Genomic DNA, 87,849 nt, shown 5'->3' with positions numbered 1-87,849 from the left:
CAGAAGTGAAACGCCGTAGCGCCGATGGTAGTGTGGGGTCTCCCCATGCGAGAGTAGGGAACTGCCAGGCATCAAATTAAGCAGAAGGCCCAGTCGGAAGATTGGGCCTTTTTGCGCTGGTGCAGAAAAAGGTCGGATGCGACACTGGCTGCGTCTGATCCAGCCTACTCTTGCTTATCCGTTCTGCTTTTGCATCCACTCCACCACAAAATCAGCCAGCCCCTCAACATCATTAATATCCAGTAATGCGACATCAAGATTAAGCGGCACATCACTGGCTACAGCAATAACATGCCTGTCTATCACTAATTCTTCAGGTCGATGTCCGGCTCCATCGCGAAACAGCACAATCTTTGCGATCTCTTCATGCTTAAACCCTTCGACCAGAATCAAATCCAGCTTTGAGGTATCCATTCGACTTGCGAGAAACTGTAGATCCAGCTCTTCTTCGTCTGGTGTTTCCGTCATCAAGGCCCATCGTTGCTGGCTGGCAACGATGGTTTGTGCCGCGCCAGCCTTGCGCAGCTCATAGCTATCTTTGCCTGGCTTATCAACATCCATATCATGGTGCGTATGCTTAATCAGCCCTGGACGGATCCCTCTGGCGCATAATGCCGGGATCAGTTGTTTCAAAAGCGTAGTTTTTCCGGTACCACTCCACGCGGCAAAGGCGAGTAACGGTATCATCGTTTTTCCTGCCATCGGGCAAGCTCCTCTGGCGTATTCACGTTAATAAATGCATCTTTATTATCGCTGAAATCAACCGCATGACCGCCAGCCAGACGCATAAATGCCATTACCCGGCGTTCTCCTGCTTGCAGATATTCCAGTAATAAAGGCTCAATTGCGCGGTTTACCAGAGCAATAGTCGGGTGATCGCGTTCACCGTCGTGGACCCACACGACAGGCGCATCTTTGCGCTGATGATTAAGCCGGGCTGCTAAATCCTCGGGAATATAAGGAGTATCGCACGGACAAAACAAAAACCACTCGCCTGCTTCCTGCTGCATTACTGAAAGCATTCCTGCCAGAGGGCCTGGGTAATCCGCCAGTGAATCTTCAATCACTTTCAGACCGCTTGCCTGATAGATTTCCTGATGGCGATTGGCATTAACCACGACGTGAGAGAGCTGCGTCATAAGCGCGTCAGCGACATGTTGCCATAATGGTTTGCCGTTTAATTCAAGCAATCCTTTATCTACGCCGCCCATTCGTCTGGCTTTACCGCCTGCCAGCACAACGCCTGTTATCGTCGTCATCAGATTCACCGATATCGCCTCTTTTATTGTGGGATTGACCCTGCTAACGTGTCTGTCTCAAGAGTAAGGAGCATTACTATGAAATGTAAACGTCTGAATGAAGTTATTGAACTCCTCCAGCCAGCCTGGCAAAAAGAGCCAGACCTTAACCTGTTGCAATTTTTGCAGAAACTGGCGAAAGAGTCAGGTTTTGACGGCGAACTGGCGGATTTGACGGATGACATTCTGATCTATCACCTGAAAATGCGTGATTCCGCGAAAGATGCGGTGATCCCGGGTTTGCAGAAAGATTATGAAGAAGACTTCAAAACGGCGCTGTTACGCGCTCGCGGCGTAATTAAAGAGTAAAAGCTTGTAAGCGGTGCCACCAAAATCATCGTGAAATGATATCCTTCATCATTCGTAATGTTTTCCGGATGATGGGATGAACAACAGCGCTTTTACTTTCCAGACACTACACCCGGATACCATCATGGATGCTCTATTTGAGCAAGGGATCCGGGTGGATTCCGGTCTTACCCCGCTTAACAGCTATGAAAACCGTGTCTATCAATTTCAGGACGAAGATCGTCGACGTTTTGTCGTCAAATTTTATCGCCCTGAACGTTGGACAGCCGATCAAATCCTCGAAGAACATCAATTTGCGTTGCAGTTGGTAAATGATGAAGTTCCGGTCGCAGCACCTGTGGCCTTTAACGGTCAGACTTTATTGAATCATCAGGGATTTTATTTCGCTGTTTTTCCAAGCGTCGGTGGTCGCCAGTTCGAAGCTGATAATATCGATCAGATGGAAGCGGTTGGGCGTTATTTAGGGCGTATGCACCAGACGGGGCGCAAACAGCTTTTTATCCATCGCCCGACCATCGGTCTGAATGAATATCTCATTGAGCCACGCAAGCTGTTTGAGGACGCTACACTGATGCCTTCCGGGTTGAAAGCGGCATTCCTGAAAGCGACAGATGAGCTGATCGCCGCCGTTACAGCACACTGGCGGGAAGACTTCACCGTTCTGCGGCTACATGGAGACTGCCACGCCGGGAATATTCTCTGGCGCGATGGTCCAATGTTTGTTGATCTGGATGATGCACGTAATGGTCCAGCTATTCAGGATTTGTGGATGTTGCTCAATGGCGATAAAGCCGAGCAGCGGATGCAACTGGAAACTATTATTGAAGCTTATGAAGAATTTAGCGAGTTCGACACCGCTGAAATCGGACTGATTGAACCTTTACGCGCCATGCGTTTGGTTTATTATCTTGCCTGGCTAATGCGGCGTTGGGCTGATCCCGCGTTCCCGAAAAATTTCCCGTGGTTAACCGGGGAAGATTACTGGCTGCGACAAACGGCGACTTTTATAGAACAGGCAAAAGTTCTACAAGAACCCCCTTTACAATTAACACCTATGTATTAATCGGAGAGAGTAGATCATGAAAAAGATTTGGCTGGCGCTGGCTGGTTTAGTTTTAGCGTTTAGCGCATCGGCGGCGCAGTATGAAGATGGTAAACAGTACACTACCCTGGAAAAACCGGTAGCTGGCGCGCCGCAAGTGCTGGAGTTTTTCTCTTTCTTCTGCCCGCACTGCTATCAGTTTGAAGAAGTTCTGCATATTTCTGATAATGTGAAGAAAAAACTGCCGGAAGGCGTGAAGATGACTAAATACCACGTCAACTTCATGGGTGGTGACCTGGGCAAAGATCTGACTCAGGCATGGGCTGTGGCGATGGCGCTGGGCGTGGAAGACAAAGTGACTGTTCCGCTGTTTGAAGGCGTACAGAAAACCCAGACCATTCGTTCAGCATCTGATATCCGCGATGTATTTATCAACGCAGGTATTAAAGGTGAAGAGTACGACGCGGCGTGGAACAGCTTCGTGGTGAAATCTCTGGTCGCTCAGCAGGAAAAAGCTGCAGCTGACGTGCAATTGCGTGGTGTTCCGGCGATGTTTGTTAACGGTAAATATCAGCTGAATCCGCAGGGCATGGATACCAGCAATATGGATGTTTTTGTTCAGCAGTATGCTGATACAGTGAAATATCTGTCCGAGAAAAAATAATTAAATGTAAATTACATAAAGCCCGTGAATATTCACGGGCTTTTTTTATTATTTAATAAATATAAATACATTCTGATAATGCATCCTGCCGCTGGACATTATTTCAGCATAAGCGGATATTTAAAGTTTTGCTGTTTTATCAGGGAATATTTATATGATACATAAGTCAGCTACAGGTGTTATTGTTGCGTTAGCCGTAATCTGGGGTGGTGGCACATGGTACACAGGTACGCAAATTCAGCCTGGTGTCGAAAAGTTTATTAAAGATTTTAACGATGCTAAAAAGAAAGGTGAACATGCCTACGATATGACGTTAAGTTATAAAAATTTTGACAAAGGTTTTTTTAATTCTCGTTTTCAAATGCAAATGACATTCGATAACGGTGCACCCGATCTCAATATCAAGCCAGGCCAGAAAGTTGTATTTGATGTGGATGTTGAGCACGGTCCGTTGCCCATCACAATGTTAATGCATGGTAATGTCATCCCAGCACTGGCAGCGGCAAAAGTGAACTTAGTGAATAATGAACTGACACAACCGCTATTTATCGCCGCGAAAAATAAATCGCCCGTGGAAGCGACATTGCGATTCGCGTTTGGTGGCTCATTCTCTACGACATTAGATGTTGCCCCTGCAGAGTATGGAAAGTTTTCTTTTGGTGAGGGCCAGTTTACTTTTAATGGTGATGGTAGTTCATTGTCTAACCTGGATATTGAAGGCAAAGTCGAAGATATTGTTCTGCAATTATCACCAATGAACAAAGTAACGGCAAAAAGTTTTACCATTGATTCTCTGGCGCGATTAGAAGAAAAGAAATTTCCGGTTGGTGAAAGCGAGTCGAAATTTAATCAGATTAACATTATCAATCACGGGGAAGACGTTGCCCAAATCGATGCTTTCGTTGCAAAAACCATGCTGGATCGCGTTAAAGACAAAGATTATATCAATGTCAATCTGACCTACGAACTTGATAAGTTAACAAAAGGGAATCAGCAACTCGGTAGTGGTGAGTGGTCATTGATTGCTGAATCTATTGATCCCTCAGCGGTGCGCCAATTTATCATCCAGTATAACATTGCAATGCAGAAGCAGCTTGCTGCACACCCTGAGTTAGCAAACGATGAAGTTGCTCTGCAAGAAGTGAATGCTGCATTGTTCAAAGAGTATTTACCGTTATTACAAAAAAGTGAGCCGACCATTAAACAACCGGTAAAATGGAAGAACGCACTCGGCGAACTAAATGCCAATCTGGATATCAGTATTGCCGACCCAGCCAAATCTTCATCATCCACAAACAAAGATATTAAATCGCTCAATTTTGATGTGAAGTTACCGCTTAATGTCGTCACAGAAACCGCAAAACAGCTTAATTTATCTGAAGGAATGGATGCGGAAAAAGCGCAAAAGCGGGCTGATAAACAAATCAGCGGGATGATGACCTTAGGTCAGATGTTTCAGTTAATCACGATTGACAACAATACCGCCTCGCTGCAACTGCGTTATACACCGGGTAAAGTTGTTTTTAACGGACAGGAGATGAGCGAAGAAGAATTTATGTCTCGTGCCGGACGTTTTGTTCATTAAAATACTCACTCGCCTCTGCTCATTCAGAGGCGAGCAAAATTTACTTGTCCTGCCGCTGTGATGACATCAACGACGTCAGAAGTCGGTCTTTTTCCTGCCACAGTGAGTTCAGCCATTGCTGAAAATGGCGCTTAAAGCTTTTGTCATTGATGTAGTCGCCATGTAACTCATCGGCAATAGGCTGTAAATCCACATGAACGACAATTCGCGTCAGTTTACCGCTTAACATATCGAAGAACGGCTGACGGTTATTGTCCGGATAACACAGCGTAACATTAAGCAGTTTATCGAATTGTTTACCCAGTACATTTAGCGCCATCGCAATGCCTGCCGCCTTTGGTGGCAACAAGTTTTGAAAAGTGGAGTGGGTTTGCTGATGTTTTTCTTGCGTGAAACGGGAGCCTTCAACGAAATTGACAATGGTGGTGGGATGCAGGCGAAACTTTTCACAAGAACGCCGAGTGGTTTCAACATCTTTACCACGTCGCTCCGGATGACGTAATAAATAAGCGCGGGAATAACGCTTCATAAACGGCATATCCAGCGCCCAGCACGCCAGGCCAAGAAATGGCACCCAGGCCAGCTGTTGCTTGAGGAAATATTTATTCATCGGAATGTGCTTACGAAACAGCACGCACAGTACGACAATATCTGCCCAACTACGGTGGTTACAAATAAGCAGATACCAGTTCTTCTTACTTAACCCTTCCAGCCCGTGAACTTCCCATTGCAGGTGTGGGTTCAGATGCAGTAATACCGCCAGACCTTCACACCAGCAATACATCATAAAATCACAAAAACGCGAAACCTTTCGCCAAATGACTGGCACAGGTAGCAATAGTTTTACAATCCCGGCAATGATGATCGGGACGGAACAAAAAATAGTGACCAAAATGGTCAATACGATACTCAGCAAAAGGGTTATCGCAGCGAGTATTCTCGTCATAATGAATTTATTCAAAAGGTTAGCCATAGACAGTGCGCTAAAGAAGCGCAAGGCGCAGATTTTAGCAGAAAACGACCCAAATAACGGATGATCCTTAAGGAGAAAAATAATTCATATCTATCCACATTAGAAAAAATCCCATTATCTCAATTATTAGGGATGGCTTTATTTTTAACTACATGAAAAACAAAGACAAACATCATACTGTAAAAAGCATGATAATAAATTAAAAGCGATGTAAATAATTTATGCACAAAGTTATCCACATGACGATTTGCGAGCGATCCAGAAGATCTACAAAAGATTTTCACGAAAAGCGGTGAAAAACTCATGTTTTTATCCTGTCTGTGGCATCCTTTACCCATAATCTGATAAACAGGCACGGACATTATGGTTCAGATCCCCCAAAATCCACTTATCCTTGTAGATGGTTCATCTTATCTTTATCGCGCATATCACGCGTTTCCCCCGCTGACTAACAGCGCAGGCGAGCCGACCGGTGCGATGTATGGTGTCCTCAACATGCTGCGCAGTCTGATCATGCAATATAAACCGACGCATGCAGCGGTGGTCTTTGACGCCAAGGGAAAAACCTTTCGTGATGAACTGTTTGAACATTACAAATCACATCGCCCGCCAATGCCGGACGATCTGCGAGCACAAATCGAACCTCTGCACGCGATGGTTAAAGCGATGGGACTGCCGCTGCTGGCGGTTTCTGGCGTAGAAGCGGACGACGTTATCGGTACTCTGGCGCGCGAAGCCGAAAAAGCCGGGCGTCCGGTGCTGATCAGCACTGGCGATAAAGATATGGCGCAGCTGGTGACGCCAAATATTACGCTTATCAATACCATGACGAATACCATCCTCGGACCGGAAGAGGTGGTGAATAAGTACGGCGTGCCGCCAGAACTGATCATCGATTTCCTGGCGCTGATGGGTGACTCCTCCGATAACATCCCTGGCGTACCGGGCGTCGGTGAAAAAACCGCGCAGGCATTGCTGCAAGGTCTGGGCGGGCTGGATACGCTGTATGCCGAGCCAGAAAAAATTGCTGGGTTGAGCTTCCGTGGCGCGAAAACAATGGCAGCGAAGCTCGAGCAAAACAAAGAAGTTGCTTATCTCTCATACCAGCTGGCGACGATTAAAACCGACGTTGAACTGGAGCTGACCTGTGAACAACTGGAAGTGCAGCAACCGGCAGCGGAAGAGTTGTTGGGGCTGTTCAAAAAGTATGAGTTCAAACGCTGGACTGCTGATGTCGAAGCGGGCAAATGGTTACAGGCCAAAGGGGCAAAACCAGCCGCGAAGCCGCAGGAAACCAGTGTTGCAGACGAAGCGCCAGAAGTGACGGCAACGGTGATTTCTTATGACAACTACGTCACCATCCTTGATGAAGAAACACTGAAAGCGTGGATTGCGAAGCTGGAAAAAGCGCCGGTATTTGCATTTGATACCGAAACCGACAGCCTTGATAACATCTCTGCTAACCTGGTCGGGCTTTCTTTTGCTATCGAGCCAGGCGTAGCGGCATATATTCCGGTTGCTCATGATTATCTTGACGCGCCCGATCAAATCTCTCGCGAGCGTGCACTCGAGTTGCTAAAACCGCTGCTGGAAGATGAAAAGGCGCTGAAGGTCGGGCAAAACCTGAAATACGATCGCGGTATTCTGGCGAATTACGGCATTGAGCTGCGTGGGATTGCGTTTGATACCATGCTGGAGTCCTACATTCTCAATAGCGTTGCCGGGCGTCACGATATGGACAGCCTCGCGGAACGTTGGTTGAAGCACAAAACCATCACTTTTGAAGAGATTGCGGGTAAAGGCAAAAATCAACTGACCTTTAACCAGATTGCCCTCGAAGAGGCCGGACGTTACGCCGCCGAAGATGCTGATGTCACCTTGCAGTTGCATCTGAAAATGTGGCCGGATCTGCAAAAACACAAAGGGCCGTTGAACGTCTTCGAGAATATCGAAATGCCGCTGGTGCCAGTGCTTTCACGCATTGAACGTAACGGTGTGAAGATCGATCCGAAAGTGCTGCACAATCATTCTGAAGAGCTCACCTTGCGTCTGGCTGAGCTGGAAAAGAAAGCGCATGAAATTGCAGGTGAAGAATTTAACCTTTCTTCCACCAAGCAGTTGCAAACCATTCTGTTTGAAAAACAGGGTATTAAACCGCTGAAGAAAACGCCGGGTGGCGCGCCGTCAACGTCGGAAGAGGTACTGGAAGAACTGGCGCTGGACTATCCGTTGCCAAAAGTGATTCTGGAGTATCGTGGTCTGGCGAAGCTGAAATCGACCTACACCGACAAGCTGCCGCTGATGATCAACCCGAAAACCGGGCGTGTGCATACCTCTTATCACCAGGCAGTAACTGCAACGGGACGTTTATCGTCAACCGATCCTAACCTGCAAAACATTCCGGTGCGTAACGAAGAAGGTCGTCGTATCCGCCAGGCGTTTATTGCGCCAGAGGATTATGTGATTGTCTCAGCGGACTACTCGCAGATTGAACTGCGCATTATGGCGCATCTTTCGCGTGACAAAGGCTTGCTGACCGCATTCGCGGAAGGAAAAGATATCCACCGGGCAACGGCGGCAGAAGTGTTTGGTTTGCCACTGGAAACCGTCACCAGCGAGCAACGCCGTAGCGCGAAAGCGATCAACTTTGGTCTGATTTATGGCATGAGTGCTTTCGGTCTGGCGCGGCAATTGAACATTCCACGTAAAGAAGCGCAGAAGTACATGGACCTTTACTTCGAACGCTACCCTGGCGTGCTGGAGTATATGGAACGCACCCGTGCTCAGGCGAAAGAGCAGGGCTACGTTGAAACGCTGGACGGACGCCGTCTGTATCTGCCGGATATCAAATCCAGCAATGGTGCTCGTCGTGCAGCGGCTGAACGTGCAGCCATTAACGCGCCAATGCAGGGAACCGCCGCCGACATTATCAAACGGGCGATGATTGCCGTTGATGCGTGGTTACAGGCTGAGCAACCGCGTGTACGTATGATCATGCAGGTACACGATGAACTGGTATTTGAAGTTCATAAAGATGATGTTGATGCCGTCGCGAAGCAGATTCATCAACTGATGGAAAACTGTACCCGTCTGGATGTGCCGTTGCTGGTGGAAGTGGGGAGTGGCGAAAACTGGGATCAGGCGCACTAAGATTCGCCTGAACATGCCCTTTTTTCGTAAGTAAACAACATAAGCTGTCACGTTTTGTGATGGCTATTAGAAATTCCTATGCAACAACTGAAAAAAAATTACAAAAAGTGCTTTCTGAACTGAACAAAAAAGAGTAAAGTTAGTCGCGTAGGGTACAGAGGTAAGATGTTCTATCTTTCAGACCTTTTACTTCACGTAATCGGATTTGGCTGAATATTTTAGCCGCCCCAGTCAGTAATGACTGGGGCGTTTTTTATTGGGCGAAAGAAAAGATCCGTAATGCCTGATGCGCTATGTTTATCAGGCCAACGGTAGAATTGTAATCTATTGAATTTACGGGCCGGATACGCCACATCCGGCACAAGCATTAAGGCAAGAAAATTATTCGCCGTCCTGCGTTTCTTCTACAGGCTGCATCTCGCTAAACCAGGTATCCAGTTTCTGCCGCAGCTTGTCCACGCCTTGTTTCTTCAACGAAGAAAACGTTTCAACCTGCACATCACCGTTAAACGCCAGTACAGCTTCACGCACCATATTCAATTGCGCTTTACGTGCGCCGCTTGCCAGTTTGTCCGCTTTGGTCAGCAGCACCAGAACGGCGATATTGCTGTCTACCGCCCACTCAATCATCTGCTGATCCAAATCTTTCAGCGGATGGCGAATATCCATTAGCACCACCAGACCTTGCAGGCTCTGACGTTTTTCGAGGTATTCGCCGAGCGCACGCTGCCATTTGCGCTTCATCTCTTCCGGGACTTCCGCATAACCGTACCCAGGCAAGTCAACCAGACGCTTGCCGTCAGCCACTTCAAACAGGTTGATAAGCTGGGTGCGCCCTGGGGTTTTTGAGGTACGAGCCAGGCTTTTCTGGTTAGTCAGCGTGTTCAGCGCGCTGGATTTACCTGCGTTGGAACGGCCTGCAAAAGCCACTTCAATTCCGGTATCGGAAGGTAGGTGGCGAATATCAGGCGCACTCATCACAAAATGCGTCTGTTGATAATTCAAATTAGTCAAAGCGGTCGTCTCCGTCAGTCAAAGCTTTGTGGCGATTATACCTGAACCATAATAAAAGGCGGATTTTTCGGCGTGAGCGTTGTAAGTAAAAGCCATACGCTTTGTGAGACATTGCCGATAGTCTTTATGCGAAATAGCAGAGAAAATTCTGCGATGCATGTCAAATAAGCTATATAAATCAGTGAATTGCTTTTATATAAAACTCTGAAAATGTGCAAATACTGATGGCGGTTGATTGTTTGTTTAAAGCAAAGGCGTAAAGTAGCACCCATAGAGCGAGGACGCTAACAGGAACAATGACTCAGGATGAGGGTCAGGAGCGCCAGGAGGCGAAGACAGAGGATTGTCAGGAAGACAAACGTCCGGAGACGTAATTAAACGGAAATGGAATCAACACGGATTGTTCCGGCTAAAGGAAAAACAGGGTGTGTTGGCGGCCTGCAAGGATTGTAAGACCCGTTAAGGGTTATGAGTCAGGAAAAAAGGCGACAGAGTAATCTGTCGCCTTTTTTCTTTGCTTGCTTTCTGTTAGATTCCGCCGCAAATCTATACTGAATAAAACGGCTAAAAGACGAACCATTATGAAACCATCATCTTCAAACTCACGCAGCAAAGGTCATGCAAAAGCGCGTCGAAAAACACGCGAGGAGCTGGATCAGGAAGCTCGTGATCGCAAGCGTCAGAAAAAACGTCGTGGTCATGCGCCGGGCAGCCGCGCAGCGGGCGGAAACACCACGTCAGGCAGCAAAGGCCAGAACGCACCAAAAGATCCACGTATTGGCAGTAAAACCCCTATTCCATTGGGCGTGACTGAAAAAGTCACCAAACAGCACAAACCGAAGAGTGAGAAACCTATGCTTTCACCGCAGGCGGAGTTGGAATTACTGGAAACGGATGAGCGTCTGGATGCGCTGCTGGAACGTCTGGAAGCAGGCGAAACCCTGAGTGCCGAAGAGCAATCCTGGGTGGATGCTAAACTGGATCGTATTGATGAGTTGATGCAGAAACTCGGCCTCTCTTATGACGATGACGAAGAAGAGGAAGAAGACGAGAAGCAAGAAGACATGATGCGTCTGCTGCGGGGCAACTAACGGATTGCCGCCGTGGGCCTTCCCGTTCTGCTGATAACCCTTCCGGTTATATGTTATCTGGTGTGGTTATTCGTTAAACTACAGCGGTTGTCGCGGCGACAAAAGTGGCTGCGCAACCGGCTGATGACCCGAAACGGGCATCCGCCGGTACGCCGTAGCCGCCAGAGACGCCATCGGAAGGAGTGAGCATGTCTGTACAGCAAATCGACTGGGATCTGGCCCTGATCCAGAAATATAACTATTCCGGGCCACGATACACCTCGTACCCGACCGCGCTGGAGTTTTCAGAAGACTTCGGCGAACAGGCGTTTTTACAAGCCGTGGCGCGCTATCCTGAGCGTCCATTATCTCTCTACGTACATATCCCGTTCTGCCATAAGCTTTGTTACTTCTGCGGTTGCAATAAGATTGTTACTCGCCAGCAGCACAAGGCCGATCAGTATCTGGACGCGCTGGAGCAAGAAATCGTCCATCGTGCACCGCTGTTCGCCGGGCGTCACGTCAGCCAATTGCACTGGGGCGGCGGAACGCCGACGTATCTGAATAAAGCGCAAATCAGCCGCCTGATGAAGCTGCTGCGCGAAAACTTCCAGTTCAATGCCGATGCGGAGATTTCGATCGAAGTCGATCCGCGGGAAATCGAACTGGATGTACTCGATCATTTACGCGCCGAAGGCTTTAATCGCCTGAGCATGGGCGTGCAGGACTTCAACAAAGAAGTGCAACGTCTGGTTAACCGCGAGCAGGATGAAGAGTTCATCTTTGCACTGCTTAACCATGCGCGTGAGATTGGTTTTACCTCCACCAACATCGACCTGATTTACGGCCTGCCGAAACAGACGCCGGAGAGTTTCGCCTTTACCCTGAAACGTGTGGCGGAGCTGAACCCCGATCGTCTGAGTGTCTTTAACTACGCGCATCTGCCGACCATTTTTGCTGCTCAGCGCAAAATCAAAGATGCTGACCTGCCGAGTCCGCAGCAAAAACTCGATATCCTGCAGGAAACCATCGCCTTCCTGACGCAATCGGGCTATCAGTTTATCGGTATGGATCACTTTGCCCGTCCGGATGACGAGCTGGCGGTGGCCCAGCGTGAAGGCGTGCTGCATCGTAACTTCCAGGGCTACACCACTCAGGGCGATACCGATCTGCTGGGGATGGGCGTTTCCGCCATCAGCATGATTGGCGACTGCTACGCGCAGAACCAGAAAGAGTTGAAGCAGTACTATCAGCAAGTGGATGAACAAGGCAATGCGCTGTGGCGTGGTATTGCGCTAACGCGTGATGACTGTATTCGCCGCGATGTGATTAAGTCGCTCATCTGCAACTTCCGTCTGGATTACGCCCCTATTGAGAAACAGTGGGATTTGCACTTCGCTGATTACTTTGCGGAAGATCTCAAGCTGCTCGCCCCGTTAGCAAAAGATGGGCTGGTGGATGTGGATGAGAAGGGAATACAGGTGACGGCGAAAGGTCGCTTGCTGATCCGCAACATTTGCATGTGCTTTGATACCTATCTGCGCCAGAAAGCGCGGATGCAGCAGTTCTCACGGGTGATTTAAATAGTGAATGGCGCTTCGTTTACAAAGTAGAAAACGAAAGCGCCATCAATGTGCTGAGAACAAGATTGCCTGATGCGCTACGCTTATCAGGCCTACAAAACCTGTTGAAAATATTGCTTTTGTAGGCCGGATAAGGCGTTCACGCCGCATCCGGCATGAACAAAGAGCACTTCATCAGCAATCTGAAACTCAACTAAACAGCCCAATCATTGCGGCACACAGCACGGCAGCAACGGCAGTTTGCGGTGTGTGGCTGTCAACTGCGCCACTCGATACCAGATTAATTATTGATTCCAGCATAATGACTCTCCCCGTTTTCCGGGCAAGATCATACTGAACTTATCGGAACAGTAAAGCGTAAAATACCAGCAATTTGCGCTCAATAATCAATCTTTACACACAAGCTGTGAATCACTCCATCCCCAGCTCTTTTAACTTACGCGTCAGGGTGTTGCGGCCCCAGCCGAGTAGCCGCGCCGCTTCCTGTTTATGCCCCTGCGTATGTCGCAACGCGGTCGTCAGTAACGTCCGCTCCAGCTCTGGCTGCGCTTCGGAAAGCAGATTTTGATGACCGGAACGCAGCGCTCTGTCTGCCCACTGCGCAAGAAGCGTCGCCCAGCTGTCCGGTTGCATTTGCGAAGTACTCTCCGCAACCGTTGATTCAAACAGTTCGCCGGGCAAATCCTGAATCAACACTTCCTGCCCGGCGGCCATCACCGTTAGCCAGCGGCAGGTGTTTTCCAGCTGGCGCACGTTGCCTGGCCACGCCAGACGCGTCAGAGCAGCTTCGGTTTCCGGATGCAGTAACTTCGCTTCTACGCCCAGTTCGCGCGCGGCAACCTGTAAAAAATGGCGCGCCAGACGGGGAATATCTTCCCGACGTTCGCGCAGCGGCGGCAGATGAACGCGGATAACGTTCAGGCGGTGGAACAGATCCTCACGGAACTTACCTTCCTGCACTCGCTGTTCGAGATTCTGGTGAGTGGCAGCGATAATCCGCACATCCACTTTCACCGGCGCATAGCCGCCAACGCGGTAAAACTGACCGTCTGCCAGCACGCGCAGCAAACGCGTCTGCACATCCAGCGGCATATCACCAATTTCGTCGAGGAATAATGTACCGCCATCGGCCTGTTCAAAACGCCCCTGACGAATGGTATTCGCGCCAGTAAACGCGCCTTTCTCGTGGCCAAACAGTTCTGATTCGATCAAATCTTTTGGGATAGCTGCCATATTCAGCGCGATAAACGGCGCTTTGGCGCGCGGACTGTGGCGATGCAGGGCATGAGCGACCAGTTCTTTACCGGTGCCGGATTCGCCGTTAATCAGCACGCTAATAGAAGAACGCGAAAGCCGACCGATAATACGGAACACGTCCTGCATGGCTGGCGCTTCGCCGATGATATCGGTCGTTGGGCCGTTAAGCTGAATATTACGCGGCTGCTGCTGTTCCTGGTAATGACTGATGGCGCGCTCAACCAGCGCGACGGCTTCGTCGATATCAAACGGTTTGGGCAGATAATCAAACGCCCCTTGTTGATAGGCGCTGACGGCAGCATCCAGATCGGAATGTGCGGTCATAATGATGACCGGAAGCATTGGATGGCGCTGTTTAATCTGCTTGAGCAGCGCCAGCCCGTCCATTCCCGGCATACGGATATCTGAAAGCAGCACATCCGGCGTTTTGCTCGCCAGCGCCTCCAGCACTTCCGCGCCGTTCTCAAATGTCGTACAGGTTAAACCCGCTCCAGCGAGCGCACGTTCAAGCACCCAACGGATGGAACTATCGTCATCGACTACCCAGACTATCCCTCGTTGCATAAACGTCACCTTTATTTCCTGATAGGCAGGTAAACCGAGAACTCGGTATGACCTGGCCAACTGGTAAATTCAATTTTGCCTGAATGCTGATCAATCAAATTACGGGCGATGGATAAGCCAAGCCCGGTGCCACCTTCGCGGCCGCTGACCATCGGGTAAAACAGCGTATCCTGCAAATGAGGCGGAATGCCCGGCCCGTTATCTTCCACATCAATCCGCGCCGCCAGCCGGTAGCGCTCGCCGTGTAAGGTCAGTTGAAACGCGGTGCGGGTACGCAGAATGATTTCACCGCCTTCCGGCCCCAGCGCCTGTAGCGCATTGCGCACAATATTCAGCAAGACCTGTTCAATTTGATCCGGGTCGTGCGCCAGTTCCGGCAGGCTGGGATCGTAATCACGAATCAACCGCACGTTGTCCGGCAGTTCCATCGACACCAGCGTTACCACGCGTTCAGCCACTTTGTGAATACTTTCGGTAACGCGCGTACCGGGCAGCTGCGGCCCCAACAGACGGTCGACCAGATTTCGCAGCCGGTCCGCCTGTTCGATAATCACTTTGGTATATTCGAGTAGTGATGGGTCAGGTAACGCTTTGCTGAGCAGCTGCGCCGCGCCACGTAAACCGCCAAGCGGATTTTTAATCTCATGTGCCAGGCCGCGCACTAAATCACGGGCAGCAACCTGCTGGGCGTGCTGTAGCTGTTCCTGACTTAAGCGGCGCTGGTTATCCATCGGAGCCATCTCCAGCAGGATCATGCCGTCCGGCATACGCTGGGCCGTCACAGAAAGAATATGCGAGCGCCCGTCGAGGACCAGCGTCACTTCGTTATCGGTAAAACCTTGCCCCGCCTCCAGACTTTCTTGCATCAGCTCGATATTTAATGAGAAGTAGCTCAACAGTTCCGGTAACGGTGTACCAAACAATTTGCGGGAGCTTTGGGCGAGCAGTTGTTGCGCGGCAGGGTTGGCGTAATGGATCGCCAGGTTGTCATCGATTAACAAAATACTGTTAATCAGCGAGTTGAGGATCTGCCCAGCATCGGGCTGCGTGCCTGTTGCCATAAAGCAGTCTCCTGAACAGGTTGCACCATTTTAGTGCATTATAGCTTTTTACGGATAAAAAGCGCGAAGCATCAGAGAATTGACGGAGAAAAAAGCCCATGCAGAGATGGGCTGAAAGTTTCCACGGCAACTAAATCCCGGCGTTGTTGCGCCGGGTAGTACAACTTCAACTATTAGACGCTGTAGTACAGCTCAAACTCTACCGGATGCGGAGTCATACGCACGCGGTCATCTTCTTCGCGACGCAGAGCGATGTACGCATCAATTGCTTCGTCAGTGAACACGCCACCGGCTTTCAGGAACTCGCGGTCCAGATCCAGTTCGTTCAGTGCTTCTTCCAGAGAGCCTGCAACCTGTGGGATCTCTTTCGCTTCTTCTGGCGGCAGGTCATACAGGTTTTTGTCCATGGCTTCGCCCGGATGGATCTTGTTCTTGATACCATCAAGACCGGCCATCAGCAGGGCAGCAAAGCACAGGTACGGGTTAGCTGCCGGATCCGGGAAACGTACTTCGATACGACGTGCTTTCGGAGAAGAAACCACCGGAATACGGATAGACGCAGAACGGTTACGCGCAGAGTAAGCCAGCATTACCGGTGCTTCATAGCCCGGGACCAGACGCTTATAAGAGTTGGTGGTCGGGTTTGCCAGGGCGTTAATCGCTTTAGCGTGTTTGATTACGCCGCCAATGTAGTACAGCGCCTGCTCAGACAGACCTGCGTATTTGTCGCCTGCGAACAGGTTAACGCCGTTTTTAGACAGAGACATGTGGCAGTGCATACCGGAGCCGTTATCACCGAACATCGGTTTTGGCATAAAGGTCGCGGTTTTACCGAAGCGGTGCGCTACGTTGTGCACAACATATTTGTAGATCTGAATTTCGTCAGCTTTTTTGGTCATGGTATTGAAGCGGGTAGCCACTTCGTTCTGACCAGCAGTCGCTACTTCGTGGTGATGGGCTTCAACCACCAGACCCATCTGTTCCATCACCAGACACATTTCAGAACGAATATCCTGAGCAGAGTCTACCGGCGGAACCGGGAAGTAACCGCCTTTCACTGCCGGACGGTGACCTTTGTTACCACCTTCATATTGGGTGGAGGAGTTCCATGCGCCTTCGATATCGTCGATAGCAACGTGAGAACCGGAGATAGATGATCCGAAACGGATGTCATCGAACAGGAAGAATTCAGGTTCTGGCCCGAACAGTACGGTGTCGGCAATGCCAGTGGAACGCAGGTAATCTTCGGCGCGCTTCGCAATGGAGCGCGGGTCACGGTCATAGCCTTGCAGGGTGCCAGGTTCAAGGATGTCGCAACGGATAATCAGGGTGGAGTCGGCGAAGAACGGGTCAATCACTGCGGTGGATGCGTCTGGCATCAGCACCATGTCGGACTCGTTAATGCCTTTCCAGCCGCCAATCGAGGAGCCGTCAAACATTTTGCCTTCTTCGAAGAATTCAGCATTCACCTGATGAGCAGGGATAGTGACGTGCTGTTCTTTACCTTTAGTATCGGTGAAGCGCAAATCAACAAACTTCACTTCGTGCTCGTTCAGCATCGTCAGTACGTGTTCAGCGGACATACTTTAACTCTCCTGGATTGGTCATGGTCGTCGTGGTAACGAAATCTGCAATTATTTTGGCCGTGTCGCCGTAAAAAAGATAAAGCGAAATCTGTGCCAACTTTTAAATTGCCCCTAAAAGGCGTTATCATGCGCACCATCGTGCAAAAGGGCTGCACCACGATGTGAATGTTGCACCAATATAGTGCTTCAATGGAAACATTAAGCACCATGTTGGTGCAATGACCTTTGGATAACCCTTTTTATGCTCCGTGAAAGCGATCACAAAGGGACTCTGCAATACTTGTTTGCGGAGGATGTTTGTGATCCTGTTTTGTAGTGCGATTAATCCGTGTACAATAACGCGCTATTTCTAATGCCTGAGGCAAAGTTGTGATCGAAAAATTGCGTAATATCGCCATCATCGCGCACGTAGACCATGGTAAAACCACCCTGGTAGACAAGCTGCTCCAACAATCCGGTACGTTCGACTCTCGTGCCGAAACCCAAGAGCGCGTGATGGACTCCAACGATTTGGAGAAAGAGCGTGGGATTACCATCCTCGCGAAAAACACCGCTATCAAATGGAATGATTACCGTATCAACATCGTTGATACCCCGGGGCACGCCGACTTCGGTGGTGAAGTTGAACGTGTAATGTCCATGGTAGACTCAGTGCTGCTGGTGGTTGACGCATTTGACGGCCCGATGCCGCAAACGCGCTTCGTAACCAAAAAAGCGTTTGCTTACGGCCTGAAGCCGATTGTTGTTATCAACAAAGTTGACCGCCCTGGCGCGCGTCCTGATTGGGTTGTGGATCAGGTATTCGATCTGTTCGTTAACCTCGACGCGACCGACGAGCAGCTGGACTTCCCGATCGTTTACGCTTCTGCTCTGAACGGTATCGCGGGTCTGGACCACGAAGATATGGCGGAAGACATGACCCCGCTGTATCAGGCGATTGTTGATCACGTTCCTGCGCCGGACGTTGACCTTGACGGTCCGTTCCAGATGCAGATTTCTCAGCTCGATTACAACAGCTATGTTGGCGTTATCGGCATTGGCCGCATCAAGCGCGGTAAAGTGAAGCCGAACCAGCAGGTCACTATCATCGATAGCGAAGGCAAAACCCGCAACGCGAAAGTCGGTAAAGTGCTGGGCCACCTCGGTCTGGAACGTATCGAAACCGATCTGGCGGAAGCTGGCGATATCGTGGCGATCACGGGCCTTGGCGAACTGAACATTTCTGACACCGTTTGCGACACGCAAAACGTTGAAGCGCTGCCGGCACTCTCCGTTGATGAGCCGACCGTTTCTATGTTCTTCTGCGTTAACACCTCGCCGTTCTGCGGTAAAGAAGGTAAGTTCGTAACGTCTCGTCAGATCCTGGATCGTCTGAACAAAGAACTGGTACACAACGTTGCGCTGCGCGTAGAAGAAACCGAAGACGCCGATGCGTTCCGCGTTTCTGGTCGTGGCGAACTGCACCTGTCTGTTCTGATCGAAAACATGCGTCGTGAAGGTTTCGAACTGGCGGTATCCCGTCCGAAAGTTATCTTCCGTGAAATCGACGGTCGTAAACAAGAGCCGTATGAAAACGTGACGCTGGACGTTGAAGAACAGCATCAGGGTTCTGTAATGCAGGCGCTGGGCGAACGTAAAGGCGACCTGAAAAACATGAATCCAGACGGTAAAGGCCGCGTACGTCTCGACTACGTGATCCCAAGCCGTGGTCTGATTGGCTTCCGTTCTGAGTTCATGACCATGACTTCCGGTACTGGTCTGCTGTACTCCACCTTCAGCCACTACGACGACGTACGTCCGGGTGAAGTGGGTCAGCGTCAGAACGGCGTACTGATCTCTAACGGTCAGGGTAAAGCGGTCGCGTTCGCGCTGTTCGGTCTGCAGGATCGCGGTAAGCTGTTCCTCGGTCACGGTGCAGAAGTTTACGAAGGTCAGATTATCGGTATTCATAGCCGCTCTAACGACCTGACTGTAAACTGCCTGACCGGTAAGAAACTGACCAACATGCGTGCTTCCGGTACTGACGAAGCCGTTGTTCTGGTTCCGCCTATCCGCATGACTCTGGAACAAGCTCTGGAGTTCATCGATGATGACGAACTGGTAGAAGTGACCCCGACCTCTATCCGTATTCGTAAACGTCACCTGACGGAAAACGATCGTCGTCGCGCTAACCGCGCACCGAAAGACGATTAATTTCGTTTTTTAGTCATAAAAAACCTGCCAGCGCTGGCAGGTTTTTTTTTACCTGTCGTGAGCGCACACCAATGCGAGTATCTCCCTTATAAGTCTGGGATTACGTCAATAGAGAGCTTTGTCACAATTATCTGCAAAGTCATACGCCGTTAATTGCTTTCTTTTTTGGCGTAAGCGTAAGATGCTTCATCTGGTTTAAACCAAAAGGATTAAACAATGGCGGAGAATCAATCCACCGTAGAAAATGCAAAAGAGAAACTGGATCGGTGGTTGAAAGATGGCATCACCACGCCGGGTGGAAAACTCCCTTCAGAAAGAGAGCTGGGAGAGCTGCTGGGCATTAAACGTATGACGCTGCGCCAGGCGTTGCTGAACCTCGAGGCAGAATCCAAAATCTTCCGTAAGGATCGTAAAGGGTGGTTCGTGACTCAGCCGCGATTTAATTACAGCCCGGAGCTGTCGGCGAGCTTTCAGCGGGCCGCAATTGAGCAAGGGCGGGAACCTTCCTGGGGGTTTACCGAGAAAAGCCGTACCAGCGACATTCCCCAGACGCTTGCGCCACTGATTGCAGTGACGCCATCAACCGAACTCTATCGTATTACCGGCTGGGGGGCGCTGGAAGGACATAAAGTTTTCTATCATGAAACATATATTAATCCTGAAGTTGCCCCAGGTTTTATTGAACAACTTGAAAACCACTCATTTTCTGCAGTCTGGGAAAAGTGCTACCAAAAAGAGACGGTAGTAAAAAAATTGATTTTCAAACCCGTCAGAATGCCGGGCGATATCAGCAAGTATCTTGGCGGTTCTGCGGGTATGCCAGCGATCTTAATTGAAAAGCATCGCGCCGACCAGCAAGGCAATATTGTCCAGATAGATATTGAATATTGGCGATTTGAGGCCGTAGACCTCATCATTAATCTGTAGGTGTTTTATGGTGACAATAAATAACGCAAGAAAGATTCTACAACGTGTCGACACTCTTCCTCTTTATTTACATGCTTATGCCTTTCATTTAAATATGCGGCTGGAAAGAGTGTTGCCTGCTGATTTACTTGATATCGCAAGTGAAAATAATCTACGTGGCGTCAAAATCCATGTTCTGGATGGCGAGCGTTTTTCTCTTGGTAATATGGACGATAAAGAACTCTCTGCCTTTGGAGATAAAGCCCGCCGTCTGAACCTTGATATTCATATTGAAACCAGCGCCTCAGATAAGGCATCTATTGACGAAGCCGTCGCCATTGCGTTGAAAACTGGGGCATCGTCCGTACGTTTTTATCCACGTTATGAAGGTAATTTGCGCGACGTATTATCGATTATCGCTAACGACATTGCCTATGTACGGGAAACGTATCAGGACAGCGGCCTGACTTTTACGATCGAGCAGCATGAAGATTTAAAAAGTCATGAGCTGGTGTCGCTGGTCAAAGAAAGTGAGATGGAATCTCTTTCCTTACTGTTTGATTTTGCGAACATGATCAATGCAAATGAGCATCCCATCGACGCTTTAAAAACGATGGCACCGCATATTACCCAGGTCCATATCAAAGATGCCTTGATCGTTAAAGAACCGGGTGGCCTGGGTCATAAAGCCTGTATTTCAGGTCAGGGTGATATGCCGTTCAAAGCGTTATTAACGCACCTTATCTGCCTGGGTGATGATGAGCCGCAGGTGACGGCATATGGCCTGGAAGAAGAGGTTGATTACTATGCGCCGGCGTTCCGCTTTGAAGACGAAGATGATAATCCGTGGATCCCTTATCGCCAGATGAGTGAAACACCATTGCCAGAAAATCATTTACTGGATGCGCGGTTACGTAAAGAAAAAGAAGATGCAATTAATCAGATAAATCATGTGCGTAACGTACTACAACAAATCAAACAAGAGGCAAACCATCTTCTGAACCACTAATAAGTTTTAACTCATACGCAGTTAATAAAACCATTCCATATGAATGGTCGGTATCTTATTGCCTTTAAAACAGTGATTTTAAAAATCGCTTAGGGGATGTTATGCTCACGAAAAAGAAATGGGCGTTATTTAGTCTATTAACATTGTGTGGCGGTACAATTTATAAATTACCGTCGCTGAAAGATGCGTTTTATATCCCGATGCAGGAATATTTCCATTTGACCAATGGTCAAATTGGTAATGCTATGTCGGTAAACTCATTTGTCACGACAGTGGGTTTTTTTCTGTCTATTTATTTTGCCGATAAACTACCGCGCAGATACACCATGTCATTCTCACTCATTGCGACAGGATTACTGGGTGTTTATTTGACGACAATGCCGGGGTATTGGGGCATCCTCTTTGTCTGGGCGCTATTTGGCGTTACTTGCGACATGATGAACTGGCCGGTCTTGCTCAAGTCGGTAAGTCGATTGGGCAATAGCGAACAACAAGGTCGGTTGTTTGGCTTCTTCGAAACAGGGCGTGGCATTGTCGATACCGTGGTGGCATTTTCTGCGTTGGCAGTATTTACCTGGTTTGGCAGTGGCTTATTGGGTTTTAAAGCAGGCATCTGGTTCTATTCCCTTATTGTGATTGCCGTAGGCATTATTATTTTCTTTGTCCTGAATGACAAAGAAGAGGCACCGTCCGTTGAGGTGAAAAAAGAAGACGGAGCATCGCAAAACACCAGTATGACCTCGGTGCTGAGAGACAAAACCATCTGGCTTATCGCTTTTAACGTCTTCTTCGTTTACGCGGTTTACTGTGGCCTGACATTCTTCATTCCATTCCTGAAAAACATCTATCTATTGCCCGTTGCGCTGGTGGGGGCTTACGGCATCATTAACCAATACTGTCTGAAAATGATTGGTGGACCGATTGGTGGCATGATTTCAGATAAGATCCTGAAATCGCCGAGTAAATATCTATGCTACACCTTTATCATCAGTACCGCTGCGCTCGTACTGTTGATTATGCTGCCGCACGAAAGTATGCCGGTCTATTTAGGGATGGCATGTACGCTGGGCTTTGGCGCGATAGTCTTTACACAGCGAGCCGTATTTTTTGCACCTATCGGCGAAGCAAAAATTGCTGAAAATAAAACAGGTGCGGCGATGGCGTTGGGTAGCTTTATTGGTTACGCTCCGGCGATGTTCTGCTTCAGTCTGTATGGCTACATTCTGGATTTAAATCCGGGGATTATTGGCTACAAAATCGTGTTTGGCATTATGGCCTGCTTCGCATTCAGTGGTGCGGTGGTTTCCGTAATGCTGGTTAAGCGTATTAGCCAACGTAAGAAAGAGATGCTGGCGGCTGAAGCTTAATTAATGGCCGGATGTGCTTAATCCGGCCAATGAAAACCGTATCAACCGTAGGCCGGATAAGGCGTTTACGCCGCATCCGGCAGTTTCACATCAGAAGAAATACTTCGTCCCGATACGGATCTGGTTTTGCTCGCGGTGGTACGGTTCGACGTTGCGGTCTAACCAGCGCAATTCGAAATAAGGGAGCCAGTTTTCATTAATACGGTAACGGAAGGTGTTAGTGATTTCCCAATGATGATCTTTCCCGTTGCTACTATTAAAGTCATTCACTCGCATGAAGTAATGTGGCTCAAATGTATAGGAAAATTTATCGGTGATTTTAAAATTCCAGTAGGTGCCAATTTCATAGGTGTCATTATTATCCAGTTCCCCGCTCAAATCTGTTGAACTATAGTTATTATGGTTATAGCGATTTCGTACTGTCAGATTAAACCATGGTACAAATTTATAGTTGACGTCCAGATACACTGCACCACCCGAACCGATACTCTTATCATTAATTAAGCCACCGGGCTGGATGGTTAATTTATCGGTTGGTTTGAATAAAGGATACCAACCTTCAATTTCATTATAGCCATGTTTTAGTTCATCTTCTCGCTGAAAGGTGTAGGTATTGGTTAACATAATACCCGCGCCCATATCGAAGTTATAACCCACACGTAGCATAACCTCGCCCTGATCGGAGGCAAGATTATATGCCTCCCTGTTTTCGACGTATGCGCCAGCAAATACCGAGGCAGAGGTCAGAGAAGATAATAAAATTATTGCATTAATCTTTTTCATAATAAGTCCATTTTTTAAACGTAGGGAGGCCGCCACCCACCAGGATGGAAATAGCGGCTATTGACATTTATAACGTTACGGAAGCCGTTTTTTCTTCTGTCGCCATCTCTTTATTTTTGCGTTGGTTGATTTCCTCAATAATCAATGCAAACCGTTTTTCATTGAGTGTGTAAAAGAATCCCATCGTCAATGCAGCAATAATTGCCAGTGCACAAGGCCAGATAAAAATGAGCTGACGCAAACCCTGTAATGTCGCATCGCTTTGCGCGATGTTGGGAACATAACCAATTTGCGTCAGCATAATGCCTGGCAAGAAGCCAGCAAGTGCGGCAGAAATTTTACGAAAGAAGGTATAACCGGTATAAACAGAACCTTCGGCACGAATACCGGTTTTCCATTCACCGTAATCTACGGTATCTGGTACCAGTGCCCAGTTCAGGCTGTTTACAAAGGCCGTGCCAAAAAAGGCGACACAAGAGAACATGACGAAAGTGAAAGAGTTACTTCCCCAGAAATAATTCAGTATATCACCCACCGCCCACAGCACCATGCCAGCTAAATAAACCTGTTTTTTACCAAAACATTTTACAGTTACTGGCACCAGTAATACGCCGACGAGGATGCATCCCATACTGAAGAATCCCATCCACGACAATAAATTAATATCATTCAGCACATACTGGGTGTAATAGACCTGAATCGCCAGTTTGATATTAAATGCCGCCAGAGTACACAGGTTAGCAATGCATAAAACCAGCAATGGTGGATTACGAAATATCGCGCAAAAAGATTTGAGAATACTGGCTTTATGTCCGGTTGGCGCTGTGTCCACATAATGCTCTTTGACGCCTCTGTAGCACAGCATCATAAAAATAAAGCCGCCAATGGAGAACATAAGTGCCGCACAGGCATAACCGACGGTTGAGTCAGAAAAAAGCGACTGCAACGGAATAAACGCCACGGTACAAATCAATAGCCCTATGGTTGCACCACCCTGGCGGTAAGCCGCGAGCTGCGCGCGCTCATTCGGGTTTTTGGTAATTGCCGGGATCATCGCACCATACGAGCAGTTCATCAGACTGTATGAAAGTCCAAACATCATAAACAGCGCGGTGGCAATCGTCGTTTTAACCGGCAAACAAAAGGTGGTGGCGATAAACTGGAGCGTTGCAATTAACGCCGCCGGAACTGCTGCATATAAAATAAAGGGACGAAATTTGCCTTTAGGCCCAATATTTTTCCGCGAGTCGAGTAAAAATCCGGTGAGCATATCGGTAAACGCGGTAAAAAACTTCGCCACCAGAAAGATAATCCCGCCATAGTAAGCAGGCATCCCTAATTCATCGGTATAAAATTTGAGGAGATACAGAGTACCGATGCAGAGCATTAAATTCGAACCGACGTCGCCCATACCATAGGCGATTTTTTCCCGCAGATTCAGTTTTAATGTCAGTGGATTATGGTCAGACATAATCACTCCTTATAACGCCCCGCAGGGCGTCGTTTATTATTATTACGCCGTGCGTTTACGGGCTTCTATCTCTTCCACAATGCGGACATACATCTTCTCGTTCAGGCTGTAGAAGCAACCCATCGCCACAATGGTGACTACCGCCAGTGCGCTTGGGTAGATGAAGATCAACTGGCGTAACCCTTCAATGGTGTGGTCAGCCTGTGCGACGTTCGGCACATAGCCAATTTGCGTCAGCATCCAGCCGGGGAAGAAACCAGCCAGCGCCTGAGACACTTTGCGAAAGAAGGTGAAGCCGGTGTAGACCGTGCCTTCCGAACGCACGCCGGTGCGCCACTCGCCGTACTCGACGGTGTCGGAAACCAGCGCCCAGTTCAGGCTGTTAACAAACGCTGAGCCGAAGAACGCCAGGCAGGAGAACGCCACAAAGCTGACCGAGCCGCCGCCGAAGAAATAGTTGAGCAGATCGCCCAGCACCCAAATCAGCAGGCCGCCGATATAGACCTTCTTCTTACCAAAACGTCTGACTGCGCCAGGCATCAGGAACACGCCGATGAAAATACAGCCCATGCTGAAAAATCCCATATACGACAACAGGATGGGATCGTTAAGTACGTACTGGGTGTAATAGACCTGAATGGCGAGCTTGACGTTAAACGCCCCTAAGGTGCAGAGGTTGGCAATACACAGAATGAACAGTGGGCGGTTACCGGCAATTGCGCGGAAAGATTGCAACAGGCCAGGCTTTTGCGCCGGATTGGTTGGTTGGATTTCGACATAACGCTCTTTCACGCCTGAGTAGCAGATCCACATAAACAGCAGGCCGAACAGTGAAAACAGCGTGGCGGCGAAGATATAGCCAAGTTTCTGATTACCTTCGATAAGATTCATAACTGGCACGAATCCCACCGTGCACAGCAGCAGGCCAAGCGTAGCGCCGCCCTGACGCCATGCCGCCAGTGAGGCGCGTTCGTTGGGGTTTTTGGTGATTGCCGGGACCATTGCGCCGTAGGAGCAGTTCATCATGCTGAAAAACAGTCCGTAAAGCATAAACAGAATAGTGGCCATCACCGTTTTACCGGTGACATCAAACGGTGTGCCGACAAAGTTGGCGATCGCCAGTAAGGTGACCGGGAATGACGCATACAGAATAAAAGGACGGAACTTACCTTTTGGACCGATCTTGCGTCGGGAATCCAACATAATGCCGGTACCCATATCGGTAAACGCAGTAAAGAATTTTGAAATCAAAAAGATAATGCCGCCATAGGTGCCTGGCAGCCCCAGAACGTCGGTATAAAACTTCAAAAGATAAAGCGTACCGATATCCAGTAGGATGTTAGAGGCCAGGTCGCCAATACCGTAAGAGAGTTTCTCTTTAAAGGGCAGGCGTAAAGTTGCTGGATCTTCCGTTGTGATGTGACTCATCGATGTTCTCCCTTTGCCCATGAGTTTCCCCACGGGCGGATGTGATTAGATGCTTTTTAACGACGCGAACAGTGCCGCCCATTCGCTATCGGCGCGATAAAAGACCGGCGGCTTGCCGATGGGCGCATTAACGGTAACTTCCCCGCCCCGGAACGCTTCACCCGTCCAGGCGTGGACCCAGTTATCCTCCGGCAGATAGAGCGTCCAGTCGCTACGGCCTTCTTCATGCACCGGAGCGACCAGAATGTCGCGACCTAACAGGTACTGATATTTCAGGGTGTAAGTGTGCGCATCGTCTTCGTAATGCAGGAACAGCGGGCGCATAACCGGCAGGCCGGACTTCGCATTCAGCGCGACAGCCTCTTTCAGGTAAGGTTTCAGGGTGGTGAAGACGGAGGTCATACGGGCAAAATGGGCGATAGTTTCTGCGTCGCCGTCAAACTGCCAGTTGTCGCCAGGACGGTTACCTTCGTGGGTGCGCATCATCGGCGTGAAGGCGCTGAAATCGCACCAGCGCAGCAGCAGCTCTTTGCTGCGCTTCATCTCAAACAGGGTGGTGTAACCGCCAATGTCGCTGTGGTGCAGGCCATGTCCGGTCATTGCCAGCGACAGCGCCGCCGGGACAACCGACGCCAGGCCATCGTCGAGACTCCAGTCGACGTTCTGGTCGCCCGCCCACATCATGGTGGAGTATTTCTGGCTACCGGTAGAACCGGCGCGCATAAAGAAAAGGATCTCGCCGAGCTTGCCCGTTTCTTCAAGGGCTTCGTAGTTACATTTCGCCCACAGCGCGGGCCAGGCGTTATGCATAATTTCGGCGCTGATGCCGTTATGCAGGTAAGTGTCGGTGGGCAGATACTCGCCGAAGTCAGCCATCCAGCCGCCGCAGCCAAGTTCAATCATGTTCTTTTTGATCACTTCCTTGAACCAGGCGTAGGCTTCTGGATTAGTGAGATCGACAACGCCGCCGTAAAACTCGCCAAACTCCACCAGATAGTCACCGCCAGAGGCATCTTTTGCCAGATAGCCGTGTTGTGCCGCTTCTTCGCAGAGATCTTTATCGCTGGCAACATACGGGTTGATATAGGCCAGGAACTGCACGCCCTCCTGATTCCACTGCTTAATGCGTGAATCCAGTTGCGGGTAGTTTTCGCTGTTCCACTTCCAGTTCCACATCACGCGTTTGCCAAAAGAGGTCATACGAATACCGGACCAGTCCTGCGCCCAGATGCCGTTGACCTTCACGCCCGCGTTACGCATGGTGTCCAGTTTCTTCTGGCACACTTCCGTCCCGCCCTGAATGCCGAGCGTTACTCCGTCATAAATCCAGTCGGGCAGTTCTGGCTGGCGTCCCAGCAGGGCGGTTAATTTTTCCAGCAGGGAAATGTATGTGTCAGCACATTCAAAACGCAGCGTTGCTTTGTCTTCCCACAGCGCCAGTTCATGGTATTCCGGGGCACTAAAGTCGAAGTTCATATAGCAACTGTTATCAACATGGCAGTAATACTTCTGCGTGCTGACAAACGTAGGCTGTGGGAAGAAAGTCCAGTAATAGTCGCCGCCCGCATTTTCTTTGCAGTCGGCCTGCCAGGTGACATAGGTTTGTTTGTTGCGACCAACGCCTTGTTCACTGGTCCATAGCGGGAACGGTTTGCCACGCAGATCGAAGTAGGAAAACTGTTCGCCGCAGCCGTAGATATGGTCCTCTGGTTGAGCGGCAAGGCGCAGCCAGATACGGTTGTGGTTAAGGTTGTCGTTTTGTAGTTCCAGCAATAAACGGCCCTGATCGTCGGCAGAGATATTCAGCGTGGCGCTAATGTCAGAACCACGGCTGAAATGAATTAACCAACCATCCGGTGACTGGCTGACGATGGCGTCGGTAAGCGCAATTTTCTCCTGTAGTTTATCTTTAATGCTGAAATTACCGCGGAACATATCGATATCCGCTATACCTGAGCCAATCCATAAACAAGGATTATCTTTGCTATGGGTTAAAATAAGACGTTGTTGAAAATGTAGGGTAAAACTGTCGTTATTCTGATGAAATTGAAAATCTAATAACTGTGGACGTGGCGTATCCATAACTAATCTCCATAGAGTTGAGAACGAGATTGTTGCCTTCCTGTTATTACAGGCTTATGTAAAATGATTCTCATAAAACTGATATATAAAAACTTTACAGAAGCTGAGCTGTTTTTAACTTAATAAATTGAAGATACATAATGTTGCCTTTAGCGAGTGAAATGTTCTTCAATGATTTTGACTGCTAATCAATACAAGTTATTTTCTCTGTCCGTAAATGTTAAAAAACAGGCGGTGCGGTTTTCCTGGTTCCAGTAATAATAAGTCGATACCTGAATTAAAGGCGTTAGGCGGGCAACTCATAGGTTCAACTGCCAGTCCCTGACGCTGTAATTTTTCACCGCTATAAATTTGTACCCAGGGTTGATCGCAACAAAGGCTAACCGAAAGCGCCTGTTGTGGATGGGTAATGGTTATTTCCCACAGATCATTAGCGGTTTTAAAGGTGTGGTCGATTTTTGTCGCGGCTATTGTTTTCGCCTGCGTGAAATTTAAATCCAGCTCATCAACGTGGTGAAGCGTTGTCGGATTTACGTGTTCATCAACGGCATAAACCTGGTTTGCCGGAAGCTGGAACAGATATTCATCAACAGATGTTAAGTTGCAGGTTAAATAAGTATGAATACCCACGCCATAAGGCGCTGCGACAGTGCCGATATTCTGGCTTGCGATCTCAACGGAAAGACCCGTGTGTGCGTTGAGCGAATAAACAACTTGTGAAGCCAGCATAAACGGATAGCCGTAACTGGGCGGCAGAAAAGCTGTCAGGGTAACGCTGGTGGCGGTTAATTCACTAATTTGCCAGTCTCGCCAGGCAAGCAGCCCGTGAATAGCGGCTTTTGAACTATGTTCATTAATGGGTAACTGATATTCCTGCCCCTGATAGCGGTAACAGCCGTTGGCGATCCGGTTCGGCCACGGAATAAGCACTTTACCCAGATGCGCCAGCGGCATCTCTTCGGGTTTGTGCGGGATGACTAAATGACAACCCTGAAAGGTTAATTCAGCCAGACCAGCACCGACGGTCACAATGGTCGCGTGATAATCCCCCGCGGCAAGTGAAACGGTCTGTCCACTGCAATGCATATTGGTGATTTGCATACAAGGCACCTTAATTAACGACATACAGCCTCCCGTGAGGCTGATGTCAAACCCAAAAACTGCACCGGACGGTCCCCTCGCCCCTTTGGGGAGAGGGTTAGGGTGAGGGGAAAACCCGCACCCTATTTTCAGATCAGTTATTTCGCATTAATATCCAGCAGACCCGCTGCAACCGCTGGAGCCATGCCGGGCGCTAACGGGATACGCGGGATCACCAGGCAATGCAGCAGGTGATAAATATCCTGTTTGCCGTCCCAGACTTTGGTGGTGACCTTATTGTCCGCATCCAGCTCCTGCCACCAGGAACCATTTTCATAGTCCATCAGGTACTTAATGCAGTACTCCCACCATGTTTGATACCAGGTTTCATACTGGCGATCGCCAGTGACGGTGTAGAGCGCGTAGGCCGTACCCATTGCTTCGACGATAGGCCAACGTACACGTTCGCGGACCACCGGTTTTCCTTCCCAGTCAACGGTATAAACAATCCCGTCCGCGCCATCGGGTGCCCAGGCATCGCGCACGGTGGCGTTAAACAGACCTTTGGCATCTTCTAGCAGCCATGCTGGTGGTTGTTCGCAACGGGCTTCCAGGGCAGCATGGATGTGCAGCATTAAACGGCCCCATTCGATCCAGTGGCCTGGTGTACCTCCAAACGCGCGGAAGCGATGCGCCGGGTTATCTTTGTTGTAATCCGGCAGCGGATTCCACTGGGTATCGAAGTGTTCGTTAACGCGATAATGATTATTTCTGGCGACGTCGTGGATAATCACGGAAGCCACGCGAATCGCGCGATCCAGCCATTTTTTGTCGTGAGTGACGTCATAAACAATCAAGAAAGCTTCCACCGCGTGCATATTGGCATTGCCGCCGCGGTACTCTTCGGTTTTGCTGAAGGCTTCGTCCCAGGATTCCAGGCACATCTGCTCTTCTTCGCTCCAGAAATATTTCTCGATAATTTCAATGGTGTAATCGAGCAGCTTGCGCGCTTCCGGGTGACCCGTTGTGACGGCGCTGGCGGCACCCAGCAGAGCAAAGAAGTGTTGATAGCCCTGTTTGGAGGCATCCACCACGCCCTCGTCATTCACGCAGGCATACCAGCCGCCATATTTTTTATCACGCAGTGCGCCGTTCATGGCTTTGATACCGTGATCAACCAACGAGTAAGCGCCAGGTCGACCCATCGCCGCAGCAACGGAATAAACGTGCAACATACGAGCGGTGATCCACAGATGGGTGCCCATCTCTTCTTTGATTTGCCCTTTATTGCCTAACCAGCCAAAACCAGTCGGCACTACGGAATTTTTACCAAAATCAAAGATGCGGTCGGTTTCCTGTTCCAGCCAACGGTTGTGGCTTAGGGTGTTAAACCATTTCATTCCTTTTATCCTCATCTTAGCGGCGTTTAGCCATCATTTCGTCGACGATATCGCCAAGTTGTTGTAATTTCGGTGCGCAAACGTCACGCAGCATCAGCTCGTTGTCTGGTAAACCGACGACCGATGCCCAGACTGCACGGCCTGCCAGGAATCCCGATGCGCCCGCCGTCATTGCCACGCGTACGGCACGCGGGAACAGTTTTTCGTCGACACCGGAAGAGAGGATCACCCATGGCATATTGATATGGTCATTCAGACGTTGTGAAGCACAGAGAAGCTCTTGTTGCGGACCTTTGCCATAAAGCGGCATTTCAACTTTGTAGAGGTCAGCGCCACTGTCGCCCAGCTCTTTGGCGGCATCGATGATCGCTTGTTCGCGATCGAATTTATCGCCACGACGCGGTGGGCGGACGACTGGCTCAATGATGCTTACCAGACCGTGTGAGTGGCACAGTTCGTTGAACTCTTTCACCATATCCAGACGTTGCTGCGCATCTTCATCACTACGCCACAGCACCAGCAGTTTTAAGGCTTTGCCACCGTCTTGTTTGATCTGTAGCGGATTGATTTTGCGGTCAATAACCACGCTATCGACCGGAATACCGTTGCCAGGAATGAACTCATCGGCGGCGACAATCATGGCGCAACTTTTGGCAATCGCGTTTTGCTCAACCACCTGGCGGTAGCAGAATTGTTGATCTACCAGAATCGCCGAGGCATAAGGCGAGAGGGCCTTTGCAGCGTTAACTTTGAAATCAGTTAAAACGCTATCGGCTACCGGAGCGGGTGCCCCAGCCGCGGCAAACATCATGCGCATGGCTTCGCGCTGATCGACCGCCAGCATGGCAAAACCGCCCGATGCGCGCGTAATGTCGTTGATGGTGTACTTATTCATTCATTTATTCCTTTATCCAGTCGTTACATTTTTACTTTGGCAGTCATCCCGGCACTGACACGGACCTGTTCCAGAATGGCGGACCAGTCCTGGCGACCGCGACCCGCTGCGCGCGCCTGGCTATAAACCTCCCGTGAGGCGGCCCCCAGCGGCATTGGCACATGCAGCTGGTTGGCGACATCAAGGGCGATGCCAAGATCCTTATGGGCAAGATCGATCATGAAGGCGGGAGAAAGATCTCCGCTGAGGACTTTGTTTGGCCAGGAAGTGGTGAAGTGACCTTTACCGGCGGCGGTACCGCTCATCACTTTGACGGCAACATCGAAGGGAAGATTCAGGGCTTCGCACAAAACGGCGGCTTCTGCCGAAAGCGCATTGAGCGCGATGCTCATGTAGTTGTTGATGAGCTTAACGCGGATCCCCATGCCCGGACCGCCAGAGTTGATCAACTCACTGCCCATCGCCATCAGGATCGGTGTGGCACGTTCAACTTGTTCAGCGGTGCCGCCAGCCAGCAGTAACAGAGTACCGGTAATGGCATTTGCAGAAGTACGGCCTACCGGAACATCCATCATGCTGAAGCCTTTGGCTTGCATATCGGCAATCAATTTATCGGTTTGCAGCGGATGGATGGTGGACATATCAATGACCAGCGCATCGGTAGATAAGCCTTCGCAAACGCCGTTTTCACCGAACAACACGTTGCGCACCAGATCGCCATTCGGCAACATGGTAATGATAAATTCGGCATCTTTAGCGGCCTGCGCTGGGTTGGCGGCGGGAGTCGCACCTTTGTCTACCAGATGCCGCACAGCTTCGGCGTTCACATCAAAGACGCGAAGTTGATGCCCTTGCTGCAATAAATTGCTCGCCATTGGCGAACCCATTTGTCCTAAACCGATAAACGCGATTGCTGCCATAACCCTCTCCTGAATACAGTGATGTCACTTTTTGTCATTTATGACATGCTTTGCTTGTCTGTTTTTGATCGTATTTGTAATTTATCGTCAAAAAATTGACAGCCGTCACTTTTTAAACAATTGGTGAAATTAAAATGAACGCATCCCAAAATGTTTAAGGAATGACCATGATTCGTGTTGCTTGTGTAGGTATAACCGTGATGGATCGCATCTATTACGTGGAAGGGTTACCGACGGAGAGCGGTAAATACGTGGCGAGAAATTATACGGAAGTTGGTGGCGGGCCAGCGGCGACGGCAGCGGTTGCGGCGGCAAGGCTGGGGGCGCAGGTCGATTTTATTGGTCGCGTAGGTGATGACGACACGGGCAACAGCCTGCTGGCAGAGCTGGAATCCTGGGGCGTTAACACCCGTTACACCAAACGGTATAACCAGGCGAAATCTTCGCAATCCGCCATCATGGTGGATACCAAAGGCGAGCGGATAATCATTAACTACCCCAGCCCGGATCTGCTGCCTGACGCAGAGTGGTTGGAGGAAATTGATTTCTCTCAGTGGGATGTTGTGCTGGCAGATGTACGCTGGCACGACGGCGCTAAAAAAGCCTTCACCCTGGCCCGTCAGGCGGGTGTGATGACCGTTCTGGACGGGGACATTACGCCGCAGGATATCAGTGAGCTGGTGGCATTAAGCGATCACGCGGCCTTTTCAGAACCGGGTCTGGCGCGCTTAACGGGCGTGAAAGAGATGGCCAGTGCGCTAAAACAGGCACAAACGCTCACAAATGGTCATGTCTATGTGACCCAGGGTAGCGCAGGCTGCGACTGGCTGGAAAATGGTGGGCGTCAGCATCAACCGGCCTTCAAAGTTGATGTGGTAGATACCACAGGTGCGGGTGATGTTTTTCACGGCGCTTTGGCGGTGGCGCTGGCAACAAGTGGGGATTTAGCGGAGTCAGTCCGCTTCGCCAGCGGTGTAGCGGCGTTAAAATGCACACGTCCCGGTGGACGAGCCGGGATCCCTGACTGTGATCAAACCCGATCTTTTTTGTCACTTTTTGTATAAAATGCCAGGGTGATGGTTTTTCGAGGAATTTTCATGAGCCTTACCGAACTAACCGGTAACCCGCGGCACGACCAACTCCTCATGCTGATCGCCGAGCGTGGGTATATGAATATTGATGAGCTGGCAAATCTGCTGGATGTCTCCACGCAGACGGTCCGCCGGGATATTCGTAAATTAAGCGAGCAAGGCCTGATTACGCGCCATCACGGTGGCGCGGGTCGGGCTTCCAGCGTCGTTAATACGGCGTTCGAGCAGCGTGAGGTTTCGCAAACCGAGGAAAAAAAAGCGATTGCCGAAGCGGTGGCAGACTATATTCCTGATGGTTCAACAATATTTATCACCATTGGTACGACTGTTGAGCATGTTGCCCGGGCGTTACTTAACCATAATCATTTGCGGATAATCACCAACAGCCTGCGTGTGGCGCATATTCTTTACCACAACCCGCGCTTTGAAGTGATGGTGCCCGGCGGTACGTTGCGCTCTCATAATAGCGGGATCATTGGCCCTTCAGCGGCGTCCTTTGTGGCTGATTTTCGTGCTGATTATCTGGTAACAAGCGTTGGGGCGATTGAGAGCGATGGCGCGTTGATGGAGTTTGATGTAAACGAAGCTAACGTGGTGAAAACGATGATGGCGCACGCGAGAAATATTCTGCTGGTCGCCGATCACACTAAGTATCATGCTTCGGCGGCGGTTGAAATTGGTAACGTGGCACAGGTCACTGCGCTCTTTACCGACGAGCTGCCGCCCGCTGCGCTAAAATCACGCTTACAAGACAGCCAAATTGAAATCATTCTTCCCCAGGAAGACGCGTAGATTTTTGTGACCGTTAACCTGGCTTCATACCTTGCCACATAGCCAAACCCATCCTTTCCCGCTACAGTTAATTTCTTGTGGCGCGAAAGGAGGCAAAAATGCTCTATATCTTTGATTTAGGTAATGTGATTGTCGATATCGACTTTAACCGTGTGCTGGGAGCCTGGAGCGATTTAACGCGTATTCCGCTGGCATCGCTTAAGAAGAGTTTTCATATGGGGGAGGCGTTTCATCAGCATGAGCGTGGGGAAATTAGCGACGAAGCGTTCGCAGAGGCGCTGTGTCATGAGATGGCTCTACCGCTAAGCTACGAGCAGTTCTCTCACGGCTGGCAGGCGGTGTTTGTTGCGCTGCGCCCGGAAGTGATCGCCATCATGCATAAACTGCGTGAGCAGGGGCATCGCGTGGTGGTGCTTTCCAATACCAACCGCCTGCATACCACCTTCTGGCCGGAAGAATACCCGGAAATTCGTGATGCTGCTGACCATATCTATCTGTCGCAAGATCTGGGGATGCGCAAACCTGAAGCACGAATTTACCAGCATGTTTTGCAGGCGGAAGGTTTTTCACCCAGCGATACGGTCTTTTTCGACGATAACGCCGATAATATAGAAGGAGCCAATCAGCTGGGCATTACCAGTATTCTGGTGAAAGATAAAACCACCATCCCGGACTATTTCGCGAAGGTGTTATGCTAAAAACCATTCAGGACAAAGCCAGGCACCGTACCCGTCCACTATGGGCCTGGCTAAAACTACTCTGGCAACGCATTGATGAGGACAACATGACAACCCTGGCAGGTAACCTTGCCTATGTGTCGTTGCTCTCATTAGTGCCGCTGGTTGCCGTTGTTTTTGCGCTTTTCGCCGCTTTTCCCATGTTTTCCGACGTCAGCATTCAGTTACGTCACTTTATTTTTGCCAACTTTCTGCCTGCTACTGGCGATGTTATTCAGCGGTATATCGAACAATTTGTTGCCAATTCCAACAAGATGACCGCCGTTGGGGCGTGCGGGCTGATCGTCACCGCGTTATTGCTGATGTACTCCATCGATAGCGCGTTGAATACCATCTGGCGCAGTAAACGAGCGCGACCAAAAATTTACTCGTTCGCCGTGTACTGGATGATTTTAACGCTGGGGCCGCTGCTGGCAGGGGCCAGTCTGGCGATCAGTTCCTATTTGCTCTCCCTGCGCTGGGCGAGCGATCTCAATACTGTCATCGATAACGTGCTGCGTATTTTTCCGCTGCTGTTGTCGTGGATCTCCTTCTGGTTGCTGTACAGCATTGTTCCTACCATCCGCGTACCTAACCGCGACGCGATTGTCGGCGCGTTTGTCGCCGCGCTCCTGTTCGAAGCAGGAAAGAAAGGTTTCGCGCTTTATATCACCATGTTTCCGTCATATCAGCTCATTTACGGCGTGTTGGCGGTGATCCCCATTCTCTTTGTTTGGGTCTACTGGACATGGTGTATCGTCTTGCTTGGCGCGGAAATTACTGTCACTCTCGGGGAATACCGCAAACTAAAACAAGCAGCTGAACAAGAAGAAGACGACGAACCATGATTGCATTAATTCAACGCGTAACCCGTGCCAGCGTCACCGTGGAGGGAGAAGTGACGGGCGAAATTGGCGCGGGACTTTTGGTGTTATTGGGTGTCGAAAAGGATGACGACGAACAGAAAGCAAACCGTCTGTGCGAGCGTGTGCTCGGCTACCGCATCTTTAGCGATGCCGAAGGCAAGATGAACCTCAACGTGCAACAGGCGGGCGGCAGTGTGCTGGTGGTTTCCCAGTTTACCCTCGCCGCAGATACCGAACGGGGGATGCGCCCAAGTTTCTCCAAAGGTGCATCACCGGATCGCGCAGAGGCGTTATATGACTATTTCGTCGAACGCTGCCGTCAGCAAGAGATGAACACGCAAACAGGACGCTTCGCTGCCGATATGCAGGTATCGCTGGTCAATGATGGCCCCGTGACATTCTGGTTGCAGGTATGAGCCAGCTTCCAGGGTTGTCACGGGAAACAAGAGAGAGTATCGCTATGTATCACCTTCGGGTTCCACAAACAGAAGAAGAATTAGAGCGTTACTATCAGTTTCGCTGGGAAATGTTGCGTAAGCCCCTGCATCAACCAAAAGGTTCGGAACGCGACGCGTGGGATGCGATGGCGCATCACCAGATGGTCGTCGACGAGCAGGGTAATCTGGTGGCGGTAGGCCGACTGTATATTAATGCCGACAATGAAGCGTCCATTCGCTTTATGGCCGTTCACCCGGACGTGCAGGACAAAGGGTTAGGAACGCTGATGGCGATGACCCTGGAGTCGGTGGCGCGTCAGGAAGGCGTTAAGCGCGTGACCTGTAGCGCCCGTGAAGACGCGGTGGAGTTTTTCGCCAAGCTGGGGTTTGTTAATCAGGGAGAAATCACCACGCCAACCACCACGCCGATTCGCCATTTTTTGATGATTAAGCCCGTCGCCACTCTGGATGATATTTTGCATCGCGGCGACTGGTGCGCGCAGCTGCAACAGGCGTGGTACGAACATATCCCGCTTAGTGAAAAAATGGGCGTGCGTATTCAACAATATACCGGGCAAAAATTTATCACCACCATGCCGGAAACCGGCAATCAGAATCCGCACCATACGCTGTTTGCCGGGAGTTTATTCTCGCTGGCGACGCTCACCGGTTGGGGGCTTATCTGGCTGATGCTGCGCGAACGCCATCTCGGCGGAACGATTATTCTGGCGGATGCGCATATCCGCTACAGCAAGCCGATTAGCGGTAAACCTCATGCGGTAGCCGACCTTGGTGCCTTAAGCGGCGATCTCGACCGTCTGGCGCGCGGACGAAAAGCACGGGTGCAGATGCAAGTTGAAATCTTTGGCGACGAGACGCCGGGTGCAGTGTTTGAAGGCACGTATATCGTTCTGCCCGCGAAGCCATTTGGCCCGTATGAAGAGGGCGGGAACGAAGAAGAGTAGGGGCGTTTTACTTGACTGAAAAGGTTTTCAATCTGAAAACCTTTTCAGGGCCCAGGTCCGAAGTTACCTTCCCGCTCTCCAGGCAACATCCCGTAGTGCCGATCGCGCGGCCTCGCTGATACCACCTAACTGAAAAAATCCGTGGATAACGCCAAGGTAGCGTTGGCAGGTGCATTGCACTCCTTGCCCTGTCATGCGGTGATACAACGCTTCACCTTCATCGCAAAGTGGGTCGTATTCAGCGGTAATGATATGTACAGGTGGCAAGCCATTGAAATCATCGCGCCAAAGAGGGCTGGCTTCAGGATGCCTGCGTTCAATGCCTGGCAGATACATCTCAAAGCCGCTCAGTAAAGTGTCGCGTGTGATGATGTAATCGTGACCATTGCGTATGTAGCTTTCGAAATGCGCAGTCGCATCAAGCATAGGATAAATTAAGATGAGTTGTGCCGGTTGCCACTCGCCAGCACGCTTTAATCGCAAAGCAGTTACCAGCGCCAGATGTCCGCCCGCACTGTCACCGGCAAGAGTTATACGTTGTTTATCAACGCCGAGTCGTTCGGCGTGTTGCCAGACTATTTCTGCACCTCGTTGCGCATCATCATGGGCGGCGGGGAAAGTATGTTCCGGTGCCAGCCGATACTGGACGGCAATAACCCGACATTGCCCGTAATAGGCTAACTGGCGCAGCTGGTTGTCGTGAGTTGCGAACCCGCCGCTAACAAAACAGCCACCGTAGTAATAAATTATCGTCGGGAGTAATGTCGGGGCATTCAGCGGCGACACTATTCGTAAGGTCATCCCTTCAAGTTCGATAGTCTGAATATCTACCCGCGTTTCTGTCTCACCCGCAAGGACAGCGCTGGCGATATAGCCCTCCCTGCGCTGCGCAATACTTTGTTGACGCGATGAGGGGCGACCCGCAGCGATAAACTTTTCGACTAACTCTGCAATTCCTTTTTCCAGTGCCATAGTAGAACTTATTTTGCTGTATGAATGTACAGTCTTATACACCCGTTTTTGCTGGATGGATACAGGGAAATTCACGGGCGTGAAAAATCTGGAAAGCGCCTCGCAAATCTAAAGACAAACCCGGCAGAGACGTGGTTTTGCTGGAGCACTATCAGTAAGCTAGTGGTTTCAAGGGTACGTCAATGACGTACAAAAAGGATTGTTACTCTAAGCCAATGGCGTATAATTATGCTCTTCATCGAAACGGAAATTTTTACTGAAGATGTTCAAAAACTGCTGACCGACGATGAATTCAGTCGTTTTCAGTTTTTCCTGGCCTTGAATCCTGACTATGGTGAGGTAATACCTGAAACTGGTGGGTTAAGAAAGGTTCGATGGGTTTCAGGAGGAAAGGGGAAACGTGCTGGTGTCAGGGTTATTTACTTTCATCAGGTTAAACATTATGAGATCAGATTACTGCTTATTTATCGTAAGGGTATTAAAGATGATCTGTCTCCCCAGGAAAAAGCAATGCTCCGGTTGTTAAATACGAGGTGGTAAATGGATAAGGCACTTTTTGAGCGGTTGACTCACAGCATGGCCCAGATGAATGAAATTATTGAAGGAACGCGACAGCCTTCGCGGACTTTTGAAGTTGATGCTATGAAAATCAAAGAAATACGCCGCGCTTCAGGGTTGTCACAATCTAAATTTGCCGATCTTATTTCTGTAAGCGTAGACACGTTGCGTAACTGGGAGCAGGGGCGACGTTCACCGACCGGGCCTGCAAAGGCTTTGCTGCGAGCGATTGCCAATGATCCGCAACATGTGCTGCAAGCACTTAACCGTTAGAGGCATGGTTATGCCATACAGAAAGCACTAGCATTCAGAACTCCTGTGAAAGCGGCATAGTGGTCGCCTGCCCAGGAGTTTTGCTATGACCCGTAATCGTGCTGAACGTCGCCACCCTATGATGCGATTAAAAAAACTCATCGTCGCGCTGATGATTGACGTCAATGCTATCGGATGATACCGGGGGGTTCCGGAAGGAATTCCTTGTTTCCCGAACTGTTACCAACAAAATTATAACGATGAACAAGTAAAGACCGGTTGGTGGCAGTACTGACCGGTCTGTGATGGATGATTAATTTCACCTTAAATCCGGGTGCTGTTAGGATGCTGACATTTTTCGGGTACACCATTCAGATTATGCAAATAAAGATCCAATCAAAAAATAAACATCCCTGAATATAATATATTCATAGCATCCATAACTCATCCTGGGCGATAACTAAACCATTTTTGAGTAATAAATGAAACAACTGCAACACTCTTATTATTTCTGGAAAACACCTCGCAAAAACAAAACAACATGCAAAAATCCGCTTTTTTTAAATGATTTTCCGGCGTAATTTTCGCACATACATTAATGAGTAATATATGTAAGGTGGTGGTAATGGCGATGAATACGGTTTTTCTTCATTTATCAGAAGAGGCAATTAAACGGCTGAACAAGCTTCGGGGCTGGCGTAAGGTTTCACGATCTGCAATTTTACGCGAAGCGGTTGAGCAATATCTGGAGCGGCAGCAATTTCCGGTGCGTAAAGCAAAGAGAGGCAGGCAAAGGGGTGAGACAGTTGGTGTTGATGATCAGTGTAAGGAGCATAAGGAATGAAAAAAATTTTTCATTCTTGAATATAAAAAAACAGATGCCCTTATTCTGGTATTAATACAAGGCTGTTTTACTTGAACTTATAATAACTGCAACTGTTACATCGTATCTGGAAAACGCCTCGCAAAAATAAAAAATGATGCGTAAATGAGCTTTCTTTAAAGATTCGGCAAGGGTACTTTTCTCTCCATAGATTCAAAAATGATATTGGCGAGATATTTATGAACTCTCTGGCAGGTATAGATATGGGCAGAATTTTACTCGATTTATCGAATGAGGTGATTAAGCAACTTGATGATCTCGAGGTGCAGCGTAATCTTCCTCGTGCGGACCTATTAAGGGAAGCGGTAGATCAATACCTGATAAATCAATCGCAAACAGCAAGAACCAGTGTTCCTGGCATCTGGCAAGGGTGTGAGGAAGATGGTGTCGAATATCAGCGTAAGCTGCGCGAGGAATGGTAATGGGAAAAAATGATGTCAATCAGATTGCTGACAACGTGCGCGTTGTTCATGCCGGATGCGGCGTGAACGCCTTATCCGGCCTACAAAGTCATGCAAATTCAATATATTGAAGTTTATTGGTAGGGCTGATAAGCGCAGCGCATCAGGCAATCATACGCTTGTCATCAGTGACATACCCATAACCTTATCGATGTGTTGGAGGGAAGAACGAGGCAAACAGACAATTGCGGCATGATCTTGAATGGGTAACGCGGAATACGAGAGATGGTGTCGTCACACCCTATGAGCTGTAATCCGGGCGACCAGCGCCACCCGGAAAACGTCAGAGATTACTCCCCTTCACCCGGAAACAGGAACGGGTTGATGGAACTGCGGGCATAGCCTTCTTGCTCCATTCGCGCGTCCAGTACCAGAGAAGCGAGGTCATCTGCCACGGCTTCAACTTTCGGTTCTTTTTCCTGATAAAGAATCTTCAGGTAAGTGCCACAGTCATCGCAGCTTTCGGCTTTAATCGCGGCCTGTTCGTCATCCAGCGACCAGTAATGCAGTTTGCCGCTCTGCTCGCAGTTGCTGCATTTTACGCGCACTACGTGCCATTCGGTTTCACACAGGTTGCAGTGCAGGTAACGCAGACCCTGAGTGGTGCCAATTTGCACCATGCTGGACACCGGCATAGAACCACAAACCGGGCAATATTGACGTTGCTCGCCGTATTCAGCGCGGGCTTTGCCGGGGATCAGATTGGCCATCTGCGCCCAGTAGAGCGACAGTGCAGCCCAGATAAACGGCGCTTTATCGCTGCTGACGGATGAGAAATCAGAGGCAAACAGTGCGCTGGCCATATCTTCCAGCTCCTGAGTCGATGCCTTCTCCAGATTCTCAATCACTGCCAGCGCCGGGCCGCTCATTTCAGGTTTCAGCTCAGCAATCAGCGCCATCAGCAGCTTTTGCCAGTGCTTATCACGCGGCAGAACGTGAATATCCAGCGGGGGCTTGCCCTGTGCGCTGGCTTCTTTAATGCGCGCGGTCAGATCCATCTCCAGCGGATGGTCGTACAGCACCACTTCCTGGGCGTGGGCGATAAGCGCAGCAAAGCGCAGGTAATCACCCAGCGGATTATTTTCTGCCAGCTCGCGCAGACGCTCGGCGCGGCGGTTGTATAAATTCTTGAGCCGAGGGAACAATAACGGCGGAATCATATCCGCCGTACGTTTCTCGCTCGAACCCAGCTCATCTTGCGGGATTATGCGAATACTCATTCAGCTTTCTTTTCCGTTGTCTTGCGGACCTCACGGTACCAGCGCGGGTGATGTTTCTTCGCCCAGGCGCTGGTAACCCATCCTTCCACCATGGCGGTAATCGTGCCTTTCACCCAAAGGGCGGCGTAGATATGCACCATGATAACCACAATTAACGCCACTGCGGCAAATGAATGCAGCATTAACGCGAATCGGATCACCGGGATTGAGAAAGCAGGCGCAAAATAAGGACGCCAGATAATCACGCCGCTCACCAGCAGCAGAACCAGGAAAATAATCGCCGCCCAGAAAACGCATTTCTGACCGAAGTTATAACGCCCGGTGTCACCTACTTCCTCGTTGACGACGATCTTACGAATATTCTTCGCCCAAAAGATATCATCCCGATTGATTAGGTTGTGATGCCAGTAACGGAAAAACATGATGATGAACGAGGCAAACATAACCACGCCGACAAACGGGTGCAGAATTCGCGCCAGCTGCGGTGTGCCCATGATTTGCATCAACCAGTTGAAGGACGGGAACAAAAAGCCCAGCCCGCTCACCGCCGCCAGGATGAAGCAGAAGGCGGTGATCCAGTGGTTGATACGTTCCGGCGCGGTGTAGCGCACGATGGTGTCACGTCGTTTCATTTGCGCTCCTCGTCTTTCTCTTCGTGCAGATTATTCTCTTCCTCATCCGCACGGTTCGGACCGACACCCACGTAGTGGAAGATACTGGCCGCAAAGGTAGCCGCAAAGCCAACAGCCGCGAGCGGTTTCCAGATGCCTTTCCAGAATTTCACGGTTTCGCTGATTTCCGGGTTCTCCGGCAAGCCATGATACAGATTTGGCTTGTCAGCATGGTGCAGCACGTACATGACGTGTGTACCACCGACGCCTGCCGGATCGTACAGACCCGCATTGTCGTAACCGCGGGTTTTCAGCTCAGCAACGCGCTCGCTCGCCAGCGTTTTCATCGACTCTTTCGTACCGAAGTGAATCGCGCCCGTTGGGCAGGTCTTCACGCAGGCTGGTTCTTGCCCAACCACCACGCGGTCAACGCACAGCGTACATTTGTAGACGCGGTTGTCTTCCGGGTTGAGGCGCGGAATGTCGAACGGACAGCCCGCAATGCAATAACCGCAGCCAATGCACTGCTCGGACTGGAAGTCGACGATACCGTTGGCATACTGAATAATTGCACCTTCCGCCGGGCACGCTTTCAGGCAGCCTGGATCGGAACAGTGCATACAGCCGTCTTTGCGGATCAGCCATTCCAGTTTGTCGTTCTGCTCCACTTCCGAGAAGCGCATTACCGTCCACGATTTGGCGCTTAAATCATTGGGGTTGTCGTACACCCCAATGTTATTGCCGACGGTATCGCGAATGTCGTTCCACTCTGAACACGCCACCTGACAGGCTTTACAGCCGATACAGGTGGTGACGTCGATGAGTTTCGCCACTTCTTCCTGGAAGTCCCGCGCCTGAGGCGCGGGGGTCAGACCGTTAGTCGCGGAACGACGAATGATATCTTGAGATTGATAAGCCATATGTCGTCTCCGTTACACCTTTTCCACATTCACAAGGAAGGACTTAAACTCCGGCGTCTGCGTGTTCGCATCACCAACGAATGGCGTTAACGTATTGGCAATAAAGCCTTTTTTAGCTACGCCTTCATAACCCCAGTGAATCGGAATACCGATGGTATCGATATCTTTGCCGTTCGCTTTCAGCGTACGAATACGTTTGGTCACCACCGCTTTGGCTTTGATATAGCCACGGTTGGAGGAGACTTTCACGGTATCGCCCTGGGCAATGCCAAGTTTATTCGCCAGCGACTCCCCGATTTCCACAAACTGCTCTGGTTGCAAAATCGCGTTCAACAGCGCGTGTTTGGTCCAGTAGTGGAAGTGCTCGGTCAGACGATAGGTGGTTCCGACATACGGGAACTTATCGGCTTTACCCAATGCTTCGGCGTCGTCTTTAAAGATACGTGCAGCCGGGTTCGAGATAACGTTTGGATGCAGCGGGTTAGTTCCCAGCGGCGTTTCAAACGGCTCGTAGTGTTCCGGGAACGGACCTTCCGCCATCTTATCGAGGGCAAACAGACGCCCCATGCCTTCCTGCTGCATGATAAACGGCCCGACGCCGCTACCCGGAGGCGCTGCGCTGTAGTCCGGAATATCCCAGCCGGTCCACTTAGTGCCGTCCCATTTCAGCAACTGACGCTTCGGATCCCACGGGTTACCCTGCGGATCTGCGGAGGCGCGGTTATACAGAATGCGGCGGTTAAGCGGCCATGCCCATGCCCAGCCCAGCGTGTTACCGAGGCCAGACGGATCGGCGTTATCACGACGCGCCATCTGGTTGCCTTCCGGCGTCCAGCTACCGGCGAAAATCCAGCAGCCACAGGAGGTTGTACCGTCATCGCGCAATTGGGCGAACGAGCTAAGTTGTTGGCCTTTCTTGACGATAACCGCACCGGTTGCCGGATCGGTAATATCGGCCAGCGCCTTACCGTTGCTCTCCATCGCTACTTCTTCCGACTTCGGCTCATGCGGAATGGCGTAGTTCCAGGTCATGTTCAGCACCTGGTCCGGGTTCGCGCCACCCTGTTCGGCATACATCTTGCGCAAGCGCAGGAAGATACCGGAGAGGATCTCGCCATCAGTCAGCGCAATCCCCGGGGCGTCCGCACCTTTCCAGTGCCACTGCAACCAGCGACCTGAGTTAACGATTGAACCGTTCTCTTCTGCGAAGCAGGTCGATGGCAGACGGAACACTTCGGTCTGGATCTTCGACGAGTCAACTTCGTTCAGCTCACCGTGGTTCTGCCAGAAGTTAGAGGTTTCAGTGTTCAGTGGGTCGATGGTGACGAGGAACTTCAGTTTCGACAGACAACCGATCACTTTGTTTTTGTTCGGGAATGAGGCAACAGGGTTAAAGCCCTGGCAGATATAGCCATTGACCTTGCCCTCTTTCATCATCTCGAAGTACTGCAGGACGTCGTAGCCTTTATCCCACTTCGGCAACCAGTCAAAGCCCCAGCTATTTTCCGCCGTCGCTTTATCACCAAAGAAGGCCTTCATCATAGAGACGAAGAATTTCGGGTAGTTGCCCCAGTAGTTTACCTGGCCTTCCAGCAGCGGTTTTGGCGTGTTGGCGGTAAGGTAGGTTTGCAGATCGGTCTGCTTCTCGCTTGGCAGCGTCATGTAACCTGGCAGACTCTGCGACAGTAGCCCCAGGTCCGTCAGCCCCTGAATATTGGAGTGACCGCGCAGGGCGTTAACGCCGCCGCCGGCCATCCCCATATTGCCGAGCAGCAGCTGGATCATCGCCATCGTACGAATGTTTTGCGCACCAACGGAGTGTTGCGTCCAGCCGAGGGCATACAGGAACGAGGCAGTTTTATCGTGAGCACTGGTTTCTGCGATGTATTCGCAGACTTTCAGGAACGCGTCTTTTGGCGTACCACAGATGTTTTCAACCACATCTGGCGTGTAGCGGGAAACGTGCTGTTTCAGCAAGTTCCACACGCAGCGCGGATGTTGCAGCGTGGTATCGCGTTTGGCGAAGCCGTTTTCGTCCAGTTCATAAGTCCAGGAGGATTTATCGTACTTGCGTTTTTCCGCGTCGTAGCCGGTGAACAGGCCATCTTCAAAGCCGTAATCCTCACGCACTATCAGGCTGGCGTTGGTATAGGCTTCGGTGTATTCGCGGTTGAATTTTTCATTGTTCAGCAGGTACAGCAATACGCCTGACAGGAAAGCAATGTCAGTACCGGAACGAATAGGGGCATAGTAGTCAGCTACCGCCGCCGTACGCGTAAAGCGAGGATCGATCACAATCAGCTTCGCGCCGTTGTGAATTTTGGCTTCCATCGCCCAGCGGAACCCGACCGGGTGAGCTTCAGCGGCGTTACCGCCCATCACCACGACGAGGTTGGCGTTCTTGATGTCGACCCAGTGGTTGGTCATCGCACCGCGACCAAATGTTGGAGCAAGACTTGCTACCGTTGGTCCGTGTCAGACACGCGCCTGGTTGTCGACCGCGAGCATACCCAGCGCGCGGGAGAATTTTTGCGTTAAATAGCCGGTTTCGTTACTCGACGCGGAAGCACACAGCATCCCGGTGGAGAGCCAGCGGTTAACAGTCACGCCTTCGGCGTTTTGCGCAATGTAGTTAGCATCGCGGTCTTCTTTCATCAGTTTGGCGATGCGATCAAACGCCTCTTCCCAACTGATTTGCTGCCATTTATCAGAACCTGGCGCACGGTATTCCGGAAACTTCAGACGGCTTTCGGAGTGGATGAAATCCACCAGGCCAGCGCCTTTCGGACAAAGTGCACCGCGGTTGACCGGGTGATCCGGATCGCCTTCGATATGGAAGATAGATGCTTTGGCGTTTTTTGCTCCGTCACCGAGGCTGTACATCAACAGCCCACAGCCTACGGAACAATAGGTGCAGGTATTACGGGTTTCGCGGGTGCGCAGCAGTTTATACTGCCGGGTTTCCGCGAGCGCTACGCTGGGTGCAAAACCCAGTGCCGCTGCCGTGGTGCCTGCCATACCGCCAGCGCAGATCTTAAAGAACTGCCTTCTGCTGACCTGCATGGATTGCTCCTTGTTTCGACATTGTCACGTCCCATTTACATTCGCTTGCTGCGTGTGCAGGGAGTGGGAGTTATTTTTCTTTGCGGAAGGGGCCGCAAAGGTCCAGAATTGGCTCAATTTCCCTCCATCCAGGAAGGGTTTGTAACAGAATACCATAATGTTGGTGTGTGTGTTCTTATCTGGTTAAGAGAAAGTGAAAAAAACACAGCAAAAAGAAATCGAAAATGTGACAAATATCACAGGTGTTCGTCAAATTGAGTTATGGCGGCGTGATGATTTACAACACCCACGGTTAGATGAGGTCGCGGAAGAAGTTCCCGTTGCGCTGGTCTACAACGGCATTTCGCATGTGGTGATGATGGCGTCGCCCAAAGACCTTGAGTACTTTGCGCTCGGTTTTTCGCTTTCCGAGGGGATAATAGAAAGTCCGCGCGATATCTTCGGCATGGATGTCGTTCCTTCCTGTAATGGTCTTGAAGTACAAATTGAGCTTTCCAGCCGCCGCTTTATGGGGTTGAAGGAGCGCCGCCGGGCGCTGGCGGGACGTACGGGCTGTGGCGTATGCGGCGTGGAGCAACTTAATGACATCGGAAAACCGGTGCAGCCGCTACCGTTCACCCAGACGTTTGATCTCAACAAACTGGATGATGCATTACGTCATCTCAACGATTTTCAGCCAGTGGGGCAACTGACTGGTTGTACTCACGCCGCTGCCTGGATGTTGCCATCTGGCGAACTGGTCGGCGGGCATGAAGACGTGGGTCGCCATGTGGCGCTGGACAAACTGTTAGGCCGCCGGTCACAAGAAGGGGAAAGCTGGCAGCAAGGTGCGGTACTGGTTTCCAGTCGTGCCAGTTATGAAATGGTGCAAAAGTCGGCGATGTGCGGCGTAGAGATTTTGTTTGCGGTGTCTGCCGCGACCACGCTTGCTGTAGAAGTGGCTGAGCGTTGTAATCTGACGCTGGTGGGTTTTTGTAAGCCGGGTCGGGCAACGGTTTATACCCATCCGCAGCGTTTGAGCAATTAATTAAAATAAGTCCTGCGATATATATTAAATTGCAGGACTTATTCATTTCGTGAATTTTATTATTTTATTTATAAATAAAACGCGTGTAGTGGCGTTTTCTTTTTTCATTTATTATGTTCACTCTCTTATCTATATATTTATAAGGCAATTAAATGAAAAGGAATTTATTATCTTCCGCTATTATAGTCGCCATCATGGCCCTCGGTCTGACGGGTTGTGATGATAAAAAAGCCGAAACAGAAACGCCCCCGCCTGCCAATAGTCAACCTGCCGCACCAGCTCCTGAAGCTCCCGTTGCAAAAGCAGAAGCTAAACCTGAAACACCTGCGCAACCGGTGGTCGATGAACAAGCGGTTTTCGACGAAAAAATGGATGTCTATATCAAGTGCTATAACAAGTTACAGATCCCTGTACAGAGCAGTCTGGCGCGTTATGCTGACTGGCTGAAAGATTTTAAACAGGGGCCTACCGGTGAAGAGCGTACTGTTTATGGCATCTACGGCATTAGTGAATCCAACCTCGCTGAGTGTGAAAAAGGCGTAAAAAGTGCTGTGGCGTTAACGCCTGCGCTGCAACCTATTGATGGCGTGGCGGTGAGTTATATCGATGCTGCCGTGGCGTTGGGTAATACCATTAACGAAATGGATAAATATTACACCCAGGAAAATTATAAAGACGATGCGTTTGCGAAAGGGAAAACGCTGCACCAGACATTCTTAAAAAATCTGGAAGCCTTTGAAGCTGTAGCAGAATCTTATCATGCGGCGATTCAGGAAATTAACGATAAGCGCCAGCTTGCGGAACTGAAAAATATTGAAGAAAGAGAAGGGAAAACATTCCACTACTACTCTCTGGCAGTCATGATTTCAGCGAAACAAATTAATAATCTGATATCGCAAGAGAAGTTTGATGTTGATGCGGCAATGAAGAAAGTGTCTGAACTGGAAACGCTAGTGGCGCAGGCCAAAGAAGCGGATAAAGGCGGCATGAATTTCTCGTTTATTAATTCGGCAGGCCAGTATCAACTCGAGGCTAAAAAATACGTTCGCCGCATCAGAGATAAAGTCCCGTACTCTGACTGGGATAAAGAGCAACTTCAGGACGCAAACTCAAGCTGGATGGTCGAAGACTCTTTCCCGAGAGCATTACGCGAGTACAACGAAATGGTTGATGACTATAATAGCCTGCGTTAAACGTTTTTGATGATAAATGCAGTGTCGGATGCGGCGCATCCGACACAGTTCACCCCTTGTGAAGTAACTCCATAAATGCCTCATATCCTGTTAACCCGGCAATAATCTCCGCCGGATGCTGACACAATATGCTTGCCAGATAGCTAAATATTTTTAGCTCATGACGCGCATCGGCGGCGGCGCAGGCGATCAAGACATGGTTAATGACTTCGTTATTCACCTCAACTGGTTGGGCGAGGGTAATAAAAAATCCACGAAAACGTCGCTCCTGTTCGCTCCAGCAATGTGGGATGGCGAGGCGATTAACAATCAGGTTTTCACCTTCGCCTTCGCGGGCGATGATGCGTTGTGCTTCATCGGCGGTAATATGGTGTTGTGCGACTAATTGCGCACAAATTTGCCGGGTAATATGTTGCCAGCTTTCACCGCGTACATTCGAATAATGAAAACTTCCGGGGGCAGAGAAAAAACGCTCCGGCTGTTGGCGAATAAATGCCGTCGCCAGAAAATGTTTTATTTGTTCGATACCGGCAGCCGTAATGATATTTTTTACGGTGATGTAATTATTTACCGCGTCATCCAGTAAATAATGGCTATTGTTAATGATCAATAACGGCTCAATCTCTTCGCGAATGGCAACAAGTTCGCTTAAGCTACGGGCAATAATCACCCGACAATGTAAAACATCGCGCTCAATGGCGAGCTGATTAATAGTGGCAATCGCGTTCTGGTCCGAGAGCAAAATGATCGGCTGGCGTTCGTTTTGATGCCGTTCCAGCGCACAGGCAAAATACAAACCGATCAGATCGCTGTCGAAAAGGGGAATATCGAGCTGTTCACGCAGTAGCGTAATAAAGTGCAGACTCATATCAAAGGCCGCAGGCCAGGCGGCTTTCAGGTTATTCATGCTGCTTTGGCGGTGCTCAGCAATCCACACCGGTGCGGCAAGGCAACGTAATAAATGCCCGGTAATATTCTCAACCAACTGCGTATCAATAATATTCAATGACGCGATGCCTGGCACCCTTTGCAGCAACCCCAGCACATGATCGGCTGAAATTACCTGCGCTTGCTGATGCTGTTTCTCTATCAAACCCGTCAGGGTTCTTACAGCGTTATCACCGAGAAACAGGCCGCACTGTTCAACGATTTGTTTTATCTCGTTACCGGGATATTGCGGCCATATGTCAGTAAGCTGATTACGCAGGGCGTAAATCGCCAGAATCAGGCTGGAGAGATAATCACCCTGCATCAGCGGCCAGCGGTGTTGGTTGTCGCAGGCCGTGGATAAATGCTGAAGGTTGTCTCGTGTTATGCCCGCCAGCGGAATTAAAAACGGATCTTTGCGTAGCAAGTTCGCCAGCAAGATAACGCGCTTCTCTTCTGTTTCATCAATGAAATGGCCCAAACCGGGGCGACTGGCCAGGCAACAAGTGCGTTCATAACGCTGTTTTAACCGGGGCAGACGTTCTGCTACCCACGTTTCTGGCAAATTAAGCGCCGAGGCGAGTTGCGCACGGGGAGTAAAGGTATTTAGTAATAATAGCGCCAGCAGCCGATCGTCGTTATCGTGCTTTTGCAGCAACTGAAAAAAGCTGCGGCGCTCGAAGATTTCCAGCTGATAGCCCGCACTACCACTGGCGAAAATGCGGGCTTTGCCGTTAAGGGTGAAGTTGAGATAGTCAATATCACGCAGGATGGTCCTGCCTGAAACGCCAGTCTGTTGCGCCAGCTCTCCAGGCGTGCGCGGCTGTTGCTCCAGCAGATCGACAATCTTTAACTGGCGTTCGTTTAGCATTAATCCACCTGACGGAACTGGCTAAACGCGTTGACTTTCTCCGCAGTTAAGGTCGTCAGAAAATCCCGTATCAGCGTGAGCAGAGCATCGTAATCGGCTTTTGAAATCATGCCGCTGTTAGCGTGCAGATAACGAGTTGGCAGACACAGCGCGACAACCGGACGCCCGCCGCCCATCACGTTGTAGCGCCCGCCATCCGTCGCTCCGGTTTTCATGGTGGAAAATTGCAGCGGTAAATCGTTATGTGCGGCACAGTTTTTTAACACTGCTACCAGTTTCTGGTTGGGGAAGTAGCGCTTGTCAAACAGCATCAGCCCCGGCCCCTGGCCCAGTTTCAGCGGGTATTTAATGTTATCAATGCCCGGAACATCACCTGCGACAGCGGTATCCAGCACAATCACCACATCCGGTTTAATGTGTTCCGCCGAGGTTTGTGCCCCGCGTAGCCCAACTTCTTCTTCCACACTGCCAACGCCGTACAGCGTAATTTCTGGGTTATTTACTGTCTGTAGTAGCTCCGCCATCATCGCGCAGCCGATGCGGTTATCCAGCGCCTTTCCGACTACTTTATCTTCGCCCCAGCAGGCAAAATTGGCTTCCGGGCTAATAAAATCGCCAATTTCAACGCCGCGCTTTTCCGCTTCTTCGCGACTGTTCGCGCCAATATCAATGAACATCTCATCAAATGACAGCGGTTGTTGCTTTTGCTTTTCCGTTAACGCATGAGGCGCGACGGAACCAATCACACCAGGGATTTTAAATCCCTTGTGTGTGCGTATGGTTACCCGGTGGTTGAGCATCGACTGATTCCACCAGCCGCCAATGGTGGTGAAGCGCAGAAAACCGCTCTCGTCGATGTGGGTGACCATAAAGCCGACTTCATCCATATGCCCGACAACGGCAACTTTTGGACCTTTATTCCCCTTACGGGCAACAAAGCTGCCCAGACCATCAAAGGTGATTTCATTAACGCAAGGTTCCAGCGTGTTTATCAGGATGTCGCGAACTTCCTGTTCATCGCCGCTGACGGCGCTGGCTTCGCACAACTGTTGCAGTAACTCAATGTTCATGGACAAGCTCCTGTTGCGCGGCTTTCGCTTTGCGGCGTAACCACAATCCTTTCAGGACGATAATGAATGAAATGTTTAGCGCGAGGCCAATCGCCAGCACCAGATAAAACGAACCTACCGGCGACATCAGGCCGATCAGCGGGTCAAAGATACCCAAACCAGGTGCCAGACGTTTGATTCCGAAAGCGATCACCAGCACGCCGGTAATACCGCCCGCCAGCGTATTGGCGGTAATCATCGGTAACGGAGCTGCCAGAGCGTAAGGAATAGCAGGTTCGGTTGCGACTGTGGCACCGACCACAATGGCACTACTGGCAGCCTCTTTTTCCTGTCGGGTAAACAGTTTGGGCGCAATGAACGTCGCAAGACCCGCCGCAACGGGCGGCATCAACGCGACAACGCCGACGATGGCGTACCAGTCATAAATGTGTTTTTCCAGCAGTGAGAAGCAGAAGAACCAGGCGGTTTTATTGATGGGGCCGCCCATATCGAACGCCAGCATCGCACCGACCAGAAACGCTGCCGCAAACTTCATTGATGGAGGAATGGTATTCAGGAAGTGGAGCAGCCCGCCCATGAGGTCGGACATCACCGGCCCGATAACGTAGTAAGTGAGCACGCCGAAAACCAGCAGAGTAACGAACGGGATCAGCATTGAACCGAGCAGCGGTTGTAATGCTTTGCCAAGGCGCACTTTACGGAACCAGAAGACGAAATAGCCAATCGCCAGCCCCAGCACCACCGCGCCGAGGAATCCCGCACCCGACTGGGTGCCGAGCAGCGCTTTGTCGTTCGCCAGATAGCAAACCAGAAACGCCGGAGCGAAAGCCGGTTTATCGGCAATCGACGAGGCAATATAAGCGCCCATGATGGGGATCATAAAGGTGAAGCCAAGGTAACCGATGGATTCAACTACCCAGGTAAACGACGGCGCGCCTTTCGACATATCGGTATACGGCAAACCGAACTGCACCAGCATGTTGGCAAGCGCCACCAGGATACCACCGCCGATGACAAACGGCAGCGCCGCAGAGACGCCCGCCATCAGGTGGCTCATCACGCTGCCGCTTTGCACTTCCTGTTTGCCAAGCTTCACGCCGCTATCTGCGGCAAAAAGCTGCGAGTTTGTCGGTAATTCGCTGAAAATCTGGTCGATATTTTTCAACGCCTGGGAGATGGCAATCTCATAAACTTTCTTCCCGGCAAACCGCGCGCGATCATCACCGCTCAGGCCACGCCCGGTAGCGAGAATGACGTAATCGGCAGCGGCAATCTCTTCGCTGGATAAGCGGTTTTCAACGCCACTGGACCCTTGAGTTTCCACTTTTATGGTATGGCCGAGAGAACGGGCTTTCTGTTCCAGGGCTTCCGCCACCATGTAGGTGTGAGCGATCCCGGCGGGGCAGTTGGTGATCGCGACAATACGTAAGGATGACTCCATCGCCACTTCCTTATGAGCTGAGGGTTTGATTTAACAAGGCAAGCACCTGGTCGGCGTCGCCCTGTTGCAGTTGATGAATAAAATCCTGGTGGATAATTTTGCGACACAGTGTGCCGATGATTTTGACCTGATCCTCTTCGCCGCTTTGCGGCACGCCGAGGCAGATCCAGCAATTGACGTCTTCGCCATCGCTGGCTTTCCAGTCAATAGCCTGCGCTTTGCGGGCGAATAATACGAACGGTTGTTTAACGCAGGCGCTTTTACCGTGCGGCACGGCGACACCGGAACCAAATCCAGTAGAGTGCATTTTTTCGCGCAGCAGCAGGGTTTGCAGGAACTGGTGTGAGTCGGTGATAAAACCGTTTTGTAACGCTATTGTCGCCAACTGCTTCAGAACGGAATAAGCGCCATTGCCCTGAATATTCAGGTCAATACAGCTTGCAGTAAGAGCTGCCATTAATCGGACTCCATAAAATATATTTTAATCAATTGTAATGGTGGAGCGATTAAGTGATGAGAGGCGATATGTCGGTAAACAATGACAATTTGAGACAGAGTGAAAGGTCAGATTTGCGGAGTAATGCACATAATGGTTATTTAAATAAACCACATGAATCATTAATGGGTTATTCATTATTTTTGTGATTTACTCACAATGTATCAGGGAAATATAACTTACCGGGAGATGTAATATGTTTAATTTTTCAAATCGAAATTTAAAATATTGTGCCGGAGGCATCTCCGGCACATTGGGCAATTACGGCAGGTAAAACACTTCTTGCAGCTCGCTACTCACCGGGCTGTTATCCGGGTTAGCGGGCATAACATCGGTCATATATTTCCACCAACGTTGGCAAACATCAGTACTGGCTACCGCATTCCACCGTTCTTCAGATTCAATCTCTACCGTGGCAAACAGCAGATTACGCGCTTTGTCGAGGTAAATGGCGTAGTTATGCGCACCGTGAGATTTCAACACTGCTTCCAGTTCCGGCCAGATGGGGTTATGCCGACGCTGATACTCTTCGTGGGCGTCGGGGTTAACCTGCATGACAAAGGCTTTGCGGATCATGTTTGCTCCTTACAGCGCCAGCGCACTGGCTAGTGGTGTAACGCCGAAGCGCTTGCCGAGCGCTATCAACTCTTCACGGCTGATGGTCTGTTTCATGCCGCCCATCGAATAAACCTTCACTAATACTTGTGCTGATTTTTCTGCGGTGTCGATTAAACCGAATGTTTCATCCAGCGTCGGCCCGCTGCCGAAGACGCCGTGGAAGGACCACAACACCAGCGAATGTTTTTGCATCTCTTGTGCGGTCGCCTGGCCGATTTCGTCCGTGCCGGGCACCATCCACGGCAAAATGCCAACGCCATCCGGGAACACTACCAGACACTCGGTGCTGCCTTCCCACAGTTGGCGAGTAAAGACCGCGGTGTCGTTTTCCAGTACATAGGTGAGGGCGATCAGGTTGGTGGCGTGGCAGTGCATGATCACCCGATCTTTACCGTTGGTGGCTTTAATGCGCTCGCAGTGGGAAAGGAAGTGAGCCGGAAGTTCGGAAGTGGGAACGGCTTCGTTGGTTAACCCCCAGAGAATATGGTAGCCCGCGCCGTCGCTGTCGACTTTTACGACGCCTAAGTTAGCTGCAGGATCAAGCTGGACGTTACGGAAGAATTTGCCGGAGCCGGTGACAATAAACGGCGTATTTGCCAGTAAAGGCATGGGCTGGCTGAGCGGAATATAGCGCGGTTGTGGGTGGAAGTTGTCGTGATAAAGCGCGATATCGGCGTCATCCAGGCGCAGCGTCAGGTTGCCGCCGTTGCGCTCGTCCCAGCCTTTCAGCCAGGCATCGGTGGTGGCTTTGATCATTCCCTGGACAAACCAGGACTGGGTAATGTTTTGCATGTTCTGTGTTCCTGTAAATTCGGTGTTGTCAGATGCACGACCCGTAGGCCGGATAAGGCGCTCGTGCCGCATCCGGCAATCAATGCTTGATGCGACGCTGTCGCGTCTTATCAGGCCTACAACTGTTGCCGACCTGTAGGCCGGATAAGGCGCTCGCGCCGCATCCGGCAGTGTTTACCCACGCTGGCTCAAAATCGCTTTCTCATAAGCCCGCACGCTCTCCAGCCATTCGCTACCTGCTGGCGTATCGTGACGTTGGCAATACATTTCCCAGACCGCCTGCCACGGCAACGATTTCTGCTCTTCCAGCAGTGCCAGACGCGCAGTGTAATCGCCCGCCGCTTCCAGCTTGCGCAGCTCAGCGGTAGGTTCCAGCAACGCACGCAGCAGGGCTTTTTTCATATTGCGTGTACCAATGACCCACGCGGCAATGCGGTTGATAGAGGCATCGAAGAAGTCAAGGCCGATATGCACCCGGTCAAACAGATCGTGACGCACAATCTCACTGGCAATTGCCTGGGTTTCATCATCCAGCAGCACTACGTGATCGCTGTCCCAGCGAACCGGACGACTGACGTGCAGCAGCAACTGCGGCACATACAGCATGGCGGCGGAAATCTTGTCGGAAATCACTTCAGTCGGGTGGAAGTGCCCGGCGTCCAGGCACAGCGCCGTCTGGCGGCTGGTGGCATACCCCAGGTAAAACTCATTGGAGCCAACCGTGTAGCTCTCCGCGCCAATGCCAAACAATTTGCTCTCAACGGCGTCGATATGGTGCGCAGGGTTTAGCTTCTCGCTGATCACCTCATCCAGTGCTGCCAGCAGACGCTGACGCGGGGCGAGACGGTCAACGGTGATATCTTTCATACCATCCGGGATCCAGATGTTCATCACCGATGGTGTGCCGAGTTGCTCGCCAAAATAGGCCGAAACGCGACGGCTGGCTTTGCAGTGATCAATCCAGAACTGGCGAATGCTGTCGTCGGCATGGGAAAGCGTAAAGCCATCGGCGCTTAGCGGATGCGAAAAACAGGAGGGGTTAAAATCCAGACCGAGCTGATTGGCTTTCGCCCATTCAACCCAGTTTTTGAAGTGCTCTGGTTTGATCTGATCGCGCGAGACTGGCGTGTCTGATTCCAGATAGATGGCATGTAAATTAAGCCGTTTCGGCCCCGGAATCAGCCGCATAGCCTGTTCCAGATCGGTACGTAGCTCACTGGCATTACGCGCTTTGCCCGGATAATTACCAGTAGCTTGAATCCCACCGGTCAGCGAACCTTCCGGGTTTTCAAAACCGGAAACATCATCGCCCTGCCAGCAGTGCATTGAAACGGGTAAACGATCAAGTTGGCGCAGCGCCTCCTCGACATCAATCCCCACCGCCGCGAAACGCTGTTTCGCCAGCTCCCAGGCCTGTTCCAGTTGAGTGGTCATGCGCAAAGCTCCTTTGTCTGTCGTGTAGAGTGAATCTGCGCCACATAGTGGGCAATTTCACTGTCAGGATTAGGGGTAAAGGTGGTCAGATTCGCGGTGGTGCTGACGACCTGACGGAAATTATCCACATTGTTGAGTTCATCCAGCGTCATTAACTGGATGCCGATATTGCCGAGCGTTGAGGCTTCAACAGGCCCGGCGATCACCCGAATACCGCAGGCATCGGCGCATAGCTGGTTGAGCAGCGTGTTCTGGCAGCCGCCGCCGACAATATGCAGTTGCGAGAAATCTTCACCGCGCAGCTGCGCCAGCTCATGCAACACATCGGCATACAGCAGCGCCAGACTGTCGAAAATACAGCGCGCCAGTTCAGCATCACTTTCCGGGATCGGTTGCGCCGTTTCCCGACACGCAGCCTGAATTTCGCTGCACATCGCCTCAGGATTAATAAAGCGATCGTCATTGGGATTGATGATGAAGCGGCAGGCCGGAAGTGCCTGTGTCGCGGCGATAAGCGCCGGGAGATCGTTGATTTGCCGTTCCTGAAGCACTCGCTGAAGCAGCCATAAGCCCATAATATTTTTCAGCACCCGATAGCGACCTTCCGCCCCGCCTTCATTGGTGATGTTGGCTGCCAGCGCCGTGTCATTGGTAAATGGCGTCTGGCTTTCGAAGCCCATCAATGACCAGGTGCCAGAAGAGAGATAAGCGGCGCGTGAACCGTTTAACGGCGAGGCGATAACCGCGCTGGCGGTATCATGGCTGGCAACGGCGACCACCGGAATCTCATTACCCTGCGGGCAAATCCAGTGCCCAATGACATTACCCGGATGCGTCGGGCGACCAAACCAGGCTTTGTTGGCCCCGCTCCACGCCAGTAGCGACTCGTCCCAGTCGTCGCTATTGATATTGACCAGTTGCGTGGTTGTGGCGTTGGTGTACTCCCAGTTCATCTTGCCGGTAAGGCGATAACTAAAATAATCCGGCATTAGCAGAGCGTGAGCAATGTGTGGAATAAGTTCAGGTTGTTGCTCCGTCAGCGCCCGTAACTGATAAAGCGTATTGAAGGGCAGAAACTGGATGCCGCTACGTTGATAAATATCGCGTTTGCCGAGTTGTTGTTGTGCCTGCGCCATTAGGCCATTGGAGCGGCTATCGCGATAAGCAACGGGCAGGCCCACACGCTGACCCTGTTGGTCGAGCAGCACAAAGTCCACGCCCCAGGTATCAATCCCAATGCTATCGATACGAATCCCTTCCTCGCACACCTTGTTTAATCCAAGGCGAATGGCACTTTCCAGGCTATCCACATTCCAGGTGACATAACCGTTCTGGCTATGCAGCCCATTTTTAAAACGATGGATTTCGCGCAGCGTCAGGCTGCGGCATTCACGCTCGTAACGCGCCAGCATCACGCGCCCACTGGATGCGCCGAGATCGACGGCGACACAATTGCGAAAGGTCATAATGTGATCCTGCTGAATTTCATTACGACCAGTCTAAAAAGCGCCTGAATTCGCGACCTTCTCGCTACTGACAGGAAAATGGGCCATTGGCAACCAGGGAAAGATGAACGTGATGATGTTCACAAATTGCTGAATTGTGGTGGTGTGATGCTCACCGCATTTCCTGAAAATTCATGCTGTATCTTGAAAAATCGACGTTTTTTACGTGGTTTCCCGTCGAAAATTTAAGGTAAGAACCTGACCTCGTGATTACTATTTCGCCGTGTTGACGACATCAGGAGGCCAGTATGACCGTATTACATAGTGTGGATTTTTTTCCGTCTGGTAACGCGTCCGTGGCGATAGAACCCCGGCTCCCGCAGGCGGATTTTCCTGAACATCATCATGATTTTCATGAAATTGTGATTGTCGAACATGGCACGGGTATTCATGTGTTTAATGGGCAGCCCTATACCATCACCGGTGGCACGGTCTGTTTCGTACGCGATCATGATCGGCATCTGTATGAACATACCGATAATCTGTGTCTGACCAATGTGCTGTATCGCTCGCCGGATCGATTTCAGTTTCTCGCCGGGCTGAATCAGTTGCTGCCACAAGAGCTGGATGGGCAGTATCCGTCTCACTGGCGCGTTAACCACAGCGTATTGCAGCAGGTGCGACAGCTGGTTGCACAGATGGAACAGCAGGAAGGGGAAAATGATTTACCCTCGACCGCCAGTCGCGAGATCTTGTTTATGCAATTACTGCTCTTGCTGCGTAAAAGCAGTTTGCAGGAGAACCTGGAAAACAGCGCATCACGTCTCAACTTGCTTCTGGCCTGGCTGGAGGACCATTTTGCCGATGAGGTGAATTGGGATGCCGTGGCGGATCAATTTTCTCTTTCACTGCGTACGCTACATCGGCAGCTTAAGCAGCAAACGGGACTGACGCCTCAGCGATACCTGAACCGCCTGCGACTGATGAAAGCCCGACATCTGCTACGCCACAGCGAGGCCAGCGTTACTGACATCGCCTATCGCTGTGGATTCAGCGACAGTAACCACTTTTCGACGCTTTTTCGCCGAGAGTTTAACTGGTCACCGCGTGATATTCGTCAGGGACGGGATGGTTTTCTGCAATAACGCGAATCTTCTCAACGTATTTGTACGCCATATTGCGAATAATCAACTTCGTTCTCTGGCCGAGGTAGCCACGGTGGCGCATCAGTTAAAACTTCTCAAAGATGATTTTTTTGCCAGCGACCAGCAGGCAGTCGCTGTGGCTGACCGTTATCCGCAAGATGTCTTTGCTGAACATACACATGATTTTTGTGAGCTGGTGATTGTCTGGCGCGGTAATGGCCTGCATGTACTCAACGATCGCCCTTATCGCATTACCCGTGGCGATCTCTTTTACATTCATGCTGACGATAAACACTCCTACGCTTCCGTTAACGATCTGGTTTTGCAGAATATTATTTATTGCCCGGAGCGTCTGAAGCTGAATCTTGACTGGCAGGGGGCGATTCCGGGATTTAGCGCCAGCGCAGGGCAACCACACTGGCGCTTAGGTAGCGTGGGGATGGCGCAGGCGCGGCAGGTTATCGGTCAGCTTGAGCATGAAAGTAGTCAGCATGTGCCGTTTGCTAACGAAATGGCTGAGTTGCTGTTCGGGCAGTTGGTGATGTTGCTGAATCGCCATCGTTACACCAGTGATTCGTTGCCGCCAACATCCAGCGAAACGTTGCTGGATAAGCTGATTACCCGGCTGGCGGCTAGCCTGAAAAGTCCCTTTGCGCTGGATAAATTTTGTGATGAGGCATCGTGCAGTGAGCGCGTTTTGCGTCAGCAATTTCGCCAGCAGACTGGAATGACCATCAATCAATATCTGCGACAGGTCAGAGTGTGTCATGCGCAATATCTTCTCCAGCATAGCCGCCTGTTAATCAGTGATATTTCGACCGAATGTGGCTTTGAAGATAGTAACTATTTTTCGGTGGTGTTTACCCGGGAAACCGGGATGACGCCCAGCCAGTGGCGTCATCTCAATTCGCAGAAAGATTAATTCGCCATGCCGATGCCGACGATGTTAGCGGCGACAATAATCACCACACAACCGAGGCTCAACACCGTTACCGGACGGCGTCCTGCATTGTTCCACTCTTTCAGCACCAGCCCGACGATACCGCCGCACAATACATAGAAGCTCATATGCAGCATCCAACTGATGTAGTCATATTGCGCCGGAATGCGGGCGTGGCCCCAGGCATAGAAAAAGAATTGCAGATACCACATCAACCCGCCCAGTGCTGAGAGTAACACATTGTGAGTGATCAGCGGTTTTGCCAGCGAGAAGTCGGCTTTTAGCGACAAATCCTTCACTTTTGCCAGACGAATAAAACAGAAACCGAGGTTGATGATCGCGCCGCCGCCCATGATGATGACATAGCTTGGCAGAGCGACATACAGTGGATCGACGCCTAGTGCGGCAGCGGCTTCATGCATCGGTTTTGCGGCGTTCATCGCAAAGGACATCCCGGCAGAGAAAATGCCGCACATCACCGCCAGCACCAGCCCTTTTTTCAGATTGAACTCTTCGGCTTTAATGCCCATCTTGCGCTCTTTCAACTGCCCGGCTCGAGTTACAATCCCTACGCCAATCAGCGCCACCAGAACGCCGAGCAACGTCATGCGTCCGCCTTCGGTGTTAATCAGCACATCGAAATTGCCGTTGATAATTGGCGTCATCAGCGTACCGACAATCAACGTAATGCCAATGGCGATGCCAATTCCCATCGACATGCCGAGATAACGCATGGTCAGGCCATAGTTGATATTACCGATCCCCCACATAGCGCCGAACAGAAAAACAGGCAGCAGCGTAGAGAGACTAAACGAGCTGTAATACGCCCAGAAATTCGGTAGTAACAGGGCGCTGATGGCCCACGGCAGAATAATCCACGAAACAATCCCACCGACTGACCACATGGTTTCCCATGACCATTTTTTTACTTTTTTGAACGGAGCGTAAAAACAGGCTGCACTGGCCGCGCCGATCAAATGCCAAAATATCCCCATCGTAATCGCGTTACTCATCTTCTTATCCTCATCATTTTTCGTCGCGTCACATCTCCGACGAGATGAGTGTAAAAATCGTGCTGTCGATTAACCTTTCGCCTGTTGCCGCCGTTGTCGATTTACTGGCAATCACGGCATTAAGTGGGTGATTTGCTTCACATCTCGGGCATTTTCCTGCAAAACCATACCCTTACGAAAAGTACGGCATTGATAATCATTTTCAATATCATTTAATTAACTATAATGAACCAACTGCTTACGCGGCATTAACAATCGGCCGCCCGACAATACTGGAGATGAATATGAGCTATACCCTGCCATCCCTGCCGTATGCTTACGATGCCCTGGAACCGCACTTCGATAAGCAGACCATGGAAATCCACCACACCAAACACCATCAGACCTACGTCAACAACGCCAACGCGGCGCTGGAAAGCCTGCCAGAATTTGCCAACCTGCCGGTTGAAGAGCTGATCACCAAACTGGACCAGCTGCCAGCAGACAAGAAAACCGTACTGCGAAACAACGCTGGCGGTCACGCTAACCACAGCCTGTTCTGGAAAGGTCTGAAAAAAGGCACCACCCTGCAGGGTGACCTGAAAGCGGCTATCGAACGTGACTTCGGCTCCGTTGATAACTTCAAAGCAGAATTTGAAAAAGCGGCAGCTTCCCGCTTTGGTTCCGGCTGGGCATGGCTGGTGCTGAAAGGCGATAAACTGGCGGTGGTTTCTACTGCTAACCAGGATTCTCCGCTGATGGGTGAAGCTATTTCTGGCGCTTCCGGCTTCCCGATTCTGGGCCTGGATGTGTGGGAACATGCTTACTACCTGAAATTCCAGAACCGCCGTCCGGACTACATTAAAGAGTTCTGGAACGTGGTGAACTGGGACGAAGCAGCGGCACGTTTTGCGGCGAAAAAATAATCATTTGCCGCCTGCTGCAATGAGGCGTATAGGCCGCATATCAGCTTAAAAAATGAACCATCGCCAACGGCGGTGGTTTTTTTGTGATCAATTTCAAAATAAAAACAATGATCCGATAAAAATAAAACAGTGTTTCAATTGATGTGGTTTTGATCACTTTTATTGATTAAATGAATGTCTATCTTCGTTTCCATCAACACTGATGCTCCATTGAGAAATGACGCATCAGCCCTTAAAAATATGCCGACAGGTGATGGAAATGCAGATAAAACGCTCGATTGAGAAAATCCCGGGGGGGATGATGCTCGTCCCGCTATTCCTTGGCGCACTGTGCCACACCTTCTCGCCGGGGGCGGGGAAATATTTTGGATCATTCACCAACGGGATGATTACCGGTACGGTGCCCATTCTGGCGGTGTGGTTTTTTTGCATGGGGCGTCAATAAAATTAAGCGCGACGGGAACGGTATTGCGTAAATCCGGTACGCTGGTGGTAACAAAAATTGCCGTCGCGTGGGTGGTTGCGGCAATTGCCTCGCGCATTATTCCGGAACATGGTGTTGAAGTTGGATTCTTTGCCGGACTTTCAACGCTGGCGCTGGTGGCGGCGATGGATATGACCAATGGCGGACTTTACGCTTCCATCATGCAGCAGTACGGCACAAAAGAAGAAGCTGGGGCATTTGTGTTGATGTCGTTGGAGTCCGGGCCGCTCATGACGATGATTATTCTGGGCACTGCAGGGATTGCCTCGTTTGAACCGCATGTTTTCGTCGGCGCAGTATTACCGTTCCTGGTGGGCTTTGCCCTGGGGAACCTTGACCCTGAATTACGAGAATTTTTCAGCAAAGCGGTGCAGACGCTGATTCCATTCTTTGCCTTCGCACTGGGCAATACCATTGATTTGACTGTAATTGCCCAGACTGGTTTGCTGGGGATCCTGTTGGGTGTGGCAGTAATTATCGTGACCGGTATTCCGTTGATTATCGCCGATAAATTGATTGGCGGTGGCGATGGCACTGCCGGAATTGCCGCTTCCAGTTCCGCAGGGGCCGCGGTAGCGACACCTGTGCTGATTGCAGAAATGGTGCCTGCGTTTAAACCGATGGCTCCGGCAGCAACTTCGCTGGTAGCGACGGCGGTCATTGTGACTTCGATTCTGGTGCCAATTCTTACCTCTATCTGGTCACGTAAAGTCAAAGCCAGAGCAGCGAAAATCGAAATTTTAGGTACGGTGAAATAAACCTGCTTCCTTAATCCCCACAGCCGGATGAACTAACGTTCGTCCGGTTTGCTATTGAGTTCCTGCCTGGATACTTACCGCGAAAACAGCACGCCTGACATAAAATAAATATGGTCTAATGGGGAAATTTCTCGTGGAGAGGGAACAGATGCGATATCCGGTTGATGTATACACAGGCAAGATTCAGGCTTATCCCGAAGGCAAACCCAGCGCAATTGCCAAAATCCAGGTTGATGGTGAGTTGATGCTGACGGAGCTGGGGCTGGAAGGTGACGAGCAGGCGGAGAAAAAGGTTCACGGCGGACCAGACAGAGCGCTGTGTCATTATCCTCGTGAGCATTATCTCTACTGGGCGCGGGAATTTCCGGAACAGGCGGAGTTGTTTGTTGCGCCTGCGTTTGGCGAAAATCTCTCAACCGACGGTCTCACGGAAAGTAATGTTTATATGGGCGATATTTTCCGCTGGGGAGAGGCATTAATTCAGGTCAGCCAGCCGCGCTCGCCTTGCTATAAACTCAATTACCATTTTGATATCAGCGATATAGCGCAGTTGATGCAAAACACAGGTAAGGTGGGGTGGTTGTATAGCGTGATAGCGCCAGGGAAAGTGTCTGCGGACGCGCCGCTGGAGTTGGTTTCCCGTGTCAGCGATGTGACCGTGCAGGAGGCTGCCGCCATCGCATGGCATATGCCGTTTGATGACGATCAATATCACCGTTTACTCTCCGCCGCCGGGTTATCGAAAAGCTGGACGCGGACGATGCAAAAGCGCCGACTGAGCGGCAAGATCGAAGATTTTTCCCGCCGGTTGTGGGGAAAATAACCCCCGGAGTGTAGGCCTGATAAGACGCTATCAGCGTCGCATCAGGCATCCTGCTCAAATGCCGGATGCGGCGTAAACGCCTTATCCTGCCTACAAATGCGGAGTTTAACTCCGCTTATACAGCGGCAACCAAATCACCAGCCGTAAACCGCCCAGCGGGCTGTCTTCTGCCTTCACCCAGCCACGATGCTGCTGAATGGCGGTTTCAACAATCGCCAGCCCCAATCCTGTACCGCCAGATTCACGATCGCGTGCTTCATCGGTCCGATAGAACGGACGGAAAATCTGTTCGCGATCTTCCGGGCTAACGCCAGGACCATCGTCGTCCACCGTAATGGTGATACCGTCTTTATCTACCGCAAAGCCCACTTCAATCTTCGTATGGGAATAACGCAGAGCATTACGAACAATGTTTTCCAGCGCACTTTCCAGTGCGTTCGGATTGCCGTACAGCGGCCACGGCCCAGGCGGGAAGTTAACCGTCAACGACTTGCCCATCTGCTCGGCTTCGAACGCCGCGTTATCCAGCACTTCACTCCACAACTGGTTGGCTTTGATGGTTTCGCTAACCAGCGCGTTTTTTTGCTGATTACGGGACATCACCAACAGATCGTTGATCATGCTGTCCAGACGTTGCGCTTCGGTTTCAATACGCTCCAGTTCCTTGCTTTCACCACTACGACGGCGCAGTAACGCCGTACCCAGTTGCAGACGCGTCAGCGGGGTGCGCAGCTCGTGAGAGATATCAGAAAGCAGACGCTGCTGAGAGGTCATCATGCGCTCCAGCGCGGTGACCATCTGGTTAAAACTGGCACCTGCGGCAAGGAATTCCTGTGGCCCCGCTTCCAGTTCCGGGTGCTGGCGTAAGTTTCCCTGGGCAACTTCATCGGCAGCGTTTTTCAGCTTACGCGCCGGTTTTGCCAGACTCCAGGCCAACCACAACAGCAGCGGCGTACTGACCAACATGGTGACAATCAGCAGTAATAGCGGGCGGTCAAACAGTAAGTTAATGAAATCGGATTGAGAACTGCTGGCCGGACGAATCAGATAAAGTTGGTAATTATCTTCGCCATCACGCACGGAGAACGGACCGACCAGTTCCACGCGGCCATACTTTTTCTTCTGCGGATGATCGGCGTTATCGGCCTGACCAATAAAGTTACGAATGATCTGCATTTCGCTGCGTTCAGCGCCGATCACGCGGCCTTCGGTGGTCACCAATAACAAACGCTGTCCTGGCGGTGCCCACTTATCAATCGCCCGGAACAGACGCCGCCACCACATTAAATCGTTGGGCGGATCGTTCGCCAGCTCCGCTTCGACATGCTGCTCAATCATCAGCCCCTGACGCTGTTCGCTATCCAGAAGCTCGGTCATCTGGCGTGAATCGAGCTTGGGTAACATCAAAACCAACATCAACACCAGCGCCAGCGTCAGCCAGAAGATGGCGAAGATGCGCGCGGTTAAGCTGCCTATCATGAAGCAGAAACCATCAGATAGCCGCGACCACGCAAGGTTTTAAACCACGGGTGACCATCTTTACGATCCGGCAGTTTACGACGCAGGTTGGAAATGTGCATATCAATAGCGCGGTCGAAAGGCGTCAGGCGTTTGCCCAACACTTCCTGGCTTAAATGTTCACGGGAAACCACCTGACCCAGATGCTGTGCCAGCAAATAGAGCAGGGTAAACTCAGTACCGGTTAACTCCAGCGTTTGCCCGTCGAAGCTGGCTTCCTGACGGCCTGGATTCAGCACTAAGGCATCAACTTCCAGTGTCGGTGAACCGTTGTCGTTGTTTTGCTGTTGCTCGCTCCAGTGCGAACGGCGCAGGATCGCGCGAATACGTGCCACCAGCTCACGATCATTAAACGGTTTCGGGAGATAGTCATCTGCGCCCAGCTCAAGGCCGAGAACGCGATCAAGTTCACTGCCGCGCGCCGTCAACATAATGACAGGCGTCTGGTGTGTCTGGCGAAGTGCTTTTAATGTGTCGATACCATTTTTCTTCGGCATCATTACGTCAAGCAAAAGTAAATCAATGCTGTCGTCCAGAAGATCAAGCGCCTGTTCCCCATCGTGGGCAACAATCACGTTGAAGCCTTCCATCTCGAGCAGCTCCTTTAATAGGGAAGTCAGCTCTCGGTCATCATCAACTAACAGGATTTTATTCATTGTTTAAATACCTCCGAGGCAGAAATTACGTCATCAGACGTCGCTAATCCATGACTTTACGTTGTTTTACACCCCCTGACGCATGTTTGCAGCCTGAATCGTAAACTCTCTATCGTTGAATCGCGACAGAAAGATTTTGGGAGCAAATGATGCGCATAGTTACCGCTGCCGTCATGGCCTCAACGCTGGCAGTCAGTTCATTAAGCCACGCTGCTGAAGTCGGTTCAGGCGATAACTGGCATCCGGGTGAAGAACTTACGCAGCGCAGTACGCAGAGCCATATGTTCGACGGCATAAGTTTAACCGAACATCAGCGTCAGCAGATGCGAGATCTTATGCAACAGGCCCGGCACGAACAGCCTCCTGTTAATGTTAGCGAACTGGAGACAATGCATCGCCTTGTCACCGCAGAAAATTTTGATGAAAACGCTGTGCGCGCACAGGCAGAAAAAATGGCGAATGAGCAAATTGCTCGTCAGGTTGAGATGGCAAAAGTCCGCAACCAAATGTATCGCCTGTTAACGCCGGAGCAGCAAGCGGTTTTAAACGAGAAACATCAACAACGAATGGAGCAGTTGCGTGACGTGACGCAATGGCAAAAAAGTTCATCGTTGAAGCTATTGAGTAGTAGCAACTCACGTTCCCAGTAGTAAACCCTGTTTTCCTTGCCATAGACACCATCCCTGTCTTCCCCCACATGATGTGGGGGTTTTTTTTATCCTCAATTTGCCTGCTGCTTAATGCATTGCAGATGATTTGCTTCCGTTATACTAGCGTCAGTTGATAGCGGGAGTATTTATGAATCAATCTTATGGACGGCTGGTCAGTCGGGCGGCGATTGCTGCGACGGCGATGGCTTCGTTGCTATTGCTGATTAAAATTTTTGCATGGTGGTATACCGGGTCGGTGAGTATTCTCGCCGCGCTGGTGGATTCGCTGGTGGATATCGGCGCGTCGTTGACGAATTTACTGGTGGTGCGATATTCCCTGCAACCTGCCGACGATAATCACTCGTTTGGTCACGGTAAAGCAGAGTCCCTCGCGGCGCTGGCGCAAAGTATGTTTATCTCCGGTTCGGCACTATTCCTGTTTTTGACGGGTATTCAACATCTGATATCTCCAACACCGATGACAGATCCAGGCGTCGGGGTTATCGTGACAATTGTGGCGCTAATTTGTACGATTATCCTTGTCTCGTTTCAGCGTTGGGTGGTGCGCCGGACGCAAAGCCAGGCGGTGCGGGCTGATATGCTACATTACCAGTCTGATGTTATGATGAACGGCGCAATTCTGCTGGCGCTGGGGTTGTCCTGGTACGGCTGGCATCGCGCCGATGCTCTGTTTGCATTGGGAATCGGCATCTATATTTTATATAGCGCGTTACGCATGGGATATGAGGCGGTACAGTCATTACTGGATCGCGCATTGCCTGATGAGGAACGGCAAGAAATTATTGATATCGTGACTTCCTGGCCGGGTGTTAGCGGCGCTCACGATCTTCGCACGCGGCAGTCAGGGCCGACCCGCTTTATTCAGATTCATTTGGAAATGGAAGACTCTCTGCCTTTGGTTCAGGCACATATGGTGGCGGATCAGGTAGAGCAGGCTATTTTACGGCGTTTTCCGGGATCGGATGTAATTATCCATCAGGACCCCTGTTCCGTCGTACCCAGGGAGGGTAAACGGTCTATGCTTTCATAATCAGTATAAAAGAGAGCCAGACCCGCATTTTGTGTATAAAATACCGCCATTTGGCCTGACCTGAATCAATTCAGCAGGAAGTGATTGTTATACTATTTGCACATTCGTTGGATCACTTCGATGTGCAAGAAGACTTCCGGCAACAGATTTTATTTTGCATTCCAAAGTTCAGAGGTAGTCATGATTAAGAAAATCGGTGTGTTGACAAGCGGCGGTGATGCGCCAGGCATGAACGCCGCAATTCGCGGGGTTGTTCGTTCTGCGCTGACAGAAGGTCTGGAAGTAATGGGCATTTATGACGGCTATCTGGGTCTGTATGAAGACCGTATGGTACAGCTAGACCGTTACAGCGTTTCTGACATGATCAACCGTGGCGGTACGTTCCTCGGTTCTGCGCGCTTCCCGGAATTCCGCGACGAGAACATCCGCGCCGTGGCTATCGAAAACCTGAAAAAACGTGGGATCGACGCGCTGGTGGTTATCGGCGGTGACGGTTCCTACATGGGTGCAATGCGTCTGACCGAAATGGGCTTCCCGTGCATCGGTCTGCCGGGCACTATCGACAACGACATCAAAGGCACTGACTACACTATCGGTTTCTTCACTGCGCTGAGCACCGTTGTAGAAGCGATCGACCGTCTGCGTGACACCTCTTCTTCTCACCAGCGTATTTCCGTGGTGGAAGTGATGGGCCGTTATTGTGGCGATCTGACGTTGGCTGCGGCCATTGCCGGTGGCTGTGAATTCGTTGTGGTTCCGGAAGTTGAATTCAGCCGTGAAGACCTGGTAAACGAAATCAAAGCGGGTATCGCGAAAGGTAAAAAACACGCGATCGTGGCGATTACCGAACATATGTGTGATGTTGACGAACTGGCGCATTTCATCGAGAAAGAAACCGGTCGTGAAACCCGCGCAACTGTGCTGGGCCACATCCAGCGCGGTGGTTCTCCGGTGCCTTACGACCGTATTCTGGCTTCCCGTATGGGCGCTTACGCTATCGATCTGCTGCTGGCAGGTTACGGCGGTCGTTGTGTAGGTATCCAGAACGAACAGCTGGTTCACCACGACATCATCGACGCTATCGAAAACATGAAGCGTCCGTTCAAAGGTGACTGGCTGGACTGCGCGAAAAAACTGTATTAATGATTTCGGAAAAAGGCAGATTCCTTTACCCTGAAACCGATGACAGAAGCAAAAATGCCTGATGCGCTTCGCTTATCAGGCCTACATGAATTCTGCAATTTATTGAATTTGCAAACTTTTGTAGGCCGGATAAGGCGTTCGCGCCGCATCCGGCATGGACAAAGCGCACTTTGTCAGCAATATGAGGCGGATTTCTTCCGCCTTTTTAACCCCCAACATATACCCGCAAGTTATAGCCAATCTTTTTTTATTCTTTAATGTTTGGTTAACCTTCTGGCACGCTTTGCTCATCACAACACAACATAAGAGAGTCGGGCGATGAACAAGTGGGGCGTAGGGTTAACATTTTTGCTGGCGGCAACCAACGTTATGGCAAAGGATATTCAGCTTCTTAACGTTTCATATGATCCAACGCGCGAATTGTACGAACAGTACAACAAGGCATTCAGCGCCCACTGGAAACAGCAAACTGGTGATAACGTGGTGATTCGTCAGTCACACGGTGGTTCAGGTAAACAAGCGACGTCGGTAATCAACGGTATTGAAGCTGATGTTGTCACGCTGGCTCTGGCCTATGACGTGGACGCGATTGCGGAACGCGGGCGGATTGATAAAGAGTGGATCAAACGTCTGCCGGATAACTCCGCACCGTACACTTCCACCATTGTTTTCCTGGTGCGTAAGGGCAATCCGAAGCAGATCCATGACTGGAACGATCTGATTAAACCGGGTGTTTCGGTGATCACGCCTAATCCGAAAAGCTCTGGTGGCGCACGCTGGAACTACCTGGCTGCCTGGGGCTACGCGCTGCATCACAACAACAACGATCAGGCAAAAGCACAGGATTTTGTTCGGGCACTGTATAAAAACGTCGAAGTTCTGGATTCTGGCGCGCGCGGCTCCACTAACACCTTTGTCGAGCGCGGGATTGGCGATGTACTGATCGCCTGGGAAAACGAAGCTCTGCTGGCAGCGAATGAACTGGGGAAAGATAAATTCGAAATCGTCACGCCGAGTGAGTCTATCCTCGCAGAGCCAACCGTGTCGGTGGTCGATAAAGTGGTCGAGAAAAAAGGCACCAAAGAGGTGGCGGAAGCCTACCTGAAATATCTCTACTCGCCAGAAGGTCAGGAAATTGCCGCGAAAAACTACTACCGTCCGCGCGACGCTGAAGTAGCGAAAAAGTACGAAAATGCGTTTCCAAAGCTGAAGTTATTCACCATTGATGAAGAGTTCGGCGGCTGGACGAAAGCGCAAAAAGAGCATTTTGCTAACGGCGGTACGTTCGATCAGATCAGCAAACGCTGATTTCCCCAGGATAATTATCAAACCCGGTGGTTTCTCGCGACCGGGTTTTTTATTTGTCACGATTTTGCGTTACCCTTGCATCTCTTTGAGGTACAGGGAAAAAAAGATGAAAAAAGCGGGTCTTCTTTTTTTGGTGATGATAGTTATCGCCGTTGTGGCTGCCGGTATTGGTTACTGGAAATTAACCGGTGAAGAGTCGGATACATTACGTAAGATTGTCCTTGAGGAATGTTTGCCCAATCAGCAGCAAAATCAAAATCCTTCGCCATGTGCGGAAGTCAAACCCAATGCCGGATACGTGGTTTTAAAAGATCTTAATGGTCCACTGCAATATCTGTTGATGCCAACGTATCGTATTAACGGTACTGAAAGTCCTTTGTTGACCGATCCTTCAACGCCGAACTTCTTTTGGTTGGCCTGGCAGGCGCGTGATTTTATGAGCAAAAAATACGGCCAGCCGGTTCCCGATCGCGCGGTTTCTTTGGCGATCAACTCCCGCACCGGGCGTACGCAAAACCATTTTCATATTCATATCTCTTGTATTCGTCCTGATGTGCGCGAACAACTGGATAAAAATCTGGCGAACATCAGCAGCCGCTGGTTGCCACTGCCAGGTGGTTTGCGCGGGCATGAATACCTGGCGCGTCGGGTAACGGAAAGCGAACTGGTACAACGCAGCCCATTTATGATGCTGGCAGAAGAAGTACCTGAGGCGCGGGAACATATGGGAAGCTACGGGCTGGCGATGGTACGGCAGAGTGATAACTCATTTGTATTGCTGGCGACACAACGAAATCTACTGACGCTTAACCGTGCTTCAGCCGAGGAAATTCAGGATCATGAGTGTGAGATTTTGCGTTAAGGCGAGGAGTTAAGGAAAGTAAGTGCCGGATATGAAATCCGGCACCTGTCAGACTTAAGCCTGTTTAGCCGCTTCTGCAGCTTTAACGATCACTGCGAAAGCGTCAGCTTTCAGAGAAGCACCGCCAACCAGCGCGCCGTCGATATCTGGCTGAGCAAACAGTTCTGCAGCGTTAGACGCGTTTACAGAGCCGCCGTACTGAATGATCACTTGTTCAGCGATGTTAGCGTCAACTTTAGCGATGTGGTCACGGATGAATTTGTGAACAGCCTGTGCCTGAGCCGGAGTTGCAGATTTGCCAGTACCGATTGCCCATACAGGTTCGTAAGCGATAACCGCACCTTCGAATGCCGCAGCACCCTGAGTTTTCAGTACCGCGTCGATCTGACGTGCGCAAACTTCTTCAGTTTTGCCCGCTTCGTTTTCAGCTTCGGTTTCACCGATGCACAGAACCGGAGTCAGGCCCTGCTCTTTCAGCACCGCGAATTTTTTCGCAATCAGTTCGTCAGACTCTTTGTGGTAAGTACGACGTTCAGAGTGGCCGATGATGATGTACTGAGCGCCGATGTCTTTCAGCATAGCGGCAGAAGTTTCACCGGTGAATGCGCCGGACAGGTTCAGGTCCACGTTTTGCGCACCCAGCATGATGTGGCTGCCTTCAGCTTCGCGCTTCGCCATATCGATGTACATTTCCGGTGGTGCGATTGCAACCGCACAGCCAGCAACACCTGCCAGCTCTTTACGCAGGTTAGAAACCAGCTCGTGAACCATGTGGCGGCTGCCGTTCAGTTTCCAGTTACCCATCACTAAAGGATGTCGCATTTTAATTCTCCACGCTTATAAGCGAATAAAGGAAGATGGCCGCCCCGCAGGGCAGCAGGTCTGTGAAACAGTATAGAGATTCATCGGCACAAAGGCTTTGCTTTTTGTCATTTATTCAAACCTTCAAGCGATTCAGATAGCGCCAGCTTAATCGGTTCAACAGCGAAGGTCAGCCCCTTTTCGCCGTTGTCCGCGACAACATAACGCAGTGCACCTTCTGTCTCGGTGTAATAACGTTTGTTTTTCCCCGCCGTTAGCAGCGACTGCAGTTTTTTCTGGCTTTGTGTTTTGGTCATTAATGGGGTGAGTGTGCGGATCACTGCTGCCATGTATTCCTGAGCTTTCGCTTTCGCTGCTTTTTGCTCTGGCCCCTGGATGGGTAGCCAGGTCATTTGAATGCTTTTGATTTTTAAGGTACCGCGCTCCAGCGCTGTAGAAGCATACAAGTTCTCGTTAATTTTACTTGCAGCACGAGTGAGATTGGCTTTGTCGGGACTGCTGTCGATGGCACGAAATTCGTTCAGTGGCAGGCTGGGATTCTGGCTGTTAAAGTCTTCTCGAAACTGGCTGATGGAGAGATCGAAAGTAGGGGCTCCAGCCAGCAGATAAGGCGCGGTCGTTGCCGTATCTGGTGTTTGTGCATGCGCCGTTGTTGTAACGGTTAATGCAGAACATAAGAGAAAAAACAGCGTACACCCTGGCTTCATTGACAGTACCTTTTGTTATGACTGGCTCCGATTAAAACGATATCTGTCGCCCTTGTCAAAAGGGTAGAATCCTGGAAAAGACAACCATCAAGGAACTTACATGACCATACAGCAATGGTTATTCTCATTTAAAGGGCGTATTGGACGCCGTGATTTCTGGATTTGGATAGGCCTGTGGTTCGCAGGCATGCTGGTGCTTTTCTCACTGGCGGGTAAAAATTTACTCGATATTCAGACCGCGGCGTTTTGCCTTGTGTGCTTGCTTTGGCCAACAGCGGCAGTAACCGTTAAGCGCTTGCATGATCGCGGGCGTTCCGGCGCATGGGCATTTCTGATGATTGTGGCGTGGATGCTGCTGGCGGGTAACTGGGCGATTTTACCGGGTGTCTGGCAATGGGCGGTGGGGCGTTTTGTCCCGACGTTGATTCTGGTGATGATGCTTATCGATCTTGGAGCGTTCATTGGCACACAAGGCGAAAATAAATATGGTAAAGATACCCAGGATGTGAAGTATAAAGCCGACAATAAATCAAGTAATTAACCTTTAATATATCTCTTACTGCTATTTTTTTCCGGGATTGTTATTTCCACGATGCAAATGACAATGCCCGGAAAATCCTTCTGAACTCTTCACCTTAAGCAATATCAAAAAAAATGGTAATCCATAAGATCATTACTTGTTTGTTCTTCCCTTAACGGCGCATTATTCTTAAGTCGTAATCGACAGAGAGGCGAATATACAGAGGTGCCCTATGAAAGATGTCGTAGATAAATGCAGTACTAAAGGATGTGCGATTGATATCGGTACGGTGATTGATAACGACAACTGTACCAGTAAGTTTTCGCGCTTTTTTGCCACCCGCGAAGAAGCAGAGTCCTTTATGACCAAACTGAAAGAGCTTGCCGCCGCTGCATCCTCTGCAGATGAAGGGGCCAGCGTGGCCTATAAGATTAAGGATCTGGAGGGGCAAGTTGAGCTTGATGCGGCCTTCACTTTCTCATGCCAGGCCGAGATGATTATTTTTGAGTTATCACTGCGTTCGTTAGCTTGATGGAGTTGCTTTAGAAGGAGTTAAACATGGCTTATAAACACATTGGCGTGGCAATTTCCGGGAATGAAGAAGATGCCTTACTGGTGAATAAAGCCCTGGAGCTCGCCAGACATAATGACGCTCACCTGACGTTAATTCATATTGATGATGGCTTGAGCGAGTTGTATCCGGGTATCTACTTCCCTGCAACAGAAGATATTCTTCAATTGTTGAAGAATAAGTCGGATAACAAGCTGTATAAACTGACGAAAAATATTCAATGGCCGAAGACAAAACTGCGTATTGAACGCGGAGAAATGCCGGAAACACTGCTGGAAATTATGCAAAAAGAGCAGTGCGACCTCCTTGTCTGTGGTCATCACCACTCATTTATCAACCGTTTGATGCCGGCATATCGCGGGATGATCAATAAGATGAGTGCGGATTTGCTCATCGTACCGTTTATCGATAAGTAACCGCTTACCAGTAATGCTCCGCTGTCATATGGCCCGGTCGGCGACGTAAATGTTTCGTCATCTGCCGGGTCTCTTTCAGCAACTGTTGTGTATCGCGCACCATCTGTGGATTGCCGCACAGCATCACATGGCTGGTTTCTTTATTCATCGGCAGGCCAATCGCGCTTTCCAGTTCCCCGCTTTCAATTAACGCCGGTATCCGCCCGGTGAGCGACCCCGCTGCCGTTTCCCGACTGACCACCGTCTGAATGCGCAGTTTGCCTTCGTAGCGTTTTTCCAGTTCTTGCATCAGTGGCAAATAGCTTAAGTCGGCGGCATAACGTGCGGCGTGAACCAGGACCAGATTTTTGAAGCGATCTAAATCTTTGCCTAGTTGCAGAATCGATAAATAAGGGCCAATCGCTGTACCGGTTGCCAGCATCCATAGCGTTTCGCAATCTGGTACTTCATCGAGCACAAAGAATCCTGCCGCTTCGCTAACCACCTGCACTTCATCGCCTGGTTTCAGTGCCGCCAGTCGTGGGCTTAATTTGCCATCGGGGACGGTGACCAGGTAAAACTCCAGATCGGGATTATCGGGCGAGTTTACATAGGAGTAGGCGCGCTGGACGCGTTCGCCGTCGATTTCAAGGCCAAGCTTGGTAAATTGCCCGGCGGTAAACGGAAGCACGGGGGCGTGAACGGTGAGACTAAACAGGGCGTCGGTCCAGTTCTGCACTTTAGTGACTTTGCCTGTTACCCAATCAGCCATGTTTTTCTCCTGTTTTGATTGACTTGCCTTATCTTCGTTCTCCGAACAAAAAAATTCCAGTCCCGAAGGACTGGAAGGCTCAATCGATCAAATCAATCAGAGGATGTGCACCTGCATTTCCGGGTCTTTGCGATCCAGATAGTGGATGGACTGAATGCGGCGAATGGTGCGTGACTTGCCGCGGATCAGCAGCGTTTCGGTAGTCGCGATATTGCCTTTGCGGCTAATGCCTTCCAGCAGATCGCCTTTGGTAATACCGGTGGCAGAGAAGATGACGTTATCGCTGCGCGCCATATCGCCCAGGCGCAATACTTTACCGGCTTCGATGCCCATCGCTTTGCAGCGTGCCAGCTCCTGCTCGCCAATGCGACGATTCTCTTCGTTGTCGCCTTTGACGTCATGACGCGCCAGCAGACGACCGTTCATGTCGCCATCTAATGCGCGGATCACCGCCGCAGAAACTACGCCTTCCGGCGCGCCACCAATACCGTACAGCACGTCAACTTCGCTGTCTGGCATACAGGTGAGAATTGAGGCCGCAACGTCGCCGTCCGGAATAGCAAATACGCGTACGCCGAGTTGCTGCATTTCAGCGATAACGGCATCGTGGCGTGGTTTAGCCAGAATCGTTACCGTCAGTTCGCTCAACGGTTTGCCGAGCGCCGCCGCTACATTGCGCAGGTTATCCGCCAGCGGCAGGTTCAGATCAACGGTGCCTTTGGCTCCCGGCCCGACAATCAGCTTCTCCATATACATATCCGGCGCATTGAGGAAGCAGCCTTTATCGCCTACTGCCAGCACCGCCAGCGCGTTAGCCTGGCCCATCGCCGTCATGCGCGTGCCTTCAATCGGATCAACAGCAATATCTACCGCGTCGCCGCGACCAGTACCGACTTTTTCACCAATGTAGAGCATCGGTGCTTCGTCGATTTCACCTTCACCAATGACGATGGTGCCGTCAATGTTGACCTGGTTGAGCATAATACGCATGGCGTTTACCGCCGCGCCGTCCGCGGTGTTTTTATCGCCGCGTCCTAACCATTTGTAGCCAGCCAGCGCCGCTGATTCGGTGACGCGGGAAAATTCGATGGCAAGTTCTCGTCTCATAGCAAACTCTAAGCAGTAAGGAATGGCGCGAAGTGTAGCACAGGGGATGGGAGGGATTATTGATGTGTGCGGGGTTGCCCCCGCACGTTTCGGGACTACCGGATGCGGCATAAACGCTTCATTCGGCATTTACATTATTCGTCGTGTTCTTCCCACGCCATCGCGCGTTTAACCGCTTTTTTCCAGCCTGCGTAACGGTAATTACGCTCAGTGGTTTCGATGCCTGGACGGAACTCGCGCTCAATCACCGCTTTCTCTTGCAGCTCGTCGAGGTTCTGCCAGAAACCGACCGCCAGACCAGCAAGATAGGCCGCACCCAATGCAGTCACTTCGCGAACTTCCGGGCGCTCAACGCGGGTGCCGAGAATATCGGACTGGAACTGCATCAGGAAATTGTTTGCTACTGCGCCACCATCCACGCGCAGGGCGTGCAGACGGATACCAGAGTCGGCCTGCATCGCTTCCAGCACGTCACGCGTCTGATAAGCAATAGACTCCAGCGTCGCGCGTATAATGTGGTTAGCGTTCACCCCACGAGTCAGACCGAAAATCGCCCCGCGCGCATACGGGTCCCAGTACGGCGCACCCAGCCCGGTAAATGCCGGAACCACATACACACCATTGGTGTTTTGCACTTTGGTGGCGAAATATTCGGAATCGTAGGCGTCGTTAATCAACTTCATCTCATCGCGCAGCCACTGAATGGATGCGCCTGCCATAAACACCGCACCTTCCAACGCATAGTTCACTTCGCCAGTCGGGCCGCAGGCGATGGTGGTCAGCAGGCCGTTTTCTGATTTCACCGCTTTCTCGCCAGTGTTCATCAGCATAAAGCAGCCAGTGCCATAGGTGTTCTTCGCCATCCCTTCTTTCACGCACAACTGACCAAACAGCGCGGCCTGCTGGTCACCGGCGATCCCGGAGATTGGAATACGCGTGCCGCCTTTGCCGCCAATGTTAGTCTGACCGTATACTTCGGAAGAACGACGCACTTCTGGCAGCATCTCGCGCGGAATATCCAGCACTTCCAGCATTTTGTCGTCCCAGTCCAGGGTATGGATGTTGAACAACATGGTACGAGAGGCGTTGGTGTAATCGGTCACATGGACACGGCCCTGAGTCATTTTCCAGATAAGCCACGTATCAACCGTACCAAACAGCAATTCACCACGACGTGCACGCTCGCGAGAGCCTTCCACATGGTCGAGGATCCACTTCACTTTGGTGCCAGAAAAGTACGGGTCAATCACCAGACCGGTATTGCTGCGGATATAATCTTCTAAACCGTCACGTTTTAAATGCTCGCAGATTTCTGCGGTACGACGGCACTGCCAGACAATGGCGTTATAGATAGGCTTGCCGGTTTCTTTTTCCCAGACAATAGTGGTTTCACGCTGGTTCGTAATACCGATAGCTGCAATTTGATCGGAACTGATATCGGCTTTCGCCAGCACTTCTACCAGCGTGGAGCTTTGGGTGGCCCAGATTTCCATTGGGTCGTGTTCTACCCAACCTGGTTTTGGGTAGATTTGCTCAAATTCGCGCTGCGACACGCTAATGATATTGGCATCGTGATCCATTACGACCGCGCGGGAGCTGGTGGTGCCCTGGTCGAGCGCAACGATATATTTTTTTTCAGTCATGTTTAATTGTCCCGTAGTCATATTACAGCGAAGCTTTTTGTTCTGAAGGAGTTGTGGTTTCCTTTTCTTCCACAACACAGATATCGCAAGGCAAATGGCGACCAATCAGTTTGCGGTAGGCAAATGCACCTACAATCGCGCCAACGATAGGGCCGAAAAGCGGCACCAGGAAGTAAGGAATGTCTCTGCCGCCGGTAAAGGCGACATTGCCCCAGCCCGCCAGCCAGGCAAAGACTTTCGGACCGAAGTCACGCGCTGGGTTCATGGCAAAACCTGTCAATGGGCCCATAGATGCGCCAATGACCGCAATCAGTAGACCAATCAGCAAGGGAGCCAAAGGGCCGCGTGGTACACCGTTGCCATCGTCCGTTAACGCCAGGATCAGCCCCATCAGAATAGCGGTAATCACCATCTCAACTGCGAAAGCCTGCACAAAATTGATATGAGGATTAGGGTAAGTAGAGAAAGTGCCAGCCAGATCAACACTTTCAACGCTGCCGCGAACAATGTGATGAGTCTGCTCGAAGTCGAAAAATAAATTGTAGTAAAGCCCGTAAACTAAAGCCGCAGCACAGAAAGCGCCGGCAACTTGTGAAACGATAAAAGGAATAACTTTGCGCTTGTCGAAACAGGCAAACAGCCACAATGCAATGGTAACAGCGGGATTAAGATGCGCGCCGGAAACCCCTGCGGTCAGGTAGATGGCCATTGCCACCCCCAGTCCCCAAATGACACTGATTTCCCACTGACCAAAAGACGCACCAGCGACTTTTAGTGCTGCAACGCAACCCACACCGAAGAAAATCAACAACCCGGTACCGAGGAATTCAGCAATGCACTGGCCTTTCAAGGTTGATGTTTGACTCATAATCGGATCCTGAAGAGTTAATGTTTGTTGTATGCGTGAAAGTCACGGACCTCCACGATGCTTGTAGGCATGCTGTAAACTTATCGTTAACGAGCAAAAACGAGAAATATCGAACTTAAAATGTGTGTGCTTCGTCATAAAATGAGCGTTATCGCGCCATTTATTCCATCTGATTGTACATGATGCATGTTTGTTAGATCATTCGCGCAACAAATTTATTAACATTTTCGATTGATGTGGATTATGTCACCAGGAGAAGGATGAAAAGTGTGGCAAACCGTAATCTGCAAGGCGTGCCGCTGGACAGCGATGGCGCGGCTTCATACAATCGGAGCTAACTAAAGTGCGCTCGTATTTATTAAGGCGTCACCGGTAATCGGGACGAGGATTTTTATCCATCAACGCCTTGCAATTCAGGAGAGGTATGACAATGTCATTAGAAGTGTTTGAGAAACTGGAAGCAAAAGTACAGCAGGCGATTGATACCATCACTCTGTTGCAGATGGAAATCGAAGAGCTGAAAGAAAAAAACAACTCACTGTCGCAGGAAGTTCAAAATGCCCAGCATCAGCGCGAAGAGCTGGAGCGTGAGAACAACCATCTGAAAGAACAGCAGAACGGCTGGCAGGAACGTCTGCAGGCCCTGCTGGGTCGCATGGAAGAGGTCTGATTACGCTTCATCTTCCGCGTAATTTCTTTACTGTGTAGGCCAACAGGTAACGCAGAAAAAAGGCACCTTGCGGTGCCTTTTCTATCATTCAATATCCAGCGGATCTTCAGAAAGAATAATCCCGGTATTGTCGGCATAAAGATGGTCGCCGGAGAAGAAGGTGACACCGCCAAAATTGACGCGGACATCGCTTTCGCCAATGCCTTCGCCAGCGGCACCAACCGGAATTGCCGCCATCGCCTGGATGCCGATATCCAACTCTTCCAGGTCATCTACCTGACGCACCGCGCCGTAAATGACCAGACCTTCCCATTCATTTTGTACTGCCAGACGCGCCAGTTCAGCATCGACCAGTGCGCGACGAACAGAACCACCGCCATCGACGACAAGAACACGACCACGGCCATTCTGTTCGAGCAGATCGTACAGCAACCCGTTGTCCTCGAAACATTTTACCGTGATTATTTGTCCGCCAAACGACGCCCGTCCGCCAAAGTTGGAGAACAGCGGTTCCACGACGTTAACATCTTCTTGATAGATGTCACAAAGCTCGGAAGTATCGTATTTCATAGGCTTAACATTCAGTTGCTGCGAGAATTTTCAGTATATCGCGCTATGTAGGCTGTTGGCAAAATCATCAATTGTTAATTGATATTTGTCAGTTATGCTGCCCACTGGCTTAGGAATATCCCTAAAACAAACAGCAGGTTAGTCAGTAACGCTCCCTTGACAGTACGTTCCAGCATTGGTCGCATCGCCACCGGGTCCATTTCCCGCATCACATAACGGGCTTGCTTCACCAGTAATGGTGCCGCCAGCAGGAACAGCCAGCCCCACAGGCTATGCAGCGAAAAGAGATTAAACAGCGCCAGACACACCAGCGAGCCCATCAGCAGGCAGGCATGATAACGACGCGCGTTCACTTCACCTAAGCGCACCACCAGCGTGTTTTTGCCATTTTCGCGGTCGCTATTGATATCACGCAGGTTATTAATATTCAGTACTGCCGTTGCCAGCAGGCCGCATGCGGTCGCCGGAAGGATCAGTGCCGGAATCAATGTATGAGCCTGTAAATACCAGCTCCCCATGACACTCAACCAGCCAAAGAAAACCAGTACGGAAATATCACCCAGACCGATATAACCATAAGGACGATTGCCCACGGTGTAGGTGATAGCGGCAATGATCGACAACCCGCCAAGAATCAGGAAACCGACAAAATCGGCCAGCGTATGGCATGCCACTGCAACCAGTGCCAGCCCGGAGAGACAGATGAGCACGACGGTAATAATGAGCGCCCGTTTCATCTCTTGCTGGGTAATGACCCCTTTTTGCATGCCGCGTAGCGGCCCAATGCGGTCAGGTTTATCGCTGCCTTTTACCGCATCGCCGTAATCATTGGCGAGGTTAGAAAGGATCTGTAATAGCCCGGCGGTAATCAGTGCCAGCAGGGCGACCAGCGGATCGAAGTGACCTTGCCACCATGCCAGCGCTGTCCCGACGATAATTGCAGCAAAGGCGAGGGGGAGGGTTTTAGGTCGTAAACTTTCCAGCCACGCCTGAGTTCGGCTAATTTGTTGTTCAGTCATAATACGCGCCAATAAAAATGGGGCCTTTCAGCCCCATCAAACAATGATGAAAATGATTGAACGCGATTATAGGATAAAACGGCTCAGATCTTCATCTGCCACCAACGCATCCAGATGTTTGCTCACATAATCTGCGTCAATGATGATAGTTTGACCGCTTAAATCGCTGGCGTCGTAGGAAATCTCTTCCATTAAACGCTCCAGAACAGTGTGTAAACGACGAGCACCGATGTTTTCGGTAGATTCGTTCACCTGCCATGCCGCTTCCGCGATGCGCTTAATACCGGAGTCGGTAAACTCGATATTTACGCCTTCAGTCGCCATCAGTGCTTTGTACTGCACGGTGATAGAGGCATTCGGCTCGGTCAGAATACGCTCGAAGTCGCTGGTGGTCAGCGCCTGCAGTTCAACGCGGATTGGCAGACGACCTTGCAGTTCCGGGATCAGGTCAGACGGTTTCGCAATCTGGAACGCGCCAGAAGCGATAAACAGAATGTGGTCAGTTTTGACCATCCCGTGTTTGGTGGAAACGGTGCAACCTTCTACCAGCGGCAGCAGGTCACGCTGAACGCCTTCACGAGAAACATCCGGACCGGAAGACTCGCCGCGCTTACAGATTTTGTCGATTTCGTCGATAAACACGATCCCGTGCTGCTCAACAGCGTCGATAGCGTCTTGCTTCAGCTCTTCCGGGTTCACCAGTTTCGCCGCTTCTTCTTCAATCAGCAGCTTCATGGCGTCTTTGATTTTCAGCTTACGCGCTTTTTGCTTCTGGCCGCCCAGGTTCTGGAACATGGACTGCAGCTGGCTGGTCATCTCTTCCATGCCTGGAGGAGCCATAATTTCAACGCCCATCGGTGCTGCGGCAAGATCGATCTCGATTTCTTTGTCATCAAGCTGGCCTTCACGCAGTTTTTTGCGGAATGCCTGACGAGCAGCGGACGGTTCCTGCTGCTGTTCGGTCTGTCCCCAGTTGTTTTTAGCAGGTGGGATCAGCACGTCGAGAATACGTTCTTCTGCCAGTTCTTCAGCGCGATAACGGTTTTTCTCGATAGCCTGGACGCGTACCATTTTCACGGCGGCATCGGTCAGATCGCGAATAATAGAATCCACTTCCTTACCGACGTAGCCCACTTCGGTGAATTTGGTCGCTTCAACTTTGATGAACGGCGCATTCGCCAGCTTAGCCAGACGACGGGCGATTTCAGTTTTACCGACACCGGTCGGGCCGATCATCAGGATATTTTTCGGGGTCACTTCATGGCGCAGCTCTTCGTTGAGCTGCATGCGACGCCAGCGGTTACGCAGAGCAATCGCCACAGAACGCTTGGCGTTGTCCTGGCCGATGATGTGCTTATCCAGTTCGCTGACGATTTCGCGTGGGGTCATTTCAGACATGGGAGATCCTTACGCTTTGTAGCTTAATTCTTCGATGGTGTGGAAATGGTTGGTATAGATGCAAATGTCGCCTGCAATATCCAACGCCTTTTCAGCAATTTCACGAGCACTCAGTTCAGTATTTTCTAACAGTGCACGCGCCGCAGCCTGGGCGTAAGGGCCGCCGGAGCCGATAGCAATAAGATCGTTTTCTGGCTGCACCACGTCACCGTTACCGGTGATGATAAGCGATGCAGTTTCATCCGCGACTGCCAGCAGTGCTTCAAGTTTGCGCAGCATGCGATCGGTACGCCAGTCTTTCGCCAGCTCAACGGCGGCTTTGACCAGATGGCCCTGATGCATTTCCAGTTTACGTTCAAACAGTTCGAACAGCGTAAAAGCATCCGCAGTACCGCCCGCAAAGCCCGCGATGACTTTGTCGTTGTACAGACGGCGGACCTTTTTCACGTTGCCTTTCATTACGGTATTGCCCAACGTGGCCTGACCATCACCAGCGATGACCACATGGCCGTTACGGCGTACGCTTACTATAGTTGTCACGAGCTGACCCCTTGGTTACGAATACAGAGTACAAACCCCGTACAAAAGTACGGGGCATAATGCAATTATAGATGGGGGGGATTTTGAGGGTTTCAACCCCCGGCGGCGAGCCGAATGCAGTTTGTATGACCCGCCATCTTCAACCGATTGAGGGTGCTGTCTGCGTTCTCTTTGCCTTTCACCGGGCCAATGACCACACGATTCCAGCCATTGTTGGTGGTGATTTTCGAGTCAAATCCTTCGAACGCCAGCTGAGCACGTACCGTCTCTGCCTGTTCCGCGCCTCTGAACGAACCGCACTGCACCATCCAGCGGCGTTCGTCTTTTTTCTCCGCCGTCGGTTTTGGCGCGTCAGCGGCACGAGCAACCGGCGCAGCTTGCTGCGGCTTCGACTGCGCGGTCGTGTGCGCAGGGGTTTGCAGCAGATCCTGGTACGGCTGCTGAGTAGAAGCCGGTTTAGACTGGCGCGGTTGCGCCTGTACCGGCGCGGCTTGCGACGTACGCGTCTGCTGCTGCCAGCTTTGTTCAGTCGTACGCGACTGCTGAGCCAGGCGTTGCTGCTCCGCTAATTGCTGCGCCTGACGCTGGCGTTGTAGCGTTTGCTGACGCTGTTCCGGCGTCTGTTCATTCCACGGAACTTCAACCAGCTGCGTTGGCTGCTGGCGCATATCAGCCTGCATTTGTTCAAGAAGCTGACGTTGTTCTGGTGTCAGTTGCTCCGGCGTTTTCACTTCACCACCGGCAGAAGGTTCTGTGGGCGCACGCACACCCGGCTGGCGACTTTCCAGCTCTTTAATGTAGCGCCAGCGTTCTTCTGGTTTTGGTGGTAGTCCGTTACCGGTCACTTTCTGGCTTTGCAGCGTCTCGGACTCTTCTTTCTTGTGATGCGTAATGAAGTACAGACCACCGATAAAGGTCACAAGAACGGCGGCAGCAATAGCGACCATAGCGGGAGAAACCGCAGGCAGATTTCGTTGCTTTTTCCGTGAGGTGCTCTTTTTTCGCCGCGAAGGTGCCGGTTGGCTGCGGCGTACATAATCTCGTTGTGCCACTATCGTTTCGCTGTATTTATTCGTTCGTCAGCCCGCCATGTTACTTAAGCGGCGGGCCTTTGACCAGTCACGGCAGTCTTAAAGGTTTACTTTAAGGTAACGCGCGTGTTGATCCCCGGATGATAAGTTCGCAGTCCATTAAACGAGAGCCACTGCCAACGTGTTGCCCCTGCATTTGATCAAGCAATAACAGCATAGCTTCCCGACCGATTTCGTAACGCGGCTGCGCGATGGTTGTCAGCGGCGGATCACAAAATTGCGTCAGGTCGATGTTATCAAAACCGATTATGGAAAGGTCTTCCGGGACTTTCAGCCCCTGGCGTTTTGCCTGAGAAAGTGCGCCGAGCGCCATCACATCGCTATGGCAGAAGACAGCAGTAGGCGGTTGTGGAAGATCAAGCAGCTGCTGCATCGCTTTGCTTCCGGCTTCGAAGGTGAAGTCGCCACGGGCGATGTATTGCGGATCAACCATAATGCCGCAGCGATGCAGCGCCTGAACATAGCCTTGCAGGCGGTAGTGACACAGTGGCATCTCTTCGGGACCGGCTATACAGCCAATCCGTTTATGCCCTTGCTCATATAAATAATTTACTGCATCAAATGCGGCGGTCAGATTGTCGATATGAACGGTAGGCAGCTCCAGTTCCGGTGCAAATTCGTTCGCCATCACCATCGGCGGCAGATTACGCTGTTCCTCAATGCTGGCATCAAACGGCAGCCTTGAGCCCAGCAGCAACATGCCATCAATTTGCTTGGTGATGATCAAATCGATAAAGGTTTTTTCCTGCTGATTTTGATGCGCACAGTCGCCAATCAGCACCAGATATCCGTGATTTGCCGCCGTAACTTCGATACCGCGAATAATTTCGCTAAAGAAGGGATCGCAGATATCCGGGACAATCACCAGAATGGTGCGGGATTCATTACGCTTGACGTTGCGCCCCATAGGTTGCGGTAAATAACCCACTTCCCGGGCCGCTTTTTCAACCCGATTACGGGTGGCCTGGGAGACTTTATCGGGATTCATTAATGCTCGGGAGACAGTCGCTGTAGAGACTTTTGCCTTGAGGGCAACGTCTTTCATGGTCGCGGCAGTTTCCTGCTTCTTCGCTTTCACACTCACTCCTCGCCTGGCACGTCAGGCGTACTACATCCATGTTTACTTCACATCGGCAACATTTTTAGCAGATAGCGCGTGAAAACGGTTACAGAATTTTCATGAAAAGTGTGATGAATATTGAATTTTTCGATCCGCCTCGCATCGTAAGCGGTTTAACCCTCAATCGGATCAACATCCAGTACCCATTTCACCTTGCGGGAATCCGGTATTGTATTGATGAGCGCCAGCGTACCACTAATGATGTGTTGCAAGCGCACGCGGGAAGGGTGCTGCAACAATATCTGCCAGCGCCAGCGACCGCCACGTTTAGGTGCCAGTGCCGGAACCGGACCGAGAACCCACAGTTTGTCGTCTGCCAGCGGGCTGGAGAGGATCAGATTACGCAGTTGTTGCAGGAACAGCGGCGCATGCTGATTGTTATGATCTTCCGCACGCACAATCACATGGCTGGTCCACGGCGGCAGCTGCATCATGCGTCGCTCAGCCAGCGCCTGTTCGGCAAAAGCGTCGTAGCCTTTATAGAGCAACGTTTGCAATAGCGGGTGTTCCGGATGATGCGTTTGCAGCACCACTTCGCCCTGTTTACCCGCACGCCCGGCACGGCCTGCTACCTGGGTGTATAGCTGGGCAAAACGCTCTGCCGAGCGAAAATCGGCAGAAAACAGCGCGCCGTCCACATCCAGTAACGCTACCAGCGTCACATCCGGAAAGTGGTGACCTTTCGCCAGCATTTGCGTGCCAATCAAGATCCTCGCGCCGCCGCGATGCACTTCCGCCAGTTGTTGTTCCAGCGCTCCTTTGCGGCTGGTGGTATCGCGGTCGATACGAGAAATGGGCACACCAGGGAACAGCGGCGCGAGCGTTTGCTCAAGCTGTTCGGTGCCCAGACCCACCGGCACCAGATGGGTAGAGCCGCAGGACGGACACTGGCGCGGTACTGGACGCTGACTGTCACAGTGGTGACAGCGCAAATGCTGTTGCGCCTGATGCAGCGTGTAGTAGTGATCGCAACGTGGGCATTCGGCTATCCAGCCGCAGTCGTGGCACAGCAGCGCAGGCGCAAAACCCCGACGATTAAGAAAGAGGATAACCTGATTATTGGCCTGTAAATGCTGGCGCATACGGGTGATTAACGCCGGAGCCAGACCTGCCTGCACCTTCTGACCTTTTAAATCCAGCACGTGTTGAATTGCCGGACGCGCATTCCCCGCCCGGCGCGTCAGGCGCAGCAGGCGGTATTTTTTCTGCTGGACGTTGCACAACGTTTCCAGCGCGGGCGTTGCGGAGCCAAGAATAATCGGGATTTGCTCGCTATGCGCACGATACACCGCCAGGTCGCGGGCATGATAGCGCCAGCCTTCCTGCTGCTTGTAGGAGCTGTCGTGCTCTTCATCAATGACAATCACGCCGAGATTTTTAAACGGCGTAAACAGCGCGGAGCGGGTGCCGATCACAATCGCCGCCTCGCCATTTTTCGCTTTCAACCACGCCGAAAGCCGCTCGCTATCGTTCAGGCCGGAATGCAGAACTTCCACGGGGGCATTAAAACGTTCACGAAAACGGGCGATAGTTTGCGGTGTCAGGCCGATTTCCGGCACCATCACCAGCGCCTGTTTGCCCTGAGCGAGCACGTTTTCCAGTACACTGAGATAAACCTCCGTTTTACCGGAACCGGTAACGCCCGCCAGCAGCCAGGCAGAAAAAGTATCTGCCGCGCTATGAATTGCGCCAACGGCGGTGGCTTGTTCGGTATTCAATCGCAACCGCTCACCAGAAACGGCATAGTTCGTTCGCCAGTCGCTAAACTCTGGTGTTTCACTTGCTAAATCACACAGACCTTTTTTGCGTAGCGCCTGCAACGCGGCATCATTAAATTCGAGCGTGGCGACCTGGTCGCGCCAGATTTTGCCTTGCCGTAACGCCGCCAGCGCCTGTTGTTGCTTGGGGGAGCGTTTCAGGCTGTTCAGATCCACCGCCTGGCCTTGTTCAGTGGCAAACCAGTACCACATCGGCGCGTTCGTCGCAGGCCGCCCCTGGCGCAGTAAAATCGGCAAGGCATGAAACAGCACATCGCCAATCGGATGATGATAGTAATCTGCCGCCCAGAGCAGTAACCGCCAGACGGAGTGAGTAAATACCGGCTCAACGTCCAGCACTTCCACTACCGCTTTCAGCTCGTTAAGCGGCAGCTCACTGACATCGCTAACTGACACCACAACCCCGATGCGCTCCTGCTGTTTGCCAAACGGCACGCGCACGCGACACCCGGCTTTAACCGTCATGCCTTCTGGCAGCAGATAGTCAAAGGTACGAGGAAGCGGAACGGGCAAGGCAACGTGGGCAACGGGCATAGCATCATCCTGACTTGAAATTCGGTGGGTTAGTATACACATTGCCGTAGAAGAGTGCGGATCAGTTTGCATACGCTGGTTAATTTCTGTATGATTTCGCGCCTTCGTACGAAATGATCGTATTGAAGCTATACTTTTAACATCGCGTGGTGTCTGGCGTTAGGGCTGGAAGAGCGACGCGGCCTTAAACCGAGGTTTTCCCATGAAAAAAGATATTCACCCGAAATACGAAGAAATTACTGCTAGCTGCTCTTGCGGTAACGTAATGAAAATCCGCTCCACCGTTGGTCATGACCTGAACCTCGACGTGTGCAGCAAGTGCCACCCGTTCTTCACTGGCAAACAGCGTGATGTTGCTACCGGTGGCCGTGTTGACCGCTTCAACAAGCGTTTCAACATCCCGGGCAGCAAATAAGACCGGATTTCCGAAAAAAGCGCCGCACGGCGCTTTTTTTGTGCCTGTAATTTGCCTTTTATAAATTCTGAAAAATTCCGGGGTGTTAACTCATTATCATTTCCTGTTGTTGACTGGCGCTAGGCTTCTGGTTCTTATTTATTTCAAAAGGATTTTACGATGAGCGGAAAACCGGCAGCGCGTCAGGGCGACATGACGCAGTATGGCGGTAGCATTGTTCAGGGTTCAGCCGGGGTGCGCAT

At 50.9% G+C, this 87,849-nt stretch carries 84 protein-coding genes and 2 pseudogenes; 41 read left to right on the top strand and 45 right to left on the bottom strand.

Annotated elements, in window-relative coordinates; translation table 11 throughout:
* Positions 1-174 precede the first annotated feature (174 nt).
* Complete coding sequence (mobB, locus tag FTE26_RS04375) at positions 175-702, bottom strand: molybdopterin-guanine dinucleotide biosynthesis protein MobB (protein ID WP_000907641.1); 528 nt, start codon at positions 700-702, stop codon at positions 175-177.
* On the bottom strand, positions 684-1,268 hold the full coding sequence (mobA, locus tag FTE26_RS04370) for a molybdenum cofactor guanylyltransferase MobA (RefSeq protein WP_001052174.1): 585 nt from the start codon (positions 1,266-1,268) through the stop codon (positions 684-686). The genes mobB and mobA overlap by 19 nt, the downstream gene beginning before the upstream one ends.
* Before the next feature lie 69 nt (positions 1,269-1,337).
* On the opposite strand from mobA, the gene FTE26_RS04365 reads away from it, so the two are divergent.
* The 4 genes from FTE26_RS04365 to FTE26_RS04350 all read left to right on the top strand — a co-directional run bounded on the left by FTE26_RS04365 (position 1,338) and on the right by FTE26_RS04350 (position 4,898).
* A complete protein-coding gene (locus FTE26_RS04365; RefSeq protein WP_001295263.1) occupies positions 1,338-1,607 on the top strand; it encodes a YihD family protein in 270 nt (89 codons plus the stop codon).
* A gap of 76 nt (positions 1,608-1,683) precedes the next feature.
* Positions 1,684-2,670 (top strand): stress response kinase SrkA, encoded by a 987-nt coding sequence (srkA, locus tag FTE26_RS04360; RefSeq protein WP_001065520.1) that lies wholly within the window; start codon positions 1,684-1,686, stop codon positions 2,668-2,670.
* A 16-nt stretch (positions 2,671-2,686) separates the two neighbouring features.
* The gene (gene dsbA, locus FTE26_RS04355) at positions 2,687-3,313 is read left to right on the top strand and encodes a thiol:disulfide interchange protein DsbA (RefSeq protein ID WP_000725337.1); all 627 of its coding nucleotides are present in this window, start codon (positions 2,687-2,689) and stop codon (positions 3,311-3,313) included.
* Positions 3,314-3,467: 154 nt separating this feature from the next.
* The gene (locus FTE26_RS04350) at positions 3,468-4,898 is read left to right on the top strand and encodes a YdgA family protein (RefSeq protein WP_000581437.1); all 1,431 of its coding nucleotides are present in this window, start codon (positions 3,468-3,470) and stop codon (positions 4,896-4,898) included.
* Positions 4,899-4,938: 40 nt separating this feature from the next.
* Here the strand turns inward: FTE26_RS04350 and FTE26_RS04345 are convergent, their stop codons facing one another.
* Entirely contained in the window at positions 4,939-5,871 is a 933-nt protein-coding gene (locus tag FTE26_RS04345) for an acyltransferase (protein WP_001303740.1), read from the bottom strand.
* A gap of 363 nt (positions 5,872-6,234) precedes the next feature.
* Here FTE26_RS04345 and polA point away from each other — a divergent pair, with 363 nt between their 5' ends.
* Positions 6,235-9,021 (top strand): DNA polymerase I, encoded by a 2,787-nt coding sequence (polA, locus tag FTE26_RS04340; protein WP_000250006.1) that lies wholly within the window; start codon positions 6,235-6,237, stop codon positions 9,019-9,021.
* Positions 9,022-9,186: 165 nt separating this feature from the next.
* Positions 9,187-9,234, top strand: a complete 48-nt coding sequence (locus FTE26_RS20155) for a spot 42 RNA, inhibition of DNA synthesis (RefSeq protein ID WP_071892919.1) — start codon at positions 9,187-9,189, stop codon at positions 9,232-9,234.
* 168 nt (positions 9,235-9,402) lie between these two features.
* On the opposite strand, the gene yihA is transcribed toward FTE26_RS20155, so the two are convergent.
* Entirely contained in the window at positions 9,403-10,035 is a 633-nt protein-coding gene (gene yihA / locus FTE26_RS04335) for a ribosome biogenesis GTP-binding protein YihA/YsxC (RefSeq protein WP_000183349.1), read from the bottom strand.
* 296 nt (positions 10,036-10,331) lie between these two features.
* On the opposite strand from yihA, the pseudogene FTE26_RS04330 reads away from it, so the two are divergent.
* The 3 genes and pseudogenes from FTE26_RS04330 to hemN all read left to right on the top strand — a co-directional run bounded on the left by FTE26_RS04330 (position 10,332) and on the right by hemN (position 12,688).
* A pseudogene (locus tag FTE26_RS04330) lies at positions 10,332-10,498 on the top strand (hypothetical protein).
* Positions 10,499-10,616: 118 nt separating this feature from the next.
* Positions 10,617-11,126, top strand: a complete 510-nt coding sequence (gene yihI, locus FTE26_RS04325) for a Der GTPase-activating protein YihI (RefSeq protein ID WP_001295266.1) — start codon at positions 10,617-10,619, stop codon at positions 11,124-11,126.
* Between the two features lie 188 nt (positions 11,127-11,314).
* Complete coding sequence (gene hemN, locus FTE26_RS04320; RefSeq protein ID WP_000116090.1) at positions 11,315-12,688, top strand: oxygen-independent coproporphyrinogen III oxidase; 1,374 nt, start codon at positions 11,315-11,317, stop codon at positions 12,686-12,688.
* A 189-nt stretch (positions 12,689-12,877) separates the two neighbouring features.
* On the opposite strand, the gene FTE26_RS04315 is transcribed toward hemN, so the two are convergent.
* From FTE26_RS04315 to glnA, 4 genes are all read right to left on the bottom strand, one after another.
* On the bottom strand, positions 12,878-12,988 hold the full coding sequence (locus FTE26_RS04315) for a YshB family small membrane protein (RefSeq protein ID WP_000893994.1): 111 nt from the start codon (positions 12,986-12,988) through the stop codon (positions 12,878-12,880).
* Between the two features lie 111 nt (positions 12,989-13,099).
* The gene (gene glnG, locus FTE26_RS04310; protein ID WP_001188776.1) at positions 13,100-14,509 is read right to left on the bottom strand and encodes a nitrogen regulation protein NR(I); all 1,410 of its coding nucleotides are present in this window, start codon (positions 14,507-14,509) and stop codon (positions 13,100-13,102) included.
* A gap of 11 nt (positions 14,510-14,520) precedes the next feature.
* Complete coding sequence (gene glnL / locus FTE26_RS04305; protein ID WP_000190580.1) at positions 14,521-15,570, bottom strand: nitrogen regulation protein NR(II); 1,050 nt, start codon at positions 15,568-15,570, stop codon at positions 14,521-14,523.
* Positions 15,571-15,743: 173 nt separating this feature from the next.
* Positions 15,744-17,153 carry a glutamate--ammonia ligase gene (gene glnA, locus FTE26_RS04300; protein WP_001271717.1) on the bottom strand — a complete coding sequence of 470 codons (1,410 nt, stop codon included), beginning with the start codon at positions 17,151-17,153 and terminating at the stop codon, positions 15,744-15,746.
* A 372-nt stretch (positions 17,154-17,525) separates the two neighbouring features.
* Here glnA and typA point away from each other — a divergent pair, with 372 nt between their 5' ends.
* The 4 genes from typA (at position 17,526) to FTE26_RS04280 (ending at position 22,631) form a co-directional block, all read left to right on the top strand.
* The gene (gene typA / locus FTE26_RS04295; protein WP_000570668.1) at positions 17,526-19,349 is read left to right on the top strand and encodes a ribosome-dependent GTPase TypA; all 1,824 of its coding nucleotides are present in this window, start codon (positions 17,526-17,528) and stop codon (positions 19,347-19,349) included.
* A 216-nt stretch (positions 19,350-19,565) separates the two neighbouring features.
* Positions 19,566-20,276 (top strand): GntR family transcriptional regulator, encoded by a 711-nt coding sequence (locus tag FTE26_RS04290; RefSeq protein WP_000829806.1) that lies wholly within the window; start codon positions 19,566-19,568, stop codon positions 20,274-20,276.
* Positions 20,277-20,283: 7 nt separating this feature from the next.
* A complete protein-coding gene (locus FTE26_RS04285; RefSeq protein ID WP_000256396.1) occupies positions 20,284-21,264 on the top strand; it encodes a sugar phosphate isomerase/epimerase family protein in 981 nt (326 codons plus the stop codon).
* A gap of 101 nt (positions 21,265-21,365) precedes the next feature.
* Entirely contained in the window at positions 21,366-22,631 is a 1,266-nt protein-coding gene (locus tag FTE26_RS04280; protein WP_000956321.1) for an MFS transporter, read from the top strand.
* Between the two features lie 90 nt (positions 22,632-22,721).
* On the opposite strand, the gene ompL is transcribed toward FTE26_RS04280, so the two are convergent.
* The 8 genes from ompL to yihU all read right to left on the bottom strand — a co-directional run bounded on the left by ompL (position 22,722) and on the right by yihU (position 32,690).
* A complete protein-coding gene (gene ompL / locus FTE26_RS04275; protein WP_000723475.1) occupies positions 22,722-23,414 on the bottom strand; it encodes a porin OmpL in 693 nt (230 codons plus the stop codon).
* A gap of 67 nt (positions 23,415-23,481) precedes the next feature.
* Positions 23,482-24,885, bottom strand: coding sequence for an MFS transporter (locus tag FTE26_RS04270; RefSeq protein WP_001297066.1), 1,404 nt, complete (start codon positions 24,883-24,885; stop codon positions 23,482-23,484).
* 42 nt (positions 24,886-24,927) lie between these two features.
* On the bottom strand, positions 24,928-26,313 hold the full coding sequence (locus FTE26_RS04265) for an MFS transporter (protein ID WP_000018373.1): 1,386 nt from the start codon (positions 26,311-26,313) through the stop codon (positions 24,928-24,930).
* 45 nt (positions 26,314-26,358) lie between these two features.
* Complete coding sequence (gene yihQ, locus FTE26_RS04260; RefSeq protein WP_000380839.1) at positions 26,359-28,395, bottom strand: sulfoquinovosidase; 2,037 nt, start codon at positions 28,393-28,395, stop codon at positions 26,359-26,361.
* A 198-nt stretch (positions 28,396-28,593) separates the two neighbouring features.
* Positions 28,594-29,496: an aldose-1-epimerase gene (locus FTE26_RS04255; RefSeq protein WP_001167553.1), complete on the bottom strand. Its 903-nt coding sequence runs from the start codon at positions 29,494-29,496 to the stop codon at positions 28,594-28,596.
* A gap of 137 nt (positions 29,497-29,633) precedes the next feature.
* Positions 29,634-30,875, bottom strand: a complete 1,242-nt coding sequence (gene yihS, locus FTE26_RS04250) for a sulfoquinovose isomerase (protein ID WP_000870916.1) — start codon at positions 30,873-30,875, stop codon at positions 29,634-29,636.
* Positions 30,876-30,891: 16 nt separating this feature from the next.
* Positions 30,892-31,770 (bottom strand): sulfofructosephosphate aldolase, encoded by an 879-nt coding sequence (yihT, locus tag FTE26_RS04245; protein ID WP_001046453.1) that lies wholly within the window; start codon positions 31,768-31,770, stop codon positions 30,892-30,894.
* 23 nt (positions 31,771-31,793) lie between these two features.
* Entirely contained in the window at positions 31,794-32,690 is an 897-nt protein-coding gene (gene yihU, locus FTE26_RS04240; protein ID WP_000718896.1) for a sulfolactaldehyde 3-reductase, read from the bottom strand.
* Between the two features lie 167 nt (positions 32,691-32,857).
* Here yihU and yihV point away from each other — a divergent pair, with 167 nt between their 5' ends.
* The 6 genes from yihV (at position 32,858) to fabY (ending at position 37,557) form a co-directional block, all read left to right on the top strand.
* A complete protein-coding gene (yihV, locus tag FTE26_RS04235; RefSeq protein ID WP_000621656.1) occupies positions 32,858-33,754 on the top strand; it encodes a sulfofructose kinase in 897 nt (298 codons plus the stop codon).
* 33 nt (positions 33,755-33,787) lie between these two features.
* Positions 33,788-34,573, top strand: a complete 786-nt coding sequence (locus FTE26_RS04230; RefSeq protein WP_000059678.1) for a DeoR/GlpR family DNA-binding transcription regulator — start codon at positions 33,788-33,790, stop codon at positions 34,571-34,573.
* 98 nt (positions 34,574-34,671) lie between these two features.
* Positions 34,672-35,271, top strand: coding sequence for a glucose-1-phosphatase (gene yihX / locus FTE26_RS04225; RefSeq protein ID WP_001295269.1), 600 nt, complete (start codon positions 34,672-34,674; stop codon positions 35,269-35,271).
* Positions 35,265-36,137, top strand: a complete 873-nt coding sequence (locus FTE26_RS04220) for a virulence factor BrkB family protein (RefSeq protein WP_000920762.1) — start codon at positions 35,265-35,267, stop codon at positions 36,135-36,137. Before yihX ends, FTE26_RS04220 begins: the two co-directional genes overlap by 7 nt.
* A complete protein-coding gene (gene dtd, locus FTE26_RS04215) occupies positions 36,134-36,571 on the top strand; it encodes a D-aminoacyl-tRNA deacylase (protein ID WP_000560983.1) in 438 nt (145 codons plus the stop codon). Before FTE26_RS04220 ends, dtd begins: the two co-directional genes overlap by 4 nt.
* A gap of 44 nt (positions 36,572-36,615) precedes the next feature.
* The gene (gene fabY / locus FTE26_RS04210; RefSeq protein WP_001297068.1) at positions 36,616-37,557 is read left to right on the top strand and encodes a fatty acid biosynthesis protein FabY; all 942 of its coding nucleotides are present in this window, start codon (positions 36,616-36,618) and stop codon (positions 37,555-37,557) included.
* Positions 37,558-37,620: 63 nt separating this feature from the next.
* Here fabY and FTE26_RS04205 read toward each other — a convergent pair whose 3' ends face one another.
* Entirely contained in the window at positions 37,621-38,529 is a 909-nt protein-coding gene (locus FTE26_RS04205; RefSeq protein WP_001162704.1) for an alpha/beta hydrolase, read from the bottom strand.
* A 228-nt stretch (positions 38,530-38,757) separates the two neighbouring features.
* Between FTE26_RS04205 and FTE26_RS04200 the strand changes: the two genes are divergently transcribed.
* From FTE26_RS04200 to yiiF, 4 genes are all read left to right on the top strand, one after another.
* A complete protein-coding gene (locus FTE26_RS04200; protein WP_000897305.1) occupies positions 38,758-39,069 on the top strand; it encodes a hypothetical protein in 312 nt (103 codons plus the stop codon).
* Complete coding sequence (gene nadS / locus FTE26_RS04195; protein WP_000356397.1) at positions 39,070-39,360, top strand: NadS family protein; 291 nt, start codon at positions 39,070-39,072, stop codon at positions 39,358-39,360.
* 604 nt (positions 39,361-39,964) lie between these two features.
* Positions 39,965-40,183 (top strand): CopG family transcriptional regulator, encoded by a 219-nt coding sequence (locus tag FTE26_RS04190; RefSeq protein WP_001297075.1) that lies wholly within the window; start codon positions 39,965-39,967, stop codon positions 40,181-40,183.
* A 218-nt stretch (positions 40,184-40,401) separates the two neighbouring features.
* Positions 40,402-40,644, top strand: a complete 243-nt coding sequence (gene yiiF / locus FTE26_RS04185; RefSeq protein WP_001086388.1) for a protein YiiF — start codon at positions 40,402-40,404, stop codon at positions 40,642-40,644.
* Positions 40,645-40,973: 329 nt separating this feature from the next.
* Here yiiF and fdhE read toward each other — a convergent pair whose 3' ends face one another.
* From fdhE to fdnG, 4 genes are read right to left on the bottom strand one after another with little or no spacing between them, the layout of a single operon-like run.
* A complete protein-coding gene (fdhE, locus tag FTE26_RS04180; RefSeq protein WP_000027708.1) occupies positions 40,974-41,903 on the bottom strand; it encodes a formate dehydrogenase accessory protein FdhE in 930 nt (309 codons plus the stop codon).
* Positions 41,900-42,535, bottom strand: a complete 636-nt coding sequence (gene fdoI, locus FTE26_RS04175; protein ID WP_000829013.1) for a formate dehydrogenase cytochrome b556 subunit — start codon at positions 42,533-42,535, stop codon at positions 41,900-41,902. Before fdoI ends, fdhE begins: the two co-directional genes overlap by 4 nt.
* The gene (fdoH, locus tag FTE26_RS04170) at positions 42,532-43,434 is read right to left on the bottom strand and encodes a formate dehydrogenase O subunit beta (protein ID WP_000331377.1); all 903 of its coding nucleotides are present in this window, start codon (positions 43,432-43,434) and stop codon (positions 42,532-42,534) included. The genes fdoI and fdoH overlap by 4 nt, the downstream gene beginning before the upstream one ends.
* Before the next feature lie 12 nt (positions 43,435-43,446).
* Complete coding sequence (gene fdnG, locus FTE26_RS04165) at positions 43,447-46,497, bottom strand: formate dehydrogenase-N subunit alpha (RefSeq protein WP_011310337.1); 3,051 nt, start codon at positions 46,495-46,497, stop codon at positions 43,447-43,449.
* A 193-nt stretch (positions 46,498-46,690) separates the two neighbouring features.
* Here fdnG and fdhD point away from each other — a divergent pair, with 193 nt between their 5' ends.
* Together fdhD and FTE26_RS04155 are read left to right on the top strand one after the other, a co-directional pair.
* A complete protein-coding gene (gene fdhD / locus FTE26_RS04160) occupies positions 46,691-47,524 on the top strand; it encodes a formate dehydrogenase accessory sulfurtransferase FdhD (RefSeq protein ID WP_000753589.1) in 834 nt (277 codons plus the stop codon).
* Between the two features lie 152 nt (positions 47,525-47,676).
* Positions 47,677-48,717, top strand: coding sequence for a YiiG family protein (locus FTE26_RS04155; protein WP_001348539.1), 1,041 nt, complete (start codon positions 47,677-47,679; stop codon positions 48,715-48,717).
* 49 nt (positions 48,718-48,766) lie between these two features.
* Here the strand turns inward: FTE26_RS04155 and FTE26_RS04150 are convergent, their stop codons facing one another.
* The 8 genes from FTE26_RS04150 to rhaB all read right to left on the bottom strand — a co-directional run bounded on the left by FTE26_RS04150 (position 48,767) and on the right by rhaB (position 57,832).
* Positions 48,767-50,515: a putative frv operon regulatory protein gene (locus FTE26_RS04150; protein WP_000931313.1), complete on the bottom strand. Its 1,749-nt coding sequence runs from the start codon at positions 50,513-50,515 to the stop codon at positions 48,767-48,769.
* On the bottom strand, positions 50,515-51,585 hold the full coding sequence (locus FTE26_RS04145; protein WP_001019466.1) for an aminopeptidase: 1,071 nt from the start codon (positions 51,583-51,585) through the stop codon (positions 50,515-50,517). Before FTE26_RS04145 ends, FTE26_RS04150 begins: the two co-directional genes overlap by 1 nt.
* The gene (locus tag FTE26_RS04140) at positions 51,575-53,026 is read right to left on the bottom strand and encodes a PTS fructose-like transporter subunit IIBC (protein ID WP_000446023.1); all 1,452 of its coding nucleotides are present in this window, start codon (positions 53,024-53,026) and stop codon (positions 51,575-51,577) included. The genes FTE26_RS04145 and FTE26_RS04140 overlap by 11 nt, the downstream gene beginning before the upstream one ends.
* Before the next feature lie 10 nt (positions 53,027-53,036).
* Positions 53,037-53,483 (bottom strand): PTS fructose transporter subunit IIA, encoded by a 447-nt coding sequence (locus FTE26_RS04135; RefSeq protein WP_000729597.1) that lies wholly within the window; start codon positions 53,481-53,483, stop codon positions 53,037-53,039.
* Between the two features lie 300 nt (positions 53,484-53,783).
* Positions 53,784-54,098, bottom strand: coding sequence for an L-rhamnose mutarotase (gene rhaM / locus FTE26_RS04130; protein WP_000619503.1), 315 nt, complete (start codon positions 54,096-54,098; stop codon positions 53,784-53,786).
* A 9-nt stretch (positions 54,099-54,107) separates the two neighbouring features.
* Positions 54,108-54,932 carry a rhamnulose-1-phosphate aldolase gene (gene rhaD / locus FTE26_RS04125; protein WP_001179723.1) on the bottom strand — a complete coding sequence of 275 codons (825 nt, stop codon included), beginning with the start codon at positions 54,930-54,932 and terminating at the stop codon, positions 54,108-54,110.
* Positions 54,933-55,106: 174 nt separating this feature from the next.
* Positions 55,107-56,366 (bottom strand): L-rhamnose isomerase, encoded by a 1,260-nt coding sequence (rhaA, locus tag FTE26_RS04120; RefSeq protein WP_000211512.1) that lies wholly within the window; start codon positions 56,364-56,366, stop codon positions 55,107-55,109.
* The gene (gene rhaB, locus FTE26_RS04115; RefSeq protein ID WP_000144053.1) at positions 56,363-57,832 is read right to left on the bottom strand and encodes a rhamnulokinase; all 1,470 of its coding nucleotides are present in this window, start codon (positions 57,830-57,832) and stop codon (positions 56,363-56,365) included. Before rhaB ends, rhaA begins: the two co-directional genes overlap by 4 nt.
* Before the next feature lie 287 nt (positions 57,833-58,119).
* Here rhaB and rhaS point away from each other — a divergent pair, with 287 nt between their 5' ends.
* Positions 58,120-58,956, top strand: a complete 837-nt coding sequence (gene rhaS / locus FTE26_RS04110) for an HTH-type transcriptional activator RhaS (protein ID WP_000217137.1) — start codon at positions 58,120-58,122, stop codon at positions 58,954-58,956.
* Positions 58,957-59,029: 73 nt separating this feature from the next.
* Positions 59,030-59,878: an HTH-type transcriptional activator RhaR gene (gene rhaR / locus FTE26_RS04105; RefSeq protein WP_001309108.1), complete on the top strand. Its 849-nt coding sequence runs from the start codon at positions 59,030-59,032 to the stop codon at positions 59,876-59,878.
* Here rhaR and rhaT read toward each other — a convergent pair.
* Positions 59,875-60,909, bottom strand: coding sequence for an L-rhamnose/proton symporter RhaT (rhaT, locus tag FTE26_RS04100; protein WP_000063504.1), 1,035 nt, complete (start codon positions 60,907-60,909; stop codon positions 59,875-59,877). The genes rhaR and rhaT overlap by 4 nt on opposite strands.
* Before the next feature lie 284 nt (positions 60,910-61,193).
* Here rhaT and sodA point away from each other — a divergent pair, with 284 nt between their 5' ends.
* The 3 genes and pseudogenes from sodA to yiiM all read left to right on the top strand — a co-directional run bounded on the left by sodA (position 61,194) and on the right by yiiM (position 63,879).
* On the top strand, positions 61,194-61,814 hold the full coding sequence (gene sodA, locus FTE26_RS04095) for a superoxide dismutase [Mn] (RefSeq protein ID WP_001297064.1): 621 nt from the start codon (positions 61,194-61,196) through the stop codon (positions 61,812-61,814).
* Between the two features lie 259 nt (positions 61,815-62,073).
* Positions 62,074-63,056 (top strand): annotated as a pseudogene (kdgT, locus tag FTE26_RS04090) (2-keto-3-deoxygluconate transporter).
* 148 nt (positions 63,057-63,204) lie between these two features.
* Positions 63,205-63,879 (top strand): 6-hydroxyaminopurine reductase, encoded by a 675-nt coding sequence (gene yiiM / locus FTE26_RS04085; RefSeq protein WP_001270260.1) that lies wholly within the window; start codon positions 63,205-63,207, stop codon positions 63,877-63,879.
* Positions 63,880-63,984: 105 nt separating this feature from the next.
* On the opposite strand, the gene cpxA is transcribed toward yiiM, so the two are convergent.
* Both cpxA and cpxR read right to left on the bottom strand, forming a co-directional pair.
* A complete protein-coding gene (gene cpxA, locus FTE26_RS04080; RefSeq protein ID WP_000580417.1) occupies positions 63,985-65,358 on the bottom strand; it encodes an envelope stress sensor histidine kinase CpxA in 1,374 nt (457 codons plus the stop codon).
* Entirely contained in the window at positions 65,355-66,053 is a 699-nt protein-coding gene (gene cpxR, locus FTE26_RS04075) for an envelope stress response regulator transcription factor CpxR (RefSeq protein ID WP_001033722.1), read from the bottom strand. Before cpxR ends, cpxA begins: the two co-directional genes overlap by 4 nt.
* A 149-nt stretch (positions 66,054-66,202) precedes the next feature.
* Here cpxR and cpxP point away from each other — a divergent pair, with 149 nt between their 5' ends.
* The 5 genes from cpxP to cdh all read left to right on the top strand — a co-directional run bounded on the left by cpxP (position 66,203) and on the right by cdh (position 71,067).
* The gene (gene cpxP, locus FTE26_RS04070; protein WP_001223800.1) at positions 66,203-66,703 is read left to right on the top strand and encodes a cell-envelope stress modulator CpxP; all 501 of its coding nucleotides are present in this window, start codon (positions 66,203-66,205) and stop codon (positions 66,701-66,703) included.
* A gap of 148 nt (positions 66,704-66,851) precedes the next feature.
* A complete protein-coding gene (fieF, locus tag FTE26_RS04065; RefSeq protein WP_001076742.1) occupies positions 66,852-67,754 on the top strand; it encodes a CDF family cation-efflux transporter FieF in 903 nt (300 codons plus the stop codon).
* Positions 67,755-67,934: 180 nt separating this feature from the next.
* Entirely contained in the window at positions 67,935-68,897 is a 963-nt protein-coding gene (gene pfkA / locus FTE26_RS04060; RefSeq protein ID WP_000591795.1) for a 6-phosphofructokinase, read from the top strand.
* Positions 68,898-69,215: 318 nt separating this feature from the next.
* Positions 69,216-70,205 (top strand): sulfate/thiosulfate ABC transporter substrate-binding protein Sbp, encoded by a 990-nt coding sequence (sbp, locus tag FTE26_RS04055; RefSeq protein WP_001045671.1) that lies wholly within the window; start codon positions 69,216-69,218, stop codon positions 70,203-70,205.
* A 106-nt stretch (positions 70,206-70,311) separates the two neighbouring features.
* Positions 70,312-71,067: a CDP-diacylglycerol diphosphatase gene (gene cdh / locus FTE26_RS04050; RefSeq protein ID WP_000708994.1), complete on the top strand. Its 756-nt coding sequence runs from the start codon at positions 70,312-70,314 to the stop codon at positions 71,065-71,067.
* Between the two features lie 54 nt (positions 71,068-71,121).
* On the opposite strand, the gene tpiA is transcribed toward cdh, so the two are convergent.
* Positions 71,122-71,889 (bottom strand): triose-phosphate isomerase, encoded by a 768-nt coding sequence (gene tpiA, locus FTE26_RS04045; protein WP_001216325.1) that lies wholly within the window; start codon positions 71,887-71,889, stop codon positions 71,122-71,124.
* A 107-nt stretch (positions 71,890-71,996) separates the two neighbouring features.
* Positions 71,997-72,596 (bottom strand): YiiQ family protein, encoded by a 600-nt coding sequence (locus tag FTE26_RS04040; RefSeq protein ID WP_000802226.1) that lies wholly within the window; start codon positions 72,594-72,596, stop codon positions 71,997-71,999.
* Positions 72,597-72,696: 100 nt separating this feature from the next.
* Between FTE26_RS04040 and FTE26_RS04035 the strand changes: the two genes are divergently transcribed.
* The 3 genes from FTE26_RS04035 (at position 72,697) to uspD (ending at position 74,103) form a co-directional block, all read left to right on the top strand.
* Complete coding sequence (locus tag FTE26_RS04035; RefSeq protein WP_000155254.1) at positions 72,697-73,137, top strand: DUF805 domain-containing protein; 441 nt, start codon at positions 72,697-72,699, stop codon at positions 73,135-73,137.
* Between the two features lie 211 nt (positions 73,138-73,348).
* Positions 73,349-73,648 (top strand): DUF406 domain-containing protein, encoded by a 300-nt coding sequence (locus FTE26_RS04030; protein ID WP_000655986.1) that lies wholly within the window; start codon positions 73,349-73,351, stop codon positions 73,646-73,648.
* A gap of 26 nt (positions 73,649-73,674) precedes the next feature.
* Positions 73,675-74,103, top strand: a complete 429-nt coding sequence (gene uspD / locus FTE26_RS04025) for a universal stress protein UspD (protein ID WP_000323556.1) — start codon at positions 73,675-73,677, stop codon at positions 74,101-74,103.
* 4 nt (positions 74,104-74,107) lie between these two features.
* On the opposite strand, the gene fpr is transcribed toward uspD, so the two are convergent.
* The 4 genes from fpr to glpF form a co-directional block, all read right to left on the bottom strand.
* The gene (gene fpr, locus FTE26_RS04020) at positions 74,108-74,854 is read right to left on the bottom strand and encodes a ferredoxin--NADP(+) reductase (protein ID WP_000796320.1); all 747 of its coding nucleotides are present in this window, start codon (positions 74,852-74,854) and stop codon (positions 74,108-74,110) included.
* A gap of 96 nt (positions 74,855-74,950) precedes the next feature.
* A complete protein-coding gene (gene glpX, locus FTE26_RS04015) occupies positions 74,951-75,961 on the bottom strand; it encodes a class II fructose-bisphosphatase (RefSeq protein WP_001250653.1) in 1,011 nt (336 codons plus the stop codon).
* A 134-nt stretch (positions 75,962-76,095) separates the two neighbouring features.
* Positions 76,096-77,604, bottom strand: a complete 1,509-nt coding sequence (gene glpK / locus FTE26_RS04010) for a glycerol kinase GlpK (protein WP_000136788.1) — start codon at positions 77,602-77,604, stop codon at positions 76,096-76,098.
* A gap of 22 nt (positions 77,605-77,626) precedes the next feature.
* Complete coding sequence (glpF, locus tag FTE26_RS04005; protein WP_000084268.1) at positions 77,627-78,472, bottom strand: glycerol uptake facilitator protein GlpF; 846 nt, start codon at positions 78,470-78,472, stop codon at positions 77,627-77,629.
* Between the two features lie 424 nt (positions 78,473-78,896).
* Between glpF and zapB the strand changes: the two genes are divergently transcribed.
* On the top strand, positions 78,897-79,142 hold the full coding sequence (gene zapB, locus FTE26_RS04000) for a septal ring assembly protein ZapB (RefSeq protein WP_001296623.1): 246 nt from the start codon (positions 78,897-78,899) through the stop codon (positions 79,140-79,142).
* Positions 79,143-79,226: 84 nt separating this feature from the next.
* On the opposite strand, the gene rraA is transcribed toward zapB, so the two are convergent.
* The 7 genes from rraA to priA all read right to left on the bottom strand — a co-directional run bounded on the left by rraA (position 79,227) and on the right by priA (position 87,192).
* Positions 79,227-79,712 carry a ribonuclease E activity regulator RraA gene (rraA, locus tag FTE26_RS03995; protein WP_000872908.1) on the bottom strand — a complete coding sequence of 162 codons (486 nt, stop codon included), beginning with the start codon at positions 79,710-79,712 and terminating at the stop codon, positions 79,227-79,229.
* Positions 79,713-79,804: 92 nt separating this feature from the next.
* Positions 79,805-80,731, bottom strand: a complete 927-nt coding sequence (gene menA / locus FTE26_RS03990) for a 1,4-dihydroxy-2-naphthoate polyprenyltransferase (protein ID WP_000139496.1) — start codon at positions 80,729-80,731, stop codon at positions 79,805-79,807.
* 66 nt (positions 80,732-80,797) lie between these two features.
* Positions 80,798-82,129 carry an HslU--HslV peptidase ATPase subunit gene (gene hslU, locus FTE26_RS03985; protein WP_001293343.1) on the bottom strand — a complete coding sequence of 444 codons (1,332 nt, stop codon included), beginning with the start codon at positions 82,127-82,129 and terminating at the stop codon, positions 80,798-80,800.
* A gap of 9 nt (positions 82,130-82,138) precedes the next feature.
* Positions 82,139-82,669: an ATP-dependent protease subunit HslV gene (hslV, locus tag FTE26_RS03980; RefSeq protein ID WP_000208242.1), complete on the bottom strand. Its 531-nt coding sequence runs from the start codon at positions 82,667-82,669 to the stop codon at positions 82,139-82,141.
* A 92-nt stretch (positions 82,670-82,761) separates the two neighbouring features.
* Positions 82,762-83,721 carry a cell division protein FtsN gene (gene ftsN / locus FTE26_RS03975; protein ID WP_000068834.1) on the bottom strand — a complete coding sequence of 320 codons (960 nt, stop codon included), beginning with the start codon at positions 83,719-83,721 and terminating at the stop codon, positions 82,762-82,764.
* A gap of 91 nt (positions 83,722-83,812) precedes the next feature.
* Positions 83,813-84,838 (bottom strand): DNA-binding transcriptional regulator CytR, encoded by a 1,026-nt coding sequence (gene cytR / locus FTE26_RS03970; RefSeq protein WP_000644897.1) that lies wholly within the window; start codon positions 84,836-84,838, stop codon positions 83,813-83,815.
* Between the two features lie 155 nt (positions 84,839-84,993).
* The gene (gene priA, locus FTE26_RS03965; protein ID WP_001297074.1) at positions 84,994-87,192 is read right to left on the bottom strand and encodes a primosomal protein N'; all 2,199 of its coding nucleotides are present in this window, start codon (positions 87,190-87,192) and stop codon (positions 84,994-84,996) included.
* Between the two features lie 202 nt (positions 87,193-87,394).
* Here priA and rpmE point away from each other — a divergent pair, with 202 nt between their 5' ends.
* Both rpmE and FTE26_RS20150 read left to right on the top strand, forming a co-directional pair.
* On the top strand, positions 87,395-87,607 hold the full coding sequence (gene rpmE, locus FTE26_RS03960; RefSeq protein WP_000710769.1) for a 50S ribosomal protein L31: 213 nt from the start codon (positions 87,395-87,397) through the stop codon (positions 87,605-87,607).
* A gap of 159 nt (positions 87,608-87,766) precedes the next feature.
* Positions 87,767-87,849: hypothetical protein (locus FTE26_RS20150; RefSeq protein WP_001442979.1), on the top strand; the 83-nt coding region annotated here is incomplete at its 3' end.

It is taken from the genome of Escherichia sp. S10b, assembly GCF_028421345.1.
Taxonomy (GTDB): domain Bacteria; phylum Pseudomonadota; class Gammaproteobacteria; order Enterobacterales; family Enterobacteriaceae; genus ECMA0423.
The sequence above is the reverse complement of the archived record's forward strand: the minus strand, read 5'-3'. Positions and strand labels throughout refer to the sequence as shown.

What these genes read in the sequence shown, in the direction of transcription:
- FTE26_RS04030 (WP_000655986.1), top strand. Translation starts at nt 73,349, where the DNA reads ATGAAAGATGTCGTAGATAAATGCAGTACTAAAGGATGTGCGATTGAT.
- tpiA (WP_001216325.1), bottom strand. Translation starts at nt 71,889, where the DNA reads ATGCGACATCCTTTAGTGATGGGTAACTGGAAACTGAACGGCAGCCGC.
- yihT (WP_001046453.1), bottom strand. Translation starts at nt 31,770, where the DNA reads ATGAATAAGTACACCATCAACGACATTACGCGCGCATCGGGCGGTTTT.
- FTE26_RS04230 (WP_000059678.1), top strand. Translation starts at nt 33,788, where the DNA reads ATGAGCCTTACCGAACTAACCGGTAACCCGCGGCACGACCAACTCCTC.
- glpK (WP_000136788.1), bottom strand. Translation starts at nt 77,604, where the DNA reads ATGACTGAAAAAAAATATATCGTTGCGCTCGACCAGGGCACCACCAGC.
- mobB (WP_000907641.1), bottom strand. Translation starts at nt 702, where the DNA reads ATGGCAGGAAAAACGATGATACCGTTACTCGCCTTTGCCGCGTGGAGT.
- rhaD (WP_001179723.1), bottom strand. Translation starts at nt 54,932, where the DNA reads ATGCAAAACATTACCCAGTCCTGGTTTGTCCAGGGAATGATCAAAGCC.
- hemN (WP_000116090.1), top strand. Translation starts at nt 11,315, where the DNA reads ATGTCTGTACAGCAAATCGACTGGGATCTGGCCCTGATCCAGAAATAT.
- fdoI (WP_000829013.1), bottom strand. Translation starts at nt 42,535, where the DNA reads ATGAAACGACGTGACACCATCGTGCGCTACACCGCGCCGGAACGTATC.
- FTE26_RS04135 (WP_000729597.1), bottom strand. Translation starts at nt 53,483, where the DNA reads ATGGCAGCTCTTACTGCAAGCTGTATTGACCTGAATATTCAGGGCAAT.
- yihQ (WP_000380839.1), bottom strand. Translation starts at nt 28,395, where the DNA reads ATGGATACGCCACGTCCACAGTTATTAGATTTTCAATTTCATCAGAAT.
- glpF (WP_000084268.1), bottom strand. Translation starts at nt 78,472, where the DNA reads ATGAGTCAAACATCAACCTTGAAAGGCCAGTGCATTGCTGAATTCCTC.
- FTE26_RS04255 (WP_001167553.1), bottom strand. Translation starts at nt 29,496, where the DNA reads ATGCAAATCACCAATATGCATTGCAGTGGACAGACCGTTTCACTTGCC.
- menA (WP_000139496.1), bottom strand. Translation starts at nt 80,731, where the DNA reads ATGACTGAACAACAAATTAGCCGAACTCAGGCGTGGCTGGAAAGTTTA.
- fpr (WP_000796320.1), bottom strand. Translation starts at nt 74,854, where the DNA reads ATGGCTGATTGGGTAACAGGCAAAGTCACTAAAGTGCAGAACTGGACC.
- FTE26_RS04200 (WP_000897305.1), top strand. Translation starts at nt 38,758, where the DNA reads ATGCTCTTCATCGAAACGGAAATTTTTACTGAAGATGTTCAAAAACTG.
- rhaM (WP_000619503.1), bottom strand. Translation starts at nt 54,098, where the DNA reads ATGATCCGCAAAGCCTTTGTCATGCAGGTTAACCCCGACGCCCACGAA.
- FTE26_RS04190 (WP_001297075.1), top strand. Translation starts at nt 39,965, where the DNA reads ATGGCGATGAATACGGTTTTTCTTCATTTATCAGAAGAGGCAATTAAA.
- FTE26_RS04290 (WP_000829806.1), top strand. Translation starts at nt 19,566, where the DNA reads ATGGCGGAGAATCAATCCACCGTAGAAAATGCAAAAGAGAAACTGGAT.
- yihS (WP_000870916.1), bottom strand. Translation starts at nt 30,875, where the DNA reads ATGAAATGGTTTAACACCCTAAGCCACAACCGTTGGCTGGAACAGGAA.
- FTE26_RS04140 (WP_000446023.1), bottom strand. Translation starts at nt 53,026, where the DNA reads ATGGAGTCATCCTTACGTATTGTCGCGATCACCAACTGCCCCGCCGGG.
- FTE26_RS04280 (WP_000956321.1), top strand. Translation starts at nt 21,366, where the DNA reads ATGCTCACGAAAAAGAAATGGGCGTTATTTAGTCTATTAACATTGTGT.
- uspD (WP_000323556.1), top strand. Translation starts at nt 73,675, where the DNA reads ATGGCTTATAAACACATTGGCGTGGCAATTTCCGGGAATGAAGAAGAT.
- FTE26_RS04315 (WP_000893994.1), bottom strand. Translation starts at nt 12,988, where the DNA reads ATGCTGGAATCAATAATTAATCTGGTATCGAGTGGCGCAGTTGACAGC.
- FTE26_RS04265 (WP_000018373.1), bottom strand. Translation starts at nt 26,313, where the DNA reads ATGAGTCACATCACAACGGAAGATCCAGCAACTTTACGCCTGCCCTTT.
- FTE26_RS04205 (WP_001162704.1), bottom strand. Translation starts at nt 38,529, where the DNA reads ATGGCACTGGAAAAAGGAATTGCAGAGTTAGTCGAAAAGTTTATCGCT.
- FTE26_RS04285 (WP_000256396.1), top strand. Translation starts at nt 20,284, where the DNA reads ATGGTGACAATAAATAACGCAAGAAAGATTCTACAACGTGTCGACACT.
- FTE26_RS04220 (WP_000920762.1), top strand. Translation starts at nt 35,265, where the DNA reads ATGCTAAAAACCATTCAGGACAAAGCCAGGCACCGTACCCGTCCACTA.
- fabY (WP_001297068.1), top strand. Translation starts at nt 36,616, where the DNA reads ATGTATCACCTTCGGGTTCCACAAACAGAAGAAGAATTAGAGCGTTAC.
- fieF (WP_001076742.1), top strand. Translation starts at nt 66,852, where the DNA reads ATGAATCAATCTTATGGACGGCTGGTCAGTCGGGCGGCGATTGCTGCG.
- ompL (WP_000723475.1), bottom strand. Translation starts at nt 23,414, where the DNA reads ATGAAAAAGATTAATGCAATAATTTTATTATCTTCTCTGACCTCTGCC.
- rhaA (WP_000211512.1), bottom strand. Translation starts at nt 56,366, where the DNA reads ATGACCACTCAACTGGAACAGGCCTGGGAGCTGGCGAAACAGCGTTTC.
- rhaT (WP_000063504.1), bottom strand. Translation starts at nt 60,909, where the DNA reads ATGAGTAACGCGATTACGATGGGGATATTTTGGCATTTGATCGGCGCG.
- dtd (WP_000560983.1), top strand. Translation starts at nt 36,134, where the DNA reads ATGATTGCATTAATTCAACGCGTAACCCGTGCCAGCGTCACCGTGGAG.
- zapB (WP_001296623.1), top strand. Translation starts at nt 78,897, where the DNA reads ATGACAATGTCATTAGAAGTGTTTGAGAAACTGGAAGCAAAAGTACAG.
- fdoH (WP_000331377.1), bottom strand. Translation starts at nt 43,434, where the DNA reads ATGGCTTATCAATCTCAAGATATCATTCGTCGTTCCGCGACTAACGGT.
- cpxR (WP_001033722.1), bottom strand. Translation starts at nt 66,053, where the DNA reads ATGAATAAAATCCTGTTAGTTGATGATGACCGAGAGCTGACTTCCCTA.
- rhaS (WP_000217137.1), top strand. Translation starts at nt 58,120, where the DNA reads ATGACCGTATTACATAGTGTGGATTTTTTTCCGTCTGGTAACGCGTCC.
- pfkA (WP_000591795.1), top strand. Translation starts at nt 67,935, where the DNA reads ATGATTAAGAAAATCGGTGTGTTGACAAGCGGCGGTGATGCGCCAGGC.
- yihU (WP_000718896.1), bottom strand. Translation starts at nt 32,690, where the DNA reads ATGGCAGCAATCGCGTTTATCGGTTTAGGACAAATGGGTTCGCCAATG.
- yihX (WP_001295269.1), top strand. Translation starts at nt 34,672, where the DNA reads ATGCTCTATATCTTTGATTTAGGTAATGTGATTGTCGATATCGACTTT.
- yiiM (WP_001270260.1), top strand. Translation starts at nt 63,205, where the DNA reads ATGCGATATCCGGTTGATGTATACACAGGCAAGATTCAGGCTTATCCC.
- FTE26_RS04145 (WP_001019466.1), bottom strand. Translation starts at nt 51,585, where the DNA reads ATGAACATTGAGTTACTGCAACAGTTGTGCGAAGCCAGCGCCGTCAGC.
- cpxA (WP_000580417.1), bottom strand. Translation starts at nt 65,358, where the DNA reads ATGATAGGCAGCTTAACCGCGCGCATCTTCGCCATCTTCTGGCTGACG.
- hslU (WP_001293343.1), bottom strand. Translation starts at nt 82,129, where the DNA reads ATGTCTGAAATGACCCCACGCGAAATCGTCAGCGAACTGGATAAGCAC.
- cpxP (WP_001223800.1), top strand. Translation starts at nt 66,203, where the DNA reads ATGCGCATAGTTACCGCTGCCGTCATGGCCTCAACGCTGGCAGTCAGT.
- dsbA (WP_000725337.1), top strand. Translation starts at nt 2,687, where the DNA reads ATGAAAAAGATTTGGCTGGCGCTGGCTGGTTTAGTTTTAGCGTTTAGC.
- sbp (WP_001045671.1), top strand. Translation starts at nt 69,216, where the DNA reads ATGAACAAGTGGGGCGTAGGGTTAACATTTTTGCTGGCGGCAACCAAC.
- FTE26_RS04155 (WP_001348539.1), top strand. Translation starts at nt 47,677, where the DNA reads ATGAAAAGGAATTTATTATCTTCCGCTATTATAGTCGCCATCATGGCC.
- rpmE (WP_000710769.1), top strand. Translation starts at nt 87,395, where the DNA reads ATGAAAAAAGATATTCACCCGAAATACGAAGAAATTACTGCTAGCTGC.
- FTE26_RS04040 (WP_000802226.1), bottom strand. Translation starts at nt 72,596, where the DNA reads ATGAAGCCAGGGTGTACGCTGTTTTTTCTCTTATGTTCTGCATTAACC.
- FTE26_RS04365 (WP_001295263.1), top strand. Translation starts at nt 1,338, where the DNA reads ATGAAATGTAAACGTCTGAATGAAGTTATTGAACTCCTCCAGCCAGCC.
- glnL (WP_000190580.1), bottom strand. Translation starts at nt 15,570, where the DNA reads ATGGCAACAGGCACGCAGCCCGATGCTGGGCAGATCCTCAACTCGCTG.
- srkA (WP_001065520.1), top strand. Translation starts at nt 1,684, where the DNA reads ATGAACAACAGCGCTTTTACTTTCCAGACACTACACCCGGATACCATC.
- FTE26_RS04345 (WP_001303740.1), bottom strand. Translation starts at nt 5,871, where the DNA reads ATGGCTAACCTTTTGAATAAATTCATTATGACGAGAATACTCGCTGCG.
- glnG (WP_001188776.1), bottom strand. Translation starts at nt 14,509, where the DNA reads ATGCAACGAGGGATAGTCTGGGTAGTCGATGACGATAGTTCCATCCGT.
- cdh (WP_000708994.1), top strand. Translation starts at nt 70,312, where the DNA reads ATGAAAAAAGCGGGTCTTCTTTTTTTGGTGATGATAGTTATCGCCGTT.
- polA (WP_000250006.1), top strand. Translation starts at nt 6,235, where the DNA reads ATGGTTCAGATCCCCCAAAATCCACTTATCCTTGTAGATGGTTCATCT.
- FTE26_RS04270 (WP_001297066.1), bottom strand. Translation starts at nt 24,885, where the DNA reads ATGTCTGACCATAATCCACTGACATTAAAACTGAATCTGCGGGAAAAA.
- yihI (WP_001295266.1), top strand. Translation starts at nt 10,617, where the DNA reads ATGAAACCATCATCTTCAAACTCACGCAGCAAAGGTCATGCAAAAGCG.
- nadS (WP_000356397.1), top strand. Translation starts at nt 39,070, where the DNA reads ATGGATAAGGCACTTTTTGAGCGGTTGACTCACAGCATGGCCCAGATG.
- FTE26_RS04150 (WP_000931313.1), bottom strand. Translation starts at nt 50,515, where the DNA reads ATGCTAAACGAACGCCAGTTAAAGATTGTCGATCTGCTGGAGCAACAG.
- FTE26_RS04350 (WP_000581437.1), top strand. Translation starts at nt 3,468, where the DNA reads ATGATACATAAGTCAGCTACAGGTGTTATTGTTGCGTTAGCCGTAATC.
- priA (WP_001297074.1), bottom strand. Translation starts at nt 87,192, where the DNA reads ATGCCCGTTGCCCACGTTGCCTTGCCCGTTCCGCTTCCTCGTACCTTT.
- rraA (WP_000872908.1), bottom strand. Translation starts at nt 79,712, where the DNA reads ATGAAATACGATACTTCCGAGCTTTGTGACATCTATCAAGAAGATGTT.
- glnA (WP_001271717.1), bottom strand. Translation starts at nt 17,153, where the DNA reads ATGTCCGCTGAACACGTACTGACGATGCTGAACGAGCACGAAGTGAAG.
- yiiF (WP_001086388.1), top strand. Translation starts at nt 40,402, where the DNA reads ATGAACTCTCTGGCAGGTATAGATATGGGCAGAATTTTACTCGATTTA.
- sodA (WP_001297064.1), top strand. Translation starts at nt 61,194, where the DNA reads ATGAGCTATACCCTGCCATCCCTGCCGTATGCTTACGATGCCCTGGAA.
- FTE26_RS04035 (WP_000155254.1), top strand. Translation starts at nt 72,697, where the DNA reads ATGACCATACAGCAATGGTTATTCTCATTTAAAGGGCGTATTGGACGC.
- rhaB (WP_000144053.1), bottom strand. Translation starts at nt 57,832, where the DNA reads ATGACCTTTCGCAATTGTGTCGCCGTCGATCTCGGCGCATCCAGTGGG.
- fdhE (WP_000027708.1), bottom strand. Translation starts at nt 41,903, where the DNA reads ATGAGTATTCGCATAATCCCGCAAGATGAGCTGGGTTCGAGCGAGAAA.
- yihV (WP_000621656.1), top strand. Translation starts at nt 32,858, where the DNA reads ATGATTCGTGTTGCTTGTGTAGGTATAACCGTGATGGATCGCATCTAT.
- glpX (WP_001250653.1), bottom strand. Translation starts at nt 75,961, where the DNA reads ATGAGACGAGAACTTGCCATCGAATTTTCCCGCGTCACCGAATCAGCG.